The organism is Emcibacter nanhaiensis, from assembly GCF_006385175.1.
GTDB classification, from domain to species: Bacteria; Pseudomonadota; Alphaproteobacteria; order Sphingomonadales; family Emcibacteraceae; genus Emcibacter; species Emcibacter nanhaiensis.
In genome coordinates this window covers 63289-178631 of record NZ_VFIY01000005.1, presented here as the reverse complement: position 1 = coordinate 178631, position 115343 = coordinate 63289, and the positions used below count along the sequence as shown (strand labels likewise).

Below are 115343 nucleotides of genomic sequence, written 5' to 3'. Positions count from 1 at the left end.
CATGAAAATGGTTGGCATAAAAGCTGTGATTTGGCTGGCCCTTTTATAGTTAACAATTGCTAGGACCTTATAGAATAAAAGCTTTCTGCTCCGTTACCCCTTCGCATCACCCTCGACACAAGATATGGTATTTACACCCCTGCCCCTTGTCAATAACTAGTATTTCAAACTTTTCTCTTGACTGTCATTTTTCTGAAAAAAATGGCTGTTTATAGTTAATTTTGCCGGTGAAAAAAATAATGCCGGTTCAAAATTCCTTTCCAGGGGACAGGGAAGAAACAGGCCTGTCTTGCCATCATACAACAAGACTCGATTTTTCCGGAGTCATTTAACCACTATTTCCGGGGATTGGTGCGCCGGGTGGGAACTGCCGTAAGCGGATCCTCCGGCCAGGGGTGTTTCGGATAGCGCCCGCGCATATCCTTGCGCACCGCGTCGTAGGCGCCTTTCCAGAATCCGGCCAGGTCCTGGGTGACCTGCAGCGGCCGACCGGCCGGGGACAATAGATGGACCAGCAGCGGCACCCGCCCGTCCAGCACCCGGGGTGTTTCCGTCACACCGAACATTTCCTGCAGTTTGACCGCCAGCACCGGCGGATCCTGGCTATAGTCAGGCGCAATGTTCGATCCGCCGGGGACGGAAATTCTCTCCGGCGCCAGCCGATCCACCTCCTGGTTCCCCTGCCAGCCCACATAAGCGGAGAGGATTGCCCCCATATTGAGTTTTTTCAGGTCATCCCGGCGCCGGGCTTCATTGAGCCAGGGACCGAGCCAGTCTTCCAGTGTCGCCAATAACCCGTCCCCGCTCAGGTCCGGCAGGTCAACGTCCGGCAGGTGACGGCGGATAAAATTGACCCGGTCACGAAGATGTCGGCTCTCTTTATCCCAGGGCAGGATATCGGTGCCGGACCGGCGCACATAGTCCAGCAGCGCCCGCTGCACAAGTTCGGGACGAACGTCCGCCAGCGGTTTTTCGGACAGGGTCAGGCGATAAAGTTTCCGCTGCTGGCGGGCCTGGACCGTACCCGAACCTTCATCCCAGGCCACCGTTTCCTGTTCCGTGATCGCCTCTGCAAACAATTCCTCAATCTCCGCCAGGCTGAGCGGCGCGGCGAGGAAGATGCGGGCGTCCCGGTCACCCCGGTCGAGACTGGCCACCGCCAGATAGTCTTCTACCGCCAGCGGATCTTCCGGTGGCAATATCGCCCCCCGGCCGCCGGCCAGCAGAAACTGGCCCTTGCGCTGCCGTGCGGGGGCAGTGCGCTGCCGGTTGGCCGCCACCCGGTCCGGGTAAGCAAGCGCCAGGCACAGCCCGGCATCGTTACGCTCCGGCCGATCGTCCCGGCCCAGGCCCAACTCCCGCAGCCAGATTTTCGCCTGCCGCAAAATCCGGTTCATCCCCCCGCGGTCAACGCCGCGGGCACGCAGGACGGATTTGTTGCCACCAGCCGCCTCGGCCAATATCTCCAGCCGGCGGCCGATGTCTGCGTCGCTGCCGCGCAGGATATCCCGTTCCTCGAGCAGCGCCGCCAGCCACACCGCCGTGGCCCCGAAACCTTTTTCCTTCGCCGTCAGCACCATATGGGACAATCGCGGATGCATGCCGAGTGCCGCCATCCGCCGCCCGTGCGCTGTGGCGTGGCCCTGGCCGTCCAGCGCCCCGAGCTGGCCCAGCAGCTGGCTTGCCTCCGCCAGTGGGGCGGGCTCCGGCGCATCGAGCCAGCGCAGGGAAGCCGGGTCAATGACCCCCCAGCAGGCCAGTTGCAGCAGCAGCGGCGCCAGGTCGGCCTGGGCGATCTCCGGCGGCGAAAAGGGCACCAGGCTGCGCTGTGCGGGCTCGCTCCACATCCGGTAACAGATCCCGGGCTCCAGCCGGCCGGCCCGCCCCGCCCGCTGGTCCGCAGCGGCGCGCGACACCCGCCGCGTCTCCAGCCCGGTCATGCCGCTATTCACATCATAGCGGGACAGGCGCATCAGCCCGCTGTCCACCACAATGCGAATGCCTTCGATGGTCAGGCTGGTTTCGGCAATGGAGGTGGCGAGCACGATCTTGCGCTTGCCGGGTGGCGCCGGCTGGATGGCGATGTCCTGTTCTTCATTGCTCATCATGCCGAACAGCGGGCAAACCAGGATATTCCCGTCCCGGAGACTTTCACTCAGCAGCTCCGCCAGCCGCCGAATCTCCCCGGCGCCGGGCAGGAAGGCGAGGATGCTGCCGTCCTCCTGCCCCAGAATTTCGCGGATTTTCGCCGCCATCAGCGGCTCGATCCGCTCCTGCGGGTCCCGCTCCAGATAGCGCATCTCCACCGGATAGCTGCGCCCGACGCTGGTGGCCATGGGCGCCCCGTCCATCAGGGTTGCGACCCGGTCGCCGTCGAGCGTCGCCGACATGACGATGATCTTCAGGTCTTCCCGGAGCCCGTCCTGGCAATCCAGCGCCAGGGCCAGACCCAGGTCCGCATCCAGCGAGCGTTCATGGAATTCGTCAAACAGAATCATGGAAATTCCCTCGAGCGCGGGATCGTCCTGCAAATAGCGGGTCAGGATACCTTCGGTCACCACCTCGATGCGGCTCTCCCGGCTGATCCGGCTTTCCAGCCTGACCCGGTAGCCGACGGTACGGCCGATTTCCTCGCCCAGCAGGTCGGCCATCCGGTGTGCCGCCGCCCGGGTGGCGAGCCTGCGCGGTTCCAGAATCAGGATCCGGCCGTCGCCGGCGAGGCCGCTGTCCAGCAGTGCCAGCGGCAGGATAGTCGTCTTGCCGGCCCCGGGCGGCGCCTGGACCACCAGCCGGTTCTCCCGCTTCAGGCAGGAGATGACATCATCGAGAATCTCCCGAACCGGCAGATCAGTCTCTTTTATAATGTCCGGAATCCGGGCCATACGCGCTACATTCTATCCTGTTCAAAATTCTGCACGGGAATCAGTTGATCCCGCACCATATTTGCCTGTTGATTTATCCCTAGATATATCAATCGCTTAGCCAAGGCCAGCCCGCTGATTTCCCGGGCGACATTCAAAATTACCTGCCAAAGGAAATAGCTTTCAAAGAATTTTATCCTGTTTAATCGAGATATGCGAAATTTTTTCCCGCCGCCCAAATGAGGTTAATCAATTGATAATATTTATTTTTTCCCTTCAGGTCCGTCTTTTCCCTCCTTCGCCCCTGCGGCATGTGCATGTAAAAACTTGCTTTTTTCAATCCCAGTCGGTACGAATATGCCCGGATACAGGGTTTGCTGCAGAAACTTATTACAAAATCACATTCTGCGGACACTTAAACGACCAGTGCTGAAAGCGTGACTTCACTTGCATCGGAAGGTGAAGCAGTGCCTTTCTGCCTTTGGCATGCCGAAAATATGTCACCAGACCTATTCAGGCGCGCCACGGGCCGTAAAATACGGAGCCTGTCGTCCTTAAAGCCATCGGGACGAAAAGGCTGTTTTCACGGCCTGTAATAGAACTAGTTGAGGAGACGGAGAGAAAATGACACATCAGGTGCCATTAAATAAACAGGGTCTGCCCAAAGCTCAGGGTTTGTACAATCCCGAAAACGAGCATGATGCCTGCGGTATCGGTTTCGTTGCCAACATCAAAGGCAACAAGAGCCACGACATCATCAAACAGGGCCTGCAGATTCTGCTGAACCTGGACCACCGCGGCGCGGTCGGCGCTGACCCGCTGGCCGGGGACGGGGCCGGTCTCCTGATCCAGATGCCTGATGAATTCATGCAGAAAGAGACCAAGAAAATTGGCATCGACCTGCCGAAGCTGGGCGAATATGGCGTGCTCATGGTCTTTCTGCCCCATGACGAAAAAGTCCGCAATAAAATCAAGGCCAAGTTCGAAGAGCTGACCGCCCAGGAAGGCCAGAAGTTCCTCGGCTGGCGCGAGGTGCCGACCGACAACTCCAAATTCAGCGACGGCGTGAAAAAAACCGAGCCCTATATCGCCCAGGGATTTGTCGGCATGGGCAACAAATGCAAAACCAACGCGGATTTCGAACTCAAGCTCTATATTATCCGCAAGCAGCTCAGCAATGCTGTGGTCGAGATGGAAGACGATACCAGCTTCTATTACGCCAACAGCTGTTCCAGCCGCACCGTGCTTTATAAAGGCATGCTGCTGGCCGGCCAGGTCGGCGAATATTACAATGACCTCAATGATCCGGACATGAAATCCGCCCTGGCGCTGGTACACCAGCGCTTCTCCACCAACACGTTCCCGACCTGGAGCCTGGCCCAGCCGTTCCGCATGATCTGCCACAACGGCGAGATCAACACCGTGCGCGGCAACGTGAACTGGATGGCGGCCCGCCGCTACAGCATGGAATCCAAAATCCTCGGCGACGACCTGGAAAAACTGTGGCCGCTGATCCCGGAGGGCCTGTCCGACACCGCCTGTTTCGATAATGCGCTCGAGCTGATGGTGGCCGGCGGCTACGACATCGTCCATGCCATGATGATGATGGTGCCCGAAGCCTGGGCCGGCAACCCGCTGATGGATGAACAGCGCCGCGCCTTCTACGAATATAATGCCGCCCTGATGGAGCCGTGGGACGGCCCGGCCGCCCTGGCCTTCACCGACGGTTTCCAGATCGGCGCCACGCTTGACCGTAACGGCCTGCGTCCGGCCCGCTACCTGGTAACCGATGACGACATGGTGATCCTGGCGTCCGAAATGGGCGTCCTGCCGGTACCGGAAGAAAAAATCGTCCAGAAATGGCGCCTGCAGCCCGGCAAGATGCTGCTGATCGACACCAAGGAAGGCCGCATCATTTCCGACGAGGAAATCAAGGCCAACTATTCCGGCGCCCATGATTATCAGGCGACCCTGGCCAAGACCCAGATCAAGCTCGAGGACCTGCCCGCCGAAACCGCGCCGCAGAACACCACCGACGTGCCGCTGCTGGACCGCCAGCAGGCCTTCGGTTATTCCCAGGAAGACATGAAACTGCTGCTGCCGCCGATGATCACCAGCGGCCAGGAAGCACTCGGCTCCATGGGGACGGATACACCGATTTCGGCCCTTTCTGACAAAGCCAAGCCGCTGTATACCTATTTCAAGCAGAACTTCGCCCAGGTGACCAACCCGCCGATCGACCCGATCCGCGAGGAAGCGGTGATGTCACTGGTGTCCTTTATCGGGCCGCGGCCGAACCTGCTGGACCTGGATGTGGCCGGCTCCAACAAGCGCCTTGAAGTGCGCCAGCCGATCCTGCTCAACGAGGACCTGGAAAAAATCCGCACCATCGGCGATATCCCGGACAATAACTTCCGCACCGTCACCATTGACATCACCTATGATGCCAAGGACGGCGCCGCCGGCATGGAAGCCGCGATCGAACGGATCAGCCTGCTGGCTGAAGTCTCCGTGATCGAGGGCGACAATATTATTATCCTGTCCGACCGCAATGTGGGTCCGGACCGGATTGCGATTCCGGCCCTGCTGGCCACCTCTGCCGTGCATCACTACCTGATCCGCAAGGGTCTGCGTACTTCTGTCGGCCTGGTGGTGGAAACCGGCGAGGCCCGCGAAGTGCATCATTTCTGTGTGCTGGCTGGCTACGGCGCCGAAGCCATCAACCCTTACCTGGTGTTCGAAACCATTGATTCCATGGCCGATGAGCTGCCGGAGGATATGGATACGCCGACTGCCCATGCCCGCTATATCAAGGCCGTGAACAAGGGAATCCTGAAGGTCATGTCCAAAATGGGCATTTCCACCTATCAGTCCTATTGCGGCGCGCAGATTTTTGACGCCGTCGGCCTGAACAGCGAATTTATCGAAAAATATTTCACCAACACCAAAGGCGCCGTGGAAGGCGTCGGCCTGCCGGAAGTTTCCCGCGAGACCGCCATGCGCCATGCGGACGCTTTCGGCGATGCGCTGATTTACCGCAAAGCGCTGGATGTGGGCGGGGACTATGCCGTGCGCCTGCGCGGTGAGGCCCATATGTGGACCTCTGAATCCATCACCTCCCTGCAGCATGCGGTGCGCGGCAACCAGCAGGACGACTATGATAATTTTGCCAAACAGATCAACGACCAGTCCGAACGCCTGCTGACACCGCGCGGCCTGTTCAAGATCAAGACTGTCGGCAAGGCGATTCCGCTGGAGGAAGTGGAACCGGCCGCTGATATCGTCAAACGGTTCGCCACCGGCGCCATGTCGTTCGGCTCGATCAGCCGCGAAGCCCACACCAACCTGGCCATCGCCATGAACCGGATCGGCGGCAAGTCCAACACCGGTGAGGGCGGCGAGGAGCCGGATCGCTTTACCCCGGACCGCAACGGTGATTTGCGTCGTAGCGCCATCAAGCAGGTGGCCTCAGGCCGCTTCGGCGTCACCACCGAATATCTGGTCAATGCGGACGATATCCAGATCAAAATGGCCCAGGGCGCCAAGCCCGGCGAGGGCGGCCAGCTGCCCGGCCACAAGGTGGACCCGGTGATCGCCAAGGTGCGTCACTCCACTCCCGGCGTCGGCCTGATTTCGCCGCCGCCGCACCATGATATTTATTCCATCGAGGATCTGGCGCAGCTGATCTACGACCTGAAGAACGTCAACCCGGAAGCCCGGATCAGCGTCAAGCTGGTGTCCGAGATCGGGGTCGGCACCGTGGCCGCCGGCGTATCCAAGGCCAAGGCGGACCATATCACCATTTCCGGCTATGACGGCGGCACCGGCGCAAGCCCGCTGACCTCCATCAAGCATGCGGGATCGCCGTGGGAAATCGGCCTGGCCGAAACCCAGCAGACCCTGGTGCTGAACCGGCTGCGCGACCGCGTGGCGGTCCAGGTGGACGGCGGCCTGAAAACCGGCCGTGACGTGATTGTCGGCGCCCTGCTCGGCGCCGATGAATTCGGTTTCGCCACCGCCCCGCTGATCGCGTCGGGCTGTATCATGATGCGCAAATGTCACCTGAACACCTGTCCGGTGGGCATTGCCACCCAGGATCCGGTGCTGCGGCGCAAGTTCACCGGCCAGCCGGAACATGTGATCAACTATTTCTTCTTCGTGGCCGAGGAAGTGCGCAAGCTGCTCGCCGAAATGGGCGTACGCAGCCTCAACGACATCATCGGCCGCTCCGACCTGCTGGACAAAAACGAGGCGATCCGTCACTGGAAAGCCGACGGGCTGGATTTCAGCAACCTGTTCCACAAGGTTGAAGCCGAAGGAAACGACGATATCTTCAATTCCAAGGGCCAGGAACACAAGATTTACGACATCCTGGACCGGAAGCTGATCGAGCAGGCCAAAGACGCGCTGGAAAACGCCAAACCGGTCAAGATCGAAACTGCGATCAAAAATACCGACCGTTCGAGCGGCGCCATGCTGTCCGGCGAACTGGCCAAACGCTACGGCTTCAAGGGCCTGGAAGATGACAGCATCCATGTGAAACTCTCCGGCACCGCCGGCCAGAGCTTCGGCGCCTTTGTCGCCAAGGGCATCACCCTTGAGCTGGAAGGTGAAGGCAATGACTATGTGGGCAAGGGCCTGTGTGGCGGTCGCCTGGTGGTCTATCCGCCGGAAGTCAGCAAGATCGTGCCCGAGGAAAGCATCATCGTCGGTAACACCGTGCTTTACGGCGCCATCACCGGGGAATGCTATTTCCGCGGCGTCGCCGGCGAGCGTTTCGCCGTCCGCAACTCCGGCGCCATCGCCGTTGTCGAGGGCGTCGGCGACCACGGCTGTGAATATATGACCGGCGGCTGCGTCGTCGTGATCGGCCCGACCGGGCGTAACTTCGCCGCCGGCATGAGCGGCGGCATCGCTTACGTTCTGGATGAAGCCGGTGATTTTGATCGCCGCTGCAACATGGCCATGGTCGACCTGGAGCCGGTCCCGGCCGAGGACGATATGGCCAAGCTGGCACACCAGAATGGTGAACTGGAAGGCCACGGCCGCGTGGACGTGCTGCGCAACAATATGAACGGCAACGACCGGGAACGCCTGGTCACATTGCTGGAAAACCATGCCCGCTACACCAACAGCAAGCGGGCCCGGGAGATCCTCGACAATCTGGACGAGTATCTGCCCAAGTTTGTCAAAGTCATGCCGGTTGAGTATCGTCGGGCCCTGGAGGAAATGGCCTCCAGCCAGACATCTCTTTCCGCCTATCAGGAACAGGGAGCATAATCATGGGTAAACCTACTGGATTTCTGGAAATCTCACGTCAGGACCGGACCTATGCCCCTGCCGGTGACCGCGTCCGCCACTATAGCGAGTTCGTCAATCCGCTGCCGGAAAATGTGGTGGTCCAGCAGGGCGGACGCTGCATGGACTGCGGCATTCCCTATTGCCACAGCGGCTGTCCGGTCAACAACATGATCCCGGACTGGAACGACATGGTCTGGAACGAGGACTGGGAAACCGCGCTGGAGACCCTGCATTCCACCAATAACTTCCCGGAATTTACCGGCCGCATCTGCCCGGCGCCCTGTGAGGCGGCCTGTACCCTCAACATCGAGGATATGCCGGTCACCATCAAGACCATCGAATGCGCCATTATCGACAAGGGCTGGGAAAACGGCTGGGTCAGACCGCAGCCGGCCAGGGAAAAAACCGGCAAGAAAGTCGCCGTCGTCGGTGGCGGCCCGGCCGGCCTTGCCGCCGCCCAGCAGCTGGCCCGGGCCGGTCACAATGTGGCCGTGTACGAGAAAAACCGCCGGGTCGGCGGCCTGCTGCGCTATGGCATCCCCGATTTCAAACTGGACAAGAAGCTGATTGACCGGCGCGTGCGCCAGATGGAAGAGGAAGGGGTGACCTTCTGGACCAGCATGACCGTGGGTGAGGATATTCCGGCCCAGAAGCTGGTCGACCATTATGATGCGGTGCTGCTGACCGGCGGCTCCGAACAGCCCCGCGACCTGCCGGTGCCGGGCCGCGAGCTTAACGGCGTTCATTTCGCCATGGAGTTCCTGACCCAGCAGAACCGCCGGGTTTCCGAGGAACCGCTCGGCAATGAAAAGGACATTCTCGCCGGCGGCAAGAAAGTCGTGGTCATCGGCGGCGGCGACACCGGATCCGACTGTATCGGCACCTCGATCCGCCAGCGGGCCCTGTCCGTTACCCAGATCGAGATCATGCCGAAACCGCCGGTCAAGGAAAACAAGGGCCTGACCTGGCCCAACTGGCCCATGAAGCTGCGCACCTCCACCTCCCAGGAGGAGGGCGCCGATCGGGACTGGAGTATCAACACCGCCGAATTCATCGATGACGGCAACGGCAATGTGGCCGCCCTCAAATGCTTTAAGGTGGATGCCAACTTCCAGAAAATCGACGGCAGCGAGTTCGAGATCGAGGCCGACCTGGTGCTGCTGGCCATGGGTTTCACCAACCCGGTCAAGGAAGGCATGCTGGACGAACTGGGGGTATCCCTGGACGGGCGCGGCAACGTGCTGGCCGATACCGACCAGTATCAGACCAGCCTGCCCCAGGTCTTTGCCGCCGGCGACATGCGCCGCGGCCAGTCGCTGGTGGTCTGGGCGATCCGCGAAGGCCGCCAGGCGGCCCGCGCCGTGGATGAATTCCTGATGGGATCCACCAAGCTGCCGCGCTGATATTCCAAGAATTCTTGATCGTTAAATACCCAATATCGATCAAACACTGAGCCCCGGAGAGAGATCTTCGGGGCTTTTTTCTGCCGGGCCCGGCACTATATATCACCGAAGGCCGATGTATTAGGCCTTGGAGGGTGCGCCCGCACATGATATAGGCAAAGCATGACAGATACTTCCGACAAACTGACCGACCTGGAGATTCGCCTGGCCCATCAGGATCAGCAGATCCACGACCTGAGCGACATGGTCACCCGGCAGTGGCACGAGATCGACCGGCTGAAGAAATCCCTCCAGAAGACCGAAAGCCGCCTCAGTGTCCTCGAAGAGGATGCCGACGAAGGCCAGGGCCCGGTCTATGAAAAACCGCCCCATTATTGACGGACAAGAATATGAGTAAAAAACTGGCATTCATCGGACTTGGCGTCATGGGCTATCCCATGGCCGGTCATCTGCAAAAAGCGGGACACCAGGTCACGGTTTATAACCGCACGACGGCAAAAGCGGAAGACTGGTGCGCCACCTATGGCGGCGACATGGCTGCGACGCCGCGGAAAGCGGCTGCAGATGCCGATCTTGTCTTCGCCTGCGTCGGCAATGACGACGACGTGCGGTCTATTGTATTCGGTGACGATGGTGCCTATATGGGTATGAAGCCCGGTGCGATCTTTGTCGATCACACCACAGCATCCGCCAGCCTGGCGCGGGAGCTGCACAAGGCGGCAACGGAAAAAGGCTTTTTGTTCCTCGACGCGCCAGTCTCCGGCGGCCAGGCCGGGGCGGAAAACGGCGCGCTGACGGTGATGATCGGCGGCGACAAGAATGCTTACGACCTGGCCGAGCCGGTTATGGACTGCTATGCGCGCAAAATGAAATACCTGGGCGACGCCGGCAACGGCCAGATCGCCAAGATGGCCAACCAGATCTGCATCGCCGGGGTGGTGCAGGGGCTGTCCGAAGCGCTGCATTTCCTGCAGGCCGCCGACATGGACGGAGCCGAGGTCATCGACGCCATTTCCAAGGGTGCCGCCCAGAGCTGGCAGATGGAAAACCGCTATGAAACCATGCTGAAGGGGGAGTTTGATTACGGCTTTGCCGTAGACTGGATGCGCAAGGACCTGGGCATTGTGCTCGATGAGGCCCGGAATAACGGGGCCAGCCTGCCGCTCACGGCCCTGGTGGACCAGTTCTATGCCGAAGTCCAGGACATGGGCGGCGGTCGCTGGGATACCTCCAGCCTGATCGCGCGTCTGAACAGAAACAAGTAATCGGAGTTTCAGGGATGAACGATATTGTCGACAGCCAGACTGCCAAAAGCTACGGCGGCAGCAAGCCCTCAGTTATGGAGGCCATCAAAAAGGGGCTCAGGCGCAAATGCCCCTGTTGCGGCGAAGGCCGGGCCTTTTCCGGCTACCTGAAGGTGACCGGGGAGTGTGATGTCTGCAAAACGGAACTGGGCGACATCCGGGCGGATGATTTCCCGCCCTATCTCACCATCTTTATCGTCGGCCATATCGTGGTACCGGCCCTGGTCTATATGGAAGCCATACTCCACCCGCCCACCTGGCTGCAGATTACCCTGTGGCCGACAGTGGCCCTGGCCCTGTCGCTAGCGCTGCTGCCGGTCCTCAAGGGCGGGGTGGTCGGCATGATGTGGGCGCTTGGCCTCAAGGGGGACGAACAGCATTAAGCCGCTCGTCCCGGCAGACTAAGATTTAATTGACCGGTTTGCGGAATTTCAGGGTAAAGCGGTCGCTTTCGCCGATTTTCTTCATTGCCTCATGATGTGCCGGATCGCCGGACAGAGTCGGCGGCAGGGTCCAGACCCCTTTTTCATGATCGCCCACGTCTTTCGGATTGGCGTTGATCTCGGACGAGGCGACGAACTCAAAGCCGACTGCCTTGGCCACCGCCTTGACGGCTTCCGGGTCAATATAACCGCTGCGCTCCGCCGGCTGCGCGCGGCGATGATCGGTGATGCCGAAAATCCCGCCCGGCTTCAGCGCCTTGAAGGCCGCGGCGAGAACCGCTTTCTCCTGCCCGCCCATGGCCCAGTTATGATAGTTACGGAAGGTCAGTACCATGTCCGCACTGCCTGCCGGGGCGACATTCAGGTGGGCAGGGGGCTCCAGCACCGTCATCCTGACCTTGCCATAAAGGTCGGGGCGGCTGTCCAGGCGCTCTTTTTCCTTCGCAATGGCACGCTTGTAATAGTCCCGCGTGCTTTCCGGATTATAAGAGGCGCCGTAATAGACCCCCTCGTCCCGAAGATAGGGGGCGAGGATTTTCTGGTACCAGCCGCCGGCGCCGGGCGTCAGTTCGACGACCGTCATGTCCTTTTTAAGACCGAAAAATTCCAGAGTCTCCTTGGGGTGGCGGTACTGGTCGCGCGCCTTTTCCCCGGCGGTGCGGTGATCGCCGGCGATCACCTCGTCCAAGGTCATGGCTGTGCCGGCGGACGCGGCGCCCAGAATCATTACCACGGTGATGGCCCCCAGGCCGAACAGACGTTTTCCTGCTGATATTCCCTTTGTCAGATACATAGTCTTCCCTTTTTGTTTCATGTTCCGTTGCCAAGCCGTTGCGGGCCCGATACCCCTAGCTGCATCCTTTTATACGTTTTCCCGCCGACAGCCCGTCATCAAATATTTGTGAAGTCAATCCACTTGCACCTCAGTGGTCGGACTGTTCCAGCGCCCCCAGGAGGCCTGTTTCATAGGCCAGGCCGTCAGCGGTCAGGGTGAGCTGGAGGGGATAGCCCGACCGGATCAGCCCCTTGCGCTCAAGCGCCTGCCAGACCTTTTCATTCTGGAACCCGCTGGCGTCCCGGGCCGACACCACATAATCGCCGATATGGACATGATCGCCATGCGGGCGGGGCAGGAAAGCCACCGTCGCCTCCCCCGAGTCTGCATCAAAACTACCGCTTTCCGGGTGTTTTGCCAGCTCCTGGAACAGGGCCAGGGTCTTTTTTTGTAACGCATTGAGCTTTATGGGCTTTTTACTCATCTCGAATGTTCCTGAGAGCCAAAAATGGCGGATTTCCTTAACGTTTTCTTGCCAACAAGTTGACAGTTAGTTAAAATTTGACTAAATTCGCCGCGAATCAAGCGGAGCCGCTTCGCTAACCAGTAGAGTTTTAGTTGAGAATTTAAATGGCGGCAATTGAATTCCGGACGTTTGGCTTGAACCGGAATTTGTGAGGAAACAGCCTAACAATAATCATAAACATAGTTGCAAGGCACTTTCAGAAGTGGGTTTCGATCAGGTGGTAACCTGTTCGACGGTTGTCGTGCGCTTAAAATTGTTAAGGCAACCCTGTATCCGGTTTTTCGGATGGAGAGCTGTTATGAAGAAGTTTGGAGTTATTGCAAGTCTGTTGGTCCCGGTCGGCATTATGCTGGCCGTCACCGGTGTTTTTCTTGCCACACAGTCCGAAAGCGAAGCGTCTATTGCACCGGCCGTGGTCAAGGAATCGAGCCTGAGCATCGCAAAGTCGGCGGCGGGCAACCGCCAGCGCGACCTGTACAGCCAGGTTGACCAGGTCAGTATTTCTCCGGAAGAGTTCCGCTGCCTGGCCCAGGGCATTTATTTCGAGGCCCGCAGCGAACCCTATGAAGGCCAGGTGGCTGTGGCCTATGTCATCATGAACCGGGTCAAGGACCATCGGTTCCCGGACAGCATCTGCGGCGTGGTGTTCCAGAATGAACATATGCGCAACCTGTGCCAGTTCTCCTTTGCCTGTGACGGCCGGTCCGACAATCCCTACGAAATGGCCTCCTGGGAAGTCGCCATCCAGATCGCGGAACGGGTCCTGAGCAATACCTACAGCGACATTACCGCCCGCTCCACCCATTATCACGCCACCTACGTCAGCCCGAGCTGGGCCAGTCACATGCGTCCGACGCTACAGGTCGGCAAGCATATTTTCTATCGGGAAGAATCCTGATCCACGTCCCTCCGGCCTGTCGGCCGGAGGTTTCTTTTACTTCCTGCAGAAGTTGCTTGAAATTTTCCCAAGTTTCATTAATTTGACCTATGTCAATGTGAACAGATTCACAGGGCTGTTATAAGACTCAGTATTGGAAAAGGAAAAATAATGACAAATATCCTTACGTTCGCCGGTAGCGCATTTTTGGCACTGATCCTCTGGATCTCCATTATGCTGACAGGTCCCGACCTGCTGTTACCGGCCACATTCATGATCGTCACCGTATTCGTTGGCTGGTTGTGTATTTATGTGGTGAGCGGCATTTTGACCAGCCGCAGTAAGGTTGTCAAAGATTGGGAAGCCAAGCATCCCGAGTGATTCCATTTCCTCCACAGATACCCTGAGTACTTAAGCCCTGATAAGTACTTTTACTTGAGCGTCCTGTCACCAGACAGGACGCTTTTTTCTTTACTTCCGGCATCGGCTGCAGGCCCTCTAAAAGCGGCCTGGACATTAACCCTTTGTTAACTCTTTCGCCCCTAGCATTGGGATCAAGGAGAGCCCCTGGATGCCGAAATTATCTGACCGTATTTTTACCATGACCACCCCGCTGTTTTCAGGTTTCGGCGTGCCGGAGAGCCATCTATGAGTTCTCCCCTGAATCCCGTTTCACAAGCCCAGGAAGCCATCAACGGCCTTGCAGATACCTACCTCCACTGGACCCGCAGCCAGATCAAGGACATGTTCAGTATCATTGAACTGTATGAAGACGGCCGGAAAAAGTTCACTGCGGGCGTGCTGGAACAGCTCTATGACCTGTCTCATAATATCAAGGGCATGGGCGGCAGTTTCGGCTATCACCTGATGACAGATGTCGGCGGCTCGCTCTGCTCCTACCTGCGCAAGGTGGACCCGGCCGAAACCGCGAGCTTCAAGATTATCAACGCCCATCTCAAGGCCATGGACCTGATCATCAGTGACGATATCACCGGCGCCGGCGGCCATGCCGGGCAGAAACTGGTTGCCCAGCTGAAAAGCATGGTCGATAAATCCCTGGACGGTGCCTAGGCCTCATCCACCGGCGCGTCAAACACGCCAAAACTTTTCCACTGTTCAATCCCGCCGCGGTTTTCCAGATAATTCAGCAGGCTGGAAACCGGCCGGCGGTCATATATTTTTTCCGCATCATTCATCAGCACCAGCGCTGATTCTTCCATATCCAGTCCCGGCCGGTGGGCGCGGGAACTGACCATGGCGACAAAGGCATTGGCCACGGCGACAATACGGGCGGACAACAGGATATCCTCACCGGCCAGCCCCGCCGGCATACCGGAGCCATCCCAGTGAGCGCGAATCTGGCGCAGGGTCTCGACCACCGGCCCTTCAAAATCGAGCCCTTCCAGCATGTCGGCACTCTTCTGGATGCTTTCCCGCACCGTCATCAGTTCCTCGGAGGACAGTTCGCCGGGCCGGGTCAGGACCTCGCGCGGCACCAGGATCTTGCCCAGGTTCATCAGCGCGCCGGCAATTTCCACCGTCTCCACGGTCACATCGTCACACTCCATTTCCCGGGCAATGGTGCCGGCCACTTCGGCAACCCGGGCGGAATGATTGGCGCTATAGGGGTCGCGGCTGTCGATGATCATGGTCAGGGTCTGGATCAGGTTCTTCAGCGCCTGTTCCCGCCGCTCCCGTTCCCGGACCAGCTGGGTCAGGTCCTCCATCACCATCAGGACGCCTTTTTCTCCTCCCACATTCAGGGGCAGATAGTCGGCCTTCAGGGTCATGCGGCCGTCCTCCCGGGTGAGCAGGGTAGACACCGCCCGGTCCTCATCCAGCACTTCCTGGCAATGGGCCGCGGCTTCCCGGGCCGCCGCAGCTTCCAGCATTTTCTTCAACGGCTGGCCGATAATATCCTGGCGCGCCATGCCGATTTCCTTTTCCGCCTGCCGGTTGGCAAAGGTATAATGCCCTTCCTCGTCCACCGCGGTGATCGAGGTGGGCTGGCTGTCGGTCACCACTTCCATGAAATGACTGAGCTTTTCATATTTTGCCGCCAGCACCCGCTGCCGTTCCGCCGCCTGGCTGACCCGGACCGAAACGCCGTGGCGCCAGATCAAAAGCAGCAGAACGGTGACCGTCAGGATAATCAGGCCGGAAATCCACAAAATATTCCGCCGCCGGGTTTCCACCCGGCCAAGCACCTCGGTGGAATCAACCGTCCGCACCAGGCTCCAGTCGGTGCCGGCAATCTGCCGGCCGGTGACCAGCACCCGGTCGCCTTCATAATTGATCCGCTCGGCGAACCCGCCCGGGTTTTCGAGGACAAAGGACGCCGCCAGCGACGGGGTCTTTTCATCCAGCATGAAGGTCAGGGGGGCGTTGACATCGCCATTCTTCATTTCCACCGGGGAAAGATATTGCACAACCCCGGCCCGGTCCCGCACCAGATAAGTCCTGGCCGTCCGGGACATGTCACCGGGCTGGTTGAGTTTGCGGAAAAAGCCCTGGTCCAGAAGTTTGATCCCCACGGCAAACCCGATGGCGGCGGAATCCTCATCTTCCTGCACCCCGTAAACGGGCGCCACAAAAGCGATGACCGGCTGGGCGTTTTCCGCCGGATAGGGGCCGTAGACCAGCGGTTCGGTCCCGGCGCCGGCCTCCATATAGGCCGCCACCGCCCGGGTCACCGACGGCATTTCCGAGGTGGACACCAATACCTGGCCCTGGGCGTTGGTCAGGGCGAGGCCGGCCACGCGGGCCACATCAAGACTGGCGCCTATCTCGCGGCTTTCCTCCAGCCGCGGCGGCACGAATCCATTGCGCAGGGCATGGCCTTTGAGCTGGTTGCCGAGATATTCCATTTGCGCCAGCTGGTCGTCAGTGCGGCTGGCCTGGTCTTCGGGCATGTCGGCCACCCCGGCCAGATAGATCCGGAGTGCCGCATTGTCGGTGAGTTTTTGCAGCGATGTGGTCTGTTCCGCCAGCCATTCCTCGATCGCCGCCTGGCGGCCGGCCAGGATCACCGACATCTGGTTCTGCCAGACCAGCTGGTCACGTTCTTTTTCCGCTTCTGCAAACCTGAAAGCAAAGATCATGGCCGCCACCGCCGCCGCCAAAACCAGCACGGAAATCGCCGTGCCGGCGCTTCTGACTTTCCAGAATGAATTGTCTGCCATTTTCCCGCTCTTTAAGGTTTGGTAACCATAAACTGGTAAAACCGGACTTCAGGGCCCGTTACTGTCACTTAATCTTTACCATTATGACAGGATGCAAGCCATTAATATATAAAGTTTTTACCATAACAGGATCCGTCCGACCATGCGCCGGCACAAGTTTTTTAAAAGAATATTTTCCCTGCTCATCCTTTGTTTTGCCCTGCCTTTGTCCACCCCCGTCCAGGCCCGGGAGAACGGCCTGTTCGGCTCGCGCGAAATCATGAGCCACCAGCTCAGCGCCTTCAAAAAATGGAACGGCATGGTCGAACGCCACGCGGCGGAAACGGACCCCGGGCACAAACGCAAGGGGCCGTGCCGCGTGACGGTAAACTTCCAGTGCCCGATCGACGAATGGAATGACCTGATTGCCGGTCTGAAAAACAAGGACCTCAGCCTGCAGCTGGACCGGATCAACCGGCATATGAACCGGGCGCCCTACATCACCGACATCATCAACTGGGGGGTCAAGGATTACTGGGCCACCCTGCGCCAGTTTTTCACCAAGGACGGCGATTGCGAAGACTATGCCATTGCCAAATACTACAGCCTCAAGGCGCTTGGCGTGCCGGCCGACAACATGCGGATTGTCGTCGTCCAGGACACCAACCTGGATGTGGCCCATGCGGTGCTGGTGGTGTTTGACAAGGACAAGACCTGGGTGCTCGACAACCAGATCCAGTATGTGGTGCAGGAGAAAACAATCCTCCACTACAAGCCTCTCTATTCCATCAACGAAAATGCCTGGTGGTTGCACCGCATGTAGAATCATACCAAATTTTAACTAAATTCAGGCTATTCTGGCTCAAACAGTAGCTGTACAGGTAATGTGGATAAATGTTGCCCGAAAAGAATAATGCATATGCGGAAAGTTCCGCGACACCTTCACAGGTGGCGGAACTCTACCATAAAGCCAGGTCCCTTAAACGCCATCACAAGGGATACCGGGCGATTCATCTTCATTTTTCGCTGCTTGACCGGATGCACAAACAGCCGGTAAACCGCCGCAATATCGCCACCGCCTTCAATCCCCTGGTACAGCGCCACGACGGCCATCTGTACTGGAATGACAATTTCGACCTGTTCTTTATCTGCAGGGATGCGCCGCTCACCGTCCTCGACAAGGCGATTCTGGATGCCCGCCGGGCGGTCAAAAGCAGCCCGGTCCTGAAAGAATATCTGGATGCCGGACGGGACACGGAACTATGCGACTGGTATAACCTGGATGAGGATTTCGAGAAATTCTATAGCCTGGTGGAAAACCTCTATAACGGCACGGAAGCGGAAGTGGAGCAGAAACCGTCTTCCTCTCCCCTGACCAGCCTGCAGCAAATGGTGAAAAGCCTCAAGCGCAGGGAAGAGCCAGCGGAACCCGCGGTCAGGAAGGCGCCGCAGCCGACCACCCGGCCCAAATATGAAACCATTTTCAAGCGCACGGAAATTCCGCCCATGGGGCCGATGGAGCTCGACAAGCTGGAGCGCGGCCTGCAGAATATCGACATGCTTCCCATGGTGTCGACCCAGGATGCCTGTGTGATCGTCGGGGAGTCCCGGCCGCAAACCGTCTTCTCAGAGCTTTTCATTTCGGTCGACGAAGTCAGCAAGAAAATCCTGCCCGGCTATAACATGCATGCCGATAAATGGCTGTTCCAGCGCCTGACCCGCAGTTTTGATCATAAACTCATGGGCGTCCTCGCCAGCGGCTTTGGCGACCCGGCAACCGTCCGCAGCATCAATATCAATGTGGATACGGTGATGACCAGGGAGTTCGACAAGTTTGTCGCCGCCTATAAGAACATCAGCTCGCAGCCGCTGATTCTGGAAATGAAGCTGTTCGATGTGCTTTCCGACGTCAATGCCTATTATGACGCCCAGAAAAAACTGTCCGGCTATAGCTACAAGATCTCCATCGACGCCATGGACCTGCAGTCCATCGGCATCCTGGACCGTCGTCTGCTGAATGTGGATTTTCTGAAAATCTACTGGCGCAAGTCCTATACCCGGGTATTACAGGATGAAACCCGCCGGGCGCTGCTGGAGGCCCTCAAAAACCACGGCCAGATGAGGATCGTCCTGTGCCATTGCGACAGCGAGGAAGCGATCCGCTTCGGCCAGAACATGGGCCTGCATATGTTCCAGGGGCATTATGTGGACAAACTGCTCGAAGGCTGATCAGTAGTCGGCGCCAGCCTCTTCCAGCATACGGACGATGTTCCGGCGCCGCAGTTCCTTGGCATGTTGCAGAGCGGTGCGCCCGGAATAATCCTCCAGGGTCAGGTCCGCCTGGTTTTCGATCATCAGTTCGATAACCGACAAGGCATTGGACCGGACGGCTTTCATCAGGGCCGTTTCGCCGTTTTTATCGCCCATGTCCATATCTGCCTCATATTTAAGAAGCAGGGAAACCATAGGTTCGTCCCGCTGCCGGGCGGCAATCATCAGGGGGGTTTCCCCGGTGGTTTCCAGGTCCAGGTCCGGTTTGGCGCCACTTTGCAACAGGTAGCCGGCAAGGGCGGTATCCTTCTTGGACACAGCAATCAGCAGCGGTGTGGAGCCGTCATCATAATCGCGGGTATTTACATTGACGCCTTTCTCGATCAGCATCTTGACGTCGCGGTAGTTCTGTTCCCTGACCGCCTTCAGAAAATTATAGGCATCGGAATAGGCGGCCGCTGACTGGGGCATCAGGCACAATAGCGACATCACAAGTGATATCCCCGCCACCATCGCCGACCAGTTTCTTTGTGAATGCATTACAAACTCCAGCCTTCCATTCATCCCGTTCCCACACTATATAGGTACATGTTTAAAAGATTTGAAGGCAAAAGAAAACAGAGCTATGGCAAAAAGACATCCCAACGATCCCTCCACCGGAAAATTTCCCCTGCCGCTGGGCCTGCTGATAGCTGTCGCCATTGCCGTCCTCACGGCGGTCTGGCTGATCTCGGTGATTGGCAGCAGCCCGTCGTCCGAGGGAACGGCCCGGGAAAACGCCAAGGCCCTGATCGGCGGCCCGTTTGAACTTGTAAGCCAGGATGGCGAGACCGTGACCGAAAAGGATTTCGCCGGCAAATATATGCTGATTTATTTTGGCTATACCTTCTGTCCCGATGTGTGCCCGACGGAGCTCCAGGCCATGTCCACCGCACTCGACCAGATTCCGGCGAAACGGCTGGCCAAAATCGCCCCCCTGTTTATCACCGTCGATCCGGAGCGGGATACCGTTGCAGTGATGAAACAATATGTCGCCCTGTTCCATGACAAGCTGATCGGCCTGACCGGCACTGTCGAGCAAATCAACACCATCAAGAAAACCTACCGGGTCTATGCTGAAAAAACCGAAAGCACCGCCGCGACGGATTATCTGGTGGACCATACGTCCATTATCTACCTGATGGACCCCCGGGGCGACTATCTCAGCCATTTCAGCTACGGCACCACACCGGAGGAAATGGCCGAGAAGCTGAACCGGCTGATCCCGGTTGACTGACATGGCAGCCCCTCAGGACGCCCGCCCTTTCTGGAAAGAAAAGTCCCTGGAGGAAATGAGCCGGGAGGAATGGGAAAGCCTGTGCGACGGCTGCGGACAATGCTGCCTGCACAAACTGCAGGATGAAGACAGCGGTGAAATCGCCTACACCAATGTGGCCTGCCGCCTGCTGGATCACGACAGCTGCCGGTGCATGAAATATGAACAGCGCAGACTGCTGGTTCCCGACTGCGTCGTCCTCAGCGCCGACCAGGTGCCGGAATTCGTCTGGCTGCCGGCAACCTGCGCCTACCGGCTGATTGCCGAGGGAAAAGAACTGTACGACTGGCACCCGCTGGTCTCCGGCGATCCGGAGACGGTTCATGCCGCCGGGATTTCCGTCCGCGGCAAAGTGGTGCACGAACGGGATGCCCTGGACCTGGAAGACCATATCATCGAATGGGCATATCCGGAGGGGGCGGAAGATGAATGAAACAACCGTCCGGTTGCCGAACGGCGCCGAGCTGGCGGTCCTCCTCAAACCCCACAGCCGGGCCCGGCGGCTGAAACTCAGGTATGATGCCGCCCGCCGGGCGGCGGTGCTTACCACGCCGCCGCGCACGTCCAGTGCCACCGCCATGACATTTGTGGAACGCAATCTGGACTGGCTTCTGGGACAGCTGGAAATTTACGCGGATCAGGAGGTGCTCGGCCCCGACCGCTATCTGTCGTTCCTGGGGCACGACCACCTGATCCTGCACCGGCCGGACCAGGCCGGGCGCGTCGACAGGCAGGAGGGCCAGATCATTGTCGGCGGACCGGCGGGTGGTTTTGATGTTCGCCTGCTCAACTGGCTGAAAAAGCAGGCCCGGACCCAGCTGGAACAGGCGGTTGCAGAAAAGACCGCCCTGCTGGGCGTGACCTGCCACAGGGTTCGCATCGGCGATCCCAAAAGCCGCTGGGGCAGCTGTTCTTCACGCAAAACCCTGTCTTTTTCCTGGCGCCTGATCATGACGCCGGCCTCCGTGCTGGACTATGTGGTCGCCCATGAGGTCGCACATCTCAAGGAAATGAACCACAGCGCCGCCTTCTGGCGCGAAGTGGACCGGCTGGTGGATCACCGCGACCGGTCGCGCCGCTGGCTTCGGGAACACGGCCCGCGCCTGATGGCGCTGCAGTTCGAAGCTTAGCCGGCCGGCGCCAGCAGCACCAGCATCTCCGCCAGCATTACCGGCCGTTCCTGGCCTTCGCGGCTCATCACCACCTGGAACGTGGCGAGCATAGTATTGTCCTTGCGGTGATCCGTTTCCAGGAGCTTCATGGTGGCGCGCACCCGGGAACCGGCCTGCACCGGCGAGGTGAAACGCACCTTGTTGAGGCCGTAATTCAGGCCGTAGCGCAGACCGCTGATGCTGATCAGGCTGTCAAAAAACTGCGGCACCAGGGACAGGACCAGATAGCCATGGGCAATGGTCTTGCCGTCAGGCATTTCCGATTTGGCCCGTTCCACATCCACATGAATCCACTGAAAATCGCCCGTAGCTTCGGCGAATTTGGTGATCCTGCCCTGGGTAATCTCCATCCAACCGGTGGTCCCGATTTCTTTGTCCAGATATTTGTCGAGTTCATTCACAGAAATATTAAGTGCTGGCATTCCACTGGTCCTGTTGTTGTCTAAATCCTAAAGTCATAACATCCCGTGCCTTATGCAAGTGTTGATATTGCAGTCATTTTTATATTTATCCCTCGTCCAGTCTGCGCCGCATCCGGCCCGTCACTGATTCCCCGGCTTGGTCCGGGGGCTGACATTCGGTGTGACAAGGGTGGCATCATTCCGGTCCAGGGACACCCTGAGCATAAAGTTTTTCCAGATCCGGGCCGGCGTACCGCCACCGGTGACCTTGTTCATGGCGGAGGCGTCATCATTACCGACCCAGACCCCGTTGACAGTGTCGAGGCCGGCGCCGATAAACAGGGCATCCTTGTAACTCTGGGTCGTGCCGGTCTTGCCGGCAACGGGAAAGTCCATCCGGGCCGCCTTGGCGGTCCCCTCGGTCACCACCCGGGCCAGCATTTCCTGCATGGTCTGCGCCGTTGCCGGCGCCAGAACCTGCTCCGGCGGTCCCGGCATGTGGCGATAGAGAATCTGGCCGGCGCTGTTCTGAATTTCCAGGATGCCGTAAGGGACCACCTTGTAGCCGCCGTTAAACACCGCGGCATAGGCTGCCGTCATTTCCAGCAGGGAGACTTCCGAGGTGCCGAGCGCCATGCTGGGCTCCTCGACAATGGGCGTGGTGATCCCCAGGCGGCGCGCCATGGCGGACACGTTGCGGCGGTTGATTTTTTCCGCCAGCTTCACCGCCACTGTGTTGATGGAATTGGCGAAGGCGGTCTCCAGAGTGATTTCGCCCAGATAGTCCCCGGTATAGTTGCCCGGCTCCCAGCCATCGAGAATAACCGGTGAATCCCGCATGGTGGTCTGGGGCGTGAGCCCCCGCTCCAGGGCCGCCAGATAGACAAACAGCTTGAAGGCGGAACCGGGCTGGCGCCGGGCCTGGCTCACCCGGTTAAACTGGCTTTGCCCGTAATCCCGCCCGCCGATCATGGCGCGCACCGCCCCGTCCGGGTCCATGGACACCAGCGCCGCCTGGCTGGCGTTGCGGGTCACCCCTTCCCGGTCCATGATCTGCTGCACCGCCCCGGCGGCCTTCATCTGGGTGTTCTGCTTGAGGGTGGTATAGACGACAATGGGTTCGGTGGGCTGGCCGATCAGGTCCGGAATCTGCTCAAAGATCCAGTCGGTGTAATATCTGAAATCACCGGTGGCGGCCGCGCCGGCAATATTCACATCCGCCTTTTTCGCCCGCTCCGCCGTCTCCCGCTTGATGAAAGAGGCGTCGACCATATTGTCCAGCACCTCTTCCGTTCTCTGATAGGCCCGCTGCAGGTCGCGGAACGGGGAATAAAGCGCCGGCCCCTTGAGCACGCCGGCCAGCATGGCCGCCTCGGTCAGGCTGAGATTACGCGCGTCATGGCCGAAATAGGTGCGGGCCGCCGCATCGATCCCGTAGGCCCCGGCGCCGAAATAGACCCGGTTCGCATAAATGGTGAGAATTTCCTCTTTGGAAAAATTCATTTCCAGCCAGAAGGACAGCAGCATTTCCTGGATCTTCCGCTTCACCGTTTTTTCCGATGACAGGAACAGGTTTTTCGCCAGTTGCTGGGTAATGGTGCTGCCGCCTTCAACCAGGCTGCGGTTGGACAGATTCTGCCAGACCGCCCGGGCCAGCCCCCTGATATCAATGCCAAAATGGCCAAAAAACCGCCGGTCTTCCGTCGCCACCAGGGCCTGGACAAATTCAGCAGGAATGTCCTCCATGTCCAGCCATTCGCCATAGACATTGCCATAGGAGGCGAGAATCTCGCCCTCTTGGTCGAGGATCATCACCGTGTCGCGACCGGGGGTAGCCTCAATATCCGTGACATCCGGCAGGTCGTGGGCATAATAGAGCGTGACGGGAATTAGCAGGATTACCGCCCAGACCAGAACCACCATCAGCCCGTAAAAAAATTTGGCCAGGCCCTTGCGCGGCGGTTTCTTGCCCGGCTTTCCGGCAATTTCAGCCCGGCGGGAGTCCCGCCGTTTCTTCCTGCTTTTCTCCGGCTTTTTCTGATCTCTGCTACTGGCCATGTAATTGAATTAACTTTTGACGTTTATTTTCCTGGCGTATTCTATCGGGAATTATGGCAATTTATAGGAAATTATTTCGCCAATTTGCCAATTATCCATGACAAACCCCCGATTCGGACGCCGGCGGGCACGGGAACGACCCGCGACAATTTATATTCCTGAGTTGCGTCAACGAATAACAATATTACTTAAACGACCGTTTGAATGGAAGATAAATCCATAAAATTTTTTTGCCTTGCTTCTGAATCAAAACCTGATATCCAGCGCCAACTCTCAGTTCTGCGTATGGTTAAGTTTAATTAACTCTAACTTCAGGTAACCAACAGATGGCGGCTCATTTTAACCAGCTGGCCCACGAACTGGCCAATGACAATATCCAGCCCCTGCAGGACTATGTGGTCCAGCGGGGTCTGCCCAGGCCGGTGATCCGGAAGAATCCGGAGCTGGGTACTCTGCCCTGCCAGAAAATCCGCTATGCCTATCAGTATTGGATCGCCCAGAAAGCGGAGACCGGCACAACCCCCGGCCGGGACAGCATCCGGCCCTCAAGACTGGGCATCGCGCTGGGCAATGTTTCTCTCCTGGAATCCATCGACGACGGCCGCGACTATAAATATCGCCTCTATGGTTCAAACATCGCCCATTTTGCACGACAGGACCTGCAGGGCATGAGGCTGACCGAACTAGCCGCCAGGTTCCCGAACAAAAAATACAACGACGGCGAATTTCATCTGGCCATCTACCAATATTGCCAGGCCTCGGCCATCCCCTGTTATGCGGAATATGCCAGCCCGGCGCGGCAGGAAAGATCAGCCTGGCAATGGCGGCGCCTGACCCTGCCCCTCGCGGACAACAAAGGCAACATCACCATGCTGTTGAACTGCATGACGGCTATTCCGCTGCCGACCGAGGCCGCGCACGGGACTGTGGGCCGTCAGACTAAATCGATCGCCTGATCCTCAGACGTCCAGGTTGGCCACATTGAGCGCGTTGTCCTGAATGAACTCCCGGCGCGGCTCCACCACATCGCCCATCAGCTTGGTAAAGATCTCGTCGGCCGTATCGCCGTGATCCACCTTCACCTGCAGCAGGGTCCGGGCTTCCGGATCCAGGGTGGTTTCCCACAGCTGATCCGGATTCATTTCACCCAGTCCTTTATAGCGCTGGATGGAGAGGCCTTTGCGGCCATAGGACAGAATCACACCCAGCAGGTCGCTGGGCAGGGTAATTGCATGCCGGTCGTCCTTGCGGGTAATGGTGGACGGGGCGGCAAAGACATCGCGGCGGGCGCGGGTGGTTTCATCCAGGCGGCGGGCCTCGACGGATTCAATAAAGGCGCGGTCCAGCCGGTAGACATCCTTGATGCCGCGGATTTCATTGGTAAAGACGATGCCGCCTTCCTCTTCGTCCAGACGGCCCTGCCAGTTGTCCTCGCCCTCTGATGCCTTGCCGTTCATGCGGGCCACCACCTTGGCGATGGCTTCCTTCGCCAGCTTGTCGTCGCCCAGGGCCTGGCCGTTCAGGCCGCCGACAATGGCCAGCTCTTCAACCAGTTCCCGGTTATATTTCTGCGGCACCCGGTCCAGCGCCCGGCAGCTCTGGCGGATGTTTTCCACCAGATCGACCAGATCATTGCCGGCAATCTGTTCGCCGCCTTCCAGGATCAGGGTCATGTCCTCCAGCGACTGGCTGATCAGATATTCCTCCAGCGCCGGATCGTCCTTCAGGTAAACCTCGGACTTGCCGCGGCTGACCTTGTAGAGCGGCGGCTGGGCAATATAAAGATAGCCGTTTTCCAGAAGTTCGGGCATCTGCCGGTAGAAGAAGGTGAGCAGCAGGGTGCGGATATGAGCGCCGTCCACATCGGCGTCGGTCATGATAATGATCTTGTGGTAGCGCAGCTTTTCCAGATTGAAATCGTCCCGCCCGATACCGGTGCCGAGCGCGGTGATCAGGGTGCCGATCTCGGCCGAGGCCAGCATGCGGTCGAATCGGGCCCGCTCCACATTGAGGATTTTACCCTTGAGCGGCAGGATCGCCTGATTGGACCGGTCGCGGCCCTGTTTGGCGGAGCCGCCGGCGGAGTCACCCTCCACCAGGAACAGTTCCGCCTTGGCCGGGTCCCGTTCCTGACAGTCGGCCAGCTTGCCGGGCAGGGAGGAAATGTCCAGCGCGCCCTTGCGCCGGGTCAGTTCACGGGCCTTGCGGGCCGCTTCACGGGCGGCCGCGGCCTCGACAATCTTGCCGATGATATTCCTGGCGTCGGCGGGATGCTCTTCGAACCACTGGCCGAGCTTTTCATTGAGCAGGCTTTCCACCACCGGGCGAACCTCGGAGGACACCAGCTTGTCCTTGGTCTGTGAAGAAAATTTCGGGTCCGGAACTTTTACCGACAGCACGCAGGTCAGGCCTTCGCGGGCGTCATCGCCGCTGAGGTTCACTTTCTCTTTCTTGGCAATACCCGTTTCGTTTGCGTAACTATTGATGGTGCGGGTCAGCGCGGCCCGAAACCCGGCCAGATGGGTGCCGCCGTCCCGCTGCGGAATGTTGTTGGTAAAACACAGTACATTTTCGTGATAACTGTCATTCCACTGCAGGGCGCATTCAAAAGTAATACCGTCTTTCTCTCCGCCGATTGTAATCGGCGCCTCAATCAGGCCATTCTTGGAGCGATCGAGATATTTGACAAATTCAGTAATTCCGCCCTCGTAATAAAGTTCCACCTCGACCGGCTCCGCATGACGGTGATCCCGGATTACAACCCGCACCCCGCTGTTGAGGAATGCCAGTTCCCGGAACCGATGCTCGAGGCGATTAAAATCGAACTCGATATTCTTGAAAGTTTCCACCGCCGGCAGGAACGTCACCTCGGTGCCGGTTTCACTGCTGGCCGCATCGCCGATCACAACCAAGTCGTCAATCGGCTCGCCCCGTTCGAAACGCATAAAATGTTCCTTGCCGTTACGCCAGATGCGAAGCTCCAGATAGTCGGACAGGGCATTCACCACGGACACCCCCACGCCGTGCAGGCCGCCCGACACCTTGTAGCTGTTCTGGTCGAACTTGCCGCCGGCATGAAGCTGGGTCATGATCACCTGGGCGGCGGACACCCCTTCTTCTTCGTGAATGTCGACCGGAATGCCGCGGCCGTTGTCGCGTACGGAAACGGAGCCGTTGGCATTCAGGGTCACCAGCACCTTGTCACAGTAACCGGCCAGGGATTCGTCGATGGCGTTGTCAGACACCTCGAACACCATATGGTGCAGGCCGGAGCCGTCTTCCGTGTCACCGATATACATGCCCGGCCGCTTGCGGACCGCATCCAGACCTTTCAGAACCTTGATGGATTCCGCGCCATACTCCTCGGCGCCCTGACTCGCATCCTTGAATTCCGTTTCATCCGACATCCGTTATTCCCTCATCTACTTTACAATGCTTTTACGATCCGGCCGTCATCCACCCGGTAGATCGCCGCCCGGTCCCCCAGGCTTTCAAACAGGCTGCGATCGGTGCCGGTCATCCAGACCTGCGAGCCGATCGCCCAAAGTTCATCGAACAGGGCGCTACGCCGCATCTCGTCGAGATGGGCCGCCACCTCGTCCAGCAGCAACACCGGCGCCGCCCCGAAATGGAGCGCCGTCAGGCGGGCGCTGGCCAGGGTAATCCCGATCAGCAGGGCCTTCTGTTCCCCGGTGGAGCAAAGCTCCGCCGGCATATCCTTCGCCACATGGCGCACCAACAGGTCGGTGCGGTGCGGCCCGGCCAGTGTGCGGCCGGCGCGGCTGTCCTGCCCGCGCATCCGGGCCAGGATTTCCGCATATCCTTCTTCCACCTCCACCGCCGGCCGCTCCCTGAGGCCGCTTTCCAGTTCCCCGTCCAGGGACAGATGCGCCCGCGGAAAACTTGAGGTGCTGACCTCGATGGCGCCGGCCAGATGGTCCAGCGCCTGCAGTCGCGCGGCGGCAATGGCGACACCATGTTCCGCCATCCGGGCTTCCAGCGCCGCCAGCCAGGAACCGTCGGCAGAGCCCTCGGACAGCAGGCGGTTACGGTCCCGCATCACCTTTTCAAAGGCATTCACTTCCCGGCTATGCCCCGGGTGGAACCCGGCGACAATCCGGTCGAGAAAACGCCGGCGTCCGGAAGCCGCTTCCAGAAACAACCGGTCCATCTGCGGGGTCAGCCAGGTCACCTGGATAAAATCCCCGAGCACGGCCGGGCTGGACACAGTTTCCCCGTCGATGCGTACAATGCGCCGGTCCGCGCCTTCTTCCACATTCTCGGCAAAAGGCGCTGCGCCATTACGGGGCGCGAGGCCTGTGCCCACCTCCATCTCCCCGTCCGGGGTGGCCAGCCGTCCCGCCACCGCCCAGGGGCCGGCAGCGCCAAGGCGCGTCGCCTGGGACAGCTTGCACTGCCTGAGCCCGCGACCGGGCGCCAGGAAGGACACCGCCTCCAGGAGATTGGTCTTGCCGGCGCCGTTGGGACCGATGAAGACCGCATTGCGGCCGTCGGGACGAATGTCCGCACACTCGTAAGACCGGAAATCCGTCAGCAGCAACCGCTCCACTGCCACTCTCGGCGGCAAAGTTTCCTGCACTATGATCGGGGATTCCTGCTTCAGCATATTAAACGTCCGATATGCCCCTTACATTTGATACGTCGGGCAACTGCGGAAAAAATCCAGCCAGAACTGCCGGAGGCCGTGGCATTCCGGCAGGTTTATGTTCATTTCTGTCGCCAGACAAAATTTTCTCGCGGCGGCCCAAGTTATACCCGCATGGGCATCAGGACATACAGCGCCCCTTCATCTGTCATATCCCGCAGCACCGTCGGCGCCGTGGAATCCGCCAGCAGGACTTCCGCCATATCGCCGTTGATCTGGGCGAGGATATCCAGCAGATAACGGGAGTTGAAGCCGATTTCCATGTCTTCGGAACTGTAGCTGCAGCCCAGCTCCTCGGTCGCGGTGCCATGCTCCGGGCTGTTCACGGACAGCTGCAGTTTTCCCTCGCCAATGGACAGTTTCACGGAACGGGTCTTGTCGGTGGAAATGGTGGACACCCTGTCCACGGCCTCGGCAAACTGCTTGGCGTCAATTTCCATGACCCGGTCGTTGCCTTCCGGAATCACGCGGGTGTAGTCCGGGAAGGTGCCGTCGATCAGCTTGGAAGTCAGCACGATATCGGCAAAGGAGAAACGGATCTTGGTTTCGGACAGGGCCACATCCACATCGCCCTCATATTCGTCGATCAGCTTGCGCAGCTCGCCCACCGCCTTGCGGGGCACGATGATGCCGGGCATGTTGACCGCGCCGTCGGGCTGCTCCATATCGAAGCGGGCCAGGCGGTGACCGTCCGTGGCCACGCCGCGCAGCACCGGCGATCCTTCGTCATCATCGGTGGCATGGATATAGATGCCGTTCAGGTAATAACGGGTTTCTTCGGTGGAGACCGCGAAACGGGTTTTGTCGATCAGTCGCTTCAGGTCAATGCTGGCGAGCCGGAAGTTGATCGGCAGGTCGCCTTCATTCATGACCGGGAAATCCTCCCGCGGCAGGCAGGACAGGGTGAAACGCGACCGGCCGGCGCTGATGGACAGGCGCTGGGTGTCGATATCGTAATAAAGCTCTACCTGACTGCCTTCCGGCAGCTTGCGCACGATGTCATAAAGCGTATGCGCCGGCGCCGTGATACCGCCCGGCTCTGACGTTTCCCCGGGCACGGTCTCGGAAATGGCAAGGTCAAGGTCCGTCGCGGCCAGGTTCAGATGACCCTGCTCCCCTTCCAATAGAACGTTGGACAGGATCGGAATGGTATTCCGGCGCTCAACAACACTCTGGATATGGCCAAGGGATTTCAGTAAGGCACCGCGTTCGATATTCAGCTTCATTTTTTAATCGCGCTTCTCATTTTATATATAAAACAAACCATTGAAAGTGCGGCCGGATTCTCCCCTTCTGCGATCGAAACCGGACCGGTTTTCAGCCTGTTTGCCTCCTTCGCAAAACGCGGCATTCTTCCCTGTCCGTCAGGCCACTCTTTTCCTGTCTCAGACTAGCATACAGCCCGCCCCGGTCAAAGGCATTTTTGCAAGGATTTTCGCCGAGTCGCTGAACGAAAACCGGCGCTTCACAGGGAGCGCCGGAAAACAGGGAAAAACGGGTCAGAAACACCTCCGTCAGGTGCTGAAAATCCGCTCCAGATGGAGGATATCCTCTTCCAGCACGCTGTCGGTCTGGCGCAGCTCGTCAATCCGCTTCACCGCATGCATGACGGTGGTGTGGTCCCGGCCGCCGAACTTCCGGCCGATCTCGGGCAGGGACTTTGAGGTCATCTCCTTGGCCAGGTACATGGCGATCTGCCGCGGCCGCGCCACCTGGCGCGCCCGGCGCGAGGACAGCAGGTCCGACAAGCGGATGTTGAAATAGTCGGCTACCCGGCGCTGGATTTCATCAATGGTCACCCGGCGGTCATTGGCCCTGAGCAGGTCCTGCAGCACCTCCTGGGTCATTTCCATGGTGATGGGCCGGCCGATCAGGGTGGCATGGGCCACCATCCGGTTCAGCGCCCCCTCCAGTTCGCGGACGTTGGAGGTGATCCTTTTCGCCAGGAACTCCAGCACCTCGGTCTGGATCTCCACCTCGGGCACGCTGTTGGCCTTCTGCTGCAGGATGCCGAGCCGCAGTTCATAGTCGGTGGGATGGATGTCCGCCACCAGGCCCCAGCCGAGGCGGGAGCGGATACGCTCCTCGATCCCTTCCAGGTCAGTCGGCGAGCGGTCGGCGGAAATCACCACCTGGTGATGATGGTCGATCAGCGCGTTGAAGGTATGGAAGAACTCTTCCTGGGTGGATTCCTTGTTGGCGATGAACTGGAGGTCGTCGATCATCAGCAGGTCCACGGAGCGGAACTTCTGCTTGAAGGACATGGTGTCCTTGAAACGGATCGAACTGATGAACTGATACATGAATTGTTCCGCCGACAGATACAGCACCCGGCGTTCCGGGAACATCTGCTTGTTGGCCCAGGCGATGGCGTGCATCAGGTGGGTTTTACCCAGGCCCACACCGCCGTGCAGGAACAGCGGGTTGAAATGGACTGCGGTATTTTCCGCCACCCGGCGGGCCGCCGCATAGGCCAGTTCGTTGGACTTGCCGACCACAAAGCTGTCAAAGGTGAAGCGGGGGTCAAGGGGGGCGCCGAATTCAGTGCCGGAATTATTCTGCACCACCCGGGTTTCGCCGGAAGCCTTCGGCTTGCGGCCGGCAGCGGTCTGTTTCCGTTCACTGGCGGACGGGCGGGCTTCATCCTGTTCATCATTGTCCAGCAGGGTCCCCTGCGGTTCTGCGGACTTGAAGCCGGACAGGACAATAATGCTGATGTCGGTGACGTCAGGGTTTTCCTTGCTCCAGGCCTGGCGGATTCGTTCGGCATAGTTGGACTGCAGCCAGTTGCGCATAAAACGGGTCGGGGCGGCCATCACGGCACAGCCTTCGTCCACATTGACCAGCGCCAGAGGCTTGAACCAGCTGTTAAAAACGCCTTCTTCGCATTCCGTTTTCAGTCTTTCCAGAACCCGGGACCACTGGAGTTCCATATCACTTCCCACACCCTCAAAACCGACGTCCGGTTTTAACCCCTTGTTATTGTGCATTTCTTCCCCTTACTGCTGAATCCATGGAAGCCCTGCCGCTTTCCATCCGTTCATCCTGCCCCGATGTTGATTATTATCCTTGTCCCCCTCGAATCCCCCGGCAATATTGTAGGTGGCCTGGTATCCTTCGGCCGCCGCCTTTTCCGCCGCCGCCCGCGAGCGCACCCCGGACCGGCACAGGAAATAGACAGGGGCGGTTTTCTCGATTCCCTGTTCCTGCATCATGGCGACAAAATCATGATTGACCTGCATTGACGGATAGACCTGCCAGCTGATCAGCACAGGCTGCTTGCCCAGGGCATTCAGGTCGCTGATGCCGACGAAATTCCACTCCGCATCCGTTCTTACATCCACAAGAACAGCATCCGGACTGGTCTTCAGTGCTTCCCAGGTTTCCTCCACAGAAACGTCGCCGGCAAATCCCGTCATTCTTCCCTTACCCACCTGTGTCCGGCCTCAGGACCGGATAGCTAAACAATCAAAAAATCCCTGCCGCGCAAAATGTGCGGTTTATCACTAAAAATCCAGAAAATACCCCCGGTCTGAGGGGGTATGACTTGCACAACGGCGGTATTTTTTAAGGGCCTGGCGGCACCATTAATTATGACCGGTCCGTCACACGATTTCCCTCTTGAAGGGGGAAAGACAAGCCTACATTTCAGAGCCCGTGGCGGTCAACTGATTCGATGGTCGCAAGTGCAAATAAATTCTCTCTATATGGCTTGACTTGGGGGGTACCCACAAGATGTTGTGGTTGTCACGAAATCCGGGGTCTGGCAAAAAAGAACACCTGAAATTATCTGTCGCCACCCCGGGAGCTTTCCCACAAAAAAAGCCGCACCATCAAAGGTGCAGCTTTTAAAAGCCGTTTTCGAGCCATTTTTCAGCCGGCCAGCCGGCGACTCGGAAATGCCTCAGGCAGAGATCGCTTTGACGCGTTTTGCCAGACGGGAAACTTTGCGGGACGCTGTTTTCTTGTGCAGGACGCCTTTGGTCACACCACGCATCAGTTCCGGCTGAGCCTGGCGCAGGGCCTCGCGGGCCTCTTCCGCATTGCCGGCTTCCAGGGCCAGTTCGACTTTTTTCACAAAAGTGCGAATCCGGCTGCGGCGGGATTTGTTAACATCAGCTTTTCTTGCGTTACGACGTACTCGCTTCTTGGCCTGTAAAGTATTTGCCATCAGGTAAACCTATCTTTCTCTAGGGCTGCGTTCTACATCTTGCTGTGCCCGGGGTCTTATTTTCCCGGCAGCCGGAGAATCGCCAGCCTCAAAACCTTTTGATTAATTTTCAAGTCGTGGCTTATAAACATGCCCGTGGGCAAGGTCAACAAGCTTTTCACCCTTCCGGGGTAATTTTAACCAGATTCTCCACAAAAAACAGCACACCGGGCGATTAAGCAGCAAAAAAGGCGGCCAGGCCGCCTTTTCCTTGTCAGAATTCGCTACTGTTCGCCGTTATTTATGCTTGAACTATTTATGCTTGAATTCAGGCGTGCGTTTTTCGGCAAAGGCGGACATGCCTTCCTTCTGGTCCTCTGTGGCAAACAGGGAATGGAAAATCCGCCGCTCGAACATCACGCCTTCCGCCAGGGTGGTTTCATAGGCCTTGTTGACGCATTCCTTGGCGATCATCACGGACGGCATGGACAGCTCGGCGATCTTGCCCGCTGTCGCCAGGGCCTCCTCCACCAGCTGGTCGGTGGGCACAATGCGGCTGACCAGGCCGGACCGTTCGGCTTCTTCCGCATCCATCATGCGGCCGGTCAGGACCATCTCCATGGCCTTGGACTTGCCGACGAAACGGGTCAGGCGCTGGGTGCCGCCGGCGCCGGGAATCACGCCCAGCTTGATTTCCGGCTGGCCGAATTTGGCATTCTCCGCCGCCAGGATAAAGTCGCACATCATGGCCAGTTCACAGCCGCCGCCCAGGGCATAGCCGGCCACGGCGGCAATGATCGGTTTGCGGCAGCGGGTGGCTTCTTCCCAGTTGGCGGTGATGAAATCTTCCTTGAACACGTCCATATAGCCTTTGGATTGCATTTCCTTGATGTCGGCGCCGGCGGCAAAGGCTTTCTCGCTGCCGGTAATGACGATAGCGCGAATCTCGTCATCCGCCTCGAAGGCGCGCAGGGCTTTGGTCATCTCGTCCATCAGTTTGCCGTTCAGGGCGTTCAGGGCCTCGGGCCGGTTCAGGGTAATGAGACCAACTGGCTCTTTCCGGTCTACCAGAATCATTTCATAGGACATGCTTTTTCTCCTTTTTTGTCAGGCGGCACAGGCGTCACCGCCACTCAAGCCCCTGGGGAATTTGTTACTCAGGAGTAACTGAATAGCGAATTACCGTCTGGCGATCAAATGAAATTGTGATGACCAGGGATTCGTCGTCCCGCACCGCCACCAGGCAATATTGGGCGGTTTCCTCGCATTGCTCCTCGGGCACCGGTTGTTCCGAAACATCCCAGCCCAGGGACGGCACAACGACCCGGTAATAGTCATAGGCCGCCTGGGCGCTCACCGGTCCCGTCGCCATGGCCTTGATGATCCGGCCACCCGGGCTGTCAAAGACAACCCGCTCTTCCTCCACCTCGCTTGTCCCGGGAAACAGCGGCAGGTCGAGGTCTTCCATGAAATTCTCTTCCTGGGCCATAGCCGGCACGACAAAACCCGGCAAAGCCAGCGCCAGGCTGGCCAGGAATAGCATGATCAGAGATATTTTCCGGGGTGTAATCATCGGGCCCAGCATAGCTAACCCTGGCAGACAGGACAATAGAATGTGGAGCGGCCGCCCTGGACAATACGCTTGATCGTCCCGGTACAACCCTTTTTCGGACAGGGCTCGCCCTCCCGGCCGTAAACGGCGAAATTATGCTGGAAATACCCCAGTTCGCCGTCCACCCGCGCATAATCCTTGAGGGTGGATCCCCCGGCGGCGATGGCCCGCTGCAACACATCCCGGATCGCCGGTACCAGCCTCGCCGCCCGCTTTCCCGCCACTGACGCGGCCTGGCGCTTCGGCGAGATACCGGCATAAAACAATGCCTCACAGACATAGATATTGCCGAGTCCCGCGACAATCCGCTGGTCCAGCAGGGCCGCTTTTACAGATGTTTTCTTGCCGCGGAATTTTTCCGACAGATATTCTTCGTTGAATTCATTGCCCAGCGGTTCCGGCCCCATGCCGACAAACAGCTTGTGGCTGGACAGCTCCTGCTCGGGGCAGAGGTCCATCAGGCCGAAGCGGCGCGGATCATTAAAGACAACCAGGTCGTGGCGGTCGGTCTCGAAAATCACATGGTCGTGCTTGCCCGGCGTGAACTCCTTCATTTCCGCTGCCGGTATCAGGGTCATGCGCCCCGACATGCCGAGATGAATGATCAGCACCTCTCCCGAGGACAGGGAGGCGAGGATATATTTGGCGCGCCGGCTGATGCGCTCCACCGTCTGTCCTTCCAGGCGTTCGACGAACCGGTCGGGAAAGGGAAACCTCAGGTCGGCCCGGCGCTGCTCTACCCGGACCAGCGTTCGGCCTTCCAGCACCGGGGCGATTCCCCGGCATACGGTTTCCACTTCTGGTAATTCAGGCATTCGCCCTCCTGATTCTTCCTTATCCTGCAACAATATGCTGGAACAGACCCCGCGAGTGGGCTATGTTCCGAGCCATGAGCGAGAAGAATACAGAAGAGCCGATAAAAGACCAGAGCGAAACCACCCATTTCGGTTTCCGCACCGTAGAGCGGGAAAGCAAGCAGGGCCTGGTGCGCAATGTGTTTGACAATGTGGCCCGCAAATATGACCTGATGAATGATGTCATGAGCGCCGGCATGCATCGGCTGTGGAAGGACGAGATGATCCGGGTGCTGCGCCCGCAGCCGGGCATGAAGCTGATTGATGTGGCCGGCGGCACCGGCGATATTGCCTTTCGCTTCCTGGAAGCCGCCCGCAAGTTCCCCGGCAACGTGGAGAATCCGGCGGACGTCACCGTCTGTGACATCAATGACAATATGCTGACCGTCGGTCGCGACCGGGCAATTGACCGGGGCATCCTCGACCATATCGACTGGGTGTGCGGCAATGCCGAAACCCTGCCCCTGCCGGACCAGTGCATGGACGCCTATACCATCGCCTTCGGCATCCGCAACGTCACCAATATCGACCAGGCGCTCCGCGAAGCTTACCGGGTGCTGAAACCGGGCGGCCATTTCCTGTGCCTGGAATTCAGCCAGGTCGACCTGCCGGTGCTGGAAAAACTCTATGACGTCTACAGCTTCGAACTGATTCCCCGCTTCGGCCAGTGGATCACCGGCGACAAGGACAGCTACCAGTATCTGGTGGAAAGCATCCGCCGCTTCCCGTCCCAGGAAAAATTCAAAAGCATGATCGCAGAAGCCGGGTTCCGGCAGGTCACCTACCGCAACATGACCGGCGGCGTGGTTGCGCTTCATTCGGGATGGCGGATCTGACATGTTCCGCAGCCTCCGTCATATCGGCCGCCTGGTCCGGGTGGGCTATACCCTGGCTCAATATGATGCGCTGACGGACCTGTTGAACCTGTTCGGGGAAAAACCCGGCGCCCTCGACCAGCTCAAAACCATCAAGCGAATCCGTCCTCCCAAAGCGGACGAAGAACCCAATACCGGCCTGGTGCTGGCGCTGCAAAGCCTTGGCCCCACCTTTATTAAATTCGGCCAGGCCCTGGCCACCCGGCCGGACCTGATCGGCGCCGAGGTGGCGCTGGACCTGATGCGTCTGCAGGACAGGGTCGCGCCCTTCCCGGGGGAGGAAGCGCAAAAAATCATTGCCCGCGAACTGGGCGGAGATATCTCTGAGTTTTATTCCGATTTCGAAGTGGAACCGGTCGCGGCCGCCTCCATGGCCCAGGTGCACCGGGCCACCACCACCGACGGCCGCAAGGTCGCCGTCAAGGTGCTGCGCCCGGGAATCGAGCAGGCCTTTGCCCGCGACCTGGAAAGTTTCGAATGGCTGGCCCGGCTGGTCGAGCGTTTTTCCCGCAAGTCACGCCGCCTCAGGCCGACCAAGGTGATCGAGACCATTTCCGAAACCATTTCCGTGGAAATGGATTTTCGCTATGAAGCGGCCGCCTCGTCCCAGCTCAGGGAGAATATGGCCTACAACAGTGACTATGACGTGCCGAAAGTGGACTGGGACCGCACCGGCCGGCAGGTGCTGACCACCGAATGGGTGGAAGGCATCGCCTTTTCCGACAAGGCCGCCCTTGAAGCCTCCGGGATCGATCGCCGCCGCCTGGCCGAAAACCTGGTCCAGACCTTCCTGGCCCAGGCCCTGGACGACGGCTTCTTCCACGCCGATCTGCACCAGGGCAACCTGTTCGCCCGGGAAGGAAGTAAAATCACCGCCATCGATTTCGGAATCATGGGACGGCTGGATCGCAAGACCCGGCGGGCCCTGGCTGAGATTCTGCTGGGTTTCCTCAACCAGGATTATGATCGCATCGCCCAGGCCCATTTCGATATCGGCTATGTGCCGCCGGACCAGTCGCTGGACAAGTTCAAGCAGGCGCTGCGGGCGATCGGCGATCCGGTGATCGGCAAACCGGTCAATGAAATCTCGATCGGCAAGCTGCTGGCCCAGCTGTTTGAAACCACCGAGACCTTCAACATGCAGACCCAGCCGCAGCTCCTGCTGCTGCAGAAAACCATGGTGACGGCGGAAGGTGTCGCGCTCGACCTTTATCCCGGCATCAATATGTGGGAAACTTCACGCCCGATCATCGAAAGATGGATGCGCAACAACCTGGGGCCCCAGGCACAGATTCGCGAAGTGGCGGAAACCATCCTCGCGGCGGCGCGAAAAGTGCCCAAGCTGGTGGAAGACCTGGAACAGATCGCCGATGCCGCCCGGCATATGCAGCAACTGACCAGCGGTCGCCAAAACGGCAGCCGTTACAAACCCTTCCTGCTTGGCTTTGCCGGCGCCCTTACCGCCGGAGTGGCGGGTTATGTCCTGTACATATTGTTTAATTAACATTTATTTTGCGGTAAAATATTGATTTTCCACAAAGGCAGACCTAGATTGTCTCGGGTGTAAAATTTTTGCTGATTTATCTGCAATGAAGTTCGTTAATGACTGATATCCTGACTAACAAGCGACTGCTGCTGATCATCGGCGGCGGGATCGCCGCCTACAAGGTGCTGGAGCTGATCCGGCGCCTGAAAGAACGCGGTGTGCGGATCCGGCCGGTCCTGACCAAAGGCGGGGCGCAGTTTGTCACCCCGCTGTCGGTCAGCGCCCTGGCGGAAGAAAAAGTCTACCAGAACCTCTTCTCCCTGACCGACGAAGCGGAAATGGGCCATATCCGCCTGTCCCGGGAAACCGATCTGGTACTGGTGGCGCCGGCCACCGCCGACCTGATGGCGAAAATGGCCGCCGGCATTGCCGACGACCTGGCCACCACCGCGCTGCTGGCCACCGACAAACCGGTACTGATCGCCCCCAGCATGAACACCAAAATGTGGGAGCATCCGGCGACCCAGCGCAACCTCAAGCAATTGCAGGAGGACGGAATCAAGGTAATTGCCCCCGGGGCCGGGGACCTGGCGTGCGGCGAAGTGGGCGCCGGACGGCTGGCCGAGGTGCCGGATATGGTCCGCGCCGTTGAGGAATTTTTCGAAAGCCGCCGGGCGGGGAGCGCGCTCAGCGGCAAGCATGTCATTGTCACCGCCGGTCCGACCCACGAGCCCATTGATCCGGTCCGCTATATCGCCAACCGCTCCAGCGGCAAGCAGGGCTATGCCCTTGCCGCCGCCCTGGCCGGGCTCGGCGCCCGTGTCACCCTGGTGTCCGGACCGACCGCGCTGGACTGCCCCGACGGGGTGGAACGGATTGACGTGGAATCGGCCCGCGACATGCTGGCCGCTGTGGAAGGCGCCCTGCCGGCGGACGCAGCCGTCTGTGTCGCCGCCGTGGCCGACTGGCGTAGCGAGGGTGTTGCCGGTCAGAAAATCAAGAAACAGAAAGACGGGCTGCCGGACCTGCATCTGGTGGAAAATCCGGATATCCTGAAAACCCTTTCTGCGCTCAAAGAGAGCCGGCCCGACCTGGTCGTTGGTTTCGCCGCGGAAACGGAAAATGTCACCGAACATGCCCGCGCCAAACGGGAACGCAAGGACTGCGACTGGATTGTCGCCAACGATGTGTCCTTCGGTGAGGGCGGCAGCGTCATGGGCGGCGATCGCAATGCCGTCACCCTGATCACCGCGGAGGGCGAGGTTTCCTGGCCGGAAGCGGACAAGGAACAGATCGCCGCCCAGCTGGCGGCGGAAATAGAAAAACACTTCAGATAACAGGCCGAGGGGAAGATAATGTCAAATGTAGGTATACAGATTCTTGAACACGGACAGGGCTTGAAACTGCCGGAATATGAAACTTCACACAGCGCCGGCATGGACCTGATGGCCGCTGTCGCTGAAGGCGAGCAAGTAGTGCTCAAGCCCGGGGAGCGCAAGCTGATCCCGACCGGCTTCGCCATGGCCCTGCCCGGTAATTTTGAGGCCCAGGTGCGGCCCCGCTCCGGCCTGGCCTGGAAAAACGGCGTCACTGTCCTCAACACGCCCGGGACAATCGACGCAGATTATCGCGGCGAGGTCAAAGTCATCCTGATCAATCATGGCGACGAGGATTTCACCATCACCCGCGGCATGCGTATTGCCCAGATGGTTATTGCCCCGGTCACCCAGATCAGCTGGGACCAGCGCGACAGCCTGGACGAGACCGCCCGCGGCAGCGGTGGCTTCGGGTCCACCGGCACGGGCACCTGAGGCAGGGAGAAAACCATGTTCCGACTGACCAAAAAAATGATCTATGCCCTGGAAGCCGTTGCCGATATTGCCTACAACGGCCGGGTCAATCCGGTCCAGAGCCGGGATATCACCAAGCGACAGGGTATTCCCCAACGCTATCTGGAACAGGTCATGCAGCAGCTGGTCCGCACCGGCATCCTCAAGGGTGTGCGCGGGCCCAAAGGCGGCTATTTCCTGGCCAAGGAGCGGCGGCGCATCACCGTGGGAGAAATCGTCCGGGTCATCAATGAACTGGACAGCAAAAACATCAAGACCGAATTCGTTTCCCAGTCCGATCTCGGCACCAAGGTGATCAACCCGCTGCTGGACGAACTGAACCAGGAAATTATGGATAAACTGGATAATATCACGTTGCAGGATCTTTGTGAGCGGGCCAAACTCAAAGGAGTCGAGTCTGACTCCGACAAGGAATTCGTTTTCACAATCTAGCAACAGACCGAATAGATACTGAAAGCCGTACAGACTAATAGACATTCATCAGGAGGCTAAAATGACCGTAACTGAAACAGGCACCAAAGGTCGGGGGCAAATTTACGACAATATTATCGAGACCCTGGGCAACACGCCGCTGGTGCGCATGAATAAAATGAATGCGGGGACCGGTGTTGAAATCCTCCTCAAGCTGGAATTTTTCAACCCGCTGGCTTCGGTCAAGGACCGTATCGGCGCCTCCATGATTGCCGAACTGGAAAAACAGGGGAAAATCAACGAAAATACCAGAATCATCGAGCCGACCTCCGGCAACACCGGGATCGCGCTGGCCTTTGTCTGCGCCGCCAAGGGCTATAACCTGACCCTGGTGATGCCGGAAAGCATGTCCATCGAACGTCGCAAGATGCTGTCCCTGCTGGGTGCCAACCTGGAACTGACGCCGGCGGAAAAGGGCATGAAAGGCGCTATCTCCCGGGCCGCGGAAATGGTTCAGGAAGATCCAAACGCCATCATGCCGCAGCAGTTTGCCAATCCGGCCAACCCGGCCATCCATGACATCACCACGGCCGAGGAAATCTGGAACGACACCGACGGCAAGGTGGATGTGATCGTCAGCGGCGTCGGCACCGGCGGGACACTGACCGGTATCGCCCGCACCCTGAAAGCCCGCAAGGAAGACCTGAAAGTTGTTGCGGTCGAGCCGGAAGACAGTCCGATCCTGTCCGGCGGCCAGCCCGGCCCGCACAAGATCCAGGGCATCGGCGCCGGTTTTGTACCGCCGATCCTGGCCACCGAATATATTGACGAAGTGCTGACCATCGGCAATGAAACCGCCTTTGAATTCGCCCGCCGCTGCGCCCGGGAAGAAGGCATTCCGGTCGGCATTTCCTCCGGCGCCGTCCTTGCCGCTGCCCTGGAGCTGGCAGAACGGGAAGACATGAAAGGCAAACAGATCGTGGTCATCATTCCGTCCTTTGCGGAACGTTACCTGACCACCGCCCTGTTCGAAGGAGTCTAGATGTGAGCAAGGCCGACGAAGCGGTCGCCATCCTGCGCGTCAGCGGCAGTGAATGCACATTGCCGCTGAGCGAGGTGACCATTGACCGCTTCCTGGCCGAAGCCCGGGCTGTCGGCCTGGAGGAATTCTCTGTCTATTGCAACGGCGAAGAAGTTCACGGCCCCGCCGACCTGCTCGCCATCGAAAATGCCATCTATGTCATCGCGCCCCCTGATGAAGAGCTGCCTGACGAGGACGAAGACGAAGAACCCCCACATGATTCTGACTGACGACCAGCTGGAGCGCTATGCCCGCCATCTCATCCTCAAGGAAGTGGGCGGCGCGGGACAGCAGAAACTGCTGTCCTCCCGCGTGCTGGTCATCGGCGCCGGCGGGCTGGGCAGCCCGCTGATCATGTATCTTGCCGCTGCCGGGGTCGGCACCCTTGGCGTTGTTGATGATGACGTCGTCGACCTCAGCAACCTGCAGCGCCAGATCATTCATATGACCGACAAGCTGGAGACGCCAAAGACCGCCAGCACCGCGGACCTGGTGGCCCGGCTCAATCCGGACGTGCAGGTGATCCAGCACCCGCTGCGCCTGGCAGCCGACAATGCCGAGCCGCTGATCGCCGGATACGACCTGGTGGTGGACGGCACCGACAATTTTTCCACCCGCTTCCTGGTCAACGATATCTGCCTCAAACAGAAAAAACCGCTCGTTTCCGGCGCGCTCAGCCAGTTCGACGGCCAGCTCGCGACTTTTAAGGGCTACGAAGCAGACAAGCCCTGCTACCGCTGCCTGGTGCCGGAAGACCCGGGCAATATCGGCAATTGCGCCGAACAGGGCATCCTCGGCGCCGTGGCCGGCGTGGTCGGCACCCTGATGGCGGTGGAGGTGCTCAAGGAACTTCTGGAGCTGGGCGACAGCCTGGCCGGCAAGCTGGTGATTTATGACGCGCTGGGCACGGGCATGCGGAAAATAAAACTGCCCAAGGATCCCGGCTGCCCCTATTGCAGCAAGCCATAACCAACCATGAACGGGGGAGGATCATGACAGACAGACAGACCTTTGCCAGCCGGGAAGAGATTGACTCACTGACCGACCGCCTCTGTGCGGAATGCCTGCCCAGGGCGGAATGGACCCACGAGGGACACCTCGCGGCGGGCTACTGCCTGCTCAACCGCCATGGCTTGGAAAAATGCCTCATCGACATGCCCGGCATTATTCGCCGCCACAATACATCGGTCGGCACGCCCAATTCAGACAGCGACGGCTACCATGAAACCATCACCCTGTTTTACCTGAAGGCCATCAGCCATTTTATCGAGCAGCCGGCACCGGACACCGACTATGTCGACAACCTCAACCGGTTGATCCTCGGCCCCTATGGCGACAAGGATTTCCCGCTTCGCTATTACAGTGAAGAGCTGCTGTTTTCGGTACCGGCAAGATATGGCTGGGTCGAGCCCGACCTCGGTCCGCTGGAGTTTCCGGGCCTCGGCTAGGACCAGTCTTCCAGCACCCGGTCCGGCGGATTGTGGCCGTCGGCAAAGGTCTTGATATTGATCAGCACCTTTTCCCCCATGTCATTGCGGCCTTCCCGGGTCGCGGACCCCATATGCGGCAGGGCCACCACATTGGGCAGCTCCAGCAGCTTGGGATTGACGGCCGGTTCGTTCTCGAACACATCAAGGCCGGCGCCGCCCAGCTGTTCCGCCTTCAGCATGCGGATCAGGGCGTTCTCATCAATCACCTCGCCGCGCGAGGTGTTGATGATATAGGCATGTTTCTGCAGCAGCTTGAGCCGGCGCGCGGACAGCAGGTGGAAGGTGGCCGGCGTATGCGGGCAGTTGACGGAAATGATATCCATCCGGGCCAGCATCTGGTCCAGGCTTTCCCAATACGTCGCTTCCAGCTCCTCCTCCACATCCTGGGAAACGCGGTGGCGGTTATGGTAATGAATGGACAGGCCGAAGGCCTTGGCCCGGCGGGCCACGGCGGCACCGATCCGGCCCATGCCGATAATTCCCAGACGCTTGCCCCAGATCCGGGTGCCGAGCATGCCGGTGGGCGCCCAGCCCTTCCAGTCGCCGGACTGCAGCAGCTCCACCCCTTCAATCAGGCGGCGCGGCACAGCCAGCAGCAGGGCCATGGTCATGTCGGCGGTGTCCTCGGTCAATACCCCAGGGGTATTGGTCACGGTGATACCGCGCTGGCGGGCGCTGGCCAGGTCGATATGGTCCACCCCGGCGCCGTAGTTGGCGATCAGTTTCAGGTCCGGTCCCGCCTGGGCCAGGATCCGGGCATCGATCCGGTCGGTCACCGTCGGCACCAGCACGTCCGCTTCCTTGACCGCCTCGATCATTTCCGTGGTGGAAAAGGCATGATCATCCAGATTGAGCTTTACATCGAAAAGCTCCATCATCCGCGTTTCGATGGGGTCCGGCAATTTTCGCGTGACAATAACCAATGGCTTTCTGGAAGACATCCGGCGGCTCCGTTTTCTCATTTTCCTGTATATCGGAGAGGGGTGTGACACAAATCCTCTTAAGATCAATCTCTAGCAGAAGTTTCTCCTACTTTCAAATGTCTAGAGCAAAGAAATCTACTCACCAGTAAACATTCTTGTCCCTTGACGAACGCCTCCCGCAGCGACATAAATCTAGGAGAGGGAGAAAGGACCGATATGACCGCCCGAAGAAAGTATGGTTTCCGGAAGCTGCTGGCACTTTTGCTCTGCGCATTGGTGATCGTTTGCCCTGCCACCGCCCCGGCCAAGGAGAAGGTGGTGATCGGCAAATCGGGCTATCCGGTGCCGCGGTTTGTGTCCCTGGCCAAGGATACGGTGAATGTGCGTACCGGGCCGGACCGGCAATATCCCATCAAATGGATTTTCAAGCGAAGAGGCCTGCCGGTCAAGGTGGTTGCCGAGTATGGCGAATGGCGCAAGTTTATTGATTCCGAAGGGGCGACCGGCTGGATCTGGGGGTCACTGGTGTCAAGTCGCCGGACGGTCCTCATCCTCGACCAGAACCTGGCGCTTTACGAAAAACCCGACCGGGAGTCAGATGTCACCGTGGTGGCCGAAGGCGGCGTCATCGGCGAACTTCTGGAATGTGAAAGCGGGTGGTGCAGGCTTGATATCCAGGGATTCAAGGGATGGACCCGGCAAGACAGCCTGTGGGGCACCCTGGAAGGGGAGGAACTGGACTGACCCGGTCGGGCCAGTCCCCATTCATCTTTACTGTTCGGCGTCCTTCACATGAAGGACAACCGCGACCCGTGAATATTCCTTGCCTGCCGGAGCCTTGGGCAGACTGGCGATTTCTACGGCCTCGAGCGGCACATCTTCAAGACGACCGTCTTCTTCATGGAAAAAGTGATAATGATCCGACGTGTTGGTATCGAAATAAGTACGGCCGGAATCAACCACCACTTCCCGCAGCAGGCCAACATCCGTGAACTGATGCAGGGTGTTATACACCGTGGCAAGCGAAACACTTGCGCTCAGAATGCCGGCTTCTTCATAGAGCATTTCCGCCGTCACATGGCGGTCATGACCGTCAAACAGAAGTTTGGCCAGCGCCAGGCGCTGACGCGTGGGACGCAGACCGGCATCACGCAGTTTATTCAGCGCGTGTGCATATGGTCTTTCCCTGTTAATCTTGGACACCTCTACTTCTCCTGATACTTAACATTGCCCCGTGGGCTGTTATCCGCCCTTTTATATACGTTCCAAATTACCAGAAAATAGTAAATATTGGAAATTTTTTACCTGCGGGTAACCGATTTTCCTAGTCCCCGGTCAGGATTCGATCGATCAACTGCTTCACCGACGGGACGAACCCATTGCTGTAAAAGGGGTCCTTGGCGAAATTATAGGCCGAATGCCCCGCAAACATCAGATTGTTGTCCACTGATCCGCCGTGGGCGATATCCATCAGTGTTTTCTGGATACAGAAGCTGCGCGGATCGGCCTTCCTGCCGGTGGAATAATTCTGTGATTCCACCTGCGACCAGTTGGAAAATTTACACTGGCTGAGACAGCCCATGCAATCCCGCTGGTCCTGACGGATCTCCGCCGCCTTTTCTGCGGATACAAACACCAGGGTGTCATCCGGCGTTCTCAGCGCCTCGCCGAAGCCTTGGGCAATCCAGTCTTCCGCCCTGGACACATCGTCCGGACGCACATAATGTTTCTTTTTGCCCACCTGCAGCTCGGCGGTAAAGCCTTCCTCCGGGTTGGCCTTGGCGCTGGCCGGAATCTGCCGTTGTTCCCGCTCCGTCAATTCGTTCAGGAAATCATTCTTGACCGCCGAAGAGTAAAAGCCGGTCGGGCTGAACCGGTGCAGCAGGATATCATTTTCCTTGAGCGTCAGCAGCGCTTCTTTCCATTTCTCGGGAATGGGGCTTTCCTTGGTCAGCAGCGGGCGCGTGCCGTACTGAAAGGCGATGGGGCCGATTTCCGGGTTGTCCAGCCACTTTTCCCAGTCGCGCAGATACCAGACGCCGCCGGCCATGATGATCGGCACATGATTGAGGCCGAAGCTGTTCATCAGCTTGCGCAGCGCCGCCACCCGGGGATAGGGATCCTGGGGCTTGCGCGGGTCTTCCGCATTGCTGAGACCGTTATGGCCGCCGGCCAGCCACGGATCTTCATAGACCACGCCGCCCAGCCAGTCGGCAGATTTCTTGTAGGCCCGCTTCCACAGGATGCCGAAGGCCCGGGCGGAAGAAATAATCGGATGATAGTAAACACCGTATTTGGCCGCGATTTCGCTCAACCGGTACGGCATGCCGGCACCGCAGGTAATGCCGTGCACCAGGTCCTTGGTTTTCTCCAGAACCCCCTGGAGGACCGCTTCGGCGCCGCCCATTTCCCACAGCACATTGATATGCAGGCGCCCTTCGCCGCCAGCCACTTCATGGGCCCGCTGGATCTGGGTCACGCCACCGTCAATGCCATAGCGGATCAGTTCCTGGTGGCGTTCCTGACGGGTCTTGCCGTGATAAATCTGGGGAATGACGTTGCCGTCCTCGTCATAGCTGTCCGCATTGACGCAGGAAACGGTGCCGACGCCGCCTGCAGCCGCCCACGCACCGGAACTGATTCCGTTGGTGGCGGAGATCCCTTTACCGCCTTCCACCAGCGGAAGAACACGTTTGCCCGATATCATGAGCGGTTCAATTGACTTCATTACCCACATTACCTCGTCTGATAAGCCGGAAAAAGCGCCAGCCTTGCTTTAATATATGGAGAGAAACTCCCTCCGTTGCAAGTAATCTGGCGCTTTCAGGCGTTATTTAACCGTTAGAAACGGTTATTCTTTGTCGGCAGAAAGATCTTCACCAGTTTCCTGGTCAACAACTTTCATGCTGAGGCGCACCTTGCCGCGGTCATCGATGCCCAGCACCTTGACCTTGACCATGTCGCCTTCCTTGACCACGTCTGTGACCTGGCCGACACGTTCCTTGGCCATTTCACTGATGTGAACCAGACCGTCACGGCTGCCGAGGAAGTTGACAAAGGCGCCGAAATCAACGGTTTTGACCACTTTACCTTCATAGATCTTGCCCACTTCCGGCTCGGCAACAATGCCTTCGATCCATTTCAGGGCGGCCTCGATGGCCTTGGCGTCGGAAGAAGCCACCTTGATGGTGCCGTCGTCCTCGATGTCCACCTTGGCGCCGGTCACTTCACAGATTTCGCGGATCACTTTGCCACCGGTACCGATGACTTCACGGATTTTTTCCTTGTTGATCTGGATGGTCTCGATGCGCGGGGCATGCTCGCTCATCTCAGTCCGGGCACCGGACAGGGCCTTGTTCATTTCGTCCAGGATATGGGCACGACCGCCCTTTGCCTGGTTGAGGGCCACTTCCATGATCTCCTTGGTGATACCGGCGATCTTGATGTCCATCTGCAGGGAGGTAATCCCTTCGGAAGTTCCGGCCACCTTGAAGTCCATGTCACCCAGGTGATCCTCGTCACCCAGGATGTCGGACAGAACTGCATAGTCACTGCCTTCCAGGATCAGGCCCATGGCAATCCCGGAGACGGGGCGGCTGATCGGCACACCGGCATCCATCAGCGCCAGTGCCCCACCGCAGACCGTCGCCATGGAGGACGACCCGTTGGATTCCGTAATCTCGGAGACCAGGCGCAGGGTGTAGGGGAATTCCTCACGAGACGGCAGCACTGCCTTCAGCGCCCGCCAGGCCAGCTTGCCGTGGCCGACTTCGCGACGGCTGGTGCCGCCCATGCGGCCAACTTCACCCACGGAATAGGGCGGGAAGTTGTAATGCAGCAGGAAGGTTTCCTTGTAGGTGCCGCCCAAGGCGTCGATGAACTGTTCGTCATCGCCGGTACCCAGTGTGGCCACACACAGGGCCTGGGTTTCACCGCGGGTGAACAGGGCCGACCCATGGGTACGCGGCAGGACGTTCACTTCAGAAGCGATCGGGCGAACCGTATCCAGGTCGCGACCGTCGATACGCTTCTTGGTTTTCAGGATGTCGCCACGGACGATTTTCTTTTCCAGGTCCTTCAGCAGGCCGCCGACCAGCAGCGCCTGGACATCGTCGCCTTCCTCAACCAGTTCCGCTTTCACACGATCCTTGATTTCGGCGACTTTGGTGCTCCGGGTCTGTTTCACGGTTTCACCGTAAGCGGCCCGCAGGTCAGCTTCAGCCAGTTCGGCGATCTTGGCGATCAGGTCGCTGTTGTCCGCCTTTTCGGGAAGCTCCATGGGTTCGCGCGCAGCAACCTCGGCCAGTTCGATGATGGCCTTGATCACCGGCTGCATCTGTTCGTGACCGAACATAACGGCGCCGAGCATGATTTCCTCGCTCAGCTCGCTGGCCTGTGATTCCACCATCAGCACCGCGTCATGGGTTCCGGCAACCACCAGGTCGAGTTCGCTTTCTTCCATCTGGTCAACAGTCGGGTTCAGTACATATTCGCCGTCGATGTAACCGACGCGGGCCGCCCCGATGGGGCCCATGAACGGCAGGCCGGACAGGGTCAGGGCCGCACTGGCGCCGATCATGGCCGGAATATCTGTCTGGTTCTCAAGGTCATAGCCCGTCACAGTGGCCACAACCTGGGTTTCATTCTTGTAGCCGTCCACAAACAGCGGGCGGATCGGGCGGTCAATCAGGCGGCAAATCAGGGTTTCCGCTTCGCTCGGGCGACCTTCCCGTTTAAAAAAGCCGCCAGGAATTTTACCCGCGGCATATGTTCTTTCCTGATAGTTCACGGTCAGGGGGAAAAAGTCGACCGTGGGATTTGCTTTTTTGGCACCGACAGCCGTTGCCAGCACAGTGCTTTCCCCGTAGGACACCATAACGGCGCCGTCAGCCTGACGGGCGAAATGTCCTGTTTCAATGACGAGGGGACGACCCCCCCAGTTTATTTCCTTGCGATGTATATCAAACATATCCAAACCTTTTTACGATATCCAAGCGGCGACCGGCAGCCTATCCGCCGGCCCGCCCTGAATATCCAGCACGACCCCTATGGCCGCACTTTTTATCCTGTTTCGGCCTTACTTACGCAGGCCAAGACGCTTGATCAGGGACTGATAACGCGCCTCGTCTTTTTTCTTCAGGTAATCAAGCAGGCGACGACGCTTGTTGACGAGCATCAGCAGGCCGCGACGTGAGTGATTATCTTTTGCATGAGTTTTGAAGTGCTCGGTAAGATTTACAATCCGTTCGGTCAGGATTGCAACCTGGACTTCGGGAGAACCGGTATCGCCGTCAACGGTGGCGTATTCCTTGATCAGTTCCTGTTTCTTTTCTGCAGTAATCGACATCATATACTCCTTAAATCATAAGTTAAAAACCCGCACCGGTTTCAGGATATTTTCCGCGCATTCCGCCAGGGCAATAAATTTGCCGTTGCAGGTGACCCGGACCAGTCCTGTGGTGCAGTTGGGAACCGTGAGTTTCTGCCCCTGTTGCAGGCGCTTCGCCTCCTCTTCCGTTACGGCCAGTGCCAAGATGTCGTCCAGCACGGTCTCAACGGGAAGAATCCGGTCCTCAAGCGGCGCACTATGGACCAAATCGTCCTGATTATCCAGTGAAATCGACACTGATTCCCCAAAGCAGCCTACTTTAGTGCGCCGCAGCATGGAAACATAGCCGACCGTCCCCAGCGCATGGGCCAAATCGCGGGCCAGGGACCGGATATAGGTGCCCTTGCCGCACTCCACTTCGAAGGTGGCGGCGCCTTCTTCAAACGCCTCAAGCCTGAGGGAGAAAATGGTGATTTCCCGTTCTTTCAGTTCCACTTCTTCACCGGCGCGGGCCAGGTCGTAGGCGCGTTTACCATCCACCTTGATGGCGGAAAAGGCCGGCGGACGCTGCAGGATTGTACCGGTAAATTGCGGAAGGACCGCTACGATCTCTGCCGCGGTCGGACGGTGATCGGACCGGGCGACGATCTCGCCTTCTGCATCATCGGTGCTGCGCTCCTCGCCCCAGGTCACTGTGAAGCGGTAAGTCTTGCGCGCGTCCATGACAAAAGGAATGGTTTTGGTTGCCTCCCCCAGGGCGATCGGCAATATGCCGGAGGCGAGCGGATCGAGGGTGCCGCCATGGCCGATTTTCGCCGCATTGGTCAGGCGTCGCACCCGGCCGACTGCCTGGGTGGAGGTCATACCCAGCGGCTTGTCGATGACCAGCCAGCCGTCAATTTTAAGACCCTTGCGTTTCCTGCCCACTAGTCTTCTTCCGATTCCTCGTCCCGCGGCCCAAGATCCCGGGCGACACGCGGGCTGTGCAGAAGTTGTTCGATATGGTCCGCCTCGCCAAAACTGCTGTCCGCCTGGAACTTCAGTCTCGGCAGGTATTTCATGCGCACATGGCGGGACAGCTGACCGCGCAGGAATTTGCTGCACCGGTTGAGGCCATCGACCACATCCTGTTCATGGACCCCGCCGAGCGGCATCACATAGACCGTGGCGTTCCTGAGGTCGGGACTGCAGCGGACCTCGGTGACCGTTACCGAGACGCCCTTCAGGGCCTCGTCCTGCAATTCCTCGCGGGACAATATTTCCGACAGGGCGTGGCGGATATTCTCCCCCACCCTCAGCAGGCGGTGACTTGAACCGCGATCGTCCTGGGAATGTGATCTGGACATGATAAAAAACCTCAATGTCAAACGCCCCCCGCGACTGAAAAATCACCGGGGGGCTTTCTGCTTGGGCAGAATTCAGTTATCAGAGTTCGCGGCTGATTTCCTCGACTTCATAACATTCAATGACATCGCCTTTCTTGAGGTCATTGTAGTTTTCGAAGTTCATACCGCATTCCGTCCCGGCCTTGACTTCCTTGACGTCATCCTTGAAACGACGCAGGGAGCCCAGGTCACCTTCGTAGACGACAATGTCGTCCCGGAGCAGCCGCGCCTTGGCGCCGCGTTTCATAACCCCGTCGATGACCAGGCAGCCGGCCGCCTTGCCCGCCTTGCCGGCGGAGAAGACTTCCAGGATCTCGGCCGTACCGATGATATTTTCCCTCAGTTCAGGCGCCAGCATGCCGGACATGACCGCTTTCATGTCATCGACAAGGTCATAGATCACCGAGTAATAGCGGATTTCCACGCCTTCCTGCTGGGCCAGGTCGGCCGCCTTGCGGCTGGCACGCACGTTAAAGGCCAGGATCGGCGCCTCGGAGGCGGCCGCCAGCTGGACGTCGGTTTCGGAAATACCGCCCACCGCCGAATGCAGGATACGTGCCGTCACCTCTTCGGTGGACAGGTTTTCCAGGGCGCCGGTAATGGCCTCCACGGATCCCTGCACGTCGGCCTTGATCAGGACCGGCACGGAAGCCACTTCCTTTTCGGCCAGTTTGCTGAACATGGCCTCCAGGCTGGCTTTCGGCATAGTGGACTGTTTTTCTTTCTTCTGGCGAATACGGAAGTCAGTCACGTCGCGGGCCCGGGCCTCGTTTTCCACAACCACAACCTCGTCACCGGCCTCAGGCGTGCCGTTCAGGCCGAGGATTTCCACCGGCACGGACGGGCCGGCGCTCTGAATCTGCTGCCCTTTGTCGTTGACCAGGGCGCGGACCCGGCCCCATTCGGACCCGGCCACGAAAATATCGCCCACTTTCAGGGTGCCGCGGTTGACCAGAACCGTGGCCACGGGACCGCGGCCCTTGTCCAGCTTGGCTTCGACAACAATACCTTCAGCCGCCCGGTCCGGGTTGGCCTTGAGGTCAAGAAGCTCGGCCTGCAGCAGGATCGCTTCCTCCAGTTTGTCCAGGTTGGTGCCCTGTTTGGCGGAAACTTCCACATCAAGCACGTCGCCGCCCATTTCCTCGACAAACACTTCGTGCTGCAGCAGGTCCTGACGCACCTTGGTGGGGTTGGCTTCCGGTTTGTCGCATTTATTGATCGCCACGATAATCGGCACCTCGGCCGCCTTGGCATGGCTGATGGCCTCGATGGTCTGGGGCATGATGCTGTCATCAGCCGCCACCACAAGGATAACAATGTCGGTCACCTGGGCGCCGCGGGAACGCATGGCCGAGAAGGCGGCGTGGCCCGGGGTATCCAGGAAGGTGATCCGCTCGCCACCCGGCATCTGCACCTGATAGGCGCCGATATGCTGGGTAATGCCACCGGCCTCACCGGCCGCCACATCGGTTTTACGCAGGGCATCCAGGATCGAGGTCTTGCCGTGGTCCACATGGCCCATGACGGTCACCACCGGCGCCCGGGATTTCAGATCCTCTTCCTTGTCCTCGGGACCCGTCAGCTCCAGTTCGACGTCAGATTCACTGACACGCTTGATGGTATGGCCGAATTCCTCGACAATCAGTTCTGCCGTATCCTGGTCGATGGTCTGGTTGATGGTCGCCATCACGCCCATTTTCATCAGGGCCTTGATGATGTCGGAACCCTTTTCCGTCATACGGTTGGCCAGTTCCTGGACCGTGATAAAGTCAGGGACAGTCACCTCGCGGTAAACTTTTTGCGCCGGTTTGGCCGGGCCCAGGGTGCGCTTGTGCTTGGCCTGGGCGCGTTTCAGCGACGCCAGGGACCGCTGGCGGGTTTCGTCCCCACCGGTAAGCGCCTGATTAACTGTCATTTTTCCGCTACGGCGACGCTGGTCGCCACGCCCGCGGGACGGTTTGAGAGCAGGCCTGGCGGCTTCCTGCTCGGCCTCAGCCGGCTTGGCTGCAGGCTTCAGCACCGGCTTGGCCGCGGCTTGTTTCTCTTCTTCTTCGGCTTTCTTGCGGGCTTCTTCTTCTTTTTTGCGCTTCAGCTCCAGCTCAGCCTGGCGCTTTTTCTCTTTTTCCTGTTCCTCGGCGTCTGCTTCCGCCTTGGATTTCTCGGTCGCTTTCGGCGCCGGCTTGGCGGCCTCGGCCTTTTTGGCTTCTTCCGCTTCCTTGGCCCGCGCCGCCTCGAGGACTGCCCGCTTCTTGGCAGCTTCCGCTTCTTCCCTGGCCTTCTGTTCGCTGGCTTTCTTGGCCAGGTCAAGCGCCTTCAGGCGGGCTTCCCGTTCGCTGTCAGTCAGCGTCAGGTCAGCCGTCGACGGGGTTTCGGCCGCAGGCTTGGCTGCCTTTTTGGCTTCCTTCCTGACCACCGGGGCCGCTTTGGATGTTTCCGCCGCCGGCGCCGCAGTTTCACCCGGCTTGAGGACCAGTTTCTTCTTGCGCTGAACAACGACTCCGCCGCTGCCGCGCGCCGGAGCCGCAGTTGAAGGTTTCAACTGGAGTGTTTTCCGCCCCGAGGTCGACAGTGTTTTCTTTTTGCCTTTATCGTCACTCATTCTTTTTTCGCCTTAAATCACTGATCTTCCGGATTTCCAAGCCAGGACAGATATCGATCCGTCTCCCTTAAAAATCCTTCCGACATTCCACCCGGCAACACTGCCAGATGTACTGCATTCTCCAGGCCCATCGCCCGGCTTAACTCTTCGCGGGTAAAAATATCAATTACCCGAATATTTTCAATGCCCCGGCATAATTTATCGCGACTGCCCGCCGCAACATCCGAGGCCATAACCACCACGTGGCTTTTGCCGTTTTCCAGACGGCTGCGGACTTTCTCAAATCCGCCGACCAACTGACCCGCGCGGTTGCACAGCGCCAGATGCTCGAGGCATCTTTTCCGCATCAGCTGCTCCACCTGGTCGGCCAATCCGTCGGGCACCTGCACCTGGCCCGGCCGGTCCATGGCTTTGTGACCAAAGCGGACAAACAGCTTTTTGTCGACCGCCCGGTCCAGCAACTTCCGGTCCGCCTTCAGCCAGCATCCCCGTCCGGGCAGCCTGGCCGCCAGATCCGGGACAATGACATTCTCCGGCCCGAGGACAAACCGTATCATCCTTTCGGAAGGCAGCACCTCACCCGTTACCAGGCATTTTCTTTCCCGAACCGCCTTAGCCACAGCTCTGTCCAGCCTCCGGCCGCTTAACTCTCAGCCGGCTCCTCGCCGCCTTCTGAAGCTTCCGCGGCTTCTTCAGCCTCTTCGCCTTCTTCATCCTCGAACCAGTGAGCGCGGGCAGCCATGATGATCTCATTGGCCTGGTCCGCGCTCATGCCGTACTCGCGCAGGATCCCGTCCTCGCTGCTGGTCAGCTCGTCAGCGGCCAGGTCACCCAGGTCGTCCAGGGTTTTGACGCCGGCCTTGCCCAGGGTCACCAGCATCGGCGCCGTCAGGCCCTCAACGGCGGCCAGTTCGTCGGTAACGCCAAGCTCGACGCGCTCGCTTTCCGCTTTTTCAGCGGCCACAGCCAGCGCCTCGCGGGCACGGTTCTGCAGCTCTTCAACCAGTTCCGCATCGAACCCTTCAATGCCGGCAAATTCGTCAGGCGCCACATAGGCGACTTCGTCCAGGTTGCGGAAACCTTCGGAGACCAGCAGCAGGGCCAGGGTGTCATCCACATCCAGGGCATCGACAAACAGCTCGGCGCGCTGTTTATATTCAGCCTGGCGACGCTCGGACTCATCAGCCTCGGTCATGATGTCCACCTGCCAGTCCACAAGCTGGGACGCCAGGCGCACATTCTGGCCGCGGCGGCCGATGGCCAGGCTCAGCTGATCTTCCGGCACCACCACATCGATACGTTCTTTTTCTTCATCCAGCACCACCTTGGACACCTCTGCCGGCGCCAGGGCGGCAATGATGAAGGTGCCAATGTCGGGGGACCACTGGATAATGTCGATTTTTTCACCCTGCAGTTCGTTCACCACCGCCTGCACGCGGCTGCCGCGCATACCGACACAGGCGCCGACCGGATCGATGGCCGGATCGTTGCTGTTGACGGCGATTTTCGCCCGGCTCCCCGGGTCGCGGCTGACCGCCTTGACCTCAATGACGCCGTCATAGATTTCCGGCACCTCCTGGGCAAACAGCTTGGCCATAAAATCCGGATGGGTACGGGACAGGAATATCTGCGGCCCGCGCGGCTCACGACGCACATCGGCGATATAGGCACGGACCCGTTCGCCGGTGCGGATATGTTCGCGGGGAATCAGCTGGTCGCGGCGGATGATGGCTTCGGCGTGGCCCACATCAACGATGACATTGCCATATTCCACACGCTTGACCACACCGCTGACGATCTCGCCCATACGGTCCTTGAATTCCTCGTACTGGCGGGCCCGTTCGGCGTCACGCACTTTCTGGACAATCACCTGCTTGGCAGTCTGGGCGGCGACGCGACCGAAGTCCATCGGCGGCAGCTCGTCAGCCAGGACATCACCAACTTCGGCATCCGGCTTGGAGGCACGGGCATCTTCCACACTGATCTCGGTGGAATGATTTTCCACGTCATCGACCACCTGCAGCACCCGGTACAATTTTATGTCGCCGGTTTTCTTATCAATATAGGCCTTGATCTCATTCTCGGCCCCATAGCGGGAACGGGCGGCTTTCTGGATCGCCTCTTCCATCGCTTCAAGCACGATATCGCGATCAATATTCTTTTCCCGTGCCACCGCATCCGCGATCTGCAACAATTCAAGCCGGTTTGCGCTTACAGCCGTTGTCATTCCTTGAACTCCGATTTACCCCTCGCAGGGCTCTTTTCTTCACCGTAATATCTTTGTACCTGCCCGTTCAGCCGTTGGTCCCGGACCCGGCCTTTTTGAGCAATTCATCCGTCAGCACAAGTTTCGCCTTGTGCACATTTCCAAAATCAAATTCCAGCGTTTCGCCTTCCACATCCACCCGGATTACATCATCCTCAATCCCGAGCAACATGCCTTTGAACCTGCGTCGTCCGTCCACCGCTTCGGAAAGCTCGAACTTGGCCACATGTCCGGCCCAGGTCGCAAAATCCTTTTTCCGGGTCAGCGGCCGGTCAACACCGGGCGAACTTACCTCCAGCGTATATTCACCGGAGATCGGATCTTCCACATCCAGGATAACCGACAGTTCCCGACTGAGTTTCTCACAGTCTTCCACCAGCATGGTCCCGTCCGGCCGTTCCGCCATGATCTGCAGAACCGTCCCGCCGTAGGGGCCTCCCATCATGGCCACCCGGACCAGCTCGTACCCCAGAGCCGATGCCACCGGTTCAACCAGTTTTGTTATCCTGTCCGTCAAAGCGGTCGCCATTTTCCTCTTGTATTCTTTCCGTCCCTGGTCGGGGACTTACCTTGGGATCAAAAGCGGTCCCGCCAACAAACAATTCCCGAAAATAAAAATGCAGGCAGTGATCCACTTGCCCGCACCTAAAATAATCTCAAGTGATTCGGATGCTATATATATAGCTGAAAATAACGGAACTTCAAGAGCTTTTTCCCGGGCCCACCGGCGAGAAACCGGCGGAAGTTCAAGCCTTTCGCGGACGGCGTTCAAATCGCAGGTAGGTGCTTCGACGTCCCTGCTCGAGCGCTTTCGTCTCGTAGCGAGTCGGCGGCCAGCCTTCGCCCCGCTCATGCCAGTCACCAGGCCCCCTGTCCAGCCAGACAAAGTCCGGGCTGGCCAGCATGTGGGACAGGATCCAGCGGCAGTAACCGCGATGGTCGGTGGCGATGTGCAGGCGGGCGCCATCTTTGAGAATGCGGGCCAGCTCCCTGATGTTGCCGTCATTGACCACCCGGCGCTTGTGATGGCGGCTTTTCGGCCAGGGATCGGGAAACAGGATATAGGCCTGGTCGAGGCAGCCTTCCTCGAGACGGTCCATCAGCAGCCGGGCGTCATCCATATAGACCCGGATATTTTCCAGTCCGGCCTCAGCCACCTTGTCCACCAGTCCCGAGACGCCATTGATGAAAGGCTCGCAGCCGATAAACCCGCGCTCCGGATTGGCCCTGGCCTGCCAGGCCAGGTGCTCGCCCTTGCCAAAGCCTATTTCCAGGGCGTAGCTTCCGAAATTGCTTTTTCCGGCATTGTCGAAAAATACAGACGGGTGAAACCGTTCCTCCTCCGCTTCCGGCAGGATGATTTCAAGGTCAGGCAGCAGCCGGTCGAGACGTTCCTGGCTCGCCGGCTTCAGGGGCTTGCCGTGACGCCGGCCGTAAATCCGGCTGCTTTGGATATTTTCCAGATTTCGCATGGCTCTCATATAGCGACAGGCTTGCGGCCTGTCCACGGCAAACAGCGGCTAGAAAAGATTTTTCAGTTCGTCCACCAGATCGGTCTTTTCCCAGGAAAAACCGCCGTCTGCTTCGGGCTGGCGTCCAAAATGACCATAGGCCGCCGTGCGGGCATAGATCGGCTTGTTCAGCGCCAGATGCTGGCGGATCCCGCGCGGGCTCAGGTCCATCACATCCTTGAGGATTTTTTCCAGCCGGGCCGCATCCACTTCACCGGTCTGGTGGAAGTCCACATAAAGCGACAGGGGTTTCGAGACACCAATGGCGTAGGACAGCTGGATCGTGCAGCGCTCGGCCAGGCCGGCCGCCACCACATTCTTGGCCAGGTAACGGGCCGCATAGGCCGCGGACCGGTCCACCTTGGTCGGGTCCTTGCCGGAAAAGGCACCGCCGCCATGGGGGGCGGCTCCGCCGTAGGTATCGACAATGATCTTGCGGCCGGTCAGACCGGCGTCGCCGTCCGGGCCGCCGATCACGAAGATGCCGGTGGGATTGATATAGAGTCCCTCATCAGGGCACATCCAGCCGTCCGGCAGGCATTTTTCAATGTGGGCGCGGACAATTTCGTGGACCCTCTCCTGACTCACCTCAGCGCCATGCTGGGTGGACACCACAACCGAGCTGGCGCCGACCGGCACACCGTCTTCATAACGCAGAGTGACCTGGCTTTTTGAATCCGGTTCCAGTTCCGGCGATTCTCCGCTGTGGCGCGCCTCGGCCAGGGAGCGCAGGATCCGGTGGGCATAATAGATCGGCGCCGGCATCAGCGCTTCCGTTTCATTGGTGGCGTAGCCGAACATGATTCCCTGGTCCCCGGCGCCTTCATCCTTGTTGCCGGCCGCATCCACACCGACGGCAATATCAGCGGACTGTTCATGCACATAACAATCCACCTTCATATTCTGCCAATGGAACCCCTCCTGCTCGTAACCAATCCGGCGCACCGCATCACGGGCAACCTGTTCCATGGCTTTCGCATCAATGCTGTCCGGGCCCCGGACTTCGCCGGCAAGAACCACCTGGTTCGTTGTCACCAGCGTTTCCAGCGCCACGCGGGATTCAGGCGCCTCGCTGAGGAACCGGTCCAGAATGGAATCTGAAATATAATCGGCGACCTTGTCCGGATGACCTTCCGAAACGGATTCGCTGGTAAACAAGTAATTCTTACGGGACACCTGAAGTTCTCCTGAGTTCACATATTCCACACAACCATATAACACATCTTTTATATAAAGAAAGCTTTATGTTGTATTTTGTAAAAGTTTAATGACGAAAATTATCATTTACGGAAAGTTAATTCACCTCGGTTAAATATGATCAGTTAACTACAATAAATATTAGATAATAGTAAAATATAGTTGCGAGGAACTAGGATGCTTTCGAAGTTCAAAACAAAAGAGGATGCCGGCCGGACAACTGGTACGCCCACAGAATTAAGGCAGGGGAACACAGGCACGCGAGACACCATGCACTGGATTGAATCCATGCTGGTCAATCTTATGATTTGCGACGCCGACAGCCTGGAAATCAAATATTGTAACAGCAAATGCCAGCAGACCTCCCGGGAGATGCAACACATCCTGCCGGCAACGGGGAACGACCTGGTCGGCCGCTCCCTGGATATTCTGTTCGGCAACATGGGCGCGCCGCGGGACCTGATGACCGATCCGGCCAGCTTCCCGTTGCGCGAAACCGTCAGGATCGGTGAGGAATATCTCGATATCCTGATCACGCCGATCCAGGCCGGCGGCCAGCCGACCGGGGAGCTGCTTGCGACCTGGCATGTAATCACCAAGCAGAAAAACACCGGCGACCATGCGGCAAAACTGACCGCCATGATCGAAAATATGCCGGCCAACGTCATTTTGTGTGATCCGGGCACCGGCATCATCAATTATGTGAACAAGGCCTGCGAGCATGCCCTCTCGGAACTTGGCCATCTCCTGCCGTTTGACTCCGCCAGCCTGGTCGGGACCGACCTGGCTGCACTGGACAATGACCGGGACCAGTTCCGCCAGCAGATGTCAAACCCGGCCAACCTGCCGGCCGTCAAGCTGGTCAAACTGGGCAACGTTACTCTGAAACTGAATATCTCTGCCATCAGCAGCGAGCAGGGCACTTATATGGGCAATATGGTCATCTGGGAAAATATGTCCGAACAGATGCATCTGTCCGAGCGCGTCCGTCAAATGGCCGGCCTGGTCGCCAATGCCTCCAGCAACATGGAGCAGACGGCACGCCAGATGTCCAGCACAGCCGGCTCGGCAAGCCAGGAATCAAACTCCGCTTCCCACGGGATTGAAAATGCCACACAGAATGTACAGACCGCTTCCCGCGCCGCGGAAGAGCTGTCCCAGTCCATTCTGGAAATCAGCCGTCAAGTAAAGGAATCTTCGCAAATGTCAGAAAGTGCTGTCACCGAAGCAGATCGTACCAACACCACCGTACAAACCCTCGCAGAAGCTTCTTCGCGCATCGGCGATGTGGTCAAGCTGATCAGCGACATCGCCGGCCAGACCAACCTGCTGGCGCTCAATGCCACCATCGAGGCGGCCCGGGCCGGGGAAGCCGGCAAGGGGTTCGCTGTTGTCGCCTCTGAAGTGAAAAACCTGGCCAACCAGACCGCCAGCGCCACCGAGGAAATCACCTCGCAGATTTCCGAAATGCAGAATTCCACCGGCGATGCCGTCATTGCCATCGAGAACATCCGCAAAACCATCGATGGCATGCATAATATCGCCACCTCGATCTCCACATCGGTGGAGCAACAGGGCGAGGCCACCAATGAGATTGCCAAAACCATTTCCCAGACCGCCAAGGATACGGAAAGTGTGTCCCGGAATATTTCCGGTGTCCACAAGTCCTCTGCCGAAGTGGGCGAAGGCGCCCAGCAGGTCCTCGACGCCGCGGCCTCCCTGGTGAACGAAAGCCAGGCCATGAGCCAGGAGATCGACGAATTTATCGACCGGGTGGTGAAAAGCTGATCTATTCGGCACAGGAATAACCCTTTACAGAAACAGGCCCGGAAACGGGCCTGTTTTTTTGCCCCGTACCCGGCAGAACAAATTGATGTATCCTATGTTATTGCTCCGGATCTTTTAGGTCGAACCAGCCTGACTCTATAATGAATTCCGGTTTCTCCATATACTCTACATCGTGTTCGCAATACTGACCAAAAACTCGAAAATTGGCTTGTAGACTATCTCTATAACCAAGGGAGGAATATCGCCCAACTATTAAAGAACCAGTCCGAACTTCCCCAGGCTTTAAAGCTAAAAGGCTGGGTGGCATCTCATCAATATAGCCTATTGGGTTCTTAGGCAAAAGCTCGCCAGCACTACGTCTAACTAGCAAGTCATACAAAAAAGTGTGGTTAGATTCAAACAACGACCGATATAGGCAAATGGTTCTCATAGAAGAGTTTTTGATCGAGAAATTAATTCGTACAGGTAATTCGTTCTCTAATCGATAGCTCTTGATTTGAATATATTGCCCTAAGATTGGAATTTTTGGCCTTGCGGTGCTTTCCTCTTCAGCATCCTTAGAAGCTATGCTTGTACATGTTGAAACCAGCAGACAACAACTAAGTGTCCAAATAACTCTTTTATAGATACCTATCTTTTTCGAATTGAAAATTCTCATCTATGGTCCCCCGCATTAAAAAAGCCGCATTCCAACAGGAAATGCGGCTTCGACATAATCAAAAGCTTGCGCTTTATTACTCGGACAGAACCTTTTCTTCCGCCTCATCACCGGAGCCGGTCCATTTGGGCATGGTCACATGGTTCTCGGCAGAAATGCCGGTCCGGTTCAGCACCACCGGAAGCGTCATGAGAAGGATCTTGAGGTCCACCAGGAAGCTGCAATGATCCACATACCAGACATCAAGGATGAACTTCTGGTTCCAGCTGATGGAGTTGCGGCCGGTGACCTGGGCCCAGCCGCTGATGCCGGGACGGACTTCATGGCGACGCATCTGTTCAGTGGTATAGCGGGAGGCATATTCCGCAATGAAGGGCCGGGGACCGATCAATCCCATATCGCCGATCAGCACATTCCACAATTGCGGCAGTTCATCCAGGCTCCAGTCACGAAGCAATTTGCCGAATTTGGTCAGCCGGTGCTGATCCTCCAGCAGAGCGCCGTTTTCGTCACGCTCATTGGTCATGCTGCGGAATTTATAGATTTTGAAGGTGCGTCCATTCAGGCCAAGCCGTTCCTGCCTGAACAAAATCGAAGGGCCCAGTTTTATCCGCACCGCCAAAGCAATAATCAGTAACGCCGGAAATAACAAAACCAGAAGCGTAGCCGCCCCCAGTATATCGATAATCCGCTTCCAGAATCTCTTATATGTTAGACCCAACATTACTTCCTCATTCTTTTCAAGCTAGGCAGACACTAACCTTTTTAAGTTAACGGGCTGTTAACAAGCGCCTTAACTATCTGGGGACATCGATACCAATTAAAATTTCTGCAAGAATAAAAACAGATCGTGACAAGATTGTGATCATATCTCAGCAATTTGAAAGGATCCTGTACTTCCGGCCAGCAGCCTAGCCCCCAAGAAATTTAATCCTGAACTAACACCCCTGATTCCGCAATGCAAGAAGAAAAAACCATAATAGTCCTATTGTACTAGGCGAAACTGTTAATTCGCAGAGTCAGGTTTTTTAACTAAGCCCCCTGTTGTCAATCGCCTGCCGTACCAGCCTTACCGTCTCTTCCCGGCCGTAAAGCGCGATGAAGGATCCCATACGCGGTCCCTGTTTCTGGCCCAGAAGAATTTCATACAGCGCCTGGAACCATTCCCGCAGGTTTTCATAGCTATGGGCCTTGCCTACCGTAAAGACCGCGGTCTGGTAGTCGCCGGCTTCCGCATGTTCCGGCAATTTTTCCAGTTCGCAAATCAGGTCTTCCAGAGCTTTTACCTCTTCATCGGTCGGCGCCCGGTAGTCTTTGGTCGGCTTGACGAAATTCTCGTAGTAGACCAGCGCATAGCCGACCAGCTTGTCGAGCAAGGGATGCTCCCTGCCGCTGGCTTCCGGCGCATAGGCATTGATATAGCCCCACAGTGTTTCCTTGTCATGGGCGTTGCTGGCGCTGACCAGGTTCAGGAGCAGGGAGAATGTCACCGGCACATCCTCTGCCGGCGGATTGTCGCCATGCAGGTGCCAGATCGGATTGGCGAATTTTTCCTTGCCCTCCTGCTCGCGGAACTTGGCCAGGAACGCCAGATAGTCGTCCACCGCCTTGGGGATGACGTCAAAATAGAGCTTCTTGGCCTTGCGCGGGGCCTGGTACATATAGAGCGCCAGGCTTTCCGGGGTACCGTACTGCAGCCATTCCTCCATGGTCAGGCCGTTGCCCTTGGATTTGGAGATCTTCTGGCCGTTTTCATCCAGGAACAGTTCATAGTTGAAGCCTTCCGGCGGGGTGCTGCCGAGGATCCGGGCGATGATGCTCGACAGCTTGACGCTCTCATAGAGGTCCTTGCCGGACATTTCATAATCGACGCCGAGCGCCACCCAGCGCATGGCCCAGTCCGCTTTCCACTGCGCCTTGCAATGACCGCCGGTGACCGGCACTTCCACCAGCTCGCCGGTTTCCTCGTCCCTGTAAACGATGGTGCCGGCCTCCACATTGCGCTCCACCAGCGGCACCTGCAGCACACGGCCGCTGCGCGGGCAGACCGGCAGGAACGGGCTGTAAGTCTTCTGCCGCTCTTCACCCAGGGTCGGCAGCATCACTTTCATGATCTTGTCGTAGTTGGCCAGCATCTTGAGCAGGGTTTCGTCCATCTCCCCGCCGGTATAGGCTTCGGTCGCGCTTTTGAATTCATAGTCGAAGCCGAAGCCGTCGAGGAATTTGCACAGCCGGTCATTGTTGTGGTGGGCAAAGCTTTCATGAGTGCCGAACGGATCCGGCACCTTGGTCAGCGGCATGCCGAGATAGTCCTGCAGCATGTCCTGGTTGGGCAGATTGCTCGGCACCTTGCGGAAACCGTCCATGTCATCGGAAAAGGCGATCAGCTTGGTGGGCACGTCGGACATCAATTCGAAGGCCTTGCGCACCATGGTGGTGCGGGCCACTTCGCCGAAGGTGCCGATATGCGGCAGGCCGCTGGGGCCATAGCCGGTCTCAAACAGCACATAGCCTTTGTCCGTGCCGGTCTTCTCCAGCCGCTTCACCAGCTTCTCAGCTTCCTGGAACGGCCAGGCTTTGCTCTCAAGGGCTTGGGCGATAACTTCCGGTGATGCGGTCATGGGTCGAAACCTTTGTTCAGATCGTGAAAACATACTGTAAACTGAAGGCTTCATAAGGCCAAGCACCGTCCGCGTCAACCGTCGCCTGCTCCCGATCACGGGAAAAAGTGGCAATCCCCGACATTCTTCGCTAAAAAGCTTTTGCCCGTCTTCAATCCTGTCTATAGTGATTGAAACAAAAGAAGAACATTCACGCAAAAGACGATTGCCCGAGACTCCATGACCGACAGCCTGATGTCATTTCCCCCGCCTCAAGAGGTACTCGAGCGTACCGGCGCACTGGTGGCAGGCCCGACCCATGGGATCATCATCTCACCGGACGGGGAGGTGGAGGAACTGGAGCATGGCGCGCTCCGGCGCAAGATCCGGGCGCAAAGCTACCTGATCTGCAACCGGCCGGTGGTCGGCCGCCGGCTCGGCATGGTTGGCCAGAAGGCGCTGGATGTGCTCGAGCTGTTTGCCTTCGTCCGCCCGGCGCAATTCTGCCTGCCGCTGCCCCGCGGTCTGGCCGCCGCCCTAAAAATTGACATCAAGGACCGTAGCCCGGAAGAGGAAGGCCTGATCCTGATCGAGGCGGCGCGGCGCTTGATCGCGGAAATCACCGCCCCCGGCTATCCCTATCCCGAAGGCCTGCTGGCCCAGGCCCGGCAAATGGCCGACGCAGGCTGGAGCTGGGGTCCGCTGATCCTCGGCGCCCTGCAAAGCTCTGAAGTAGGTCCCTGGCAGGTGTGGGACCATCTGCCGGAATGGGAGGAAGAAGCGCCGCCGCCACCGCCGGACAGCCTGCCGGTGGGCAAAGACGAAGCGCTTGATCGTCTGAGCCAACTTATTGGCAAGGACGCCGAGCAGCGCGACAGCCAGCGGGACTATACCGCGCTGGCGGCGCGCACCTTTGATCCGCCGGAAACGGCCGACGAGCCGGTGGTGGTGCTGGCCGAAGCCGGCACCGGTATTGGCAAGACCCTGGGTTATATCGCCCCGGCCAGCCTGTGGGCGGAAAAGAATGACGGTACGGTGTGGATTTCCACCTATACCAAGAACCTGCAGCGGCAACTGGACCAGGAACTGGACCGGCTCTATCCCGACCCGGTTAAGAAAGCGCGCAAGGCGGTGATCCGCAAGGGGCGGGAAAATTACCTGTGCCTGCTGAACCTGCAGGAGCTCGCCCAGTCGCCGATACAGCACGAGGGCCGCATCCTCATAGGGCTGGTACAGCGCTGGGCCCGCTACAGCCGCGACGGCGACATGATCGGCGGCGATTTCCCCAGCTGGCTGGGCGAGCATTTCGGGCAAAGTCGCTTAAGCCAACTTACTGACCGGCGCGGCGAATGCATCTATGCCGCCTGCGCCCATTATAAAAAGTGTTTTATTGAAAAATCCCGCCGCCGCTCCCGCAAGGCGTCGCTGGTGATTGCCAACCATGCCCTGGTGATGATCCAGGCCGCGACCCGGGCGGCGATCAGCAAGGACGGCAAAATTGAGACCGCGCACGACCCGGAATTGCCGACCCGTTACATTTTTGACGAGGGCCATCACCTGTTCGATGCCGCCGACAGCGCTTTCGCCGCCCATCTCTCGGGGCAGGAGGGCCTGGATCTCAGGCGCTGGATCAGGGGCGCGGAAAATTCCAAACGCCGCGGCCGGGGCCTGGAAGGCCGGCTTGACGAGCTGATTGCCGGGGATGACGAGGCGCGGAGCCTGCTGCAGGAAGTGATCCATACCGCCCGCTGCCTGCCCGCCGACGGCTGGCACGGCCGGCTGATTGACGGCACCCCGTTCGGTCCGGCGGAAAACTTCCTCGCCCGCGTGCGCCAGCAGCTTTACGCCCGCACCGCCGGCAAGGAAGAGTATCATTCCATCGAATGCCCGCCGCTGCCGCCGGTGGAGGGATTGCAGGAAGCGGCCGGGGAACTGCTGACAGCTTTAAAGGCCCTGGTCGCGCCCATGAAAGCTTTAAGCGCCCGGCTGCTGAAAAAACTGGACCAGGAGGCGGACGAGCTGGACAGTGCGGAGCGCAACCGGCTGGAATCGCTCGCCCAGAGTATCAGCCGCCGCCGGGAAACGGTGGAATTCGGCTGGATCCCCATGCTGGACGTACTGGCGGGCCACAGCGACCCGGATCAGGAATTCGTTGACTGGTTCGAACTGGAACGCGCCCATGGCCGGGAAGTCAATGTCGGCTACTACCGCCACTGGGTCGACCCGAGCCTGCCCTTTGCCGGCACGGTGCTGAAAAGCGCGCAGGGGACTATGATCACCTCGGCGACGCTGCGGGACCGGCTGACCGAAAACCACAATCCCGATGTGGAATGGCATACCGCCGAGGTGCGGACCGGCGCCGCCCACCTGATCAGCCCGCCGCTGCGCCAGAGCCTGAATTCCCCGTTTGACTATCCGGCCCAGAGCCGCATCTTCATCGTCAATGACATGAACAAGCGCGATCTCAACCAGCTGGCGGCGGCCTATCGGGAACTGTTCCTCGCCGCTGACGGCGGCGCGCTCGGCCTGTTTACCGCCATCAGCCGGCTGCGCGGCGTATACCAGCGCCTGGCCGGGCCTTTGGAGGAAGCCGGCCTGCCGCTTTATGCCCAGCATATTGATCCGATCAATGTGGCGACCCTGGTGGATATTTTCCGCGAGGTGGAACACAGCTGCCTGCTCGGCACTGACGCCGTGCGCGACGGCATGGATGTGCCGGGACCGTCGCTCAGGCTGTGTGTGTTTGACAAGGTGCCCTGGCCGCGCCCGACCCTACTGCACAAAGCCCGGCGCAAGCGCTTCGGCGGCCAGGCCTATGACGACCTGATCACCCGGTTGCGCCTCAAGCAGGCCTACGGGCGACTGATCCGGCGGCAAAGCGACAAGGGCGTCTTTGTCATGCTGGACGGCGCCACCCCGTCGCGGCTGTTAAGCGCCTTTCCGGAAGGGGTGGAAGTGGAGCGGATCGGCCTCGCCGAGGCCATTCAAAAAACAAAAGAGTTTCTCAGCGAGACGTGAAGTCGGCGATTTTCGCTATGGCCGCATCCCAATTCTGCTCCGCCGTAAGGCCGCTGGCCTTGCGCGGCACCAGGTCATGGTTACCGTCCGGCAGCCACTCGATCGAAATCTGACCCGACAGGTTATAGCTTTCGACCGCTTCCCGGTTGCCCATGCTGTCCCGTTCCCCCTGCAGGATCAGGGCCGGGGTGTTGAGGCGTTCCAGATGTTCGGTACGCGGCTTGTCCGCTTTGCCGGGCGCATAGAAGGGATAACCGAGACAGATCAGGCCGGCGGGGGCAAGCTCATCGGCGATCAGGCTCGCCATGCGCCCGCCCATGCTCTTGCCGCCGATAAAGATTTTCCCTTGAAATCCAGCGCCTTCATAAATCTCACGCCATGACGTCAATAGTTTCGGCTGGCGGTCCGGCGGACGTTTCTTGCCGCTCTCCCGCCGCTCGGCCATATAGGGAAATTCAAAGCGCAGCACCCGCAGGCCCCTGTCGGCCAGCTTCTCGGCGAAATAGTCCATGAACGGACTGTCCATAGGCGCCCCGGCCCCGTGCGCCAGGATCACCAGGGTTTCCGCTTTTTCCGGGCCGTTCCACAAAACGGGCAGGTCGGCGATACACTGCATGTCTACTCCTTACTTCACAATCATATTAGCGCCGGTTTTGAGGGTTTCCGCCTGCTCGGCCCGAGGCGGGATCGTGACCCCCTTGGCAAAGGACGGACGCTCCTCTAGCCGATGTAGCCAGGCCTTGAGATTGGGAAAATCGTCGATTTCCAGCCCGGCCCAGGCATAACCGCGCACCCACGGCCAGGTGGCGATATCGGCGATGCTGAGCTCGCCGCAGATATAATCCTTGCCCTCAAGCTGCCCTTCCAGAACACCGTACAGGCGGAGCACCTCCTTCTGGTAGCGGTCGATGGCCGGCTGGATCTTTTCCGGGAAATAACGGAAGAACACATTGGCCTGGCCCTGCATGGGGCCGATGCCGCCCATCTGGAACATCAGCCACTGGATGACGTCATAACGACCCTTGGTGTCGGCTGGTATCAGTTTGCCGGTCTTTTCCGCCAGATAAAGCAGGATGGCGCCGGACTCAAAAATCGTCAGGTCGTCATTGCCCCGGTCGATGATCGCCGGCACGCGGCCGTTGGGATTGATTTTCAGATAGTCCGGCGATTTTTGCTCGTTCCTGTTGAAGTCCAGCTTGTGGACGGTGTAGGGCAGTCCGAGTTCCTCCAGCGCGATGGAAATCTTGTAGCCGTTGGGGGTGGCCGCTGTATAGAGGTCGATCATGGGATGCTCCTTTAAAGTAATTAACTGCTGTCGACTTTATCTGGCGTCCCATAGAAGCCGATCAACCACTTCACAAAAAGATGATCACAGCACGATAATCCTGCCGTCTTCCAGACCGACCGCCACCGACTGCAGGGACCGGCCGCGACAGGGACCGGCCATGCACAGGCCATCTTCCACCTGGAACAGGGCGCCGTGGAAATTGCACAGGAAGTATTGCCCGCTTTTTTCCGTGAACACCCCCTCTTTCAGGTTCAGCGGCACATACATATGCGGGCAGGCATTCTGGTAGGCAAAAATCTCGCCCCCGCGACGATAGACAAAGAACTCGAACGGCTCCTTGTCGGTGCCATATCTGAACTCCCGGCCCTTGCCGTCTTCAATGTCCGCCAGGGCACAGAGCACCGCACCGGCGCCCGGCCCATTGGCAACGTCACGGAGATAGATGTCGAACTCTTTGACGTCTGACATCACTTTTCGAGCCAGGTCCCCAGTACCGGATTAAACGGCAGGATCCGCACCTTGTCGAACAGGCCGGCTTTGGCGTAAGGGTCATTGGCCGCGAAGTTCTCCGCCGCCGCCGTGTTATGAACCTCGACGACAATCATGCTGCCACAGGGCTTTGGTTCATCTTCTTCAGTCAGAATTGGCCCAGCCAACTTTACTACGCCCGATTTCTCCGCATAGTCGAGATGATCGGGACGCACGGACATGCGCAGGTCCAGGCTGTCGGCCTTGTCATAGGCCAGGATTACAAAATGCATAAGAATTTCCTTTTAATCAGAACATCTCTTCCTTGCTGATGGGACGGCTGAGCAGTTCGCTAATAACGTCATCCAGCTTCTTGTCCCCGTGCAACAAATCATAAACCGCCTTGGCCACCGGCATATCGATTTTTTCCTCGGTGGCGATGCGGTAGAGGATTTCCGAGGTATAATAGCCCTCGGCCACGGTTTTGCGGTTTTTCATAATCTCGGCGATATCCTTGCCTTCGCCCAAGGCCATGCCCAGCGACATATTGCGGGACTGGGGCGAGGAACAGGTCAGGATCAGGTCGCCAAGGCCGGAGAGGCCAACCATGGTTTCCGGATCGGCGCCGCGGCTTTCGCCGAAACGGACCATCTCCGCCAGCGACCGGGTGATCAACGCCGCCCGGGCGTTTTCCCCCAGCTGCTTACCGGCCACCACACCGCAGGCGATGGCGAACACATTCTTGACCGCGCCGCCGATTTCGGCGCCGACCACGTCCCGGGACAGATAGGGCCGGAAGGTGGGCTGGCCGATGGCTTCCGCCAGCGACTGGGCCAGTTTCTGGTATTTGGAGGCAATGGTCACGGCTGTCGGCAGGCCCCTGGCGGCCTCGAGGGCGAAGCTTGGCCCGGACAACACAACAAGCGGGTTCTTGGGCATCACCTCCGCCATGACGTCACTGATCAGTTTGCCGCTGGACTGTTCGATCCCCTTGGAACAGAGCACCACCGGCACACTTTCCTTGAGCGTTTTTGACAGGTCGGCCGCGACGAGGCGGACAAACTGGGCCGGTGCCACCATCAGCAGGAAGTCCGGGGTATCCAGCTCGGCAAAATCGGCGACTGCTTTAATGTTAGACGGGATCTCCACACCGGGCAGGAACAGGCTGTTTTCCCGTTGCTCATTGATCGACGCCACCACTTCCGGCTCCCGGGCCCGGATCGTGACCTCGTTGCCGGCCCGCGCTGCGGTAATGGCCAGAGCGGTTCCCCAGGCACCGGCGCCCACAACTGCAATTTTTCCCATCTGACGTGTCCTTTATGGTTATTATTTTTAAACTTCAGGCCTTTACTCCGGCGCCAATGGCGGCCGGGGCGTCCGGATCCAGCGGCCAGCGCGCCCGGGCGCCGACAGAGAGGTCATCCACCTGCCCGAGGCGCAGCCGTTCCACCCCGGCCCAGGCGATCATCGCCCCGTTATCGGTACACAGTGCCGGCGGCGGGGCGACAATGGAAAAGCCGCGCTTGCCGCAGGCACGCTCCAGTCCCTCGCGCAGGTAGCTGTTGGCGGCAACGCCGCCCGCCACCACCAGAATATGCTGGTCCGCCTGATGTTGTTCAAGGAAAATATCCAGCGCCCGCGAGACCCGGTCGATAATCGCCTCGGTCAGCGCCAGCTGGAAATCAGCCGCCAGGTCATAGACATCCTGCTGGGTAATCTGTTGTCCCAGTTTCTCCACCTCGCGGCGCACCGCGGTCTTGAGGCCGGAGAAGGAAAAGTTGCAATCGGGCCGGCCCTTGAGCGGCCGCGGCAAATCGAACCGGCCGGGAGTGCCCAGTCTGGCGGCCTGTTCCACCGCCGGGCCGCCGGGATAGCCCAAGCCCAGCAGCTTGGCGGTCTTGTCAAAGGCTTCGCCCGCCGCATCGTCAATGGTGGTGCCGAGCCGCTGATACTGCCCGACGCCCTTGACCACCTGGATCTGGCAGTGGCCGCCACTAACCAGCAGCAGCAGATAGGGAAAGGCCACCTCTTCCGTCAGGCGCACTGACAGCGCGTGGCCCTCAAGGTGATTGATGCCCATGAAGGGAATATCGCAGGCCCCGGCAATGGCCTTGCCGGTCATCAGCCCGACCATCACCCCGCCGATCAGGCCGGGGCCGGAGGTGGCCGCCACCGCATCGAGGTCAGCAAAGCTCACGCCGGCCTTGTCCAGCGCCTCACGAATAATGTCGTCAAGATGATCGATATGGGAGCGGGCGGCAATTTCCGGCACCACGCCGCCGTAGGGCCGGTGCTCATCGAGCTGGGACATGACCACATTGGACAGGATGCGGCCGTCGCCGCTGACCACTGCCGCCGCCGTCTCGTCACAACTGGTTTCCAGCCCCAACACGAGAGGGATTTTCTGATCGGAATGTTCCGGATTATTAATTGCCATTTCCACTGGTACTGCTTTGGATTATATCCTACAAACACCTATATAAGGCGTTTGGCCGCAAGAAAAAAGGCTCTAACATCCGGGGACCGTCCGTGCAACAAAAGCTTGGAGAGAAAAACATCCGTATCGGCACACGGGGCAGCCAGCTTGCCCTGGCCCAGGCCCATGAGACCAAAGAGCGGCTGCTGGCCGCTCATCCCGACCTCCGCGAAGAACAGATCGAGATTGTCGTCATGTCGACCAAAGGCGACCGCATCCTTGATAGGCCGCTGGCGGAAATCGGCGGCAAGGGCCTGTTCACCGAAGAAATCGAAACTGCTTTGCTGGCCGGCGACCTGGACCTTGCCGTGCACAGCCTCAAAGATATGCCGACCGAACTGCCGGACGGGCTGGAGCTTGCCGCCTATCTCGAGCGCGAAGACGAGCGCGACGCTTTTATCTCCGCCAAGGCCAACAGCCTGTCGGACCTGCCGGCCGGCAGTGTGGTCGGCACCGCATCCCTGCGCCGCCAGGCCCAGACCCTGGCGCTCAGGCCCGACCTCAAGGTGATCACCTTCCGCGGCAATGTGCAGAGCCGGTTGCGCAAACTGGAAGCGGGCGAGGTGGACGCTACCTATCTGGCCATGGCCGGGCTCAACCGGCTGGCGCTGGAGGACGAGCGGGTCCATGCGCTGGCCATCGACGAGTTGCTGCCCGCCGTCGCCCAGGGCGCCATCTGTATCGAGATCGCCAGTGATAACGCCCACGCCCGCGCCCTGGTGGCACCACTGAACCATGCCCCCACCGAACAGCGGGTAGTGGCCGAGCGCGCCTTCCTCAATGAACTTGACGGCTCCTGCCGCACCCCCATTGCCGGCCTCGCCACCCTCGACGGTGACCGGCTGCATCTGCAGGGACGGCTGCTGGACCTGGACGGCACGGAAATGTATGAAGACAGCCTCGACGGCCCGGCCAGTGAGGCAGAGCGGATCGGCCGCGAGCTGGGCCGCAAACTGAAGGCTGCCGCCGGGCCCGCCTTTTTCGACAAACTGAAAGCAGCGGGCGGGGCCTGAGGTCATGCGGTTCCTGCTGACACGCCCCCTGCACGACAGCCGCATCCTGGCGCATCTGCTGGAGGCCCGGGACCATGAGGCGGTGATCGAACCGATGATGGAAGTCCGCTGCCGGCCCTTCGAGCCGCCGACCGACCCCACCAGCTATCAGGCGGTGATCTTCACCAGCGCCAACGGCGTGCGTGCCTTCCGCCATCATTTTCCCGACAGTATCCTGCCGGTCTATGCCGTCGGTCCGGCCACCGCAACGGCAGCCCGCGAGGCCGGCTTCAGCGACATCACATCCGGCAGCCGGGATGTGGAAAAGTTGGCCCAATTGATCGCAAATGATCCCGAGCTGGACAACAGCCGGCCAGTGTTGCATGTGGCGGGCACCCATGTCGCCGGCGAGTTGAAAAAGTTGCTGCAGAAAGTTGGCATCGAGCTCGAGCGCTGGGTACTCTATGAGGCGGAAAAAGTGAACCAACTTTCCGGCACTACTCTGGAAATGTTGGATCAGGGGAAAATCGACGCCATCCCCTTTTTCTCGCCGCGCACGGCGCGGATCTTCCTGGAGCTGGTGCGCGCCGCCGGGCGGGAAGAGACATTGAACCAGATCAAGGCGCTTTGTCTTAGTGCTGCCATACTGGATGTGATACAGTCGGTGAACTGGCAGGCAATCCGGGTGGCGCCGGAGCCGAACCAGAACAGCCTGTTCAGGGAAATAAATATAGAGCTTGAGGAAATTTGACCATGGCCGAGAACAATTCCCCAGATATGGAGAGCTCAACGGACAAGAAACCGGAAGCCGGCGCCGCGGAAGCCGCCACACCGGGCGCGGGAAAAACTGCAGCGCCCAAACCGGCTCCAAAATCCGCAGCCAGGGCCAACTGGTCGCTTCGGATTCTGATCCTCATCCTGTTGTTCCTGGCCGGCGGCGCGGCCACCCTCTATTTCCTGCCCTGGCTGGAAGGCCGCCTGCCGATCCTCACCCAGTGGACCGGCCACAGCCCGGCGGCAACCCCGGACCTGTCTGCCCTCAGCGATCTCGAAGCCCGGGTTGACCGCCAGGACCAGGCCATTGCCGCGCTGGAGGAACGGGCAAGAGGCTTTAACCTGAAACTGCAGCAGCTGGCCGAAGCCGGCGGCGCCGAACCGACGGCGGAACTGCTGAGCCGGATTGAAAAACTGGAACAACAGCCGGTGGCGGCAAAAAGCGCGGAAAAAACGGAAGGCGACCTGTCCCAGTCGGCCCGCATCGACATGCTGCTTGGTCGTATGAGCCAACTTGAAGCCTCCTTCGTGCCCCTGAGCAAGAACCTGATTGAGGCCCGGCAGGCGGAAGAAGAGCGGGCCGCCCTCAGTGCCGAAAACAGCCGTCAGAATGATCTGCTCAGCCAACTGGAAAGTCGTCTGGCGCAGGTGGAGGCCTTTGCCGCCAAGGGCAATCGCGGCGCCTCGCTGGCCTTCAGCCTGAGCCGGCTCCGGGATAAAGTTGTCTCTGGCGATGCCTATGCTGAAGAGCTGGCCACTTTCCAGAACCTGCTCGCCGGCACCAGCCTGGCCGACAACAGCGCCCTGCAACAGGCGCTCGGCACCCTGGAGGGGCGGGCGGAAACCGGCCTGACCAATGCCATGGAGCTGAGGGAAAAATTTGAACGCCTGATCCCGGCCCTGATCCGGGCGGAACAGACCACGGCCGACGCCGGCTGGTGGCAGAAGGTGCTGGACAGCTTCCGCAACCTGATTACCATCCGCGACAAGGACGCCACCGCCGGAGAAGCCTTTGACGCCCTGCTGCGCCGGCTGGAGGAAAATCTCGCCGCCCTCGACCTCGAAGATGCGCTGGCACTGGCGGAAAAACTGCCGAAACGGGTGCAGGAGGTTTTGAAGGACTGGATGTTCGAGGCGGAACTGTGGCTCAACTCCCGCGAGGCCCTGGCCGAGATCGAGAAAGTGGCCGGTGAGAACCTGCTCGACATCCCCGCCGCCAAAACGGACAGCACGTCGGAGGAAACCAGCCTATGACCCGCCTGACCTTTTATATTATCCTCGGCGTGCTGATTGCGCTCGGCGCCGCCTGGGTGGTGGCCCAGCCCGGCGACATGGTTCTGACCTGGCGCAGCTGGGAACTCAGGATGTCCTTCGCCACTCTGGCGATCATTGGCCTGCTGTACAGTGCGGCCCTGTGGCTGCTGTGCCGTTTCTGGCGCGCCCTGCGCAACGTCAATCCGTTCAACTCCCCGGCCCGCCAGGCTGCCCGCCGCCGCCGGGGCCACGCCGAACTGGACCGCGGCTGGTCGGCGCTCGCGCTCGGCGATGAAGTCGCCGCCCTGAGGCATGCCCGCCATGCCAAAGTGGACCTGCCGGAAGAAAACGGTCCGCTGCTGCTGCTGAGCCACGTTGAGGCGGAAAAGCGCCGGGTGGCGATCCTCGAGGACCTGCGCGCCAAGCCGGAAACCGCGCCTTATGCCCTCAACACCCTGCTCGATGAGGCCATGGAGGAAGAAGACTATGTGCTGGCCCTGTCGCTGGCGCGGGAGCTCACAGCGCTGGCGCCCACCAACCGGCGCATCCTCAAGAAACTGTTTGATATCGAGGTCCATCACGGCAAATGGGAAGCGGCGTCGGAGACCCTGAAAACTGCGCGCAGGAACAAGGCCCTGGAAGCCGCGGAGGTTGCCCACCTGGACGCGCTGCTGTCCTATGTCCAGGGTGTGGAGGCGGATGTCTCCGGCCAGCGCGGCGACGCCCTCGATCTGGCGCTGGATGCCCAGAAAAAGGACGCCTCCTTTGCCCCGGCGGCCCAGCTCGCCGCCCGCATCCTGCTCAGTCGCAAAGACGGCGGCCGGGCCCGCAAGGTGCTGGAAAAAGCCTGGAAAGAGCATCCCCTGCCGGAACTGGCCGAGCTGTTCCTCGAACTCGAGCCCATGGAAAGCCCGACCGAGCGGCTGCGCCGCGTGCAGCAGTTCATCAAACTCAATCCCGACCACCGCGAAAGCCTGCTGCTGCTCGCCGGCCAGGCCATCGAGGCCCAGCACTGGCCGGAAGCGCGCCAGGCGCTGGACCGGCTGGTGAAAGAGGACCGGGCCACGGTCAGGACCTATAACCTGTTTGCCCGGCTCGAGCAGAAACAGAAGAAGGACCAGATCGCAGCCGAGAAATATCTGGAGAAGGCACTGACTGCAAAGCGCGACGGTCACTGGCATTGTTCCGAGTGCGGCCACCAGCCCCGGCATTATACCGCCAACTGCCCCGACTGCGACCAGTTCGACGGGCTTGAGTGGGTGGAGTAAACGCCGACCGGCGGCTCACGAAAAAAGCGCGGACAGGCTGATTTTTGCTCTTGTGCAGTCCCTCGAAACTGCTTATTTTACCGCCCGGTTATGAAGCTAACCGGGGTGTGTCATTCGCGCTCGCGCGAACCACACCCCTTCTTCACCGGCCATAAAACCGGCAAGTCACCCCGGGCCGCTGTAGCTCAGTTGGTAGAGCAACGCATTCGTAATGCGTGGGTCGTAGGTTCAAGTCCTATCAGCGGCACCATCTTTCCTTCCGCTCAGGCGGCCAGGTTGACAATGTCCTGCTTCGCCGCCGCGATCGCTTGCTCGGCATTTTCCGGGCTGACGGCCACGCCCTCGGCGCGGATGAATTCCACGTCGGTAATCCCGAAAAAGCCGAATACCGTCTTGAGGTAGCTTTCCTGGTGATCCAGGGCGGCGAGGCCGCTGTCTTCGCCGTAATAGCCGCCGCGGGTCGAGGCCACAATCACCCGCTTGCCGCCGGCCAGGCCCTCGGGGCCGTTTTCCGTATAGTGGAAAGTCTTGCCCGCCACCGCCACCCGGTCGATCCAGCTTTTCAGCTGGGCCGGGATGGAGAAATTATACATGGGGGCGCCGATCACCACCACATCGGCGGCGAGGAACTCCTCCACCGTCTGCGCGCCCATGCCCTGTTCCGTTTCATCGCTGAAGGAAGCGCTGGAGAGATAGGCAAAGGGCTCGCGGTCCAGGTCATAATAGGTGACATCAAGGCTGCCGTTGTCCTGTTTCAGCCGCTCAACAATGGCCGCCGTCAGCTGGCGGGAAACGGATTTGTCGCTCATGATGCTTGAATCAATATGCAGAAGTTTCATCGCTCTATCCTTTCCGTGATCCTTCACAATCTGTCTGTATCGTCTCTATCGGCAGAAGATATAGATATTCTGTTAAATTGATAATATACTCATATCGAAAATTACTCATTCCATTAGGTTAATAATAAGCGATACTCGGCCCATGGATCATCTGTCCCGCATCAGCATCTTTATCGAGGTCGCCCGGCAGGAAAGCTTCGCCGGGGCCGCGCGCACCCTCGGCATCACCAGTTCGGCGGTCTCGAAACAGGTCCAGAACCTGGAACATACCCTGAAAGTGAAGCTGCTCAACCGGACCACCCGGCGGGTGTCGCTGACCGAGGAAGGGGCGCTGTTCTATGAGCGGGCGAGCCGGGCCCTGGAGGACATCCGCGAAGTCACCGAGCAGCTCAACGAACTCAAGACCACCCCCCGCGGCCGGCTGCGGGTCAATGTGCCCATGGCTTTTGGCAACAGCTACCTGAAGGGGCCGATCGCCGCCTTTGCGGTGAAACATCCGGAAGTCACCCTGGACGTCGCCTTCGACGACCGGCTGATCAATATCGCCGAGGAGGATTATGATGTGGTGGTCCGCATTGGCGTGCTGGAGGATTCGAGCCTGATCGCGCGCAAGCTGGCCGCCTGTCCGATGGTGGTCTGCGCCAGTTCCGACTATCTTGAACGACATGGCACCCCGCAAACCCCGGAAGAGCTGGTCCGGCACAATGTGCTGGCCTATACCCGCAACAAGGGGGCCCACGACTGGCGCTACAAGGGGCCGGACGGCCGGGAAGGCACCGTCAGCCTCACCAGTACGTTCCGGGCGGATAATGCCGCGATGATGATCGAAGCCGCCTGCCAGGGCATCGGCATTATGATTACGCCGGCTTTTTACCTGAGCGACAAAATCTCAAGCGGTCAGCTGGTGCCGCTGCTGGAGGGCTATACTTCCCGGCCGGAACGCAACCTGTACGCCATCTTCCAGCCCAACCGGTTCCTGTCGACCCGGCTTCGGCTGTTTGTCGATTATATAGCAAAATGTTGCGAACGGGATTTCCCGATGACGGCGGCGTAAACCGCCCGGCGTCAGATCCCGCCCCCTTAAATCCCGCCTCCCTAAATTCCACCCATGCAGAGGTATTTCAGTTCCAGGTAATCGTCGAGGCCATAGCGGGAGCCCTCACGGCCGATGCCGCTTTCCTTGACCCCACCGAACGGCGCCGCCTCGTTGGAAATAATGCCTTCATTGATGCCGACCATGCCGTACTCGAGCGCCTCGCTGACGCGCCAGACCCGGCCCATGTCCCGGGCATAGAAATAGGAGGCGAGGCCGAACGGCGTGTCATTGGCCATCTCGATGGCTTCCTGCTCGGTGCCAAAGCGATAGAGCGGCGCCACCGGACCGAAAATTTCCTCGTTGAAGATGTCCATTTCCGCGGTCACATTGGTCAGGATCGTCGGGGTATAAAACTGGCTGTCGCCGTCGGTGCCGACGCCACCGGCCAGCGCCGTCGCCCCCTTGTCCAGGGCGTCGCGCACCAGGCCGTTCACCTTGGCCAGGGCCGCCCGGTTGATCAGCGGCCCCACATTGGCGCCTTCCACGGTATAGGCGCCGGTTTTAAGCCCGGCGACAGCCTCGGCCAGCTTGTCAGCAAAAGCGTCATAGACCCCGTCCTGCACCAGGAGGCGATTGGCGCAAACGCAGGTCTGGCCGGCGTTGCGATATTTACTGGCCATAGCGCCGGCCACCGCCGCATCCAGATCGGCGTCATCAAACACAATGAACGGCGCATTGCCGCCCAGCTCCATGGACACTTTCTTGACCGTGCTGGCCGACTGCTCCATCAGCAGCTTGCCGACCCGGGTGGAACCGGTGAAACTGATCTTGCGCACGCTGGGATTTGACGTCATGACACCGCCGATGACCGCCGCATCGGTGCCGCAGACCACACTGAACACCCCGGCCGGGTAACCGGCCTGTTCCGCAAGCTCTGCCAGGGCCAGGGCGGACAGCGGCGTTTCCTCGCTGGGTTTGACCACAATGGGACAACCCACCGCCAGCGCCGGCGCCACCTTGCGGGTGATCATGGCGCTGGGGAAGTTCCAGGGGGTGATCGCGGCCACCACGCCGACCGGCTGCTTGAGGGTGATGATGCGTTTGTCGTTGGCAAAGGTCGGGATCACGTCGCCGTAGGCGCGTTTGGCTTCTTCTGCATACCATTCCAGATAGGAGGCGCCGTAGGCGATCTCGCCCCGGGATTCCGCCAGCGGCTTGCCCTGTTCGGCGCTGAGGATCACCGCCAGGTCTTCCTGGTTATCCATGATCAGCTGGTGCCAGCGCCTGAGCAGGGCCGCCCGCTCCTTGGCCGTGGTCATTTTAAAGCTGGCGAACGCCTGTTGCGCCGCGGAGATGGCGCGGGCCGTCTCGGCCGCGCCGCAATCGGCCGCCCGGGCGAGCTCGGCGCCGGTGGCCGGATCGGTGACAACAAATTCCCTGCCGTCATCGGCGTCACACCATTGGCCGTTGATATAGGATTTGGTGCGGATCAGGGTCTGGTTCTTGAGTTCCATGAGAGGCCTCCCGGGGAAAAATATTGACGTCAAATCTCAGACAACCGACCCTAAACGATAACGGCCGGACAATACAATATTTATGTCGGCCTTTTATCCAATCATCAATGAGGTGACGACTATAGCCCGATCAGCGGCTGGGCGATGCGGGCGATCAGGGAATTGAACCGGAGCGGCGCTTCGGTCAAGACCAGGCAGATACAATCCTCGCCGGGATCAATTACCGGCTGATGGATTTTATCGTCATCGGCCAGGTCCATGTCGCCCGGACCGAAACTCTCGGCGCCGCAGTGGTAACGGCCGCGGAGCACCAGGGTCATCTCCACGCCGCGGTGGCCATGCTCGGGAATGGTGATCCCGCCCGTGGCGCGCAGCAGCCACAGCCGCTCGCCACGGGGCCCGGTCCAGAGCCGGACATTTTTCAGGCCCGGCCCCATGAAACGCCAGTCAAGATCCTCGAGCCCGCACCCGAGATAATCGGCCAGGGGCGCCGGCAAGCCGGTAATCTTGACCTGCGGACGTTCTTCCGGTTCCGCTTCCGGCAGCCGGGAGAGGATTTTATCCAGCAGGCCGTCACTCACCGGCATTGTTGCAGATGTCTCCAGCAGGGCGCCGCCGACCGCCTCGGCTTCACTGACCTTGCGGCGGACTTCCGGACGCATGGCGGCCTGGGTGGCAACCAGCAGGGCGTGCCCCTGATCAAGGCCGCCGGCCGCATAGGACAGAATCCATTCGTCTGTAACCAGAGCGTTACTCATATTATCGTCTCTCTGTGTTCCCCAAGCGACTGTCTCAATTTGCTGACCGCCAGCCGGATCCTCGATTTCACCGTCCCCAGCGGCAGGCCCAGCGCCTCGGCGACTTCGGTATGGGACATTTCCTCCAGGAAGGCCTTGGAAATCACCTCGCTCAGTTCGGGCCGGAGACTGTCTATGGCCTGCCGCACCGCGTCCGCGGTCTGGCCGGCGGCCACCAGTTCATCGGTTTCATTATCGTCAACCATCTGCGGCAGATGATCGTCTGCATCGAGCTCAATCACTTTCTGCCGCCTGATTTTGTCGATGTGGCTGTTGCGGGCCACGGTAAAGATCCAGGTAGAGACCCGGGCTTTCGCCGCGTTATAGCTGCCGGCCTTGCGCCAGATCTTGAGCATGACCTCCTGCAGCAGGTCTTCCGCGGCCTGTTCATCGAGCTTGCGGCCCATGAGGAAACTCTTCAGCCGCGGAGCGAACAGCTCATACAGGCAGACAAAGGCGTCGCGGTCGCGATGGGTCGCAATCCGCTCCAGCAGTCTGGCTCCTTCCTCCTGATCCCGGTCCCCGGTAATGGCTTTTTTCTCCAGCGGGAAAATTTTGTCCCTTCGCTTGACGGGTGGATTTTTTGCCCCGGGGCGACGTGCCAGAAGCTGGCTCGGTATCTCTGCCACAGCACTTAACGTCATAACAGTGGTACGATGCGGCACCCACCCCGGATCACAAAGCGGCAAAATATTTCCGCCCTGAATCTGATCTGCCTGCAAGCCTATCCCGTAACAGAGTGGCCTGCAATAAATTGTGGGCCTGGGTTGCATGTATATAGCGCGCCGACAGAAATTTCCCGCCTTACCGTCAATGCGTATCCCTGTGCCATATTGCAAACAGGCGGGGGAGGGTGTAAGGCTGGAGCATGGACAAGAAAATGAAACTGATTATCGGCATCGCCGGCGCCAGCGGCGTCATTTACGGTATCCGGCTGCTGGAAGCGCTACGGGAGCTGGACCAGGTGGAAAGCCATCTGGTGATGAGCAACACCGGGCGCATGAATATCGGCCTCGAGACCGACTATGACGTGAAGAATGTCGAGGCCCTGGCCGATGCGGTGCATAAAAATTCCAACATGGCCGCCAGTATCGCCAGCGGCTCGTTCCGGGCGGACGGCATGATTGTCGCCGCCTGCGCCATGAAAACCCTGTCGGATATTGTGCACTCGCGCGCCGACACCCTGCTGACCCGGGCCGCCGACGTGACGCTCAAGGAACAGCGCCGGCTGGTGATTATGCCGCGGGAAACGCCGCTGCACACCGGCCACTGCAAGCTGATGTATGAGGCCAGCCTGCTGGGCGCGGTGATCGCCCCGCCGATGCCCGCCTTTTACACAAATCCGCAAACGATTGATGACATCATCAATCATTCGGTGGGGCGGGTACTCGACCTGTTCGACCTGGACACCGACCTGGTCACCCGCTGGCAGGGCCCTACGGAATAAATAAAACCATGAACGACGCCCCCGACACCAAAGCCTACTCCCCGCAAGGGGAGGTAACCGAACGGCGCCGCAACCGCAGCTTTGCCTGGTTGCTCGGCGGCGGCTTCATCAGCCTGCTGGGGGACCAGTTTTCCCTGATCGGCCTGCCGTGGCTGACCCTGAAGCTGACCGGCGATCCCTTGGCCCTCGGCCTGATGATGGCCACCATCGGCCTGCCCCGGGCCGCCTTTATCCTGATGGGTGGGGCCTTTGTCGATAAATTCTCGCCCAAGAAGGTGCTGCTGATTTCAAAATATATAAGCACGCTGCTCTTGGGGAGTTTGGCCTATCTGATTTACACCGAGTTGCTGACCCTGCCGATGCTCTACGGACTTGCCGCCGGTATCGGCCTCGCCAGCGCCTTTGCCTTCCCGGCCGGCCCGGCGATGCTGCCCTTTGTGGTCAAGCGGGAACGGCTTCCCAAGGCCAACAGCCTGATGATGGGTATGCGCCAGGTCAGCATGTTCATCGGTCCCATGTTGGCGGGCCTGATCATTGCCGGCAGTGATAATTCGGCGAGCGCCGACTCTGCAGCCATGGAAGATGTGACCGGCCTCGCCCTAGTCTTCGCTCTCGACAGCTTGAGTTTCCTGCTTTCGGCCCTGACTCTCTTTATGGTCAGGGTGAAGGTCAAGGAGACCCCGGCATCGGGAAATGTTTTCGCCCTCTTGTTTGAAGGCATTTTGAATGTGCTGAAAGACGTGGAGCTGAGAAGCATGATGCTCTATGTCGGCCTGATCCAGATTTTTTCCATCGGTCCGATCCAGGTTGGCATGCCGGTGCTGGCGGAAAGCCGCCTTGATGGGGGCGCCGCCGCCTACGGCACCCTGATGGCCTTCAACGGGATCGGCATCCTGACAGGACTCATCCTGTCCGGCACAAAATGGTCACCCCCGTTCAAAACCCTGGGTGCACTGGTGCTCAGCGTGGATTTTATCCTCGGGCTTTCCCTGGCCGGGTTCGGCCAGATCACCAGCACCCTGACCGGCAGCATCTGGATGGCCATCGTCGGCATCTTGATCGGCTTCGTCCAGGTCAGGTTCTTTTCCTGGATCCAGCAAAGAACCCCGGAAGAAAAAATGGGCCGGGTCATGAGCCTGTTCCAGCTTATCGTCATGGGGTTGTCGCCGCTGTCCGCCTCGGTCGCAGGCTGGATCCTGGTCCGGGTCGACGTCAGCTGGCTGTTCATCGGCTGCGGCACAATCCTGAGCCTGATCGCTGTGACCTCCATGTTTATTCCTACGATCCGCAACGCCGGCAGGGCAAAGTAAAATCATCCATAAAAAAGGCCTCCAGTCGGAGGCCTTTTCTTTTTGATTTCTAGTCAGATTAGGCGCTGAGGCGCTGCTTGGCCTGCTCGCGCTCTGATTCCAGAGCCCGGGGCAGATGCTCGCCCATTTTCTCGAAGTGGCTGATCACCTCTTCCACTTCCCGCTCCAGGCCTTCAAGCTCATAGGCCATTACTTTATCAAAAGACTCCTGGTCGAATTCAAGGCCGCTCCAGTTCAGGTCACCAAAGGACGGGATATCGCCCAGCGGTCCGGCTTCGGCATTCTTTTCCTGCCTGATGCGGCCGATGATCCATTCCAGCACCCGCATGTTCTGGCCGAAACCGGGCCACAGGAACTTGCCTTCCTCGTCCTTGCGGAACCAGTTGACCCGGAAGATCTTCGGCAGGTGTGCAACCTTGTCTTTCATGCTGAGCCAGTGGTTCCAATAGTCGCCCATGTTGTAGCCGCAGAAGGGCAGCATGGCCATGGGATCGCGGCGAATGGCGGCCTGGTTGTCGGCCGCGGCAGTGGCTTCGGAGCCCATGGTTGCCGCCATATAGACACCCTGCTCCCAGCTCGAGGCTTCATAGACCAGCGGGAAGTTTGTGCTCAGGCGGCCACCGAAAATAAAGGCGTCGATCGGCACACCGTTGGGGTCTTCCCAGTTGGGGTCGATGCTCGGGCACTGGCTGGCCGGGGCGGTAAAGCGGGCGTTGGGATGAGCCGCCGGACGATCGCTGTCCGGTGTCCAGTCATTGCCCTGCCAGTCGATCAGGTGCGCCGGGGCGTCGCCCATGCCTTCCCACCAGACGTCGCCGTCATCGGTCAGCGCCACATTGGTGAAGATGGTGTTGGAGGCAATGGTCTCCATGGCGGCCGGGTTGGACTTGTATGAGGTCCCCGGGGCCACGCCGAAGAAACCGGCTTCCGGGTTGATGGCGTAGAGTTTGCCGTCTTCTTTCGGCTTGATCCAGGCGATATCGTCACCGACGGTCCAGACTTTCCAGCCTTCATAGCCTTTCGGCGGGATCAGCATGGCCAGGTTGGTCTTGCCGCAGGCGCTCGGGAAAGCGCCGGTCACATAGGTTTTCTCGCCCTGCGGATTTTCAATACCGACGATCAGCATATGTTCGGCGAGCCAGCCCTCGTCGCGAGCCATCACGGAAGCGATCCGCAGGGCAACACATTTCTTGCCCAACAGGGCGTTGCCGCCGTAACCGGAACCATAGGACCAGACTTCGCGGGTTTCCGGGAAGTGGGTGATATAGCGGTTGTCCGGATCACAGGGCCAGGCCACATCCTGCTCGCCCTGTTCCAGCGGATGGCCGACAGAATGAAGGCAACGGATGAAATTGCCGTTGCCAAGAATATCCAGAACCTTGCTGCCGATGCGGGCCATAATATACATATTGACCACCACATAGGGAGAGTCGGTCAGCTGCACGCCGATCTGGGCAATGTCTGATCCCAGCGGTCCCATGCTGAAGGGAATGACATACATGGTACGGCCATGCATGCAGCCTTTGTAGAAGCCTTCCATCTCGGCGCGCAGTGCCTTCGGTTCGCGCCAGTTGTTGGTCGGGCCGGCATCTTCTTCTTTTTCACTGGCGATAAAAGTGCGGTCTTCGACACGGGCCACATCCCGCGGGTCGGAACGACAGAGGAAAGATCCCGGCCGCTTTTCTTCATTCAGCTTGATAAAGACGCCCTGATCAACCAGTTCCTGACACAGCCTGTCATATTCTTCCTTGGAACCGTCACACCAGTAAATGTCTTTCGGTTCACACAGGGTGGCCAGTTCTTCCACCCACGAGATGAGGGCCTGGTTGGTCACATTCTCAGGTACATTCAAATTCATTCGTCCGTTTCCCTACAGCTTTGAGCAAGAATTTGGTGAAATTCTCTAAAACAATAAAAGGGAGAAGCCAGTAGCGGAAAAGACCGGTCTGCCGGCCGGGCATATAAAAGTACGCGGCCAGTAAGTTCTCCCATTGCAGCATATATAGATTTCGTCACATCACGGGGTTAAATTGTCCGCTCCCACTGGACAGCCCTGCTTCTGAGGCAGACGAAAAATAATCATACATACTCACGATCTTCTAAGCCATGGCCAGACTATATGTCAAGGAAGACTCGACCCAAATAAACCTCGCTTTTCCGCCATTAAGGTTAACCGGCGCCCCCACGTAACCGTAACACCGGAAAACAGGGACGCCTATCATATTAGTTTCACATTGGCGTTCTACCGATAACCTGAACAGTAATAAGTGTCAGGGACGTCCAATGAAACAGGTCTACCAGGAGTATCTATCGCAGGACAATGGACAGAACCGGCGGCGGCGCAAGGTCGCTCTTTTCTCCGGCAACTATAATTATATCAAGGATGGTGCTGCCCTGGCGCTGAACCGGCTGGTGGCCTATCTCGAACGCAAGGGTTTTGAGGTGCTGGTCTTTTCACCGACCACCGACACGCCGGCGATCCGCGATTATGCGGGCACTGTGGTTTCCGTTCCCTCCATCCCGGTGCCGGGTCGCGGCGAATACCGGATCGGCCTTGGCCTGACCAGATCGGTGCGCGAACGGCTGGACGACTTTGATCCGGACATTATCCATTTGTCCGCTCCCGATTACCTGGGATATTCCGCCCAGAAATACGGCCTGGAAAACGGCCTGCCTGTGGTGGCCTCCTTCCATACCCGCTATGAAACCTATCTCCGTTATTACGGACTGGGCTGGGCGGAAAAATATCTGCTCAAATACCTGCGTTACTTCTACCAGCGGTGTGACCATGTCTATGTGCCGACAGAGTCCGTTGCCGAAATCCTGCGGGGAACTGACCTGGCCCGGGATATCCGGATCTGGAGCCGCGGTGTGGAAACCAATCTGTTCACCCCGGAAAGGCGCGATCTTAACTGGCGCCAGTCGCTGGGCATCCAGAACAATGAAATCGTCATTTCCTTTGTCGGCCGGCTGGTACTGGAAAAAGGCCTGGATGTGCTGGCTGATTTTTCCAGGCGGCTGGAGCGGCGCGGCCTGGCCCACCGCATTCTGGTGGTCGGCGACGGCCCGGCCCGGGGCAAACTGGAAAAAATGCTGCCCGAGGCCATTTTCACCGGATTCCTGCACAAGGAGGAACTGGCCCGGGCCTATGCTTCCTCGGACATCTTCTTCAATCCCAGCGTCACCGAAGCCTTCGGCAATGTCACCCTGGAGGCCATGGCCTGCGGTGTGCCCACCATCTGCGCCGACGCCAGCGGCAGCCGCTGCCTGGTCAAACATGAAGAGACCGGCTTTCTGGTCGATCCGGCAGACCGGGAAGGCTATGTGGACGCCGCCGAACAGCTGATCAGTTCCGCCAACCTGCGTACCGTCATGCGCCTGGCCGCCCGGGTCAACGCCCTGCGCCATGACTGGGAAAATGTCATGCGGGTGCTGCTGGGGCACTATATTGAAATCCTCGACCTGCCGGAAGAAACCCGGGAACAGGTCATCCCGGCGATCCCCATTGCCGCCGATCCGCTGCCGGGACACCTTCCGTCATGAAGCTGGTGGACATTGCCGAATTCTACAGCGACCAGGGCGGCGGTGTCCGCACCTATATCCAGCAGAAGCTGGCCGCGGCGAAAGTAGCCGGACATGACTGCCTGATCATTGCCCCGGGTCCCGAGACCCGCGAGGAACAACGTGACGGCGGACGCATCCAGTGGGTGGAAGCGCCGCCCATCCCGGTGGACAAACGCTATCACCTGTTCTGGAAAGCGGAGGAAATTCACCGCATCCTCGAGCGCGAACAGCCCGATGTGGTGGAAGGCTCCTCGCCCTGGCGCGGCGGCTGGATCGCCGCCACATGGCAGGACAAGCGGCCGCGCCCGGCAATAAAGAGCTTTTTCTTCCACCAGGACCCGGTGGCGGTTTATCCCCATACTTTTCTCGACCGCTTTATGAGTACGGACAGCGTCGATGCACTGTTTTTCTGGTTCTGGGCTTACCTGCGCAAACTGGGCCGGAAGTTCGACACCACCATTGTCGCCGGCGACTGGCTGGCCGAGCGGCTGCAACAACACGGGCTTGGCAATGCCCATGCCATCCCCCTCGGTATCGACGCCAGCGCCTTTTCCCCGGACAAGGGCTCGGAAGAGCTGCGCCGGGAGCTGCTGAAAAAATGCGGCATCAGCGATCCGGACGGCAAGCTGTTTATCTCGGTCAGCCGCCATCACCCGGAAAAGCGCATCGGCTGCCTGATCAGGGCGATCGACCGGGTCAACCGGGTGCGTCCGGTGGGGCTCTACCTGATCGGCGACGGCCCGGCCCGCACATCGGTTGACCGGCTGGCCCGCCGCCACAAGGGAACCTGTGTCGCCGGCTTTACCAAAGACCGGGACCAGCTGGCCAGAATCCTCGCCAGCGCCGACGGCATGCTGCACGGCAGCGCCGCCGAAACCTATGGCCTGGTGATCGCCGAGGGCCTGTGTGCCGGCCTGCCGCTGGTGGTGCCGAACCTCGGCGGCGCCGCCGACCTGGCTCGGCCGGACTATGCGGAATTCTATAAAGCCGGCGATGTTGCCGGCTGCACCGACGCCCTGCACCGCTTCCTGCTGCGGGACCCCGCGACAATGCGCCAGGCGGCCGGAGAGGCGGCAAAACAAAAAGTCATTCCGCCGGAGGAGCATTTCCGGCGGCTGTTCGCACACTATGAACAGCTGATCAAAAAGAAGCGAGACCCTGCAGAACATGACTGACAACAAGACCCGGCCGCTGAAGATTGATGTTCTGATGCTGGCCACGCCGAACATCGATTATTATGCCAAGGAAACCGTGGCCCAGTGGCAGCGCTATTGTGACCGCCATGGCTATACTTTCATTGTCTGCCGGGAACAGCTGATACCGGACATGCACATCAACTGGAGCATGATCGAGATGATGCGCCGCCGGTTCAGCCAAAGCGACGCCGACTGGCTGGTCAAGGTGGATGCCGACAGTATCATCCTGCGCGAAGAGGTCGGGTTTGAAGATATCCTCGCGCGTCACCCGGGCAGGGACATTTATTTCCCGGCCGATATTTCCAGTTATCTCAATATCCCGCTGCCGCTCAATCTGCGCGGCGCCGTGAAATACGGCACCCTGTTCCTGCCCAACGCCGGTTTCTGCATCATCCGCAACAACGAACTGGGCGAAGAATTTTTCACCCGCTGGCTGGAGCTGGCCCGGGGCGAACTGGCCCACCTGGCCGACCGGCATCCGCGCAACCAGAATGTCCTGTGGGAAGGGCTGTTCCGGCAGTATCGTGAACACATTCATCTGCTGAAAAAAGAAATCCTCCGGGTCGGCGCCGCCCCGCTGCTGGAGAAATTCCTCATTTCCACCGAAGACGCCGTCATCCTGCATGACAAGCAGCTGACCATGAAACCCGCGAGCGCGGATTGAACGGCCCATGACCGAAGAAAAAGTGACAGGCCTGAAGAAGCTGGGACAGACGCTGCACACCCATCTGCAGAAGCCCCGGGTGCGCCAGGGTCTGAAACTTCTGCAATGGCTGATGACCGGCCTGATCTTCCTCTATCTGATCTTTCGGGTCGAACAGATCGGCTGGGCCGAGGTGCGCCATGCCCTGCCCGCCGCGCCGCTGTTCTACCTGCTGTTTTTTGTCATCTACCTGTGCCAGCCGGCCAGCGAACTTTTGATTTACCGGCTGATCTGGAACGTGGGCCTGTGGCGCTGCTTCCCGGTTTTTGTGCGCAAAAAAATCTTCAATACCGGGGTCATGGGCTATTCCGGAGAAGCCTATCTCTGCTTCTGGGCGATCCCGCGGCTCGAGCTCAGTCAAAAGGAAATCTTTTCCACGGTCAAGGACAACAACATCCTGTCGGCGCTGACCTCCAACAGCATGACGGTGTTCCTGCTGGCGATCTTTTTCCTGACCGGCCAGATCAAGGTCATCACCAACGCCGATCCGTCGGTGACCAGCTACCTGATCCTCGCCGCCGTCATCACTGTGATCCTGGTGCCGGTGGTGATCCGTTTCCGCCGCCATATCCTGGCTCTGCCGCCGGTCATTGTACGCAAGGTGCTGACCATCCATATCAGCCGGCTGCTGCTGGTGCTGGGACTGCAGATCCTGCAATGGAACGTGGTGCTGCCGGAGGTGCCGGTGACCACCTGGGTGTTGCTGATCACTGCCCAGATGGTGCTGACCCGGATTCCGTTCCTGCCCAATTCGGAACTGATTTTCCTCGGCGTCTGCCTGTCCATGACCGGGTTTGTCAATGCACCGGAAGCCCGGGTCGCCGGCATGTTTGTCGCCGCCGGCGCCCTGACCCAGGGCCTGCACCTGCTGCTTTACGCTCTGACCTCGTTCGGGAACTTCCGGCCGGTGGCGCTACCTCAGCAATCCTGATTTTTGACCCAACCTCGGGGCGGCGTCGGATCGTAAAAGGCCGGCTTTGGACCACCCTTCTCTCTTCGTTCCCATGCTTTGGCGGGTGTTTCCAGCTTTCCGGCCTGAGCCAGCGCCGCCTTGCGGTCGACCGGAAACGGCTCCTCGAACTGGTCGCCCGGCGGCATCATGTCGGCGGTATAATAGGCGATCTTCTGCTTCGACGGGTCCAGCTTGCGGTCCACATCCAGGTCCCGCTCGTTAACTCCTTTGGGCGGCAGGATCGCTTCGCCGTCCACCACTTCCAGATCGATCCACCATTTTTTCACCAGGTTGCGCTGGCCATGGCCGAGCAGGTCGTCGATTTTCGCCGCCGCCGGCGCCATCAGCGGTTTGAGCGGCTTGACGTGGATTCCCATCCAGCTCGCAATCCGGGTCAGCAGATTGCCTTCCCAGGTCACCACCTTGTTCAAGGGGCAGGTTTTCATGCAGCGGCCGCAGGCGGCGCCGCGCTGGTTGGTGAGCCGGTAACGGGTGCAGCGCTCGGCGTCGATCTTCCACATTTCATAGCCGTTGAACATAACCTTGTCGCCCCAGGGGATGGCGTCGCAGGGACATTCCCGGGCGCATTTGAAACAGCTGGAACAGAAGGTCTGCAGCCCGAAGTCGATCGGCTTGTCCACCTCGAGCGGCAGATCGGTGGTCATCACCACCGACTTGAAGCGCGGCCCGACAAAGGGATTGAGCACCAGTTCGCCGATGCGGCTGAGCTCACCCAGGCCGGCCTGCAAAATAAGCGGGATATGCAGCACGTCGGAATCCGCATTGGTCTGGGGCCGGGCGCCGAAACCGAGCTGCCGCAGGTGATCGGCCATCACCCCTGAGATTTCCGCGCCGCGCATATAGGCGCGCATGGACTGGGGACCGGAAATAAAGTCGTCGCCCGAAGCCCCCTCCATGGTCTCATAGCCCTGGTCGACCAGCATCACCACCGCATATTTGTGATAGGGCGCGATCTCGCGGCCGTCTTCCTTGTGGGAAAACCAGGCATAGCGCGGCACTTCACAGATGCCGACCAGGTCGGCGCCGAGGAAATAACCGAGCGATTTGAGGGCCCGGCTGTTTGCCGCCGGATCAAGACAGGCGGGATCCTGCTGGTCTGCGATCTCACCCTCCTGCAGCGGCACCATGTCGCGGATCGGCCCCAGCATGGACCAGGCCAAAGGCTGCTTGAAGGCGAAACGACCACGCTCCTTTTGCGCCTTGGGCCCCAGGTCGCCACGCAGGGCCCGCTCGAAAAAGGCCGCCCGTTTCGGCACCCGCGGCACCTCATCCTCCAGGATCAGGGTGGTGGGCTCGTCGACCCGCTGCACATCTTCCATGGGGTAGATGCTCATATGGCTCTGGCGTTTTTGTCGCCGGTCCCATTCGATACCCGGCACCGCGCCGCCGGCACCGAGATAATAGCCGAGCCCTTTGGCTTGCTTGAGGGCGCTGGCCGCCAGCGGCACATCGGGGGTGAGGGCATAATCGGTGGTGATGGCCGCCAGGGCAAAACAGTCGCCGAGGTAGGGGCTTTCGATGCCATTGTCGGTGCGCACCACCAGGCCCGCCAATACCGCAAGCCGCTCAAGATCCACCTCGCCCGCTTCGTCATGGACCCGGGCCGACCAGCCATAGATATTGATCTGTCCGGCGAGGCACAGGGCAATCTCCCGGGCCCTGAGCGCCGCGGCGGCAGGCTCGTTGCCCGCGACCCAGCCGTGGGCCAGGGTGCCTTCTTCCGGTGTCCGGCCGTATCTGACCAGCACCACGATGGCATGGCTGTGGGCCGGAGCCTCGACCCCGTCGAGCCAGCAATTTTCGCTGAGTTCGCAGATCCCCATGTGGCTGGCGTCGAGAAAATAGCCGCCGCCTTTCATGTCAGCGACCAGCTTGCGCGGATCCTCCGGCAGCGGCGCCCTGGTTTTGGCCGGCGGGCGTTCGCGGAAATTTTCAAACAGTTGATGATAGCGGATAATGGCCCGGCCCAGGCTGTTTTTTGCTGCACCCTCCGGGGATTTTTGCTGCACTTTTTGCCGCAGCATTTCTGCAGCAATTTTTGCGGGATCCCGCGGCAATCTTTCCAGCGCATAGGGCCCCAGATCAAAGGGACGGTTTTTATTGGAAAAGAATATCACCCTGATGTCTCCCTGGTTTTTGCTGCAAGTCTAGGTTCCCCCGGCAGACTTGTCAGTCCCCACAAAGCGGGACATTAACTTCGCCATCCGTCATCGTGACGCTTGACCGCCCCAGCAACCTCTTCCATACTGCCGACATTAAATAATAAATCAAAATAATCTGGTCGGGGAAATTTTATGGAATGGCTTTCTGTACTGCCGCCACTGGTTGCCATCATTGTTGTCTTGTGGCGCCGGGAAGTGATCCTCGCCCTGTTCCTCGCTATCTATTGTTCCGAGACTTTACTGCAGGCCGCGACCGGCATCCACGCCCCCTTCATGGGCTTCCTCGCCAGCATCGAACGGATCATCGCCGTGTTCCAGAGTCCCGGCAACGCCCGGATCCTGATGTTCAGCCTGCTGATCGGCGCCTTTCTTGCCTACCTCAGGCATTCCGGCGGGGTCAGCGCCCTGGTGGAAAAACTGGTCAACTCCGGGCTCGCCGGCGGACGACGCCGGGTCGGGCTGATGACCACACTGACCGGCGTGGTGCTGTTCATTGAGTCCAACCTCAGCGTGCTGACCGCCGGCATCCTGTCGCGCGGCCTGTTCGACAAATTCGGCATGAGCCGGGCCCGGCTCGCCTATATCATCGACAGCACCAGCGCGCCGATCTGTATCCTCATTATGTTCAATGCCTGGGGGGCTTATGTGCTGGGCCTGATCAGCACCTATGACATCGACCGTCCGGTCAGTGTCCTGATCGGCTCGGTGCCGCTGAATTTTTACGCGCTCACCACCATCGCCATTGTCTTCTATGTGGTGCTCAGGGACCGGGTGCACGGGCCCCTGGCCCGGGCCGACAAACAGGCCGCCACGGAAAATGAAGCCCTGCCGGAATTTGCCGCCACCAAGGCGCGCTATATGGTGATTCCGCTCTTCGTGCTGATCGGCGGCATATTCGCTTTCATGTACTGGACCGGCAACGGCACGCTCACCGAGGGCGACGGCACCCAGTCGATTCTCTATGCCACCGCGCTCGCCACCCTGGTCGCTTACCTGATGATGCTGATCAGCCGCCGCTTCAGCCACCATGACCTGGTCAACATCGGCTTCGAGGGCATGAGCGAGCTGTTGCAGCTGGTGCTGATCGTGCTGCTGTCGCTGGCGCTGGGGGCGAGCCTGAAACTGCTCGGCACCGGCACCTTCATTGCCGGACTGGCCGGGGAACATGTGCCGCTGGTGCTGATCGTGCCCATGCTGTTCCTGGCCGGGGCGCTGGTCAGTTTCACCACCGGCACCAGCTGGGGCACCTTCGCCCTGATGATCCCGATCGGCATGCCGCTGATCGAGACCCTGGGCCTGCCGCCGAGCCTGGTGTTGTCGGCCGTGCTCGGCGGCGGCATTTTCGGCGACCATTGTTCACCCATTTCCGATACCACCGCCGTGTCCTCCATCGCTGCCGGCTGCGACCTGCTGGAACATGTGCGCACCCAGCTGCCCTATGCCCTGGTGGCCGGCGGGCTGACCTTCGTCCTGTATATAATTGCCAGCTTTATCATGATATCCTAGAGGCTCCCGATCATGTCCGAGACAACTTTCACTCACGAAAAATGGTCCTCCCGCGCCACATTCCTCATGGCTGCCATCGGCGCCGCGGTCGGGCTTGGCAATATCTGGCGTTTCCCCTTTATCACCGGGGAAAATGGCGGCGGCGCCTTCGTGCTGCTGTACCTGTTTTTTATTTTCGCCATCGGCCTGCCTTTGATCATGGGCGAACTGGCGCTCGGCAAGCACGGCAAGATGGGGGCACTCGGCACGCTGCAAAAGCTGATCCGGGAAAACAACCTGCATCCCTTCTGGAAAATCATCGGCTGGTTTTCCATCCTGGTGCCGTTGCTGGCGCTGACCTATTACAGCGTGGTGGCCGGCTGGTCCATGGCCTATATCTTCAAGGCTGCCGGGGGCGGATTCTCGGGTCTGGACGCGGCCGGTTCCGGAGGGATGTTTAACGCGCACCTGGGCTCCTTCGGCGAACTGACCCTGTGGCATTCGCTTTATATCCTGGGCATTGTCCTGGTGGTGGCCCGCGGTGTGCGCAGCGGCCTGGAAACAGTGATCAAATATATGATGCCGGCCCTGTTCGCCATCGTGCTGCTGCTGGCGGTCTACAATATGACGGTCGGCAATGCGGCCCAGACCCTGAATTTCCTGTTTGCCCCGGATTTTTCCAAAATCAATGGTGGGGCCGCGCTGCTGGCTTTGGGCCAGGCCTTTTTCTCGCTCGCCGTCGGTGTCGGCGCCCTGATCACCTATGGCGCCTATCTGCCCGAAGGGGTGCGGCTGCCCCGAGCCGCCAGCATCATCGCCGGGTCGGACACCCTGGTCGCCCTTCTGGCCGGGCTGGCGATTTTTCCCATCGTCTTCAGTTTCAACCTCCCGGCCGGTGAGGGTCCGGGGCTGATTTTTGTCACCCTGCCGGTGGCGTTCGGGCAGATGCCGGGCGGCAGCATCGTCGCGGTGCTGTTTTTCCTGTTGCTGACCTTTGCCGCCTTTACCTCGTCCATCGCCATGCTGGAACCCTGCATCGCCTGGCTTGAGGACAAAGGCCTGTCACGGAAAAAAATGAGCTGGCTGATGGGTCTGGCCTGCTGGGCCATCGGCCTGATGATGGTCGGCTCCTTCAACCAGTGGAAAGATTTCTTCCCCCTCGGCTTCCTGCCCTTCTTCGAGGGCAAAACCATCTTCGACGTGACCGACTTTATTGTCGCCAACGTCATGCTGCCGCTCAACGCCCTGCTGATGGCCCTGTTTGTCAGCTGGTTCGTGTCCAGCGACCTGATGAAGGATCAACTTGATATCCGCTCGGACCGGCTGTTCACCCTGTGGCAATTGCTGGTGCGTTTTGTCGCCCCGGTCGCCATTACCGTTATCCTGATCCAGCAATTTACCGGCTAGGCAACTTTCGGGCGGTAAAATTGTCCGATTCACCGGATATTTACCTGTCTGCCCTAGAGTTGTGCCGGAAGAGAATTCTTGAAAGTTGGCTCATACATATAGTATGAACAGCACAGAGGACCCAGCCCGGCGCAGAGAGCCGGACAGAAAACCGGTGGACCATCATGGACCCAGAAAATATGGCGGGACAGGAACGGCGCATCACCTTTCAGCTTTATGATCACTGGATCGAGCTGGCGGGAGAGCGGGAAATGCCGTCGCTTCGCGAGCTGTCGCCCGATGACATCGCCCCCTACAAGGACCAGATGGTCCTGATCGACCTTCGTGACAAGGACCAGGAAGCCAGCCTGCAGGTCATCGGCCATGCCCTGAAGGAAGACCTGGAGGAAGACCTGACCGGCAAATGCCTGAGCGACATCCCGCGCCGGACCATGCTCAGCCGCATTACCGACCATTACCTGGAAGTCTTTGCCAACCGCGCCCCCATTTCCTTCGAAGCAGAGTTTGTCAACAAAGAGAAAGAGCGGGCCCTGTACCGGGGCATCCTGCTGCCCTTCAGCGACAACAATGAGGAAATCAATTTCATCCTCGGCGCCGTGCGCTGGATCCTGGAAAAGGATATGCCACCACGGGAAGCCGTGATGCCCGAAGCGCCCGCCGGCGAAGAAATTCCCGCCCCGGCGGCGGAAAGGCCGCTGGTGCCGCTGGAGCAGCAGATGCTGGAATGCCGCCGCCTGGCCCAGGGGGAGACCGCCGCCGACAGCCGGTCCCGGAAATCCCTGTACCGGGCGCTTGCCGCCATCCTTGATTTTTACATCGACACCGGCAAGGCGCCACAGGAATATCAGCAGCTATTGCAGCAGGAGGGCCTGAAGGTCCAGAAACGGGCGCCGATCACGCCAGTGCTGAAACTTTGTTTCGGGGCGGATTACGACAAAACCCGCCTCACCGAATATGCCGCCGCGCTGGACTTTGCCCTGACAAACGGCCAGACCGGCAATACCCTGGAGGCTTTTCTGGAAAGCTTCAAAGGTGGCATCAAGGGATGCGTCAGGGCGCGCCGGGAACATGCTTCCGGACTGCCCTCCGCCGCCACAAAGAATTCGCTTGAAGAGGCGGAAAAAATAGTTAAAAACATGCCGACAATAGCCGGCTTTGACCTGACGGAAAATATTCCGCAAGAAGATCAGGCAGATCCGGACAAAGAAGACTTTTGTTTGATATTGGGTAAACGAAAAGGAACGTCTGTGGAGATCATAAAACTGCTCGGTGAAGAGGAGGAGCGGACACTCGCGGCTCTTCTGAAACGGGTGGCAAAAGACCAGCACTGATTTTTCTTTTCTCAGAATAACACCGGCCTCACCACGCAACGGGATCGCAAGGGATTCTCGAAACGTAGGCGATTCCCGGTAAGATCAAGAGGGATATTGTGAACAGCTGGGCACAAAAAGACAATCGTATCGACTCCGTCGTCAGCTTTGCCACGGATCGCATGAAAAACGCCGAAGAAACCGGTTTTCCGGAATTCGTCCGGCAACTTTATGAAAACGCCTCCCCCGACGACCTGATCAACCGGCCGGTTGACGAACTCTACGGCATCGCCCTGTCGCTGTGGAAATTCGGCGAAGACCGGGAGCCGGGCAAAACCAAGCTCAGGGTCTTTAACACCACCCTTGAGGAACATGGCTGGCAGTCCTCGCACACCGTGGTGCAGATCATCAACGACGACATGCCGTTCCTGCTGGATTCCGTCACCTTCAATTTACTGGAGGAAGGCTGCGACCTGCATATGCTGTTGCATCCGATCCTGAAGAACCGGCGCGACACGGACCACAAGCGGGTGGCAAAAGGCGGCAAGCAGGTCGCCGAATCCTTCATGCATATCGAAGTCACCGCCATGACCGATCCCGCGCAGCTGAAGGCGCTGGAAGAAAAGCTGCATCAGGTCATGACCTTCGTGACCACCGCCGTGGCCGACTGGAAACCGATCGTCGCCAAAATGGAAGAAATGATCGGCAACCTGGACCAGACGCCCAAGTCGGTGCCCCGCAGCGAAGTCACGGAAGCGCAGAATTTCATGCGCTGGCTGATCAACGACAATTTCACCTTCCTCGGTTACCGGGAATATGACCACAGCGGCAAGAAATCGGATCCGGACAAGGAACCGGGCCTCGGCATCCTGCGCGATCCTGGAGTGTACGTCCTGCGCGGTCCCGAAGGCCTGGTGCCGGTCAATCCGGAAATCGCCCATTTCATGACCCAGCCCGAACCGATCCTGATCACCAAGGCCAATGTGAAATCCCTGGTCCACCGGGTGGTTCACCTGGACTATATCGGCTTCAAGAAATATGACAAAAGCGGCAAGGTGGTGCGGGAAGCCCGTTTTGTCGGCCTGTTCACGTCCGATTCCTACATGGAGCGGGCCCGTTCCGTCCCTTACCTGGGCCGCAAGGTGGAAAATATCATCAACCGCTCCGGCTTCAAGGAAGGCAGCCATAACGCGCGCAGCATGCTGCATATCCTGGAAACCCTGCCCCGGGATGAATTGTTCCAGATTGACGAAGACCAGCTGTTTGAAACCGCCATGGGCATCCTGCACCTGCATGTCCGCCCCAAATGCCGCGCCTTCATCCGCAAGGACAAGTTTGAGCGCTATGTCTCGGCCCTGGTGTTTGTACCGCGGGAAATTTACGATTCCACCCTGCGCGGCAAAATCGAAGCCATTCTCTGTGACGCTTATAACGGCGAATTGTCTTCCCGTTATGCCCAGCTCAGCAATGACCGCACCGCCCGCTGGCATTTCATCATCCGTACCAAGGCCGGAAATGTGCCCAACCCGGATCCGGAAGATATCAACCGGCGGATCGAGGAAGTGGCCCAGCGCTGGAACGATTATCTGCAGGAAGTGCTGACCGACCACTGGGGCGAGGAAAAGGGCAACCAGCTGTTCAACAAATACAGCAAAGCCTTCAACTCCGCCTATCGGGAAAGCTTCGACCCCCGTTTCGCCGTCACCGATGTGGAAAAACTGGAGCTGTTGCCCGAGTGCGACAATATCCAGTTCAACCTGTTCCGCATCGCCGAGGATCCGGACCATATCATCCGGCTGAAAATCTACACCAGTCACCAGACCATCGCCCTGAGCGACTGCCTGCCCATGCTGGAAAATATGGGTCTTAGGGTGATCGAGGAAATGGCCTTTGACCTGAAGGTGCGGGACAAGGACGAGAATGTCCTGCATGTGATCCATGATTTCTTCCTGGAGGATGTGAACCGGCAGTGGCGAGATCTGTCGGAAATCAAGGACCGCATGGAAGCCACCCTGCGCATGGTCTGGCTCGGCCGCATCGACAATGACGGCTTCAACAAACTGGTGCTGCGGGCCGGCCTCAACTGGCGCCAGGTGCTGGTCCTGCGCACCTACAGCAAATACCTGAGACAACTTTCCATGTCCTACAGCCAGCGCTACATGCAGGACACCCTGACCCAGCATGCGGAAATTGCCGGTTGTTTGGCTCAACTTTTCGAGGTCAGTTTCCGCACCGACCTGGGAGCGGACGTGGACCGCGAAGCCGAGCGCGAGCGGCTGACCGGCCAGGTCCGGGAACTGCTGGAAAAAGTGGATATCCTCGACCAGGACCGCATGCTGCGCAGCTACCTTAATGTGATCGGCAGCACCCTGCGCACCAATTTCTACCAAATGGATGAAGACGACCAGCATAAACCCTATGTCGCCATCAAGATCAAAAGCCAGGAGGTGCGTGAAGCGCCGAAACCGAAGCCCTTCGCCGAGATTTTCGTCTATTCGCCCCGGGTGGAAGGCGTGCATCTCCGCTTCGGGCCGGTTGCCCGCGGCGGCCTGCGCTGGTCAGACCGGCGCGAGGATTACCGCACCGAAGTGCTGGGCCTGGTCAAGGCCCAGCAGGTGAAGAACACCGTCATCGTGCCGGTCGGCGCCAAAGGCGGCTTTGTGCCCAAGATGCTGCCCGAAGGCGGCAGCCGCGAGGAAATCCTCGAAGAAGGCATCGCCTGCTACAAGACCTTTATCTCCGGCCTGCTGGATGTGACCGACAACCTGCGGGACACCGATGTGATCCCGCCGCAGCAGGTGATCCGGCGCGACAGCGATGATCCCTATCTGGTGGTCGCCGCCGACAAGGGCACGGCCACTTTCTCCGACATTGCCAACGGCCTGGCCCAGGACTATGGCTTCTGGCTTGACGACGCCTTCGCCTCGGGCGGCTCCCAGGGCTATGACCACAAGAAGATGGGCATCACCGCCCGCGGCGGCTGGGTGTCGGTGCAGCGCCATTTCCGGGAAAAAGGCATCAATGTGCAGAGTGATTCCATCACCGTGGCCGGGATCGGCGACATGTCCGGCGACGTGTTCGGCAACGGCATGCTGCTGTCGGAAGCCATCAAGCTGGTCGCCGCCTTCGACCACCGGGATATTTTCATCGACCCGGCTCCCGACCCGGCCAAAAGCTTTGCCGAACGCCGGCGCCTGTTCGACCTGCCGCGCTCCAGCTGGCAGGACTATGACAAAAAGCTGATTTCAAAGGGCGGCGGCGTGTTCAGCCGGCGGGCCAAATCCATTGCCGTCAGCAAGGAAATCGCCAAACTTCTCGACATTCCGGCCGACCAGGCCAACGTCACGCCCAATGAGCTGATCCGCTTTATCCTCAAATCCCATGTGGACCTGTTGTGGTTCGGCGGCATCGGCACCTATGTGAAATCCAGCCATGAAAGCAACGGCCAGGTCGGCGACCGCGGCAATGACGCCATCCGCGTCAACGGCCACGACCTCAACTGCAAGGTGATCGGCGAAGGCGGCAACCTGGGCTGCACCCAGCTCGGCCGCATTGAATTCGCGCTCCGGGGCGGCATGCTCAACACCGACGCAGTGGACAACTCCGCCGGCGTCGACTGTTCCGACAATGAAGTCAACATCAAGATCCTGCTCAACAGCCTGGTATCCGACGGCCACCTGACCCGCAAACAGCGCGACAGGCTGCTGGAGGATATGACCGATGATGTGGCGGAGATAGTTCTGCGGGACAACTATCTCCAGACCCAGGCCATCAGCGTCGCCCGGGCCGCCAGCATCCGCGAACTGGACAGCTTTGTCCGCTATATGGATGATCTGGAAAAAGAAGCCCATCTCGACCGGGAACTGGAATTCCTGCCCGGCGATGACGAACTGATCGAGCGGGGCGAAAAGGACCAGGGCCTGACCCGGCCGGAAATTTCCGTACTGGTCGCCTATGCCAAGATGTGGCTCTATGACGAGTTGCTGGCCAGCGACCTGCTGGACGACCCGTACCTGGAAAAATATCTGGCGGAATCCTTCCCCGAGCGCCTGAGCAAAAAATATCCGGAAGCGGCCAGGAATCACCGGCTGCGGCGGGAAATTATCGCCAAGGTGCTGTGCAACGACATCGTTAACCGCGGCGGCATTCACGACCTCAAGGAAGAGACCGGTGCGGCGCCATGGGAAATCGCCCGGGCCAGCATCATCAGCCGGGAAGTCTTTGACCTCGATGTCCTGTGGAAAAAAATCGAGGAACTGGATTATATAGTCCCGGCCACGATCCAGATCCTGCTGCTGATGGATGTGGAGGAATTCGCCCGCCGTCAGACCATCTGGTTCCTGAACAACACCGATCCCAAGCAGCCGATCCGGTCCATTATCGAGCAGTATAAGCCGGGCATCAAAAAGCTGTTCGACATGCCGATTGTGGTGCAGACCACCCATGAGGAAAGCCTCAAGGCCAAAATCGCCATGTATTGCGAACAAAGCGTCAGCGAGGACCTGGCCACCGACATCAGCAACCTGGAAATGAAAGTGGCCGCCTGCGACATTGTCCAGGTCGCCGAAGAACAGAAACGGGATGTGGTCGATGTGGCCAAGGCCTATTTCATGCTCGGCGACGAGATGGGCTTTGACTGGCTGCGCGACCAGGCGGAAATGGCGGAAACCGCCGACCACTGGGACCGCCTGGCGGTGAAAAGCGTGGTCAGCGACCTGCTCGACCAGCAGAAGCTGCTGACCCGGCGCACCCTGCATGAAAGCAAGAACCGCTCCTCGCTGGCGGCGGCCAAGGAATGGCTGGCGGACTCCGAAGCCTCCACCGCCCGGATCCAGAAACTGATCCGGGAGTTCCAGCTGGCCGGCCATATCAATGTCACCAAACTGGGGTTTGCCGCCCGGCAGATCCGGAATGTGGTGAGCTGATCGACAATAACGCAAAGAAAAGGCCGCCCGGTGAGGCGGCCTTTTTTGTTGTCTGGTAAAACTTCTTGTCTCAGTGGCGGAAGTGGCGCATGCCGGTGAACACCATGGCCAGACCGCGCTCGTCAGCAGCGGCAATCACTTCATCATCGCGGATCGACCCGCCCGGCTGGATCACCGCCGTGACCCCGGCTTCGGCGGCACTGATCAGGCCGTCGGCGAAGGGGAAGAAGGCGTCGGAGGCGACCACGGAGCCCTCGGTCATCACCGTGTCATATCCCGCCGCTTCGGACGCATCCTGCGACTTGCGGGCCGCGGTGCGGGCGCTGTCGACCCGGCTCATCTGACCGGCGCCGATCCCCACGGTCGCTTCATCCTTCACATAGATGATGGCGTTGGACTTCACATGCTTGCAAACGGTGAAGGCAAACAGCAGGTCTTTCAGTTCCTGCTCGCTGGGCTCGCGTTTGGTCACCACTTTCAGGTCATCCATGGTCACCTTGCCGTTGTCCCGGCCCTGCAGCAGGTAGCCGCCGGCCACGGATTTGATGATCTGGCCGGCTTCGCGTGGGTCGGCCATGCCGCCGGTCAGCAGCAGGCGCAGGTTTTTCTTGGCGCCCAGCAGGGCGACGGCGTCTTCGTCAGCTTCCGGCGCAATCACCACCTCGGTGAAAATCTGGGAAATTTCCTCGGCCGTGGCCGCGTCCAGACGCTGGTTCAGGGCGATGATGCCGCCGAAGGCGCTGACCGGATCGCAGCGCAGCGCCTTGTTATAGGCATCAATCAGGCTTTCCCCCCGGGCCACGCCGCAGGGGTTGGCATGTTTGATGATGGCCACCGCCGGGCTTTCGGCAGCGGCAAATTCGCTGACCAGTTCGAAGGCGGCATCGGTGTCATTGAGGTTGTTGTAGCTCAGTTCCTTGCCCTGCACCTGCACCGCCGTGGCAATGCCCGGGCGCGGTGTGGCGGAACGGGTCACATAGAAGGCCGCATCCTGGTGCGGATTTTCGCCGTAGCGCAGGGTCTGCTTCAGGGTCGCGGTCAGGTTCAGGCGCTGGGGATAGGTTTCCCCCAGCTCGGACGCAAACCAGCTGGAAATGGCTGCATCATAGGCGCCGGTGCGGGCAAAGGCCTTGGCCGCCAGGTTTTTACGCAGGTCGCCGGTGGTAGCGCCGTTATTTTCCTGCATGGATGTCATGACTGCGTCATAGTCCTCGGCTTCGACCACCACGGTGACGAACTTGTGGTTTTTGGCGGAGGAGCGGATCATGGCCGGGCCGCCGATATCGATATTTTCGATACAGGTGGCGAAGTCGGCGCCTTTTTCCACGGTTTCCTCGAACGGATAAAGGTTGACCACCAAAAGGTCGATGGCGCCGATATCATGTTCTTTCATGGACGCCACATGTCCCTCGTCATCCCGGAGCGCCAGCAGTCCGCCGTGGATTTTCGGATGCAGGGTTTTGACCCGGCCGTCCATCATTTCCGGGAAGCCGGTATAACTGGCCACTTCCGTCACCGCCACGCCGGCCCCGGCCAGCATTTTGGCGGATCCGCCGGTGGAGAGGATTTCCACCCCCTGGCTTTCCAGGAATTTGCCGAATTCAACCAGGCCGCTTTTGTCGGAGACGGACAGGAGAGCCCTCTTGATGGGCTGCAGAGACGTGTCGCTCATAAATCTTTCCTTTTTCTTTCTTGCTCTGTCAGGGCATGTACTGAATCACCGTGTCTGACGCAAGGCCTAATTGCCCCGAAGCGCCAATCAGTGCCCCGTCAGGCGTCTATTATTCGTTTTACAGCCCATTTCACGGTTGTATCGCCGCTGCCGGCCATATTGGACAGGACAATCTGGCGGCTGCGCTGCAGGCGGCCGGGCGCCCCGAGGTAGAGGCTTTCTTCAAGGGACATTTCCGCGCCGGAGGACATGAACATCCAGACCTCGTCACTGGGCAGGCGCAATTTGATCTTGTTGCGCCCTTCCAGCAGGCTCGCCGCCACATCGGGATGCAGGTGAAAGCGGATATCGAACGGCAGGCTTTCCACTCTGGACGATGTCGCTTCGAGGATATCCTCGCCACGCACATCATCGCCTTCCCGGTTCATATAGATCAGCCGCCAGTGTTTGCGCCCGAACCGGTCTTCATAACCGTTGTGGCTACATTCCAGCAGCACGTCGCCGCGCTCCTCGATCCGGCGGCTGGACACCACCGTCGGGCCGGCGCCGATCAGGCCGTTTTCCAGGATTTCGCTGCTGTTGCGGTTGTTCAGCACCAGGGTGCTGTGGGCCGCAGTAATGCGGGAGATGGTGAACAGATCCGTGCCGTCTTCTCGCGGATAAAAGGCGCCACTGCCGCAATTGACGATGATGCGCTGGTTGTGGCTGCTGAGTTCAAAAGACAGCGTCCCGGCGTGACAGTTGCGGCTGATATCGGGCAGGGCCGGCGGACCGCTGTCGACAACCAGGGCGGTGCCCCCTTTCTGCAGCCGGCGGAATCCGGCCTGCAGCGCATCCAGCTGCATGTCCCGCCCCACCCCGGCCATTTCCAGGGTCTGGCGGATGTCTTCTTCCGACCCTTCGCTGGCGCCATTGAACAGGGCCAGCCGCCCGTCGCCGTGGCACAGCAGGCGCAACAGGCCCGCCAGCCGGTCCATGGCGGCAATCAGTTCTTCGGGAATTTTATGGCCCATGCCGCGGCAGGCGGAGCGCAGCATGATCAGGTCCTTGAGCAGCCGCAGCACATCTTCCGGATTGCGGCTCGCCACACCGCCGTCGGGATAAACTTCGTCCGCGAGTTCCCGTTTCAGCAGCGAGATTCCCCGCTTCAGCCAGTCTTCGCCATGGGGAATATAAAGCCCCGCCTGAATCAGACCGGAAATGGCCAGCAACCGGTCCGGCCCCGGGGGAAAATCGGAACTTTCATGCATCAGGTGCCGGGCCTGCCGGGCGAGGCCGTTGAGCACCCGGCTGCGATAGACCAGATCGTCGGTGTCCATGATCAGGGGCGCATAGGCCAGCCAGTTGATGATCCGCCGGCCGGCGAGGTCCGGCCGCCAGGCATATTCATTCCAGTTTTCAAACTGGTCCAGCCAGCCGCTGACCAGTTCCTCGGCCCGGGCGCGGGCGGCCAGCCGGTCCACCGCCCGGTTCAGGTCCCGAAGCCAGGCAAAGCTCTGCAGGTAATCCCGCCACTGGTCGGACAGCTTGTCTGCCGACCAGATTTCCGCCGGTGTCCATTCCCCGTTTTCATGGGTCGGGTTGCGCAGCACCTGGCCGGCGCAATAAAACCGCCGCGCCAGGATATGGGCGCCGCCGGCCACGGTGCCCTGCCAGGGATCCCTGGGCGTGCCCAGCAGCCGCAAAGGGTGCTTGCCCTTGAGGCGCATATCGTAATATCGGGTTTTCTGTCCCGCCTGGCGGACAGCAGACTTGAATCGGGCCGGCATTTTCGCGGAAAAGGGTCGCACGGATGGTCGGCGCAGCTCTGCCATGAATTTCAATACTCCGGGAATCTCTGCGGGAATCTTTGGCTGTCCGGGAGCATATCACAGGAGCCCGGAAAGATAACAGGGAATTTAATGACGCTTATTCGCCGCGCAGGGCTCGGATATTTTCCGCATATTTTGCCGGGCCGCCGGTGAAAGTGGCCGTGCCGGCCACCAGCACGTCCGCCCCGGCGGCAACGGCCCGGGGCGCGGTTTCCAGATTGATGCCGCCGTCCACTTGCAGGTCGATCTGGCGCCCGCTGGCATCGATCATCTCGCGCAGGCGGGAGATTTTATCAAGCTGGGTCTCGATGAATTTCTGGCCGCCGAAGCCCGGGTTGACACTCATCACCAGCACCAGGTCCACCAGGTCCATGACATTCTCCACATATTCCAGCGGCGTGCCCGGATTGAGGGAGATACCCGCTTTTTTACCCAGCGACCTGATCAGCTGCAGGGTGCGATGGAAATGGGGACCGGCTTCCGGGTGAATGGTGATGATATCGGCGCCGGCATTGGCGAAATCCTCGATAAACAGGTCAACCGGGGAAATCATCAGGTGCACGTCAAAGATTTTGTTGCTGTGCGGCCGCAGGGCCTTGACCACGGACGAGCCGATGGTGATGTTGGGTACGAAATGGCCGTCCATCACATCCACATGGATATAGTCGGCCCCGGCCGCATCCACCGCCGCCACTTCGGCGCCAAGCGCAGCAAAATCCGCTGACAGAATGGAAGGAGCAATTTTTGTGGCCTGTTGCATGGTTCACCTGTCTTTCTTAAGTCTGCAGATATAAAATCCGTCCATCCCGCCGGGAGTGTGCCAGGGCAGCGTCTGGACATCGCCGTCCGGCCCGATGCTTTGCTCAAGCCCGGGCAGTTCTTCCGGCCTGATCCTGTCCCTGTTTAGCGGCAGGTCGTCCGCCAGTAAAGCCCTTATCTGCTCCGGCCCCTCCGCCGCCTCCATGGAACAGACACAATAGATCAATGTGCCGCCCGGGGCGAGCATGTCGACCGCCGAACGGAGAATCCTGCGCTGAATCTCGGCCAGACTGTCGATATCCGCCGGTGACTTTGTCCAGGCCATGTCCGGATGGCGCCGGAGCGTGCCGCTCGAGGAACAGGGCGCATCGAGCAGAATATAGGGAAAGGGCTCGTCCGGCCGGTATTCCGCCGCATCGGAGACCGCCACCGCGACCTCGAGATTGAGGCGCGTCATATTGTCGCGCAGCCGGCTCAGGCGTTTTTCAGAAATATCCACCGCCGTCACTTTACAGCCTTTGGCCGCGCTCTGCACCGCCTTGCCGCCGGGCGCCGCACAGAGATCCAGCACCCGGTCCCCGGCATGTGCGCCGAGCAGTTCCGCCGGCAGCCGCGCCGCCAGGTCCTGCACCCACCAGGCGCCCTCGTCATAGCCGGATAACTTTTCCACCTGACCGGCTCGTTTGAGTCGAACGCCTGTGAAGGGGGTCACTTCGCCGCCGAGCTTTTCCGCCCAGGCTTCCGGATTTTCCCCGGGTTTCAGGGTCAGATCGAGCGGCGGCTCCTCCAGCAGCACCGGCATGATGCGCCGGGCCGGGCCTTTGCCGAAGCGCTCCAGCCAGCTGTTGCGCAACCATTTCGGCACATTGAGGAACAGGTCGGAAAATTTCTCGTCAAAGACGTCGCGCTCCCGGTCGATACGGCGCAGGATCGCGTTGACCAGGCCCTTCAACTGCCGGTCACCGGGATTTTTCTGGGAATCCGCAAGGCGGACACTGGAGTCCACCGCCGCATGGGCGGGCACCTCCATATAAAGAAGCTGGGTCAGGCCGAGCTGCAGAATATGCCGCACCCTGGCCTGTTTCGGGGTCAGGTTGCGGGGCGTACAAAAATTGATCATGGCGTTGAGCTGGCCGAGGCGCCTGAGGCAGGTGGTCACCAGGTGACGGACAAAGGCGCGGTCGCGCTGATCGAGGGCAGAGAATTTGCGGCAACAGTTTTCAAAGGCCCCGTCCAGGGCCTGGCCCCGGTCGAGAATCTGTTCCAACAGATAAAGTGCCGCCAAACGACTTTCCAGGTCCTGTGCCACTCTCTTTTCGCCTTCCTAAATGCTGTGCTTTGAAAGCTGGCAGTAACACAGGGCCGGGATATTGCCAAGCCTTTATGTCAGCCCCACGGGCCGCGGCGACCGGAAGGGCCGCCCGGTCTGCGTCCCGCATTGGGTACCGAAGATGTCCCGGGGCGGGTTGACGAATGACTTTTTGGCTGGCTGCGCGGACGGTCATAGTCGATGGGGCCGCGACCGCCACCACCGGCAGACATGTCTTCCAGTCTGCGGATCCGGTTCTCCATATTGGGATGGGTGGAAAAGAGATTGTCCATATTCCGGCCGTGCAGCGGATTGACGATAAACAGATGGGCGGTGGCCGGGTTATGTTCGGCCTCCTCATTGACGATCCGTTCGCTGGCGCTTTGCAGCTTGCCCAGCGCCGAGGCGAGCCACAAGGGCTGACCGCAGATTTCGGCGCCGATGCGATCCGCTTCATATTCCCGCGAGCGGCTGATGGCCATCTGCACCAGCATGGCCGCCAGCGGTGCCAGAATCATCACCAGCAGGGTGCCGATAAAGCCCAGCGGATTGTCGCGGCCGCGGCCGAAAAACAGGGCAAAATTGGCCAGCATGCCGATGGCCCCGGCCAGCGTCGCGGTGATGGTCATGGTCAGGGTATCGCGGTTTTTCACATGGGCCAGCTCATGAGCGATCACACCGGTCACTTCTTCGCGGTTGAGAATGCGCAGCAGACCGGTGGTCGCCGCCACTGCGGCATGTTCCGGGTTGCGGCCGGTGGCAAAGGCATTGGGCTGGTCATTGTCCATCAGGTAAACCCGGGGCATGGGCAGGCCGGCGCGCCGGGCCAGGCCCTCGACGATATTATGGAGTTCCGGGGCGCTGTGCCGGTCCACTTCCCGGGCACCATACATGCCGAGTACCATCTTGTCGCTGTTCCAGTAGGCGAAAGCATTCATGGCCAGGGCAATCATAAAGGCGATGACCAGACCGCCGGTATCGCCCAGCAGGTAACCGACCGCCAGAAACAGACCGGTCATGCCGGCCAGCAATATTGCCGTTCTGATATAGCCCATTGTTCTCCTCATAAGTTTTCTGATACCAGCGCCGCAAAGATCCGGCCCCTTGCGGCTTCCGTAAGAGTACCTATCTAATATGGAAACAGGTGTTTATTTCCACAAGGGTTTGACCGATGGACGATACAAAAAACGAGACGAAAAATACCGTCGACAAGGAAGAAACAGAAAAAACCGCCCCTGAAGCCCCGGCAAAGGAGATCGGTGGCCGGGACGGGCCGGACCCGGTGCGCTATGGCGACTGGGAGAACAACGGCATCGCTTCTGATTTTTAAAGTTGTGCAAAACAACTATGATATTTTAAATATACAACATAGTTGTCATATGGTTGAAATCAACAAACCCTAAAGCTGTTGTAAGTGTCTCTCCCCTTTTTGAAAGAGAGGACAATAAAATGAAAAGACTTCTGCTGCTGCGCCATGCCAAATCAAGCCATGACGATCCCGGGCTCAAGGATATCGAGCGCCCGCTGAATGATCGTGGCGTGATGGCTTCCCATTTGATGGGGCGCTATTTGCAGGAGCAGGGTCTGACCCCGGATTTCATCCTGTGTTCACCGGCAGTGCGCACCCGGCAGACCCACAAGAACCTGGTTCAACACTTCGAACAAAAGGTGCCGGTTTCCTTTCCCGATAATCTCTATATGGCCCAGCCGAGCATGGTGCTGGACATCATCCGGGATCTGGACAGCAAATATGACACCCTTCTGCTGATCGGCCATAATCCCACTATCAACCTGCTGGCCCACGACCTCAACGACGGCAAAAACCGGGAGGACCACCGGCGCCTGATCGAAAAATATCCCACCGGCGCCCTGACCGTGCTTGATTTCAAGTGCACGGACTGGAAAGACGTCGATCGCAAGACCGCGCGGCTGGAACGGTTCATCTGCCCTAAAGATTTGATTTAAAAAACATATGAGCTAAACTGTCCGGCAGAACAACAAGCTCACGGGTCTTCATGCGGGAAAAGGAACTCAGATTCGCCCTGGTCTGCTTCGGCGGCATCTCTCTGGCCATCTATATCCATGGCGTGACCAAGGAAATCCTCAAGCTGGCCCGGGCGTCAAAGGCCTTTCATTTCAGCCCCGACCCCAGTGCGGAAAGCAAGCAGCGCTACATCTATCCCAACGAGAATGTCACTGACCTGACCGACACGGAGCTGGTCTATTTCGATATTCTCAAGTCATTCGCCCCGGACCTGGAGCTGCGGGTGATTGTCGATACCATCGCCGGGGCCTCCGCCGGCGGCATGAACAGCATCTTTCTCGGCCGCTGCCTGGCCCATGACCTGAATATGGACCATTTGCGTGATCACTGGCTTGATGAAGCGGACGTCAGCCGCCTGGTGGGGGAAAAGAAGCCACCCGGCCGGCTGGAAAAATTGTTCACCAAACCACTGATCAACATGTTCAGCAACCGTTTCCTGGTCGATGTGCAGCTCAAGGAAAAAGTGCGGGAGAAACTGCCGGCGCTGCTCAATATCTGGAACCTGAAGCCGCCCTTTGACGGCAAGCACCTGCTGGGCCTGATTTACCGCGGTCTCGACCGCATGGGTGACGGCAGCCGCCATTCCCTGCTGCCCCGGGGCCACCAGCTCGACCTGTTCGTCACCCTGACCGATTATCACGGCTTCCGGCGCTATATCCCCATCAATGATCCGCCGATTATCGAGGAACGCGAACATCGCCACCGGCTGAAATTCTCTTACTTCAAGGGACTTTTCACCTCCGTGCCCGAGGACAGCTTCAGTGACTTTGAAAAAAAGGACCTGCCGGCGCTGAGTTTCGCCTCCCGGGCCACCGCCTGTTACCCCGGGGCGTTTCCGCCGGCACAGCTCAGGGAGGTGGATCATTTTCTTAAGGATCTGGGACAGGACTGGGCGGAAAAGGAGAATTTCCTGGACCGAAATTTCAGGGATTACCGCCTGGCCGGACTGGACCCGCACAAGACCTCCTTCCTGGACGGCAGCATCCTGAACAACAAACCGTTCGACCAGGTGATCTCCGCCATCCACGGCCGGCCGGCCTTTCGCAAGGTGGACCGGCGTATTGTCTATATCGACCCCAATCCGGAAGAACTGTCCATCAAGCCGACCGGCGCCCCGCCCAGCCTGCTCAATACCATCAAGGGCGCGCTGTCGGACATTCCCATGAACCAGCCCATGCATGACGACCTGATGGAAGTGCAGGCCCTGAACCAGCAGGTGCGCATCATCAAGACCGTGGTCGACAGCATCAAGCCCAATGTGGAAGCGCTGGTAAAGGAGATTTCCGCCGACGATATGAACGGCGAAGTGACCGCCGACGACATCCGTTGCTGGCGCAACCTGGCCAACGCCCGCTCGGTTGACGATGCCGGCTTTTCCTATGAAGGCTATGCCCGCCTCAAGGTGAGAAACTGCCTGACCCGCCTGACCCGCATTATCGGCGACATCTGCGACTGCCCCCCCGGCAGCGCAAAACGCCGGCAGGTCTTTTCCATCCTGCAGTGCTGGGCCTATCAGGACGAGGTAAGTTTCACCGGGCTGTATGGCCACCTGCTCAAGGAAGCCAGCGCTCGCGGCAAGCTGCTGGACTGGGTCGGCGACCTGTTCGATCGCCACAAGGAGGACGCGGAACTTCCGGCCTGGGCCCGCTTCCTGGTCAATTTCGATGTCAATTACCATCGCCGGCGGCTGCAGTTCATGATCCAGGAACTGAACAAACTATACGGCGAACATGAGCTGGACGTGCAGGCGCTGGACCGGCTCAAAGGCGATTTCTACAAGGTCCTGCAGAAGCTGGACACGCTGGAGGATATCGGGTTTGTTTCCGACCCCACCCGTAACATTATCCGGGAAATCTTTTGCCGGCTCCTCAAGGAACCTTTTGACGACGATCCCAGCAGCGAGACCAATAGCTGTTCCCTTGCCGCCGGCAAGAAGGAATTATCGATCGCCCTCGATATGCTGGCCCAGGACCTCAACCTGGATAAATTCCGGGCCGTGGCGGACGGCCTGATCGCCGAGCAGAACAACCTGTCCTGGCAGGAAACCGTCGGCCATGAGCTGACCGTGTCCTATCTGGGCTTCGCCTTCTGGGATGTGATCACCTTTTCCGTCATGGGCGCCAAGGACTTGGGGGAATTCAATGAAATCCTGGTCAACCGGATCAGCCCCAACGACGGCTCGGTGCTGAAAAAGGACCAGAATGAAATGCCTTTGCGCGGGACGGCCATGCGCTCCTTCGGCGCCTTTTTCAGCCGCGCCGACCGGGAGAATGACTATCTGTGGGGCCGGCTCAACGGCGCCGAACGGCTGATCGACATCCTTGCCAACCAGGCCTCTCTCGAACATCTGGACGAGCGGATCGATGTGAAAGCCCTTAAAAAACGGGCCTTCCTCGCCATTCTCGAAACGGAAAAGCAGCACCTCAGCGAAGTGCCGGAACTGCTGGAAGATTTGCAGGCCCGGATCGAGGCGCTCTAGACTCTAAACGCTGAAGCTTTCGCCGCAGCCGCAGGTGCCGGTAGCATTGGGATTTTCAAAGACAAAACCGGTCTGGAACTTGTCTTCTTTGTAGTCCATGGTGCTGCCGATCAGGTAAATCATGGACATGCCGTCGATATAGACAGTTACCCCCTTGTCGGTCACTTTCTCGTCGCCGGGGGTTTCCTCGTCCACATAATCCACCTTGTAACTGAGGCCGTTACAGCCCTTGGTGGTGGTGCCGAGGCGCACGCCGAGGGACGGCTTGCCGCGCTGCGCGAGCAGGAATTTGATCCGGTCCGCAGCGGCATCGGAAATTTGCAATACGGCTTCTGCTGACATCATCTTCTCCTACATAAATCCCATCTCGAGGCGGGCGGCTTCGCTCATCATGCTCATGTCCCACGGCGGATCCCACACCAGCTCCACACTCACAGTGCCGACACCGTCCACATCGCGGACCTTGAGCTCGATCTCCCCGGGCATGCTTTCCGCCACCGGACAATGGGGGGTGGTCAGGGTCATGACGATGGTGACATCGGCGGTGTCGGAAATGACCACATCATAGATCAGGCCCATCTCGTAAATATTGACCGGGATCTCCGGATCATAGATTTCCCGCAGCACCTCGACAATCTTCTGGTTCAGCGCGCGCCGTTCTTCCTCGCTGATCGCCGGGCCGCCGGAAGTTGCCTTAACGTCCTTTTCCTTTTGAGGATCCTTGTCCTTGTCGTCGCGATTATAAAATCCGTCCAGAAAGCTCATCTTGTTAGTTACCCTGAGTATTTAGCCGAATATCCGGTTCACTTTGTCGAGACCGGCCACCAGCCGGTCAATATCTTCAAATGTATTATACAGGCCGAGCGAGGCCCGGGCCGTAGCCGGCACATCAAAAAAGTCCATCACCGGCTGGGCGCAATGATGCCCGGCGCGAATAGCGATTCCTTCCTGATCCAGGATGGTGCCGATATCATGGGGGTGGGCGTTTTCCATGGTGAAGGACAATATGCCTGCCATATGATCCGCCTGCCCCACCAGCCGCAGGCCCTTGACCTCGGCGAGACGCTCCCTGGCATAGGCCAGCAGTTTTTGTTCATGGTCCTCGATCAGGTCGAAGCCGAGGTTTTCCATATAGTCCACCGCCGCGCCCAGGCCGATGCCGCCGGCGATATGCGGGGTGCCGGCTTCGAACTTGTGCGGCAGGTCGTTATAGGTGGTTTTTTCAAAAGTCACGCTGCGGATCATGTCGCCGCCGCCCTGGTAGGGGGGCATAGCGTCCAGCAGCTCCTTGCGGCCCCACAGCACACCGACCCCGGTCGGACCATACATCTTGTGGCCGGAAAAGGCATAAAAATCCGCATCCAGATCCTGCACGTCGACCCGGGTATGGGGAATCGCCTGGCAGCCGTCCACCAGCACCAGCGCGCCGACCTTGTGCGCGGCCCTGATGATCTCCTTGATCGGGGTGATGGTGCCGAGGCTGTTGGAGATATGGGTGATGGCCACCAGTTTAGTCTTCTCAGACAACAATTTCTCATATTCGTCAAACAGGAAATTGCCCTTGTCGTCGATCGGCGCCACCTGAATGACAAAGTCCTTTTCATCCCGTACCATCTGCCAGGGCACGATGTTGCTGTGATGCTCCATGCGGCTGAGGATGATCTCGTCACCGGGGCCCAGGTTCTGCCGGCCCCAGGTCGCGGCCACCAGGTTGATGGCTTCGGTGGCACCGCGGACAAAAATGATTTCCTTGTCGTCGGGAGCATTGATGAAATTCTTCAGCCGGCCGCGCGCCTCTTCATAGAGCTGGGTGCCAAGCTGGGACAGATAATAAACCCCACGGTGAATATTGGAATATTCACAGGAATAATAATGACTGAGTCGCTCGATCACCTGGCGCGGTTTCTGGGCGCTGGCGCCGCTGTCGAGGAAGGTCAGCGGTTTGCCGTGGATCTGCTGCTCGAAAATCGGGAAATCGCGGCGGATCTCCTCGATATTATAGTTTGATTTCAGTGCCTTGGGATTATGTGACGTCATGAGTTCACCCCGCTTGCTGCGAGCCAGTCCCGGATCCGGGACTGGAAGGCCTCGCGCAATTCTTCATTGTCCAGTTCCTCAAACACCTCGGCGAGGAACGCCTGCACCAGCATGGCGCGGGCTTCTGCCGGAGAAAGACCGCGGCTTTCCAGATAAAACAGCGCCATCTCATCCAGCTCGCCGACCGTCGCCCCATGGGAACATTTCACGTCATCGGCGAAAATCAGCAATTCCGGCTTGGCGTTGGCCTGGGCCTGGCGGTCCAGCAGCAAATTCTTGCAGGACTGGTCGGCATTGGTTTTCTGGGCATCCTGTTCGACAATGACCTTGCCCTGGAAGGCGGTTTTGCCGCCCTTGTCAAGCACGCCGCGGAATACCTGCTCACTCTGGCAATGGCCCTTGGCGTGATCCATGCGGGTGAAAATATCCTGCGACTGGCCGTTGCGGGCGAGGTAAGCGCCTTTCAGGGTGACGCCGGCCTCTTCGCCGTTAAGCACTGGGAAAATTTCCGTGCGGCTCATTTCACTGCCCAGCTGCAGACTGTGGTTCTCAAACGAGGCCGCGTCCGCCAAATGCACGGTCTTGCGGTTCATATGCACCGCCTTGTCACCTTCCTGCTGCAGCGTGTAGCTGTGCAGAGCGGCCTTCTGCGCCAGCCGGATATGGGAAATATTCTGCGTCCAATAGGCCTGACCGTCAGAGCCCCTGAAACTTTCGATCAGTTCCAGGCTGGCTCCTTCACCGAGAGTGATCAGGTTCCTGGTGCGCAGTGCCTTGCGATCGGCATGCTCTTCAGCCAGATAAACGATCTCGATCGCCCCTGGAATTTCTACCCCGTCCGCCACGTCGAGCAGAAAGCCATCGGTAAACATGGCCTTGTTCAGGGCTGACAGGCTGTCTTCATCGTCGAGACTGGCAAACTGGGCAAGTTGATCCTGGGTTGCCTTGCTCAGAGGAGTAAGAGTCAGACCCGTGATATCGGCCAGGTTTGAACGAACCGCGGAGAAGAAACCATTGACAAACACCAGCCGGGCGGCCGAGGAAAAGCGGGCCGCTTCCGCCCCGGCGCCGTCGGTTCTTTCCGCCACAGAGAAGGTTCCCGCCGCCAGTTTGGTCAGATTGCTGTATTTCCATTCTTCCACCTTGGGCCCGGGCAGGCCGGCGGCACGGAAGCTGTCGTATGCAGACTGACGCGCGTCGGCAAGAACCACCGGCCCCGGCAGTTTGTCCCTGACGTCTTCGAAATCCCCGGCCACCGCCGGACTGTCGATATAGCGTTTTAAAGTCATAATCTGTCTCAGGCCGCCGTATCCTCGATGCCGATCCCGGCATATCCTTCTTTTTCCAGCACCAGCGCCAGTTCCTTGCCGCCGGACTTGACGATCCGGCCATCAGCCAGCACATGAACAAAATCCGGCACCACATAATCCAGCAGCCGCTGGTAATGGGTGATCAGCAAGATGGATTTTTCCGGACTGCGCAGCCGGTTGATGCCTTCGGACACCACCCGCAGCGCGTCGATATCGAGACCGCTGTCGGTTTCATCGAGCAGGGCGAACACCGGATCCAGCACCGCCATCTGCACCATTTCATTGCGTTTTTTCTCGCCACCGGAAAAGCCGACATTAACCGGACGTTTCAGCATTTCCGGATCAAGATCCAGTTCCTTGGCCTTTTCCCGCACCAGTTTCAGCAGCTCCACCGCCGGCATGTCTTCCTCGCCGCGGTATTTGCGCAGGCTGTTGACCGCCGTCTTCAGGAAATTCATGTTGGACACGCCGGGGATTTCCACCGGATACTGGAACCCGAGGAACATGCCTTCGCCGGCGCGCTCGTGGGCGTCGAGGTCGAGCAGGTTTTTGCCGCGGAACAGCACTTCGCCGTCAGTAATCTCATAGCCGTCGCGTCCGGCCAGGGCATAGCTCAGGGTGCTTTTCCCGGCGCCGTTCGGGCCCATAATCGCGTGCACTTCACCGTCACCGATGTTGAGATCGACGCCTTTGAGGATTTCCTTGTCCCCGACTTTTACATGTAAATTCTTGATTTCGAGCATTTTCCTGGGTCTTTTTCTTTAATAATTGTCTTAGCCAACACTGCCTTCAAGGCTGATGCCCAGCAGCTTCTGCGCCTCCACGGCAAATTCCATGGGCAGCTGCTGCATCACATCCTTGCAGAAGCCGTTGACGATCAGGGCCACAGATTCCTCGGGGTCAAGACCGCGCTGCTGGCAGTAGAACATCTGGTCGTCACTGATTTTCGAGGTGGTGGCCTCATGTTCCAGCTGGGCGGTCGGGTTCTGCGCCTCGATATAGGGCACCGTATGAGCGCCGCAGCGGTCGCCGATCAGCAGGCTGTCGCACTGGGTGAAATTGCGGGCATTTTCTGCCGTACCCATCACCCGCACCAGGCCGCGGTAGGTCTGTTGCGCCTGGCCGGCGGAGATGCCCTTGGAAATGATGGTGCTTTTGGTGTTTTTGCCGATATGGATCATCTTGGTGCCGGTGTCGGCCTGCTGGTGGTGGTTGGTGATCGCCACCGAATAGAATTCACCGACCGAATTATCGCCCTGCAGGATACAGCTCGGATATTTCCAGGTCACCGCCGAACCGGTTTCCACCTGGGTCCAGCTGATTTTGGAATTCTTGCCGCGGCAGGCGCCGCGCTTGGTGACAAAATTATAAATGCCGCCCTTGCCGTCCTTGTCGCCGGGATACCAGTTCTGCACGGTGGAATATTTGATTTCCGCATCATCCAGGGCAATCAGCTCCACCACCGCGGCATGAAGCTGGTTTTCATCGCGCATCGGCGCGGTACAGCCCTCGAGGTAGGAGACATAAGAGCCTTCATCGGCAATGATCAGGGTCCGTTCAAACTGGCCGGTATTGGCTTCGTTGATCCGGAAATAGGTGCTGAGCTCCATGGGGCAGCGCACGCCCTTGGGAATATACACAAAGGTGCCGTCGGAAAAGACCGCGCTGTTAAGCGTGGCATAGAAATTGTCATGCACCGGCACCACGGTGCCGAGATATTTTTTCATCAGCTCCGGATAATCGCGGGCCGCTTCGGAAATGGAGCAGAAAATCACCCCGGCTTCCTTGAGCTTTTCCCGGAAAGTGGTCGCCACCGACACACTGTCGAACACCACATCGACCGCAACCCCGGCCAGAACCTCTTGTTCTTTCAGGGAAATTCCCAGTTTTTCGTAGGTCCGCAGCAGCTCCGGATCCACTTCCTCCAGGCTTTTCGGCCGGTCATCCTGGGATTTCGGGGCAGAATAATAATAGATGTCCTGGAAGTCGATTTCCGGATAGTCCACCAGGGCCCAGTCCGGCTCTTCCATTTTCTGCCACATGGCAAAGGCCTTCAGCCGCCAGTCCAGCAGCCACTCCGGCTCCTGTTTCTTGGCGGAGATAAACCGGATGATGTCCTCGTTCAGGCCCTTTTCCGCCTTGACCGATTCAATATCCGTGTAAAATCCGTATTTATAGTCGCCCGATACTTCTTCGACCGTTTTACGGGCTTCTTCCGTTGCAGCCATTCAATAACTCCGGCTTTAATTCACAGTCTTTGCAGCAGGCCGGTCCTCCCGGTCGCTGCCGATAAAATCCGGTATGGGGGAAACCATTTCAGACAGCCGGACGCTGCTCAGCGCCGCTTTCACCGCCTGGTTGATCCGGTGCCATTGACCGCGGGTGCCGCAGGAGGCCTGAAAGTCACAGCCGTCATCTGCCACATCCAGGCAGTTGGTTAATTGCACCGGGCCGTCCACAGCCTCAATAATGTTGGCGATGGTAATCTCGTCCGCATCGCTCTTGAGGCTGAAACCGCCGTTCAGCCCGCGGTGCGAGGTGAGCAGGTCGGCCCTGACCAGCATGCCGAGGATCTTGCTCACCGTCGGCGCCGGAATACCCGTATTCCCGGCAATTTCCGTTGCCGGATGCACATGGTCAGGCCTCAGCGCAATATGGCTCATCAAAACCACAGCGTAATCCGCCAGGTTAGAGAGTTTGATCATGTTATTTTCCCATCACAAAGCTCCGGCGTCTCGAAAACACCGGGCTTTTACCACCAATCCATACCAATTTGGTATCTTTTAAATGGCGATCCTGGACGGGAAAGTCAATGGAAATCGGACCAATTTGGTCTGTTTTATTAAGTTATTCCGAAATATCGGGAAATTTAACCGCAAATGGGTTCAGAATTCCTCGTTTCCGGACAGTCTCTGGCAGATATCATCCAGCTGTTCCAGGGTTTTATAGCGGATTCGCACCTCGCCCCCCTTGTTGTCCTGGAAATCAATCTGCACCCTGAGGCCGAGCGACTCACTGAGATCATTCTCCAGCGCCAGGGTATCCGCGTCCTTTGCGCCGGGCGAAACAGCCGATTTGGTCTCCAGCGGTTGTTTGGGACCCTTGGCTTCCTTGGCG

Annotated in this window: 101 protein-coding genes and 1 tRNA gene (1 of these 102 running past the window's edge); 45 read left to right on the top strand and 57 right to left on the bottom strand. The window is 59.1% G+C overall.

Features of this window, described 5'->3' with window-relative positions:
- Positions 1-335 precede the first annotated feature (335 nt).
- Positions 336-2882, bottom strand: coding sequence for an ATP-dependent helicase HrpB (gene hrpB / locus FIV46_RS04765; RefSeq protein WP_139938932.1), 2547 nt, complete (start codon positions 2880-2882; stop codon positions 336-338).
- Between the two features lie 603 nt (positions 2883-3485).
- Here hrpB and gltB point away from each other — a divergent pair.
- The 5 genes from gltB to FIV46_RS04740 all read left to right on the top strand — a co-directional run bounded on the left by gltB (position 3486) and on the right by FIV46_RS04740 (position 11252).
- Positions 3486-8141, top strand: a complete 4656-nt coding sequence (gene gltB, locus FIV46_RS04760; protein WP_139938930.1) for a glutamate synthase large subunit — start codon at positions 3486-3488, stop codon at positions 8139-8141.
- A gap of 2 nt (positions 8142-8143) precedes the next feature.
- Positions 8144-9565, top strand: coding sequence for a glutamate synthase subunit beta (locus tag FIV46_RS04755; RefSeq protein WP_139938927.1), 1422 nt, complete (start codon positions 8144-8146; stop codon positions 9563-9565).
- Between the two features lie 162 nt (positions 9566-9727).
- Positions 9728-9943, top strand: coding sequence for a SlyX family protein (locus FIV46_RS04750; protein WP_139938925.1), 216 nt, complete (start codon positions 9728-9730; stop codon positions 9941-9943).
- 11 nt (positions 9944-9954) lie between these two features.
- Complete coding sequence (locus FIV46_RS04745; protein WP_139938923.1) at positions 9955-10830, top strand: NAD(P)-dependent oxidoreductase; 876 nt, start codon at positions 9955-9957, stop codon at positions 10828-10830.
- Between the two features lie 14 nt (positions 10831-10844).
- Positions 10845-11252 carry a DUF983 domain-containing protein gene (locus FIV46_RS04740; RefSeq protein WP_139938921.1) on the top strand — a complete coding sequence of 136 codons (408 nt, stop codon included), beginning with the start codon at positions 10845-10847 and terminating at the stop codon, positions 11250-11252.
- 25 nt (positions 11253-11277) lie between these two features.
- Here the strand turns inward: FIV46_RS04740 and FIV46_RS04735 are convergent, their stop codons facing one another.
- Together FIV46_RS04735 and FIV46_RS04730 are read right to left on the bottom strand one after the other, a co-directional pair.
- Positions 11278-12105: a class I SAM-dependent methyltransferase gene (locus tag FIV46_RS04735; RefSeq protein WP_139938919.1), complete on the bottom strand. Its 828-nt coding sequence runs from the start codon at positions 12103-12105 to the stop codon at positions 11278-11280.
- 130 nt (positions 12106-12235) lie between these two features.
- The gene (locus FIV46_RS04730) at positions 12236-12571 is read right to left on the bottom strand and encodes a hypothetical protein (RefSeq protein WP_139938917.1); all 336 of its coding nucleotides are present in this window, start codon (positions 12569-12571) and stop codon (positions 12236-12238) included.
- 340 nt (positions 12572-12911) lie between these two features.
- Between FIV46_RS04730 and FIV46_RS04725 the strand changes: the two genes are divergently transcribed.
- The 3 genes from FIV46_RS04725 (at position 12912) to FIV46_RS04715 (ending at position 14561) form a co-directional block, all read left to right on the top strand.
- On the top strand, positions 12912-13511 hold the full coding sequence (locus FIV46_RS04725; protein WP_139938915.1) for a cell wall hydrolase: 600 nt from the start codon (positions 12912-12914) through the stop codon (positions 13509-13511).
- 150 nt (positions 13512-13661) lie between these two features.
- Positions 13662-13871 carry a hypothetical protein gene (locus FIV46_RS04720; RefSeq protein WP_139938913.1) on the top strand — a complete coding sequence of 70 codons (210 nt, stop codon included), beginning with the start codon at positions 13662-13664 and terminating at the stop codon, positions 13869-13871.
- A 267-nt stretch (positions 13872-14138) separates the two neighbouring features.
- Positions 14139-14561, top strand: coding sequence for a hypothetical protein (locus tag FIV46_RS04715; protein ID WP_139938911.1), 423 nt, complete (start codon positions 14139-14141; stop codon positions 14559-14561).
- Here the strand turns inward: FIV46_RS04715 and FIV46_RS04710 are convergent.
- Complete coding sequence (locus tag FIV46_RS04710) at positions 14558-16672, bottom strand: HD domain-containing phosphohydrolase (RefSeq protein WP_139938909.1); 2115 nt, start codon at positions 16670-16672, stop codon at positions 14558-14560. The two genes, FIV46_RS04715 and FIV46_RS04710, sit on opposite strands and share 4 nt — an antisense overlap.
- 142 nt (positions 16673-16814) lie before the next feature.
- Between FIV46_RS04710 and FIV46_RS04705 the strand changes: the two genes are divergently transcribed.
- Together FIV46_RS04705 and FIV46_RS04700 are read left to right on the top strand one after the other, a co-directional pair.
- A complete protein-coding gene (locus tag FIV46_RS04705; protein WP_139938907.1) occupies positions 16815-17474 on the top strand; it encodes a transglutaminase-like cysteine peptidase in 660 nt (219 codons plus the stop codon).
- 71 nt (positions 17475-17545) lie between these two features.
- Complete coding sequence (locus FIV46_RS04700) at positions 17546-18880, top strand: EAL domain-containing protein (protein WP_139938906.1); 1335 nt, start codon at positions 17546-17548, stop codon at positions 18878-18880.
- Here the strand turns inward: FIV46_RS04700 and FIV46_RS04695 are convergent, their stop codons facing one another.
- Positions 18881-19462 carry an ankyrin repeat domain-containing protein gene (locus FIV46_RS04695; RefSeq protein WP_181163054.1) on the bottom strand — a complete coding sequence of 194 codons (582 nt, stop codon included), beginning with the start codon at positions 19460-19462 and terminating at the stop codon, positions 18881-18883.
- Positions 19463-19547: 85 nt separating this feature from the next.
- On the opposite strand from FIV46_RS04695, the gene FIV46_RS04690 reads away from it, so the two are divergent.
- From FIV46_RS04690 to FIV46_RS04680, 3 genes are read left to right on the top strand one after another with little or no spacing between them, the layout of a single operon-like run.
- Positions 19548-20198 carry an SCO family protein gene (locus FIV46_RS04690; protein WP_139938902.1) on the top strand — a complete coding sequence of 217 codons (651 nt, stop codon included), beginning with the start codon at positions 19548-19550 and terminating at the stop codon, positions 20196-20198.
- Position 20199: 1 nt separating this feature from the next.
- Positions 20200-20670, top strand: a complete 471-nt coding sequence (locus FIV46_RS04685; protein WP_139938900.1) for a YcgN family cysteine cluster protein — start codon at positions 20200-20202, stop codon at positions 20668-20670.
- Positions 20663-21367 (top strand): M48 family metallopeptidase, encoded by a 705-nt coding sequence (locus FIV46_RS04680; RefSeq protein ID WP_181163053.1) that lies wholly within the window; start codon positions 20663-20665, stop codon positions 21365-21367. The genes FIV46_RS04685 and FIV46_RS04680 overlap by 8 nt, the downstream gene beginning before the upstream one ends.
- On the opposite strand, the gene FIV46_RS04675 is transcribed toward FIV46_RS04680, so the two are convergent.
- Together FIV46_RS04675 and FIV46_RS04670 are read right to left on the bottom strand one after the other, a co-directional pair.
- Complete coding sequence (locus FIV46_RS04675; RefSeq protein WP_139938896.1) at positions 21364-21831, bottom strand: MaoC family dehydratase; 468 nt, start codon at positions 21829-21831, stop codon at positions 21364-21366. The genes FIV46_RS04680 and FIV46_RS04675 overlap by 4 nt on opposite strands.
- 120 nt (positions 21832-21951) lie before the next feature.
- The gene (locus FIV46_RS04670; protein ID WP_139938894.1) at positions 21952-23868 is read right to left on the bottom strand and encodes a transglycosylase domain-containing protein; all 1917 of its coding nucleotides are present in this window, start codon (positions 23866-23868) and stop codon (positions 21952-21954) included.
- 326 nt (positions 23869-24194) lie between these two features.
- Here FIV46_RS04670 and FIV46_RS04665 point away from each other — a divergent pair, with 326 nt between their 5' ends.
- Positions 24195-24824, top strand: coding sequence for a PAS domain-containing protein (locus FIV46_RS04665; RefSeq protein ID WP_139938892.1), 630 nt, complete (start codon positions 24195-24197; stop codon positions 24822-24824).
- 3 nt (positions 24825-24827) lie between these two features.
- Here FIV46_RS04665 and gyrB read toward each other — a convergent pair whose 3' ends face one another.
- The 9 genes from gyrB to mutM form a co-directional block, all read right to left on the bottom strand.
- Entirely contained in the window at positions 24828-27275 is a 2448-nt protein-coding gene (gyrB, locus tag FIV46_RS04660; RefSeq protein WP_139938890.1) for a DNA topoisomerase (ATP-hydrolyzing) subunit B, read from the bottom strand.
- Between the two features lie 20 nt (positions 27276-27295).
- Positions 27296-28456 (bottom strand): DNA replication/repair protein RecF, encoded by a 1161-nt coding sequence (gene recF / locus FIV46_RS04655; protein WP_379955283.1) that lies wholly within the window; start codon positions 28454-28456, stop codon positions 27296-27298.
- A 182-nt stretch (positions 28457-28638) separates the two neighbouring features.
- A complete protein-coding gene (dnaN, locus tag FIV46_RS04650) occupies positions 28639-29760 on the bottom strand; it encodes a DNA polymerase III subunit beta (protein ID WP_139938887.1) in 1122 nt (373 codons plus the stop codon).
- Positions 29761-30048: 288 nt separating this feature from the next.
- Entirely contained in the window at positions 30049-31524 is a 1476-nt protein-coding gene (dnaA, locus tag FIV46_RS04645; RefSeq protein ID WP_139938886.1) for a chromosomal replication initiator protein DnaA, read from the bottom strand.
- A gap of 9 nt (positions 31525-31533) precedes the next feature.
- The gene (locus tag FIV46_RS04640) at positions 31534-31953 is read right to left on the bottom strand and encodes a rhodanese-like domain-containing protein (protein ID WP_139938885.1); all 420 of its coding nucleotides are present in this window, start codon (positions 31951-31953) and stop codon (positions 31534-31536) included.
- Between the two features lie 485 nt (positions 31954-32438).
- Positions 32439-32705, bottom strand: a complete 267-nt coding sequence (rpsT, locus tag FIV46_RS04635) for a 30S ribosomal protein S20 (RefSeq protein ID WP_139938884.1) — start codon at positions 32703-32705, stop codon at positions 32439-32441.
- A 291-nt stretch (positions 32706-32996) separates the two neighbouring features.
- Positions 32997-33773, bottom strand: a complete 777-nt coding sequence (locus FIV46_RS04630; RefSeq protein WP_139938883.1) for an enoyl-CoA hydratase — start codon at positions 33771-33773, stop codon at positions 32997-32999.
- Between the two features lie 64 nt (positions 33774-33837).
- Positions 33838-34269: a hypothetical protein gene (locus FIV46_RS04625; protein WP_139938882.1), complete on the bottom strand. Its 432-nt coding sequence runs from the start codon at positions 34267-34269 to the stop codon at positions 33838-33840.
- A gap of 2 nt (positions 34270-34271) precedes the next feature.
- A complete protein-coding gene (gene mutM, locus FIV46_RS04620) occupies positions 34272-35111 on the bottom strand; it encodes a bifunctional DNA-formamidopyrimidine glycosylase/DNA-(apurinic or apyrimidinic site) lyase (protein ID WP_139938881.1) in 840 nt (279 codons plus the stop codon).
- Between the two features lie 74 nt (positions 35112-35185).
- Between mutM and ubiE the strand changes: the two genes are divergently transcribed.
- The 9 genes from ubiE to FIV46_RS04575 all read left to right on the top strand — a co-directional run bounded on the left by ubiE (position 35186) and on the right by FIV46_RS04575 (position 42301).
- Complete coding sequence (gene ubiE / locus FIV46_RS04615; protein ID WP_219845883.1) at positions 35186-35986, top strand: bifunctional demethylmenaquinone methyltransferase/2-methoxy-6-polyprenyl-1,4-benzoquinol methylase UbiE; 801 nt, start codon at positions 35186-35188, stop codon at positions 35984-35986.
- A gap of 1 nt (position 35987) precedes the next feature.
- Entirely contained in the window at positions 35988-37529 is a 1542-nt protein-coding gene (gene ubiB, locus FIV46_RS04610) for a 2-polyprenylphenol 6-hydroxylase (RefSeq protein WP_139938879.1), read from the top strand.
- Between the two features lie 98 nt (positions 37530-37627).
- Complete coding sequence (gene coaBC / locus FIV46_RS04605) at positions 37628-38848, top strand: bifunctional phosphopantothenoylcysteine decarboxylase/phosphopantothenate--cysteine ligase CoaBC (RefSeq protein ID WP_139938878.1); 1221 nt, start codon at positions 37628-37630, stop codon at positions 38846-38848.
- Positions 38849-38866: 18 nt separating this feature from the next.
- Complete coding sequence (dut, locus tag FIV46_RS04600) at positions 38867-39322, top strand: dUTP diphosphatase (protein WP_139938877.1); 456 nt, start codon at positions 38867-38869, stop codon at positions 39320-39322.
- Between the two features lie 15 nt (positions 39323-39337).
- On the top strand, positions 39338-39793 hold the full coding sequence (locus tag FIV46_RS04595; protein WP_139938876.1) for an RrF2 family transcriptional regulator: 456 nt from the start codon (positions 39338-39340) through the stop codon (positions 39791-39793).
- Between the two features lie 61 nt (positions 39794-39854).
- Positions 39855-40814 carry a cysteine synthase A gene (gene cysK / locus FIV46_RS04590; RefSeq protein ID WP_139938875.1) on the top strand — a complete coding sequence of 320 codons (960 nt, stop codon included), beginning with the start codon at positions 39855-39857 and terminating at the stop codon, positions 40812-40814.
- Between the two features lie 2 nt (positions 40815-40816).
- On the top strand, positions 40817-41083 hold the full coding sequence (locus FIV46_RS04585) for a hypothetical protein (RefSeq protein WP_139938874.1): 267 nt from the start codon (positions 40817-40819) through the stop codon (positions 41081-41083).
- A complete protein-coding gene (locus FIV46_RS04580; RefSeq protein WP_139938873.1) occupies positions 41070-41822 on the top strand; it encodes a HesA/MoeB/ThiF family protein in 753 nt (250 codons plus the stop codon). Before FIV46_RS04585 ends, FIV46_RS04580 begins: the two co-directional genes overlap by 14 nt.
- 23 nt (positions 41823-41845) lie before the next feature.
- On the top strand, positions 41846-42301 hold the full coding sequence (locus FIV46_RS04575; protein WP_219845880.1) for a hypothetical protein: 456 nt from the start codon (positions 41846-41848) through the stop codon (positions 42299-42301).
- Here FIV46_RS04575 and FIV46_RS04570 read toward each other — a convergent pair.
- Complete coding sequence (locus tag FIV46_RS04570; protein WP_139938872.1) at positions 42298-43284, bottom strand: 2-hydroxyacid dehydrogenase; 987 nt, start codon at positions 43282-43284, stop codon at positions 42298-42300. The genes FIV46_RS04575 and FIV46_RS04570 overlap by 4 nt on opposite strands.
- A gap of 198 nt (positions 43285-43482) precedes the next feature.
- Between FIV46_RS04570 and FIV46_RS04565 the strand changes: the two genes are divergently transcribed.
- Entirely contained in the window at positions 43483-44010 is a 528-nt protein-coding gene (locus tag FIV46_RS04565; protein WP_139938871.1) for an SH3 domain-containing protein, read from the top strand.
- Positions 44011-44037: 27 nt separating this feature from the next.
- Here FIV46_RS04565 and irrA read toward each other — a convergent pair whose 3' ends face one another.
- The 12 genes from irrA to metK all read right to left on the bottom strand — a co-directional run bounded on the left by irrA (position 44038) and on the right by metK (position 57532).
- A complete protein-coding gene (irrA, locus tag FIV46_RS04560; protein WP_139940016.1) occupies positions 44038-44460 on the bottom strand; it encodes an iron response transcriptional regulator IrrA in 423 nt (140 codons plus the stop codon).
- A gap of 130 nt (positions 44461-44590) precedes the next feature.
- Entirely contained in the window at positions 44591-45994 is a 1404-nt protein-coding gene (locus FIV46_RS04555; RefSeq protein ID WP_139938870.1) for an NAD(P)H-dependent flavin oxidoreductase, read from the bottom strand.
- A 123-nt stretch (positions 45995-46117) separates the two neighbouring features.
- Positions 46118-48235, bottom strand: coding sequence for a polyribonucleotide nucleotidyltransferase (gene pnp, locus FIV46_RS04550; protein ID WP_139938869.1), 2118 nt, complete (start codon positions 48233-48235; stop codon positions 46118-46120).
- Between the two features lie 108 nt (positions 48236-48343).
- Positions 48344-48613: a 30S ribosomal protein S15 gene (gene rpsO, locus FIV46_RS04545; RefSeq protein WP_139938868.1), complete on the bottom strand. Its 270-nt coding sequence runs from the start codon at positions 48611-48613 to the stop codon at positions 48344-48346.
- A 15-nt stretch (positions 48614-48628) separates the two neighbouring features.
- Complete coding sequence (truB, locus tag FIV46_RS04540) at positions 48629-49522, bottom strand: tRNA pseudouridine(55) synthase TruB (protein WP_139938866.1); 894 nt, start codon at positions 49520-49522, stop codon at positions 48629-48631.
- A complete protein-coding gene (rbfA, locus tag FIV46_RS04535; RefSeq protein WP_139938864.1) occupies positions 49522-49941 on the bottom strand; it encodes a 30S ribosome-binding factor RbfA in 420 nt (139 codons plus the stop codon). The genes truB and rbfA overlap by 1 nt, the downstream gene beginning before the upstream one ends.
- A gap of 79 nt (positions 49942-50020) precedes the next feature.
- Positions 50021-52579 (bottom strand): translation initiation factor IF-2, encoded by a 2559-nt coding sequence (infB, locus tag FIV46_RS04530; protein WP_139938862.1) that lies wholly within the window; start codon positions 52577-52579, stop codon positions 50021-50023.
- A gap of 17 nt (positions 52580-52596) precedes the next feature.
- Positions 52597-53199 carry an RNA-binding protein gene (locus FIV46_RS04525; RefSeq protein WP_181163052.1) on the bottom strand — a complete coding sequence of 201 codons (603 nt, stop codon included), beginning with the start codon at positions 53197-53199 and terminating at the stop codon, positions 52597-52599.
- A gap of 23 nt (positions 53200-53222) precedes the next feature.
- The gene (nusA, locus tag FIV46_RS04520) at positions 53223-54806 is read right to left on the bottom strand and encodes a transcription termination factor NusA (RefSeq protein WP_139938858.1); all 1584 of its coding nucleotides are present in this window, start codon (positions 54804-54806) and stop codon (positions 53223-53225) included.
- Between the two features lie 67 nt (positions 54807-54873).
- A complete protein-coding gene (gene rimP / locus FIV46_RS04515) occupies positions 54874-55374 on the bottom strand; it encodes a ribosome maturation factor RimP (RefSeq protein ID WP_139938856.1) in 501 nt (166 codons plus the stop codon).
- A 217-nt stretch (positions 55375-55591) separates the two neighbouring features.
- Entirely contained in the window at positions 55592-56317 is a 726-nt protein-coding gene (gene trmB, locus FIV46_RS04510) for a tRNA (guanosine(46)-N7)-methyltransferase TrmB (protein ID WP_139938854.1), read from the bottom strand.
- 48 nt (positions 56318-56365) lie between these two features.
- Complete coding sequence (metK, locus tag FIV46_RS04505; protein WP_139938852.1) at positions 56366-57532, bottom strand: methionine adenosyltransferase; 1167 nt, start codon at positions 57530-57532, stop codon at positions 56366-56368.
- Positions 57533-57823: 291 nt separating this feature from the next.
- On the opposite strand from metK, the gene FIV46_RS04500 reads away from it, so the two are divergent.
- Complete coding sequence (locus FIV46_RS04500; RefSeq protein WP_181163051.1) at positions 57824-59341, top strand: methyl-accepting chemotaxis protein; 1518 nt, start codon at positions 57824-57826, stop codon at positions 59339-59341.
- Positions 59342-59438: 97 nt separating this feature from the next.
- Here the strand turns inward: FIV46_RS04500 and FIV46_RS04495 are convergent, their stop codons facing one another.
- From FIV46_RS04495 to FIV46_RS04485, 3 genes are all read right to left on the bottom strand, one after another.
- A complete protein-coding gene (locus tag FIV46_RS04495; RefSeq protein WP_139938848.1) occupies positions 59439-59999 on the bottom strand; it encodes a hypothetical protein in 561 nt (186 codons plus the stop codon).
- 76 nt (positions 60000-60075) lie between these two features.
- Positions 60076-60723, bottom strand: a complete 648-nt coding sequence (locus tag FIV46_RS04490) for a sugar transferase (protein ID WP_139938846.1) — start codon at positions 60721-60723, stop codon at positions 60076-60078.
- A 304-nt stretch (positions 60724-61027) separates the two neighbouring features.
- The gene (locus FIV46_RS04485) at positions 61028-62620 is read right to left on the bottom strand and encodes a lysine--tRNA ligase (RefSeq protein WP_139938844.1); all 1593 of its coding nucleotides are present in this window, start codon (positions 62618-62620) and stop codon (positions 61028-61030) included.
- 219 nt (positions 62621-62839) lie between these two features.
- Between FIV46_RS04485 and FIV46_RS04480 the strand changes: the two genes are divergently transcribed.
- The gene (locus FIV46_RS04480) at positions 62840-65617 is read left to right on the top strand and encodes an ATP-dependent DNA helicase (protein WP_219845878.1); all 2778 of its coding nucleotides are present in this window, start codon (positions 62840-62842) and stop codon (positions 65615-65617) included.
- On the opposite strand, the gene FIV46_RS04475 is transcribed toward FIV46_RS04480, so the two are convergent.
- From FIV46_RS04475 to tsaD, 6 genes are all read right to left on the bottom strand, one after another.
- A complete protein-coding gene (locus tag FIV46_RS04475; protein WP_139938842.1) occupies positions 65604-66233 on the bottom strand; it encodes an alpha/beta family hydrolase in 630 nt (209 codons plus the stop codon). The genes FIV46_RS04480 and FIV46_RS04475 overlap by 14 nt on opposite strands.
- A 9-nt stretch (positions 66234-66242) precedes the next feature.
- Complete coding sequence (locus FIV46_RS04470; RefSeq protein ID WP_139938840.1) at positions 66243-66902, bottom strand: glutathione S-transferase family protein; 660 nt, start codon at positions 66900-66902, stop codon at positions 66243-66245.
- An 84-nt stretch (positions 66903-66986) separates the two neighbouring features.
- Positions 66987-67373, bottom strand: coding sequence for a Rieske (2Fe-2S) protein (locus FIV46_RS04465; RefSeq protein WP_139938838.1), 387 nt, complete (start codon positions 67371-67373; stop codon positions 66987-66989).
- Entirely contained in the window at positions 67373-67666 is a 294-nt protein-coding gene (locus tag FIV46_RS04460) for a YciI family protein (RefSeq protein ID WP_139938836.1), read from the bottom strand. Before FIV46_RS04460 ends, FIV46_RS04465 begins: the two co-directional genes overlap by 1 nt.
- Before the next feature lie 16 nt (positions 67667-67682).
- Positions 67683-68678 carry an NAD(P)H-dependent glycerol-3-phosphate dehydrogenase gene (locus tag FIV46_RS04455; protein ID WP_139938834.1) on the bottom strand — a complete coding sequence of 332 codons (996 nt, stop codon included), beginning with the start codon at positions 68676-68678 and terminating at the stop codon, positions 67683-67685.
- Positions 68679-68712: 34 nt separating this feature from the next.
- Positions 68713-69810, bottom strand: coding sequence for a tRNA (adenosine(37)-N6)-threonylcarbamoyltransferase complex transferase subunit TsaD (tsaD, locus tag FIV46_RS04450; RefSeq protein ID WP_139938832.1), 1098 nt, complete (start codon positions 69808-69810; stop codon positions 68713-68715).
- A 92-nt stretch (positions 69811-69902) separates the two neighbouring features.
- Between tsaD and hemC the strand changes: the two genes are divergently transcribed.
- From hemC to FIV46_RS04425, 5 genes are all read left to right on the top strand, one after another.
- Positions 69903-70862: a hydroxymethylbilane synthase gene (gene hemC / locus FIV46_RS04445; protein ID WP_219845877.1), complete on the top strand. Its 960-nt coding sequence runs from the start codon at positions 69903-69905 to the stop codon at positions 70860-70862.
- A 4-nt stretch (positions 70863-70866) separates the two neighbouring features.
- Entirely contained in the window at positions 70867-71592 is a 726-nt protein-coding gene (locus FIV46_RS04440) for a uroporphyrinogen-III synthase (protein WP_139938831.1), read from the top strand.
- 2 nt (positions 71593-71594) lie between these two features.
- Positions 71595-72869, top strand: coding sequence for a COG4223 family protein (locus FIV46_RS04435; RefSeq protein ID WP_139938829.1), 1275 nt, complete (start codon positions 71595-71597; stop codon positions 72867-72869).
- Positions 72866-74137, top strand: a complete 1272-nt coding sequence (locus FIV46_RS04430) for a heme biosynthesis HemY N-terminal domain-containing protein (RefSeq protein WP_139938827.1) — start codon at positions 72866-72868, stop codon at positions 74135-74137. The genes FIV46_RS04435 and FIV46_RS04430 overlap by 4 nt, the downstream gene beginning before the upstream one ends.
- A 174-nt stretch (positions 74138-74311) precedes the next feature.
- A tRNA-Thr gene (locus FIV46_RS04425) sits at positions 74312-74387 on the top strand.
- 13 nt (positions 74388-74400) lie between these two features.
- Here the strand turns inward: FIV46_RS04425 and FIV46_RS04420 are convergent.
- Complete coding sequence (locus FIV46_RS04420; protein WP_139938825.1) at positions 74401-74976, bottom strand: FMN-dependent NADH-azoreductase; 576 nt, start codon at positions 74974-74976, stop codon at positions 74401-74403.
- A gap of 142 nt (positions 74977-75118) precedes the next feature.
- On the opposite strand from FIV46_RS04420, the gene FIV46_RS04415 reads away from it, so the two are divergent.
- Positions 75119-76030: a LysR family transcriptional regulator gene (locus FIV46_RS04415; protein ID WP_139938823.1), complete on the top strand. Its 912-nt coding sequence runs from the start codon at positions 75119-75121 to the stop codon at positions 76028-76030.
- A 41-nt stretch (positions 76031-76071) separates the two neighbouring features.
- On the opposite strand, the gene FIV46_RS04410 is transcribed toward FIV46_RS04415, so the two are convergent.
- The 3 genes from FIV46_RS04410 to FIV46_RS04400 all read right to left on the bottom strand — a co-directional run bounded on the left by FIV46_RS04410 (position 76072) and on the right by FIV46_RS04400 (position 78967).
- Entirely contained in the window at positions 76072-77526 is a 1455-nt protein-coding gene (locus tag FIV46_RS04410) for an NAD-dependent succinate-semialdehyde dehydrogenase (protein WP_139938821.1), read from the bottom strand.
- A 119-nt stretch (positions 77527-77645) separates the two neighbouring features.
- Positions 77646-78284 (bottom strand): ChrR family anti-sigma-E factor, encoded by a 639-nt coding sequence (locus FIV46_RS04405; protein WP_139938819.1) that lies wholly within the window; start codon positions 78282-78284, stop codon positions 77646-77648.
- A complete protein-coding gene (locus tag FIV46_RS04400) occupies positions 78281-78967 on the bottom strand; it encodes a sigma-70 family RNA polymerase sigma factor (RefSeq protein WP_139938817.1) in 687 nt (228 codons plus the stop codon). The genes FIV46_RS04405 and FIV46_RS04400 overlap by 4 nt, the downstream gene beginning before the upstream one ends.
- Before the next feature lie 236 nt (positions 78968-79203).
- Here FIV46_RS04400 and FIV46_RS04395 point away from each other — a divergent pair, with 236 nt between their 5' ends.
- Positions 79204-79770: a UbiX family flavin prenyltransferase gene (locus FIV46_RS04395; protein ID WP_139938815.1), complete on the top strand. Its 567-nt coding sequence runs from the start codon at positions 79204-79206 to the stop codon at positions 79768-79770.
- 8 nt (positions 79771-79778) lie between these two features.
- A complete protein-coding gene (locus tag FIV46_RS04390; protein WP_139938813.1) occupies positions 79779-81080 on the top strand; it encodes an MFS transporter in 1302 nt (433 codons plus the stop codon).
- 58 nt (positions 81081-81138) lie between these two features.
- Here the strand turns inward: FIV46_RS04390 and FIV46_RS04385 are convergent, their stop codons facing one another.
- Positions 81139-82938, bottom strand: a complete 1800-nt coding sequence (locus tag FIV46_RS04385) for a phosphoenolpyruvate carboxykinase (GTP) (RefSeq protein ID WP_139938811.1) — start codon at positions 82936-82938, stop codon at positions 81139-81141.
- A 425-nt stretch (positions 82939-83363) separates the two neighbouring features.
- Here FIV46_RS04385 and FIV46_RS04380 point away from each other — a divergent pair, with 425 nt between their 5' ends.
- From FIV46_RS04380 to FIV46_RS04365, 4 genes are read left to right on the top strand one after another with little or no spacing between them, the layout of a single operon-like run.
- A complete protein-coding gene (locus FIV46_RS04380) occupies positions 83364-84623 on the top strand; it encodes a glycosyltransferase family 4 protein (RefSeq protein WP_139938809.1) in 1260 nt (419 codons plus the stop codon).
- The gene (locus tag FIV46_RS04375) at positions 84620-85819 is read left to right on the top strand and encodes a glycosyltransferase (protein WP_139938807.1); all 1200 of its coding nucleotides are present in this window, start codon (positions 84620-84622) and stop codon (positions 85817-85819) included. The genes FIV46_RS04380 and FIV46_RS04375 overlap by 4 nt, the downstream gene beginning before the upstream one ends.
- Complete coding sequence (locus FIV46_RS04370) at positions 85812-86504, top strand: glycosyltransferase family protein (protein WP_139938805.1); 693 nt, start codon at positions 85812-85814, stop codon at positions 86502-86504. The genes FIV46_RS04375 and FIV46_RS04370 overlap by 8 nt, the downstream gene beginning before the upstream one ends.
- Positions 86505-86511: 7 nt before the next feature.
- Positions 86512-87474, top strand: coding sequence for a hypothetical protein (locus FIV46_RS04365; protein ID WP_139938803.1), 963 nt, complete (start codon positions 86512-86514; stop codon positions 87472-87474).
- Here the strand turns inward: FIV46_RS04365 and FIV46_RS04360 are convergent.
- A complete protein-coding gene (locus FIV46_RS04360; RefSeq protein WP_139938801.1) occupies positions 87462-89633 on the bottom strand; it encodes a reductive dehalogenase domain-containing protein in 2172 nt (723 codons plus the stop codon). The genes FIV46_RS04365 and FIV46_RS04360 overlap by 13 nt on opposite strands.
- Before the next feature lie 177 nt (positions 89634-89810).
- Between FIV46_RS04360 and FIV46_RS04355 the strand changes: the two genes are divergently transcribed.
- The 4 genes from FIV46_RS04355 (at position 89811) to FIV46_RS04340 (ending at position 98805) form a co-directional block, all read left to right on the top strand.
- Positions 89811-91184: a Na+/H+ antiporter NhaC family protein gene (locus tag FIV46_RS04355; protein WP_139938799.1), complete on the top strand. Its 1374-nt coding sequence runs from the start codon at positions 89811-89813 to the stop codon at positions 91182-91184.
- Positions 91185-91196: 12 nt separating this feature from the next.
- Positions 91197-92570, top strand: a complete 1374-nt coding sequence (locus FIV46_RS04350) for a sodium-dependent transporter (protein ID WP_139938797.1) — start codon at positions 91197-91199, stop codon at positions 92568-92570.
- A gap of 164 nt (positions 92571-92734) precedes the next feature.
- Positions 92735-93901, top strand: a complete 1167-nt coding sequence (locus FIV46_RS04345) for a PAS domain-containing protein (protein ID WP_139938795.1) — start codon at positions 92735-92737, stop codon at positions 93899-93901.
- A gap of 98 nt (positions 93902-93999) precedes the next feature.
- Complete coding sequence (locus FIV46_RS04340; protein WP_139938793.1) at positions 94000-98805, top strand: NAD-glutamate dehydrogenase; 4806 nt, start codon at positions 94000-94002, stop codon at positions 98803-98805.
- 70 nt (positions 98806-98875) lie between these two features.
- Here FIV46_RS04340 and purH read toward each other — a convergent pair whose 3' ends face one another.
- From purH to htpX, 5 genes are all read right to left on the bottom strand, one after another.
- Positions 98876-100477: a bifunctional phosphoribosylaminoimidazolecarboxamide formyltransferase/IMP cyclohydrolase gene (gene purH, locus FIV46_RS04335; RefSeq protein WP_139938791.1), complete on the bottom strand. Its 1602-nt coding sequence runs from the start codon at positions 100475-100477 to the stop codon at positions 98876-98878.
- Between the two features lie 98 nt (positions 100478-100575).
- Positions 100576-102291, bottom strand: coding sequence for a heparinase II/III family protein (locus tag FIV46_RS04330; RefSeq protein WP_139938789.1), 1716 nt, complete (start codon positions 102289-102291; stop codon positions 100576-100578).
- 94 nt (positions 102292-102385) lie between these two features.
- Positions 102386-103048 carry a ribulose-phosphate 3-epimerase gene (gene rpe / locus FIV46_RS04325; protein WP_139938787.1) on the bottom strand — a complete coding sequence of 221 codons (663 nt, stop codon included), beginning with the start codon at positions 103046-103048 and terminating at the stop codon, positions 102386-102388.
- A gap of 3 nt (positions 103049-103051) precedes the next feature.
- Positions 103052-104356, bottom strand: a complete 1305-nt coding sequence (gene rsmB, locus FIV46_RS04320; protein ID WP_139938785.1) for a 16S rRNA (cytosine(967)-C(5))-methyltransferase RsmB — start codon at positions 104354-104356, stop codon at positions 103052-103054.
- Positions 104357-104433: 77 nt separating this feature from the next.
- Complete coding sequence (gene htpX / locus FIV46_RS04315) at positions 104434-105411, bottom strand: zinc metalloprotease HtpX (protein WP_139938783.1); 978 nt, start codon at positions 105409-105411, stop codon at positions 104434-104436.
- Between the two features lie 116 nt (positions 105412-105527).
- On the opposite strand from htpX, the gene FIV46_RS04310 reads away from it, so the two are divergent.
- The 3 genes from FIV46_RS04310 (at position 105528) to FIV46_RS04300 (ending at position 108879) form a co-directional block, all read left to right on the top strand.
- Positions 105528-105686 carry a DUF1674 domain-containing protein gene (locus FIV46_RS04310; protein ID WP_139938781.1) on the top strand — a complete coding sequence of 53 codons (159 nt, stop codon included), beginning with the start codon at positions 105528-105530 and terminating at the stop codon, positions 105684-105686.
- 119 nt (positions 105687-105805) lie between these two features.
- Positions 105806-106321 (top strand): SixA phosphatase family protein, encoded by a 516-nt coding sequence (locus tag FIV46_RS04305; protein ID WP_139938779.1) that lies wholly within the window; start codon positions 105806-105808, stop codon positions 106319-106321.
- A 50-nt stretch (positions 106322-106371) separates the two neighbouring features.
- Positions 106372-108879: a patatin-like protein gene (locus FIV46_RS04300; RefSeq protein ID WP_139938777.1), complete on the top strand. Its 2508-nt coding sequence runs from the start codon at positions 106372-106374 to the stop codon at positions 108877-108879.
- A gap of 3 nt (positions 108880-108882) precedes the next feature.
- On the opposite strand, the gene FIV46_RS04295 is transcribed toward FIV46_RS04300, so the two are convergent.
- The 8 genes from FIV46_RS04295 to FIV46_RS04260 form a co-directional block, all read right to left on the bottom strand.
- Positions 108883-109221, bottom strand: a complete 339-nt coding sequence (locus FIV46_RS04295) for a HesB/IscA family protein (protein ID WP_139938775.1) — start codon at positions 109219-109221, stop codon at positions 108883-108885.
- A 9-nt stretch (positions 109222-109230) separates the two neighbouring features.
- Positions 109231-109644: an SUF system Fe-S cluster assembly protein gene (locus FIV46_RS04290; protein ID WP_139938773.1), complete on the bottom strand. Its 414-nt coding sequence runs from the start codon at positions 109642-109644 to the stop codon at positions 109231-109233.
- Between the two features lie 21 nt (positions 109645-109665).
- Positions 109666-110916: a cysteine desulfurase gene (locus tag FIV46_RS04285; protein WP_139938771.1), complete on the bottom strand. Its 1251-nt coding sequence runs from the start codon at positions 110914-110916 to the stop codon at positions 109666-109668.
- Complete coding sequence (gene sufD, locus FIV46_RS04280) at positions 110913-112205, bottom strand: Fe-S cluster assembly protein SufD (RefSeq protein ID WP_139938770.1); 1293 nt, start codon at positions 112203-112205, stop codon at positions 110913-110915. Before sufD ends, FIV46_RS04285 begins: the two co-directional genes overlap by 4 nt.
- 8 nt (positions 112206-112213) lie before the next feature.
- Positions 112214-112969 (bottom strand): Fe-S cluster assembly ATPase SufC, encoded by a 756-nt coding sequence (gene sufC / locus FIV46_RS04275; RefSeq protein ID WP_139938768.1) that lies wholly within the window; start codon positions 112967-112969, stop codon positions 112214-112216.
- Positions 112970-112999: 30 nt separating this feature from the next.
- Positions 113000-114454 carry a Fe-S cluster assembly protein SufB gene (sufB, locus tag FIV46_RS04270; protein ID WP_139938766.1) on the bottom strand — a complete coding sequence of 485 codons (1455 nt, stop codon included), beginning with the start codon at positions 114452-114454 and terminating at the stop codon, positions 113000-113002.
- A gap of 15 nt (positions 114455-114469) precedes the next feature.
- Positions 114470-114931: an SUF system Fe-S cluster assembly regulator gene (locus tag FIV46_RS04265; RefSeq protein ID WP_139938764.1), complete on the bottom strand. Its 462-nt coding sequence runs from the start codon at positions 114929-114931 to the stop codon at positions 114470-114472.
- A gap of 180 nt (positions 114932-115111) precedes the next feature.
- On the bottom strand, positions 115112-115343 hold the 3' end of the coding sequence (locus FIV46_RS04260; RefSeq protein ID WP_139938762.1) for a ParB/RepB/Spo0J family partition protein. Its footprint extends 689 nt past the window's final position; the window shows 232 of its 921 coding nt (coding positions 690-921); its start codon lies off the right edge, out of view — the gene reads right to left on this strand; the stop codon is at positions 115112-115114.

Excerpts from the sequence above, each read along its gene's own strand:
- FIV46_RS04750 (WP_139938925.1), top strand. The coding sequence starts at position 9,728 with ATGACAGATACTTCCGACAAACTGACCGACCTGGAGATTCGCCTGGCC.
- FIV46_RS04295 (WP_139938775.1), bottom strand. The coding sequence starts at position 109,221 with ATGTCAGCAGAAGCCGTATTGCAAATTTCCGATGCCGCTGCGGACCGG.
- FIV46_RS04665 (WP_139938892.1), top strand. The coding sequence starts at position 24,195 with ATGGCGGCTCATTTTAACCAGCTGGCCCACGAACTGGCCAATGACAAT.
- sufB (WP_139938766.1), bottom strand. The coding sequence starts at position 114,454 with ATGGCTGCAACGGAAGAAGCCCGTAAAACGGTCGAAGAAGTATCGGGC.
- FIV46_RS04565 (WP_139938871.1), top strand. The coding sequence starts at position 43,483 with ATGACCGCCCGAAGAAAGTATGGTTTCCGGAAGCTGCTGGCACTTTTG.
- FIV46_RS04630 (WP_139938883.1), bottom strand. The coding sequence starts at position 33,773 with ATGTCCTATGAAATGATTCTGGTAGACCGGAAAGAGCCAGTTGGTCTC.
- sufC (WP_139938768.1), bottom strand. The coding sequence starts at position 112,969 with ATGCTCGAAATCAAGAATTTACATGTAAAAGTCGGGGACAAGGAAATC.
- trmB (WP_139938854.1), bottom strand. The coding sequence starts at position 56,317 with ATGCGAAATCTGGAAAATATCCAAAGCAGCCGGATTTACGGCCGGCGT.
- FIV46_RS04390 (WP_139938813.1), top strand. The coding sequence starts at position 79,779 with ATGAACGACGCCCCCGACACCAAAGCCTACTCCCCGCAAGGGGAGGTA.
- FIV46_RS04685 (WP_139938900.1), top strand. The coding sequence starts at position 20,200 with ATGGCAGCCCCTCAGGACGCCCGCCCTTTCTGGAAAGAAAAGTCCCTG.
- FIV46_RS04720 (WP_139938913.1), top strand. The coding sequence starts at position 13,662 with ATGACAAATATCCTTACGTTCGCCGGTAGCGCATTTTTGGCACTGATC.
- FIV46_RS04575 (WP_219845880.1), top strand. The coding sequence starts at position 41,846 with ATGACAGACAGACAGACCTTTGCCAGCCGGGAAGAGATTGACTCACTG.
- FIV46_RS04460 (WP_139938836.1), bottom strand. The coding sequence starts at position 67,666 with ATGCATTTTGTAATCCTGGCCTATGACAAGGCCGACAGCCTGGACCTG.
- FIV46_RS04375 (WP_139938807.1), top strand. The coding sequence starts at position 84,620 with ATGAAGCTGGTGGACATTGCCGAATTCTACAGCGACCAGGGCGGCGGT.
- FIV46_RS04500 (WP_181163051.1), top strand. The coding sequence starts at position 57,824 with ATGCACTGGATTGAATCCATGCTGGTCAATCTTATGATTTGCGACGCC.
- sufD (WP_139938770.1), bottom strand. The coding sequence starts at position 112,205 with ATGACTTTAAAACGCTATATCGACAGTCCGGCGGTGGCCGGGGATTTC.
- FIV46_RS04435 (WP_139938829.1), top strand. The coding sequence starts at position 71,595 with ATGGCCGAGAACAATTCCCCAGATATGGAGAGCTCAACGGACAAGAAA.
- FIV46_RS04430 (WP_139938827.1), top strand. The coding sequence starts at position 72,866 with ATGACCCGCCTGACCTTTTATATTATCCTCGGCGTGCTGATTGCGCTC.
- FIV46_RS04330 (WP_139938789.1), bottom strand. The coding sequence starts at position 102,291 with ATGGCAGAGCTGCGCCGACCATCCGTGCGACCCTTTTCCGCGAAAATG.
- FIV46_RS04475 (WP_139938842.1), bottom strand. The coding sequence starts at position 66,233 with ATGCAGTGTATCGCCGACCTGCCCGTTTTGTGGAACGGCCCGGAAAAA.
- FIV46_RS04570 (WP_139938872.1), bottom strand. The coding sequence starts at position 43,284 with ATGTCTTCCAGAAAGCCATTGGTTATTGTCACGCGAAAATTGCCGGAC.
- FIV46_RS04415 (WP_139938823.1), top strand. The coding sequence starts at position 75,119 with ATGGATCATCTGTCCCGCATCAGCATCTTTATCGAGGTCGCCCGGCAG.
- FIV46_RS04410 (WP_139938821.1), bottom strand. The coding sequence starts at position 77,526 with ATGGAACTCAAGAACCAGACCCTGATCCGCACCAAATCCTATATCAAC.
- cysK (WP_139938875.1), top strand. The coding sequence starts at position 39,855 with ATGACCGTAACTGAAACAGGCACCAAAGGTCGGGGGCAAATTTACGAC.
- FIV46_RS04405 (WP_139938819.1), bottom strand. The coding sequence starts at position 78,284 with ATGAGTAACGCTCTGGTTACAGACGAATGGATTCTGTCCTATGCGGCC.
- rimP (WP_139938856.1), bottom strand. The coding sequence starts at position 55,374 with ATGGCGACCGCTTTGACGGACAGGATAACAAAACTGGTTGAACCGGTG.
- nusA (WP_139938858.1), bottom strand. The coding sequence starts at position 54,806 with ATGACAACGGCTGTAAGCGCAAACCGGCTTGAATTGTTGCAGATCGCG.
- purH (WP_139938791.1), bottom strand. The coding sequence starts at position 100,477 with ATGAGCGACACGTCTCTGCAGCCCATCAAGAGGGCTCTCCTGTCCGTC.
- FIV46_RS04465 (WP_139938838.1), bottom strand. The coding sequence starts at position 67,373 with ATGTCAGACGTCAAAGAGTTCGACATCTATCTCCGTGACGTTGCCAAT.
- pnp (WP_139938869.1), bottom strand. The coding sequence starts at position 48,235 with ATGTTTGATATACATCGCAAGGAAATAAACTGGGGGGGTCGTCCCCTC.
- FIV46_RS04305 (WP_139938779.1), top strand. The coding sequence starts at position 105,806 with ATGAAAAGACTTCTGCTGCTGCGCCATGCCAAATCAAGCCATGACGAT.
- htpX (WP_139938783.1), bottom strand. The coding sequence starts at position 105,411 with ATGGGCTATATCAGAACGGCAATATTGCTGGCCGGCATGACCGGTCTG.
- FIV46_RS04495 (WP_139938848.1), bottom strand. The coding sequence starts at position 59,999 with ATGAGAATTTTCAATTCGAAAAAGATAGGTATCTATAAAAGAGTTATT.
- FIV46_RS04675 (WP_139938896.1), bottom strand. The coding sequence starts at position 21,831 with ATGCCAGCACTTAATATTTCTGTGAATGAACTCGACAAATATCTGGAC.
- FIV46_RS04700 (WP_139938906.1), top strand. The coding sequence starts at position 17,546 with ATGTTGCCCGAAAAGAATAATGCATATGCGGAAAGTTCCGCGACACCT.
- FIV46_RS04740 (WP_139938921.1), top strand. The coding sequence starts at position 10,845 with ATGAACGATATTGTCGACAGCCAGACTGCCAAAAGCTACGGCGGCAGC.
- dnaA (WP_139938886.1), bottom strand. The coding sequence starts at position 31,524 with ATGCACAATAACAAGGGGTTAAAACCGGACGTCGGTTTTGAGGGTGTG.
- FIV46_RS04490 (WP_139938846.1), bottom strand. The coding sequence starts at position 60,723 with ATGTTGGGTCTAACATATAAGAGATTCTGGAAGCGGATTATCGATATA.
- FIV46_RS04690 (WP_139938902.1), top strand. The coding sequence starts at position 19,548 with ATGGCAAAAAGACATCCCAACGATCCCTCCACCGGAAAATTTCCCCTG.
- FIV46_RS04400 (WP_139938817.1), bottom strand. The coding sequence starts at position 78,967 with ATGACGTTAAGTGCTGTGGCAGAGATACCGAGCCAGCTTCTGGCACGT.
- FIV46_RS04385 (WP_139938811.1), bottom strand. The coding sequence starts at position 82,938 with ATGAATTTGAATGTACCTGAGAATGTGACCAACCAGGCCCTCATCTCG.
- rpe (WP_139938787.1), bottom strand. The coding sequence starts at position 103,048 with ATGCAACAGGCCACAAAAATTGCTCCTTCCATTCTGTCAGCGGATTTT.
- FIV46_RS04395 (WP_139938815.1), top strand. The coding sequence starts at position 79,204 with ATGAAACTGATTATCGGCATCGCCGGCGCCAGCGGCGTCATTTACGGT.
- FIV46_RS04670 (WP_139938894.1), bottom strand. The coding sequence starts at position 23,868 with ATGGCCAGTAGCAGAGATCAGAAAAAGCCGGAGAAAAGCAGGAAGAAA.
- dnaN (WP_139938887.1), bottom strand. The coding sequence starts at position 29,760 with ATGAAGCTGAATATCGAACGCGGTGCCTTACTGAAATCCCTTGGCCAT.
- FIV46_RS04420 (WP_139938825.1), bottom strand. The coding sequence starts at position 74,976 with ATGAAACTTCTGCATATTGATTCAAGCATCATGAGCGACAAATCCGTT.
- FIV46_RS04345 (WP_139938795.1), top strand. The coding sequence starts at position 92,735 with ATGGACCCAGAAAATATGGCGGGACAGGAACGGCGCATCACCTTTCAG.
- FIV46_RS04300 (WP_139938777.1), top strand. The coding sequence starts at position 106,372 with ATGCGGGAAAAGGAACTCAGATTCGCCCTGGTCTGCTTCGGCGGCATC.
- FIV46_RS04310 (WP_139938781.1), top strand. The coding sequence starts at position 105,528 with ATGGACGATACAAAAAACGAGACGAAAAATACCGTCGACAAGGAAGAA.
- FIV46_RS04365 (WP_139938803.1), top strand. The coding sequence starts at position 86,512 with ATGACCGAAGAAAAAGTGACAGGCCTGAAGAAGCTGGGACAGACGCTG.
- FIV46_RS04265 (WP_139938764.1), bottom strand. The coding sequence starts at position 114,931 with ATGATCAAACTCTCTAACCTGGCGGATTACGCTGTGGTTTTGATGAGC.
- FIV46_RS04730 (WP_139938917.1), bottom strand. The coding sequence starts at position 12,571 with ATGAGTAAAAAGCCCATAAAGCTCAATGCGTTACAAAAAAAGACCCTG.
- FIV46_RS04485 (WP_139938844.1), bottom strand. The coding sequence starts at position 62,620 with ATGACCGCATCACCGGAAGTTATCGCCCAAGCCCTTGAGAGCAAAGCC.
- FIV46_RS04455 (WP_139938834.1), bottom strand. The coding sequence starts at position 68,678 with ATGGGAAAAATTGCAGTTGTGGGCGCCGGTGCCTGGGGAACCGCTCTG.
- FIV46_RS04555 (WP_139938870.1), bottom strand. The coding sequence starts at position 45,994 with ATGAAGTCAATTGAACCGCTCATGATATCGGGCAAACGTGTTCTTCCG.
- FIV46_RS04580 (WP_139938873.1), top strand. The coding sequence starts at position 41,070 with ATGATTCTGACTGACGACCAGCTGGAGCGCTATGCCCGCCATCTCATC.
- FIV46_RS04695 (WP_181163054.1), bottom strand. The coding sequence starts at position 19,462 with ATGCATTCACAAAGAAACTGGTCGGCGATGGTGGCGGGGATATCACTT.
- FIV46_RS04355 (WP_139938799.1), top strand. The coding sequence starts at position 89,811 with ATGGAATGGCTTTCTGTACTGCCGCCACTGGTTGCCATCATTGTTGTC.
- FIV46_RS04370 (WP_139938805.1), top strand. The coding sequence starts at position 85,812 with ATGACTGACAACAAGACCCGGCCGCTGAAGATTGATGTTCTGATGCTG.
- mutM (WP_139938881.1), bottom strand. The coding sequence starts at position 35,111 with ATGCCTGAATTACCAGAAGTGGAAACCGTATGCCGGGGAATCGCCCCG.
- FIV46_RS04480 (WP_219845878.1), top strand. The coding sequence starts at position 62,840 with ATGACCGACAGCCTGATGTCATTTCCCCCGCCTCAAGAGGTACTCGAG.
- FIV46_RS04710 (WP_139938909.1), bottom strand. The coding sequence starts at position 16,672 with ATGGCAGACAATTCATTCTGGAAAGTCAGAAGCGCCGGCACGGCGATT.
- FIV46_RS04625 (WP_139938882.1), bottom strand. The coding sequence starts at position 34,269 with ATGCTGGGCCCGATGATTACACCCCGGAAAATATCTCTGATCATGCTA.
- hrpB (WP_139938932.1), bottom strand. The coding sequence starts at position 2,882 with ATGGCCCGGATTCCGGACATTATAAAAGAGACTGATCTGCCGGTTCGG.
- FIV46_RS04725 (WP_139938915.1), top strand. The coding sequence starts at position 12,912 with ATGAAGAAGTTTGGAGTTATTGCAAGTCTGTTGGTCCCGGTCGGCATT.
- infB (WP_139938862.1), bottom strand. The coding sequence starts at position 52,579 with ATGAGTGACGATAAAGGCAAAAAGAAAACACTGTCGACCTCGGGGCGG.
- FIV46_RS04285 (WP_139938771.1), bottom strand. The coding sequence starts at position 110,916 with ATGACGTCACATAATCCCAAGGCACTGAAATCAAACTATAATATCGAG.
- gltB (WP_139938930.1), top strand. The coding sequence starts at position 3,486 with ATGACACATCAGGTGCCATTAAATAAACAGGGTCTGCCCAAAGCTCAG.
- FIV46_RS04715 (WP_139938911.1), top strand. The coding sequence starts at position 14,139 with ATGAGTTCTCCCCTGAATCCCGTTTCACAAGCCCAGGAAGCCATCAAC.
- FIV46_RS04755 (WP_139938927.1), top strand. The coding sequence starts at position 8,144 with ATGGGTAAACCTACTGGATTTCTGGAAATCTCACGTCAGGACCGGACC.
- tsaD (WP_139938832.1), bottom strand. The coding sequence starts at position 69,810 with ATGGCAATTAATAATCCGGAACATTCCGATCAGAAAATCCCTCTCGTG.
- FIV46_RS04470 (WP_139938840.1), bottom strand. The coding sequence starts at position 66,902 with ATGATCGACCTCTATACAGCGGCCACCCCCAACGGCTACAAGATTTCC.
- rpsO (WP_139938868.1), bottom strand. The coding sequence starts at position 48,613 with ATGTCGATTACTGCAGAAAAGAAACAGGAACTGATCAAGGAATACGCC.
- ubiE (WP_219845883.1), top strand. The coding sequence starts at position 35,186 with ATGAGCGAGAAGAATACAGAAGAGCCGATAAAAGACCAGAGCGAAACC.
- gyrB (WP_139938890.1), bottom strand. The coding sequence starts at position 27,275 with ATGTCGGATGAAACGGAATTCAAGGATGCGAGTCAGGGCGCCGAGGAG.
- FIV46_RS04595 (WP_139938876.1), top strand. The coding sequence starts at position 39,338 with ATGTTCCGACTGACCAAAAAAATGATCTATGCCCTGGAAGCCGTTGCC.
- dut (WP_139938877.1), top strand. The coding sequence starts at position 38,867 with ATGTCAAATGTAGGTATACAGATTCTTGAACACGGACAGGGCTTGAAA.
- rbfA (WP_139938864.1), bottom strand. The coding sequence starts at position 49,941 with ATGTCCAGATCACATTCCCAGGACGATCGCGGTTCAAGTCACCGCCTG.
- FIV46_RS04705 (WP_139938907.1), top strand. The coding sequence starts at position 16,815 with ATGCGCCGGCACAAGTTTTTTAAAAGAATATTTTCCCTGCTCATCCTT.
- FIV46_RS04350 (WP_139938797.1), top strand. The coding sequence starts at position 91,197 with ATGTCCGAGACAACTTTCACTCACGAAAAATGGTCCTCCCGCGCCACA.
- coaBC (WP_139938878.1), top strand. The coding sequence starts at position 37,628 with ATGACTGATATCCTGACTAACAAGCGACTGCTGCTGATCATCGGCGGC.
- ubiB (WP_139938879.1), top strand. The coding sequence starts at position 35,988 with ATGTTCCGCAGCCTCCGTCATATCGGCCGCCTGGTCCGGGTGGGCTAT.
- rpsT (WP_139938884.1), bottom strand. The coding sequence starts at position 32,705 with ATGGCAAATACTTTACAGGCCAAGAAGCGAGTACGTCGTAACGCAAGA.
- FIV46_RS04680 (WP_181163053.1), top strand. The coding sequence starts at position 20,663 with ATGAATGAAACAACCGTCCGGTTGCCGAACGGCGCCGAGCTGGCGGTC.
- FIV46_RS04735 (WP_139938919.1), bottom strand. The coding sequence starts at position 12,105 with ATGTATCTGACAAAGGGAATATCAGCAGGAAAACGTCTGTTCGGCCTG.
- FIV46_RS04380 (WP_139938809.1), top strand. The coding sequence starts at position 83,364 with ATGAAACAGGTCTACCAGGAGTATCTATCGCAGGACAATGGACAGAAC.
- FIV46_RS04745 (WP_139938923.1), top strand. The coding sequence starts at position 9,955 with ATGAGTAAAAAACTGGCATTCATCGGACTTGGCGTCATGGGCTATCCC.
- FIV46_RS04640 (WP_139938885.1), bottom strand. The coding sequence starts at position 31,953 with ATGACGGGATTTGCCGGCGACGTTTCTGTGGAGGAAACCTGGGAAGCA.
- FIV46_RS04440 (WP_139938831.1), top strand. The coding sequence starts at position 70,867 with ATGCGGTTCCTGCTGACACGCCCCCTGCACGACAGCCGCATCCTGGCG.
- FIV46_RS04290 (WP_139938773.1), bottom strand. The coding sequence starts at position 109,644 with ATGAGCTTTCTGGACGGATTTTATAATCGCGACGACAAGGACAAGGAT.